At 45.8% G+C, this 114,181-nt stretch carries 85 protein-coding genes; 46 read left to right on the top strand and 39 right to left on the bottom strand.

Going from position 1 to position 114,181, the window contains the following annotated elements; translation table 11 throughout:
* Positions 1-136: 136 nt before the first annotated feature.
* Positions 137-1,609, bottom strand: coding sequence for a site-2 protease family protein (locus QUA78_RS06105; RefSeq protein WP_333398663.1), 1,473 nt, complete (start codon positions 1,607-1,609; stop codon positions 137-139).
* A gap of 33 nt (positions 1,610-1,642) precedes the next feature.
* Here QUA78_RS06105 and QUA78_RS06100 point away from each other — a divergent pair, with 33 nt between their 5' ends.
* From QUA78_RS06100 to QUA78_RS06075, 6 genes are all read left to right on the top strand, one after another.
* Positions 1,643-2,317, top strand: a complete 675-nt coding sequence (locus QUA78_RS06100) for an MBL fold metallo-hydrolase (protein WP_333300323.1) — start codon at positions 1,643-1,645, stop codon at positions 2,315-2,317.
* Between the two features lie 129 nt (positions 2,318-2,446).
* Positions 2,447-3,007, top strand: coding sequence for a sugar O-acetyltransferase (locus QUA78_RS06095; protein WP_333300325.1), 561 nt, complete (start codon positions 2,447-2,449; stop codon positions 3,005-3,007).
* A 189-nt stretch (positions 3,008-3,196) separates the two neighbouring features.
* On the top strand, positions 3,197-3,661 hold the full coding sequence (locus QUA78_RS06090; protein ID WP_172187066.1) for a hypothetical protein: 465 nt from the start codon (positions 3,197-3,199) through the stop codon (positions 3,659-3,661).
* Between the two features lie 486 nt (positions 3,662-4,147).
* The gene (locus QUA78_RS06085) at positions 4,148-6,541 is read left to right on the top strand and encodes an ATP-binding protein (protein ID WP_333300327.1); all 2,394 of its coding nucleotides are present in this window, start codon (positions 4,148-4,150) and stop codon (positions 6,539-6,541) included.
* A gap of 503 nt (positions 6,542-7,044) precedes the next feature.
* Positions 7,045-7,626 carry a manganese efflux pump MntP family protein gene (locus QUA78_RS06080; RefSeq protein WP_333300330.1) on the top strand — a complete coding sequence of 194 codons (582 nt, stop codon included), beginning with the start codon at positions 7,045-7,047 and terminating at the stop codon, positions 7,624-7,626.
* 137 nt (positions 7,627-7,763) lie between these two features.
* A complete protein-coding gene (locus tag QUA78_RS06075; protein WP_333300332.1) occupies positions 7,764-8,318 on the top strand; it encodes a glutathione S-transferase family protein in 555 nt (184 codons plus the stop codon).
* A gap of 84 nt (positions 8,319-8,402) precedes the next feature.
* Here the strand turns inward: QUA78_RS06075 and QUA78_RS06070 are convergent, their stop codons facing one another.
* The 3 genes from QUA78_RS06070 to QUA78_RS06060 form a co-directional block, all read right to left on the bottom strand.
* The gene (locus QUA78_RS06070) at positions 8,403-8,540 is read right to left on the bottom strand and encodes a photosystem II reaction center protein K (RefSeq protein WP_006634808.1); all 138 of its coding nucleotides are present in this window, start codon (positions 8,538-8,540) and stop codon (positions 8,403-8,405) included.
* A gap of 60 nt (positions 8,541-8,600) precedes the next feature.
* Complete coding sequence (gene tgt / locus QUA78_RS06065; RefSeq protein WP_333300334.1) at positions 8,601-9,731, bottom strand: tRNA guanosine(34) transglycosylase Tgt; 1,131 nt, start codon at positions 9,729-9,731, stop codon at positions 8,601-8,603.
* A 218-nt stretch (positions 9,732-9,949) separates the two neighbouring features.
* On the bottom strand, positions 9,950-10,399 hold the full coding sequence (locus QUA78_RS06060; RefSeq protein ID WP_333300335.1) for a hypothetical protein: 450 nt from the start codon (positions 10,397-10,399) through the stop codon (positions 9,950-9,952).
* A 259-nt stretch (positions 10,400-10,658) separates the two neighbouring features.
* Between QUA78_RS06060 and cobS the strand changes: the two genes are divergently transcribed.
* The gene (gene cobS / locus QUA78_RS06055) at positions 10,659-11,456 is read left to right on the top strand and encodes an adenosylcobinamide-GDP ribazoletransferase (protein ID WP_333300337.1); all 798 of its coding nucleotides are present in this window, start codon (positions 10,659-10,661) and stop codon (positions 11,454-11,456) included.
* A gap of 336 nt (positions 11,457-11,792) precedes the next feature.
* Here cobS and QUA78_RS06050 read toward each other — a convergent pair whose 3' ends face one another.
* The 5 genes from QUA78_RS06050 to QUA78_RS06030 form a co-directional block, all read right to left on the bottom strand.
* Positions 11,793-15,929 (bottom strand): amino acid adenylation domain-containing protein, encoded by a 4,137-nt coding sequence (locus tag QUA78_RS06050; protein ID WP_333300339.1) that lies wholly within the window; start codon positions 15,927-15,929, stop codon positions 11,793-11,795.
* Positions 15,930-16,133: 204 nt separating this feature from the next.
* Positions 16,134-17,009 (bottom strand): cupin-like domain-containing protein, encoded by an 876-nt coding sequence (locus QUA78_RS06045; protein WP_333300342.1) that lies wholly within the window; start codon positions 17,007-17,009, stop codon positions 16,134-16,136.
* Positions 17,010-17,245: 236 nt separating this feature from the next.
* Positions 17,246-22,342 (bottom strand): aminotransferase class III-fold pyridoxal phosphate-dependent enzyme, encoded by a 5,097-nt coding sequence (locus QUA78_RS06040; protein WP_333300343.1) that lies wholly within the window; start codon positions 22,340-22,342, stop codon positions 17,246-17,248.
* 4 nt (positions 22,343-22,346) lie between these two features.
* On the bottom strand, positions 22,347-25,721 hold the full coding sequence (locus tag QUA78_RS06035) for an amino acid adenylation domain-containing protein (protein WP_333300344.1): 3,375 nt from the start codon (positions 25,719-25,721) through the stop codon (positions 22,347-22,349).
* Positions 25,722-26,721: 1,000 nt separating this feature from the next.
* Complete coding sequence (locus tag QUA78_RS06030; protein WP_333300348.1) at positions 26,722-28,470, bottom strand: hypothetical protein; 1,749 nt, start codon at positions 28,468-28,470, stop codon at positions 26,722-26,724.
* A 382-nt stretch (positions 28,471-28,852) separates the two neighbouring features.
* Here QUA78_RS06030 and QUA78_RS06025 point away from each other — a divergent pair, with 382 nt between their 5' ends.
* Positions 28,853-29,083, top strand: coding sequence for a hypothetical protein (locus tag QUA78_RS06025; RefSeq protein ID WP_333300351.1), 231 nt, complete (start codon positions 28,853-28,855; stop codon positions 29,081-29,083).
* A gap of 47 nt (positions 29,084-29,130) precedes the next feature.
* Positions 29,131-29,346, top strand: a complete 216-nt coding sequence (locus QUA78_RS06020) for a hypothetical protein (RefSeq protein ID WP_333300392.1) — start codon at positions 29,131-29,133, stop codon at positions 29,344-29,346.
* A 682-nt stretch (positions 29,347-30,028) separates the two neighbouring features.
* On the opposite strand, the gene QUA78_RS06015 is transcribed toward QUA78_RS06020, so the two are convergent.
* From QUA78_RS06015 to QUA78_RS06000, 4 genes are all read right to left on the bottom strand, one after another.
* A complete protein-coding gene (locus QUA78_RS06015) occupies positions 30,029-30,427 on the bottom strand; it encodes an MgtC/SapB family protein (protein ID WP_333300353.1) in 399 nt (132 codons plus the stop codon).
* Between the two features lie 103 nt (positions 30,428-30,530).
* Positions 30,531-31,187 carry a hypothetical protein gene (locus QUA78_RS06010; RefSeq protein ID WP_333300355.1) on the bottom strand — a complete coding sequence of 219 codons (657 nt, stop codon included), beginning with the start codon at positions 31,185-31,187 and terminating at the stop codon, positions 30,531-30,533.
* Positions 31,188-31,438: 251 nt separating this feature from the next.
* Entirely contained in the window at positions 31,439-32,404 is a 966-nt protein-coding gene (locus QUA78_RS06005) for a BadF/BadG/BcrA/BcrD ATPase family protein (RefSeq protein ID WP_333300357.1), read from the bottom strand.
* Between the two features lie 72 nt (positions 32,405-32,476).
* Entirely contained in the window at positions 32,477-32,833 is a 357-nt protein-coding gene (locus QUA78_RS06000) for a zinc ribbon domain-containing protein (RefSeq protein ID WP_333300359.1), read from the bottom strand.
* A 213-nt stretch (positions 32,834-33,046) separates the two neighbouring features.
* Between QUA78_RS06000 and QUA78_RS05995 the strand changes: the two genes are divergently transcribed.
* Entirely contained in the window at positions 33,047-33,373 is a 327-nt protein-coding gene (locus QUA78_RS05995; RefSeq protein ID WP_333036214.1) for a phasin family protein, read from the top strand.
* 256 nt (positions 33,374-33,629) lie between these two features.
* Entirely contained in the window at positions 33,630-34,217 is a 588-nt protein-coding gene (locus QUA78_RS05990; protein WP_333300360.1) for an FKBP-type peptidyl-prolyl cis-trans isomerase, read from the top strand.
* Positions 34,218-34,454: 237 nt separating this feature from the next.
* Here the strand turns inward: QUA78_RS05990 and dnaB are convergent, their stop codons facing one another.
* From dnaB to QUA78_RS05975, 3 genes are all read right to left on the bottom strand, one after another.
* Positions 34,455-35,783, bottom strand: a complete 1,329-nt coding sequence (gene dnaB / locus QUA78_RS05985) for a replicative DNA helicase (protein ID WP_333300362.1) — start codon at positions 35,781-35,783, stop codon at positions 34,455-34,457.
* A gap of 166 nt (positions 35,784-35,949) precedes the next feature.
* On the bottom strand, positions 35,950-36,408 hold the full coding sequence (gene rplI, locus QUA78_RS05980; RefSeq protein ID WP_333175112.1) for a 50S ribosomal protein L9: 459 nt from the start codon (positions 36,406-36,408) through the stop codon (positions 35,950-35,952).
* A 255-nt stretch (positions 36,409-36,663) separates the two neighbouring features.
* A complete protein-coding gene (locus QUA78_RS05975) occupies positions 36,664-41,763 on the bottom strand; it encodes a PAS domain-containing protein (protein WP_333300363.1) in 5,100 nt (1,699 codons plus the stop codon).
* Positions 41,764-42,404: 641 nt separating this feature from the next.
* Between QUA78_RS05975 and QUA78_RS05970 the strand changes: the two genes are divergently transcribed.
* Positions 42,405-43,244, top strand: a complete 840-nt coding sequence (locus QUA78_RS05970) for a glycosyltransferase (protein WP_333300365.1) — start codon at positions 42,405-42,407, stop codon at positions 43,242-43,244.
* A gap of 93 nt (positions 43,245-43,337) precedes the next feature.
* Here QUA78_RS05970 and gloB read toward each other — a convergent pair whose 3' ends face one another.
* Complete coding sequence (gene gloB, locus QUA78_RS05965; RefSeq protein ID WP_333300367.1) at positions 43,338-44,111, bottom strand: hydroxyacylglutathione hydrolase; 774 nt, start codon at positions 44,109-44,111, stop codon at positions 43,338-43,340.
* A gap of 230 nt (positions 44,112-44,341) precedes the next feature.
* Here gloB and QUA78_RS05960 point away from each other — a divergent pair, with 230 nt between their 5' ends.
* From QUA78_RS05960 to QUA78_RS05900, 13 genes are all read left to right on the top strand, one after another.
* A complete protein-coding gene (locus QUA78_RS05960) occupies positions 44,342-44,545 on the top strand; it encodes a hypothetical protein (protein ID WP_333197859.1) in 204 nt (67 codons plus the stop codon).
* 194 nt (positions 44,546-44,739) lie between these two features.
* Positions 44,740-45,741 carry a UDP-glucose 4-epimerase GalE gene (gene galE, locus QUA78_RS05955; protein WP_333300368.1) on the top strand — a complete coding sequence of 334 codons (1,002 nt, stop codon included), beginning with the start codon at positions 44,740-44,742 and terminating at the stop codon, positions 45,739-45,741.
* A gap of 79 nt (positions 45,742-45,820) precedes the next feature.
* Complete coding sequence (locus QUA78_RS05950; RefSeq protein ID WP_333300394.1) at positions 45,821-46,744, top strand: alpha-1,2-fucosyltransferase; 924 nt, start codon at positions 45,821-45,823, stop codon at positions 46,742-46,744.
* Positions 46,745-46,761: 17 nt separating this feature from the next.
* Positions 46,762-47,598, top strand: coding sequence for a hypothetical protein (locus QUA78_RS05945; protein WP_333300370.1), 837 nt, complete (start codon positions 46,762-46,764; stop codon positions 47,596-47,598).
* Positions 47,599-47,933: 335 nt separating this feature from the next.
* Positions 47,934-49,085, top strand: coding sequence for a glycosyltransferase family 4 protein (locus QUA78_RS05940; RefSeq protein WP_333300371.1), 1,152 nt, complete (start codon positions 47,934-47,936; stop codon positions 49,083-49,085).
* A gap of 92 nt (positions 49,086-49,177) precedes the next feature.
* The gene (locus tag QUA78_RS05935; protein WP_333300373.1) at positions 49,178-51,181 is read left to right on the top strand and encodes an ABC transporter ATP-binding protein; all 2,004 of its coding nucleotides are present in this window, start codon (positions 49,178-49,180) and stop codon (positions 51,179-51,181) included.
* 73 nt (positions 51,182-51,254) lie between these two features.
* Positions 51,255-52,469 carry a glycosyltransferase family 4 protein gene (locus tag QUA78_RS05930; RefSeq protein ID WP_333300375.1) on the top strand — a complete coding sequence of 405 codons (1,215 nt, stop codon included), beginning with the start codon at positions 51,255-51,257 and terminating at the stop codon, positions 52,467-52,469.
* Positions 52,470-52,588: 119 nt separating this feature from the next.
* Complete coding sequence (locus QUA78_RS05925; protein ID WP_333300377.1) at positions 52,589-53,539, top strand: glycosyltransferase family 10 domain-containing protein; 951 nt, start codon at positions 52,589-52,591, stop codon at positions 53,537-53,539.
* 154 nt (positions 53,540-53,693) lie between these two features.
* The gene (locus QUA78_RS05920) at positions 53,694-54,728 is read left to right on the top strand and encodes a DUF2278 family protein (protein ID WP_333300379.1); all 1,035 of its coding nucleotides are present in this window, start codon (positions 53,694-53,696) and stop codon (positions 54,726-54,728) included.
* A 126-nt stretch (positions 54,729-54,854) separates the two neighbouring features.
* A complete protein-coding gene (locus QUA78_RS05915) occupies positions 54,855-55,967 on the top strand; it encodes a formylglycine-generating enzyme family protein (RefSeq protein ID WP_333300380.1) in 1,113 nt (370 codons plus the stop codon).
* Positions 55,968-56,063: 96 nt separating this feature from the next.
* Entirely contained in the window at positions 56,064-57,038 is a 975-nt protein-coding gene (locus QUA78_RS05910; RefSeq protein ID WP_333300383.1) for an Npun_R2821/Npun_R2822 family protein, read from the top strand.
* Positions 57,035-57,913 carry an Npun_R2821/Npun_R2822 family protein gene (locus tag QUA78_RS05905; RefSeq protein WP_333300385.1) on the top strand — a complete coding sequence of 293 codons (879 nt, stop codon included), beginning with the start codon at positions 57,035-57,037 and terminating at the stop codon, positions 57,911-57,913. The genes QUA78_RS05910 and QUA78_RS05905 overlap by 4 nt, the downstream gene beginning before the upstream one ends.
* Before the next feature lie 158 nt (positions 57,914-58,071).
* On the top strand, positions 58,072-59,094 hold the full coding sequence (locus QUA78_RS05900) for an Npun_R2821/Npun_R2822 family protein (protein ID WP_333300386.1): 1,023 nt from the start codon (positions 58,072-58,074) through the stop codon (positions 59,092-59,094).
* 14 nt (positions 59,095-59,108) lie between these two features.
* Here QUA78_RS05900 and QUA78_RS05895 read toward each other — a convergent pair whose 3' ends face one another.
* The 4 genes from QUA78_RS05895 to QUA78_RS05880 form a co-directional block, all read right to left on the bottom strand.
* Entirely contained in the window at positions 59,109-60,059 is a 951-nt protein-coding gene (locus QUA78_RS05895; RefSeq protein WP_333300388.1) for an NAD-dependent epimerase/dehydratase family protein, read from the bottom strand.
* 199 nt (positions 60,060-60,258) lie between these two features.
* On the bottom strand, positions 60,259-60,633 hold the full coding sequence (locus QUA78_RS05890; RefSeq protein WP_333398661.1) for a hypothetical protein: 375 nt from the start codon (positions 60,631-60,633) through the stop codon (positions 60,259-60,261).
* 193 nt (positions 60,634-60,826) lie between these two features.
* Positions 60,827-62,503 (bottom strand): AarF/ABC1/UbiB kinase family protein, encoded by a 1,677-nt coding sequence (locus tag QUA78_RS05885; protein ID WP_333398659.1) that lies wholly within the window; start codon positions 62,501-62,503, stop codon positions 60,827-60,829.
* A gap of 551 nt (positions 62,504-63,054) precedes the next feature.
* The gene (locus QUA78_RS05880; protein WP_333303200.1) at positions 63,055-64,212 is read right to left on the bottom strand and encodes a DegT/DnrJ/EryC1/StrS family aminotransferase; all 1,158 of its coding nucleotides are present in this window, start codon (positions 64,210-64,212) and stop codon (positions 63,055-63,057) included.
* A 127-nt stretch (positions 64,213-64,339) separates the two neighbouring features.
* On the opposite strand from QUA78_RS05880, the gene QUA78_RS05875 reads away from it, so the two are divergent.
* Complete coding sequence (locus tag QUA78_RS05875) at positions 64,340-65,119, top strand: ABC transporter permease (protein WP_333303199.1); 780 nt, start codon at positions 64,340-64,342, stop codon at positions 65,117-65,119.
* A gap of 200 nt (positions 65,120-65,319) precedes the next feature.
* On the top strand, positions 65,320-65,961 hold the full coding sequence (locus tag QUA78_RS05870; protein ID WP_333303197.1) for a Uma2 family endonuclease: 642 nt from the start codon (positions 65,320-65,322) through the stop codon (positions 65,959-65,961).
* A 113-nt stretch (positions 65,962-66,074) separates the two neighbouring features.
* Here the strand turns inward: QUA78_RS05870 and QUA78_RS05865 are convergent, their stop codons facing one another.
* The 7 genes from QUA78_RS05865 to QUA78_RS05835 all read right to left on the bottom strand — a co-directional run bounded on the left by QUA78_RS05865 (position 66,075) and on the right by QUA78_RS05835 (position 75,382).
* Positions 66,075-66,848, bottom strand: coding sequence for a hypothetical protein (locus tag QUA78_RS05865; RefSeq protein ID WP_333303196.1), 774 nt, complete (start codon positions 66,846-66,848; stop codon positions 66,075-66,077).
* Positions 66,841-67,977 (bottom strand): AAA family ATPase, encoded by a 1,137-nt coding sequence (locus QUA78_RS05860; RefSeq protein WP_333303195.1) that lies wholly within the window; start codon positions 67,975-67,977, stop codon positions 66,841-66,843. Before QUA78_RS05860 ends, QUA78_RS05865 begins: the two co-directional genes overlap by 8 nt.
* Before the next feature lie 169 nt (positions 67,978-68,146).
* Positions 68,147-70,036 (bottom strand): hypothetical protein, encoded by a 1,890-nt coding sequence (locus tag QUA78_RS05855; RefSeq protein WP_333303194.1) that lies wholly within the window; start codon positions 70,034-70,036, stop codon positions 68,147-68,149.
* A 158-nt stretch (positions 70,037-70,194) separates the two neighbouring features.
* Entirely contained in the window at positions 70,195-70,869 is a 675-nt protein-coding gene (locus QUA78_RS05850) for a nitroreductase family protein (RefSeq protein ID WP_333303193.1), read from the bottom strand.
* 163 nt (positions 70,870-71,032) lie between these two features.
* Entirely contained in the window at positions 71,033-72,016 is a 984-nt protein-coding gene (locus QUA78_RS05845) for a GntR family transcriptional regulator (protein ID WP_333303192.1), read from the bottom strand.
* A 215-nt stretch (positions 72,017-72,231) separates the two neighbouring features.
* Positions 72,232-73,788, bottom strand: a complete 1,557-nt coding sequence (locus QUA78_RS05840) for an adenylate/guanylate cyclase domain-containing protein (RefSeq protein ID WP_333303191.1) — start codon at positions 73,786-73,788, stop codon at positions 72,232-72,234.
* A 184-nt stretch (positions 73,789-73,972) separates the two neighbouring features.
* Positions 73,973-75,382, bottom strand: coding sequence for an aminopeptidase P family protein (locus QUA78_RS05835; protein WP_333303190.1), 1,410 nt, complete (start codon positions 75,380-75,382; stop codon positions 73,973-73,975).
* Positions 75,383-75,781: 399 nt separating this feature from the next.
* Here QUA78_RS05835 and QUA78_RS05830 point away from each other — a divergent pair, with 399 nt between their 5' ends.
* Together QUA78_RS05830 and QUA78_RS05825 are read left to right on the top strand one after the other, a co-directional pair.
* On the top strand, positions 75,782-76,225 hold the full coding sequence (locus QUA78_RS05830; RefSeq protein ID WP_333303189.1) for a DUF4332 domain-containing protein: 444 nt from the start codon (positions 75,782-75,784) through the stop codon (positions 76,223-76,225).
* 29 nt (positions 76,226-76,254) lie between these two features.
* Complete coding sequence (locus QUA78_RS05825; RefSeq protein ID WP_333303188.1) at positions 76,255-76,614, top strand: Spx/MgsR family RNA polymerase-binding regulatory protein; 360 nt, start codon at positions 76,255-76,257, stop codon at positions 76,612-76,614.
* A gap of 2 nt (positions 76,615-76,616) precedes the next feature.
* On the opposite strand, the gene QUA78_RS05820 is transcribed toward QUA78_RS05825, so the two are convergent.
* The 4 genes from QUA78_RS05820 to QUA78_RS05805 form a co-directional block, all read right to left on the bottom strand.
* A complete protein-coding gene (locus tag QUA78_RS05820) occupies positions 76,617-77,045 on the bottom strand; it encodes a GNAT family N-acetyltransferase (RefSeq protein WP_333303187.1) in 429 nt (142 codons plus the stop codon).
* Positions 77,035-78,645: a cyclic peptide export ABC transporter gene (locus tag QUA78_RS05815; RefSeq protein ID WP_333303186.1), complete on the bottom strand. Its 1,611-nt coding sequence runs from the start codon at positions 78,643-78,645 to the stop codon at positions 77,035-77,037. The genes QUA78_RS05820 and QUA78_RS05815 overlap by 11 nt, the downstream gene beginning before the upstream one ends.
* Positions 78,646-78,785: 140 nt before the next feature.
* Positions 78,786-79,391, bottom strand: coding sequence for a Uma2 family endonuclease (locus tag QUA78_RS05810; protein ID WP_333303185.1), 606 nt, complete (start codon positions 79,389-79,391; stop codon positions 78,786-78,788).
* A 158-nt stretch (positions 79,392-79,549) separates the two neighbouring features.
* Positions 79,550-81,121, bottom strand: coding sequence for an NAD(P)H-quinone oxidoreductase subunit N (locus QUA78_RS05805; protein WP_333303202.1), 1,572 nt, complete (start codon positions 81,119-81,121; stop codon positions 79,550-79,552).
* 414 nt (positions 81,122-81,535) lie between these two features.
* Between QUA78_RS05805 and QUA78_RS05800 the strand changes: the two genes are divergently transcribed.
* The 6 genes from QUA78_RS05800 to QUA78_RS05775 are packed head-to-tail and all read left to right on the top strand — an operon-like array spanning position 81,536 to position 87,330.
* Entirely contained in the window at positions 81,536-81,751 is a 216-nt protein-coding gene (locus QUA78_RS05800; RefSeq protein ID WP_333303184.1) for a hypothetical protein, read from the top strand.
* Positions 81,752-81,786: 35 nt separating this feature from the next.
* Complete coding sequence (locus QUA78_RS05795) at positions 81,787-82,767, top strand: ABC transporter substrate-binding protein (RefSeq protein WP_333303183.1); 981 nt, start codon at positions 81,787-81,789, stop codon at positions 82,765-82,767.
* Between the two features lie 9 nt (positions 82,768-82,776).
* Positions 82,777-83,772, top strand: a complete 996-nt coding sequence (locus tag QUA78_RS05790) for an ABC transporter substrate-binding protein (RefSeq protein WP_333303182.1) — start codon at positions 82,777-82,779, stop codon at positions 83,770-83,772.
* Positions 83,769-84,755 (top strand): ABC transporter substrate-binding protein, encoded by a 987-nt coding sequence (locus tag QUA78_RS05785; protein ID WP_333303181.1) that lies wholly within the window; start codon positions 83,769-83,771, stop codon positions 84,753-84,755. The genes QUA78_RS05790 and QUA78_RS05785 overlap by 4 nt, the downstream gene beginning before the upstream one ends.
* Positions 84,752-86,872, top strand: a complete 2,121-nt coding sequence (locus QUA78_RS05780) for a SpoIIE family protein phosphatase (protein ID WP_333303180.1) — start codon at positions 84,752-84,754, stop codon at positions 86,870-86,872. The genes QUA78_RS05785 and QUA78_RS05780 overlap by 4 nt, the downstream gene beginning before the upstream one ends.
* The gene (locus tag QUA78_RS05775; protein ID WP_333303179.1) at positions 86,869-87,330 is read left to right on the top strand and encodes a helix-turn-helix domain-containing protein; all 462 of its coding nucleotides are present in this window, start codon (positions 86,869-86,871) and stop codon (positions 87,328-87,330) included. The genes QUA78_RS05780 and QUA78_RS05775 overlap by 4 nt, the downstream gene beginning before the upstream one ends.
* 426 nt (positions 87,331-87,756) lie before the next feature.
* Here the strand turns inward: QUA78_RS05775 and QUA78_RS05770 are convergent, their stop codons facing one another.
* A complete protein-coding gene (locus tag QUA78_RS05770) occupies positions 87,757-88,428 on the bottom strand; it encodes a VOC family protein (RefSeq protein ID WP_333303178.1) in 672 nt (223 codons plus the stop codon).
* A gap of 86 nt (positions 88,429-88,514) precedes the next feature.
* On the bottom strand, positions 88,515-89,963 hold the full coding sequence (locus QUA78_RS05765; RefSeq protein ID WP_333303177.1) for a hypothetical protein: 1,449 nt from the start codon (positions 89,961-89,963) through the stop codon (positions 88,515-88,517).
* A gap of 31 nt (positions 89,964-89,994) precedes the next feature.
* Here QUA78_RS05765 and QUA78_RS05760 point away from each other — a divergent pair, with 31 nt between their 5' ends.
* The 3 genes from QUA78_RS05760 to QUA78_RS05750 all read left to right on the top strand — a co-directional run bounded on the left by QUA78_RS05760 (position 89,995) and on the right by QUA78_RS05750 (position 95,426).
* The gene (locus tag QUA78_RS05760; RefSeq protein ID WP_333303176.1) at positions 89,995-90,285 is read left to right on the top strand and encodes a hypothetical protein; all 291 of its coding nucleotides are present in this window, start codon (positions 89,995-89,997) and stop codon (positions 90,283-90,285) included.
* A gap of 390 nt (positions 90,286-90,675) precedes the next feature.
* Complete coding sequence (topA, locus tag QUA78_RS05755) at positions 90,676-93,399, top strand: type I DNA topoisomerase (RefSeq protein ID WP_333398657.1); 2,724 nt, start codon at positions 90,676-90,678, stop codon at positions 93,397-93,399.
* Positions 93,400-94,766: 1,367 nt separating this feature from the next.
* On the top strand, positions 94,767-95,426 hold the full coding sequence (locus tag QUA78_RS05750; protein ID WP_333306544.1) for an alpha-ketoglutarate-dependent dioxygenase AlkB: 660 nt from the start codon (positions 94,767-94,769) through the stop codon (positions 95,424-95,426).
* Between the two features lie 68 nt (positions 95,427-95,494).
* On the opposite strand, the gene QUA78_RS05745 is transcribed toward QUA78_RS05750, so the two are convergent.
* The gene (locus tag QUA78_RS05745; RefSeq protein WP_333306545.1) at positions 95,495-95,740 is read right to left on the bottom strand and encodes a hypothetical protein; all 246 of its coding nucleotides are present in this window, start codon (positions 95,738-95,740) and stop codon (positions 95,495-95,497) included.
* 409 nt (positions 95,741-96,149) lie between these two features.
* Between QUA78_RS05745 and QUA78_RS05740 the strand changes: the two genes are divergently transcribed.
* The 4 genes from QUA78_RS05740 to QUA78_RS05725 all read left to right on the top strand — a co-directional run bounded on the left by QUA78_RS05740 (position 96,150) and on the right by QUA78_RS05725 (position 101,611).
* Entirely contained in the window at positions 96,150-96,398 is a 249-nt protein-coding gene (locus tag QUA78_RS05740; protein ID WP_333306547.1) for a hypothetical protein, read from the top strand.
* Between the two features lie 534 nt (positions 96,399-96,932).
* Positions 96,933-98,222, top strand: a complete 1,290-nt coding sequence (locus QUA78_RS05735) for an AAA family ATPase (RefSeq protein WP_333398656.1) — start codon at positions 96,933-96,935, stop codon at positions 98,220-98,222.
* A 7-nt stretch (positions 98,223-98,229) separates the two neighbouring features.
* Positions 98,230-98,664: a hypothetical protein gene (locus QUA78_RS05730; protein ID WP_333398655.1), complete on the top strand. Its 435-nt coding sequence runs from the start codon at positions 98,230-98,232 to the stop codon at positions 98,662-98,664.
* 472 nt (positions 98,665-99,136) lie between these two features.
* Positions 99,137-101,611, top strand: a complete 2,475-nt coding sequence (locus tag QUA78_RS05725; RefSeq protein WP_333306566.1) for a phosphoketolase family protein — start codon at positions 99,137-99,139, stop codon at positions 101,609-101,611.
* A 316-nt stretch (positions 101,612-101,927) separates the two neighbouring features.
* On the opposite strand, the gene QUA78_RS05720 is transcribed toward QUA78_RS05725, so the two are convergent.
* Entirely contained in the window at positions 101,928-102,260 is a 333-nt protein-coding gene (locus QUA78_RS05720) for a DUF433 domain-containing protein (protein ID WP_333306568.1), read from the bottom strand.
* Here QUA78_RS05720 and QUA78_RS05715 point away from each other — a divergent pair.
* From QUA78_RS05715 to QUA78_RS05705, 3 genes are read left to right on the top strand one after another with little or no spacing between them, the layout of a single operon-like run.
* Positions 102,259-103,365 carry an AAA family ATPase gene (locus QUA78_RS05715; RefSeq protein WP_333306570.1) on the top strand — a complete coding sequence of 369 codons (1,107 nt, stop codon included), beginning with the start codon at positions 102,259-102,261 and terminating at the stop codon, positions 103,363-103,365. The two genes, QUA78_RS05720 and QUA78_RS05715, sit on opposite strands and share 2 nt — an antisense overlap.
* Complete coding sequence (locus QUA78_RS05710; protein WP_333306572.1) at positions 103,358-104,047, top strand: DUF3226 domain-containing protein; 690 nt, start codon at positions 103,358-103,360, stop codon at positions 104,045-104,047. Before QUA78_RS05715 ends, QUA78_RS05710 begins: the two co-directional genes overlap by 8 nt.
* A 28-nt stretch (positions 104,048-104,075) precedes the next feature.
* On the top strand, positions 104,076-104,714 hold the full coding sequence (locus tag QUA78_RS05705) for a histidine phosphatase family protein (RefSeq protein WP_333306574.1): 639 nt from the start codon (positions 104,076-104,078) through the stop codon (positions 104,712-104,714).
* 44 nt (positions 104,715-104,758) lie between these two features.
* Here QUA78_RS05705 and psaK read toward each other — a convergent pair whose 3' ends face one another.
* Positions 104,759-105,019: a photosystem I reaction center subunit PsaK gene (psaK, locus tag QUA78_RS05700; RefSeq protein ID WP_333398654.1), complete on the bottom strand. Its 261-nt coding sequence runs from the start codon at positions 105,017-105,019 to the stop codon at positions 104,759-104,761.
* Positions 105,020-105,249: 230 nt separating this feature from the next.
* On the opposite strand from psaK, the gene QUA78_RS05695 reads away from it, so the two are divergent.
* Positions 105,250-106,470 carry an acetate kinase gene (locus QUA78_RS05695; protein ID WP_333305378.1) on the top strand — a complete coding sequence of 407 codons (1,221 nt, stop codon included), beginning with the start codon at positions 105,250-105,252 and terminating at the stop codon, positions 106,468-106,470.
* A 106-nt stretch (positions 106,471-106,576) separates the two neighbouring features.
* On the opposite strand, the gene QUA78_RS05690 is transcribed toward QUA78_RS05695, so the two are convergent.
* On the bottom strand, positions 106,577-112,309 hold the full coding sequence (locus tag QUA78_RS05690) for an AAA family ATPase (RefSeq protein WP_333305381.1): 5,733 nt from the start codon (positions 112,307-112,309) through the stop codon (positions 106,577-106,579).
* A gap of 312 nt (positions 112,310-112,621) precedes the next feature.
* Positions 112,622-114,181 (bottom strand): CHAT domain-containing protein (locus QUA78_RS05685; protein ID WP_333398653.1); only part of this gene is annotated, 1,560 nt, incomplete at its 5' end.

Genomic DNA, 114,181 nt, shown 5'->3' with positions numbered 1-114,181 from the left:
AGTTTTTGAGCAACAGCTTGCCTTCTGTTAAAAGGCAGCTACTTTTAGCTGTGACCATTTTTTAGTCTAAACTCCAGTTAATTAAATCCGTTAAATTTGTTAAATCCGCCTTGCGAATCCGTTGTCGAAGTTTCTTCTAAACATTTAACCACTCCAGGAGTACCCTGGGCGCTGGTAACAAAATCATTAACAAAAGCCCGATCGCCAGCAACCCCAAAAAATCCCGCCGATTATCCAATTCGCTGACATCATTCAAGGCCGGTTCGTCGTTTAGTGGCGTCAAAAACAAAATAATCGCCCACAGCAGCAAACCCTGTTCCAAAAAAGAAAGCAGCAGCATACAAAGTCTAGCAACTTGCCCGATCGCCATACTCGCTCGCTGGCCGAACATCGCGTGTACGATGTGCCCGCCATCGAGTTGTCCCACGGGCATCAAATTAAACGCCGTCACTATCAAACCCAAATAACCCGCCACCGCTACCGGATGCAAATCGATCGCAGTTTCCGCATTCAAAGCACCGCCCAAGGTTAACTTGCTCAAGAGAGTCATCAGCAGCGAAAAATTGGGTTTGAAAGACTCAAAATTTAACATTCCCGACTTGTCAGAAAGCGGTACAATTGTCGAATGATCCAAACCCCAAATTAATAATGGCACTGTCGCAACTAAACCCGCAAGGGGCCCGGCAATGCTAACATCAAATAAAGCTCGGCGGTTGGGAATTGGGCTCCGTATTTGAATGAAGGCGCCAAAAGTTCCCAAGAAAAAAGGAATCGGAATAAAATAAGGCAGAGTCGTGCGAATTTTGTAAAATTGGGCAGCTAAATAGTGGCCGGATTCGTGAATTCCCAAAATTGTAATGAGAGCCAGCGAGTAGGGCAAACCCTGGAGCAATAGTGACGGGTTGGACTGCAAAGCTTGTTCAGTAACTCCGGCCATTCGCGCCCCGACAAGCGTAGTCGTAAACACCGCGATCAAAACCAAAGCTAATGCGAAAAACGGCCGGGTTACAGATTCGGTTTTGACAGGAGTTTCCCCTGATTGGTGGCTGGGATTGGGAACTATGGCAAAAAAAGGTTGACCGCTCAAGCTGTTTTGAAATACTACTAAAAAGCGATCGCCAAAAAGCCTCTCCACATTCTCCCGAATTGCCTGATAAGCAGTCTCCGGGTTCGTGCGTAACTGCCCGCGACAAATTACAGCCTGCGGCCGAAATTCCAAATCTCGCAAAAAGTAAATTGACCAAGGAAAACAATCGCGCAAACTCGCTTCTTCTTCTTGGTTGATCGGGCGCACGGGCGGTTTTGGCTTTGCAGGTTCAGTCGCAGAGTCTGCTACCTGCTCAGCAGTTTCGTCGGTAATTTTCTTGCGCCCCAACTGTACCAAAAACCAATACAAAAAAGGGCAAACCAGAAAAGGTATAATTACTAACTCCGGCGGTACTGTTTTGCTCGTACCGTTAACTAAAACCCAACCGCTCCAAATCAACGGCGGCGCCATCATTACCAGCCACAGCAGCCATACCGGAGTTCGGGTGATGCGGCTGATGCCGTTTTGCAACAAGTAGTACGAGATCAGCCCCAATACGAACAACCATAGTAAAAACAACATAATATTTATCCCATTCCCTTCTGAAATACTTCCTTGAAACAACAGAGTTCAGTCTCCAAACAGCCCAGACCCGTGCTGGACAATATCTTTGCTTTCCCGCCTAACCGGGATACCCTGGGTGCAACAGCTTATTTCATTGTAGAAAACGAATCGAACATCCTGGTGGATTGTCCCGCTTGGGATGAGATTAACCAAACCTTTTTGCTCGCGCGCGGCGGTGTGCGACTGCTGTTTCTCACCCACCGCGGCGCTATCGGCAAGGCGCGGGAGATTCAGGAAGCCACGGGGTGCGATATCCTGATTCAAGAGCAGGAAGCTTATTTGCTGCCGGGATTGAAGGTGACGGTTTTTGAGCGAGAATTTGCTGTGAGCGATCGAATAAAAGCATTTTGGACTCCAGGCCATTCTCCAGGTTCGTCTTGCCTTTATGATAGTGGCAGCGGCGGAGTGCTGTTTTCGGGCAGACACTTGCTCCCCAACCGAGAAGGTGCCCCAGTACCGCTATTGACGGCAAAAACTTTTCACTGGTCCCGGCAAATTAACAGCGTTAAGTCAATTATCGATCGATTTTCGCCCTCCACTCTGCAATATATTTGCCCCGCTGCCAATACTGGTTTTTTGCGCTCCAAAGGATCGATCGCTCGAGCTTTTGAGCAATTAACCAACCTGGATTTAGCCGTTTGTTTGCAGTCGAAACCCGGCCCCTAAATCTATGCTGCAAAATCAAAAAATGGTTTGACGCGCTAATTATAGCGATAAGGTGCGCACTACATTATTCTTCAGTCTCTTAGAGACGGGCGAAACTTTGTATAGTGGCGGTTACAACCGCCGATTCTTATGGAAAAAACCGAAAAACAAAAAATGCTCGCCGGCGAATTGTATTTAGCTGCGGACGAGCAATTGATTTCAGAGCGCCTGCGAGCCCGCCGCCTCGCCAGAACCTACAATTCTACCCGCGAAGACGAACCAGACAAACGGTTAGAAATTATCGCGGAATTGTTCGGTGCAGTCGGGCCGAAAGTTGAAATCGAGCCACCTTTTTACTGCGACTACGGCAGCCATATTTATGCTGGAAACGGATTGTATATGAATTTTGGCTGCGTGATTCTCGACTGCAATCGAGTTAGCATCGGCGAGAATTTACTGTGCGGGCCCAACGTCCAAATTTACACCGCTCTTCACCCCACAGACCCGGAAATTAGAGTTTCTGGCCTAGAACTCGCCGCTGAAATTAAAATTGGCAATAATGTTTGGATTGGCGGCGGCAGTATTATTTGTCCGGGAGTCACTATTGGCGACAATAGCACGATCGGTGCAGGCAGTGTCGTTGTCAAAGATATTCCCGCAAACGTCGTGGCGGCGGGGAATCCTTGCCGAATCATCCGGCATCTACCTTGATGTGGTACGATCGACACAATCGTGCGATCGGCTCTTCGGAGCTTAACCCAACAATTTTAGATATTAGAACAGCAGATTTGAGATTTTCCACGTAAAATCCCCGAAAAAAACCGTGGAAGAAATCTCAAATCTCAAATCTAAAATCGCTTAATTTCTCGTTCCCGGTTTCCACACTACCAAGCTTTTCTTATGACGACTGCAACAGTTTATCCCAACGCTCCCGATCTCTGCACCGACGACTACATAGCAGTCGGTGTAGCTACCTGCTTCATCAAAGAAGAAGGCGAAGTTTTTGAAGTGCAAGTAATCGAAGCTATTCCCTCAGCAGCTTTGGAAGCAATTGTCAAGGGAATTCCCACATCCTATTTAATGGCTTGCGGGACGACTTTGGGAGCAGTGCTCGATGGCGAATCACCCAAAATGTTGCCAGAATTCCCGACATCAGCTCAGTTTAGCGAAGAATTTGGCTTTCGGGCGATCTCCGCTGCCCGCACATACAAAATCCGCCCCCAAGCTCAACTTCACATTCCCTTGGGAACCGTTCGCAACGACTTTACTTATTCCTTAGAACGCAAAAGAGTCCTCAACTCCGAGCGCGTTATTCGCACTGAAGACAATGTGAAACAACACGAACACACTCACAAGGTTCTTTAAACAAATCGCGCAACTGAGGCTATTTAGCAGCGCCTCAGTCAGCGGATGCAGGGAAAATAGTTTTGAGTTTTGAGATGTGAATTAAAAATTTAAAAAGCTGTTCATTCATTAATGAGGGAAAAGCTTTTAATATTTCAATATTAAGACCAACCCCAAACATCTCAAAGTAGGGTGTACCGCTGTGTGTGCACCTTACCTCATAACACAAACGCCGAACATCTCAACGTAGAATGATGCCTGCGCACATCACCTAATTAACATAAATTATTAAGGAGTGTTAAGAAAACTCTTAAATTGTTGATTAAATCTTCTAAATAAGGAAAAATATAGTAACATTTTTTATGGCAGTTTAACAGTGTGAACCCGCCGGCGGGAAAAATTCCAAAATCCCCGCAATTATTCAATGCTAGTAGTTTCAGACTATTGGCAGGCTGGGACTACATCGCAGGTGAGCTGAGGATTTCAATCTCACAAATTAGTCAAACAATGGGAAGCTTTGCGAGAGTTAAGTGGTGGAAATTAACTCGACTATTGCCAGCGGGATTTAAGGGCGAATACCATTTTCCCTACAAAACTGCGCTGTTACTTTGGGGCGTAACAATTCTGGCAGCTAGCATCACTGGTTGTATCAGCTATCAAAGCGTTCGCCGCTTGATTATCAACAATTTAGAGCGAAATGCTTTGCTAGAAGTTAGGGAGCGCGGGAACAATATCGATCGGTGGCTCGGCACTAGAAAGGCTGAGATCCAAATCCTCGCCCACACTCTTCCCGTTCGTTCGATGAAGTGGTCAGTGGCAGAGCCTTATTTAAAATCCGAAGTAATTCGACTGGAAAAATTCCAGCATTTCGCATTAATCGCTCCCGACGGTTCTTATTTCACCACAAAAGTCGGCAGAGCCTTGATTAATGTCAGGGACCGCCAACACTTCAAAAAGGCAATGGCTGGGGAAGTCTATGTTTCAGATCCTACCATTTCTCGCACGCTCAAAAAACAAATTATTGTTCCGATTTCGGCTCCGGTGTGGTCAAATTCGGTAAATTCTCTTTATAAAACAGCAGAAAAGCCGATCGGAGTAATGAACGGGGTCATTAGCATCGACCGAATTGCCGAAGTAGTAGGAAAGCTGGAATACGGGCCAGGAACTTACGCTTTTGTTCTCAATTCTCAAGGAGTGCCGATTGTCCATCCCAACGCTGGGTTAATCGGAAATATCGACAAGCCGGCTCCCAGTCTTTTAGAGTCTGCAGATGCTAATTTGGCGAATGTAGCCCGGGAGATGGTTTATCAAAAAACTGGCATTTTGCTGACTAAAATCAACGACACCAGAGTTTATGTTGCCTATCTTCCTTTAGAACAAGCTGAATGGTCGATCGCCCTCGTAATTCCCCGCGACAATCTCGAAAAACAACTGCTCCCCTTCAATCTACTAGCAGTAGCTGCGGCCCTACTTGCAGCCGCAGCTATTTTCGCAGCAATTGCCGCACTCAAGCTGTTTGCCCTAAATTGCAGCCGCACTCGCACAGAAGCCCTTCTCCACCGCTTGACTGGCCGCATTCGCGCTTGTTTGCACCTCGATCGCATCCTCCAAACTACAGTAGACGAACTCGGTACTTTGCTGAAGCTCGATCGAGCAATTTTCGGATGGTACGATCCCCGACAAGATACTTTAGAATTTGGCTGGGAATATTGCCGGGAAGGTTTGCCCGGGCGCTTGGGAATCTTCGGCGTTCCAGGAGGGCCCTCTGGAGATTTAGCTGCACGCCTTCACCGCTGCGAAACGATACTGCTATATAAAACCGTCGCCGCTGATAGCGGAACGTCTCAGGAACACGCCTATATCGAACTAACAAACAGCCACTACGCAGCAGTACCCGTACTGACTCAGACTAATCGGCTCGGATATCTGTTCGCCTGTGCAAACCGGCGGTTTGCGACTCCCGACGAGGTGGAAGTTTTGGAAGCAATTGCAGACTCGCTGGCGATCGCCATTTCCCAATCCCAACTCCACGGGCAAAGTCAAGAAGATCTCAAACTTTTGGAAGAAGTATTAGCCAAACTCAGAAGAAATGAAGAGCATTTAGTAGAAAGCGAAAAAATGGCTATTGTCGGTCAACTAGCAGCCGAAGTTGCCCAAGAAATTAATAACCCGATTAACTTTATTTACGGCCGCCTGATTCACCTCAACGATTATATCAAAGATTTGCTTAATATAATTCGCCTCTATCGCGAACAATATCCCGAACCTGTGCCGCGAATTGCCAAAGAAATAAAGGCTGGCGACATAGATTTTATTAGCCAAGAGTTGCCGCAAACTCTCAATCTTTTGAAAATAGGAACCGATCGCATTCGCCAAATAGTCCTTGCTTTGTGGAAATTTTCGCTTCCTGACGAAGCCAACAAAGTACACGCCAACCTTAATGAAAGCATCGAAAATATTTTGCTGTTGCTAGCGAGCCGGCTGGAACAAAAAATATTAGTAGTCAAGGAGTACAACAACCTGCCGCCAATTTTGTGTTATCCCGGTCAACTGAGCCAGGTATTCGCGAGTCTCCTGAGCAATGCCATTGATGCTGTTAACAGTATTGAAAACTCTGCTCAAATTATTACAATTAAAACAAATATTGTCGAAGATTCTCCAGGCAGGTGTATTGCAGTATCGATCGCCCACAACGGGTCCCGAATTCCGCCGGAAATTCAACACAGAATATTTGACCAGTTTGACCATACTAAATTATTTAATAAGTTTACAGGATTGGATCTGTCGGTTTGCTATAAAATTATTGTAGAATTGCACGGCGGCAGCCTTAAAGTTGAATCTCCGGTTCAATCTCAAACTGGGGGCGGTGCTGAGTTTATAGTAAAATTGCCGATCGTTTAATTGAAAATTTTAACAGTCGATCGAGCATCGTGAATGATGAATGCTGTTGCCTCCCTATTCGTCCGCGTCGGATCGATTTCAATCGGTCAGTTTTTATTTCAATTTATCGAAGCGTTAACTGCTAAGCTGTCGGGCATCTTGCGCTGTATTTTTCGGGGGCGGGACACCCCACCAGAATTTCATCAAACTTGACTGTAAAATTTATATGCGCCTGGGCTTAGTTCAGTCCTGAACGCAAAACCTCTATATTTAGGGTGCTACTTATGGCGATCGGATACACCACTATAAGTAGCACGTAAAACCACTTTTTTGGTCCAGGACTCTAGCTCATAATTGTTCATTATCATACAGATAAGCCCTGAGCTTTTCCACACCGCCAATTATGAAACCAATGTGATTAAAAAATGAATCAAATATGAAAAAATCGCAAGCTTATCAAAATTTAGTGTAAAGTAAAACAGTCAAGAGGAACGCTTTACCTATAACATCAACAATTTACAAAAATGGATGCAGCCACTACCATATTACTTTCCTTGGGACTAGCAGCAGATGCTTTTGCTGTTGCTGTTTCTAGCGGTTTAGCAATCAAACACATGAAGGTCAATAAAGCTTTAAAAATCGCCTTATTTTTCGGAGGTTTTCAAGCTTTAATGCCCGTAATAGGATGGTTAATAGGTCTTAGTTTTAGTTTTTTGATAACACCGATCGACCATTGGATAGCTTTTGGGCTTTTGAGTTTCATTGGCGGTAGAATGATTTACGAATCGCTGCAAACCGAAGAATGCGAGAAAAAGTTTAATCCCTTAGATACGGGGACTTTGATAACGCTGTCAGTGGCGACGAGTATCGATGCCCTCGCAGTTGGCCTCGGATTTGCAGTGCTAAAAACTTCGATCGGCCCTGTCGTTAGTGCGATCGGATTTATTACTTTCTTGGTCGTATTTGCTGGCGTGTTTATCGGTCACAAGTGCGGCAACTTATTTGGAAATAAAATAGAGTTCCTCGGAGGTGTAATTTTAATTGCGATCGGCAGCAATATCTTATTTTCGCATTTAACAGCAGTGTCGGCAGTCATTAGCCATTAGTCATTAGTAATGGGTAATGGGTAATGGATACTCCTTCCAGGCTATGCCTGGGAACACATACCCGAAGGCTGTGCCTCCAATGCCCAATTCCCAAAAAATGCTATAACAGCAATATTGCATTAAAGGATAAAAATTCCGTGCTGAAACTTTACGGCGGAGCCCGCAGCAGGGCATCAATTGTCAAGTGGTATCTAGAAGAAATAGCGGTTCCCTACGAATTCGTCACCCTAGATATGCCAGCAGGGGCACACTTGCAGCCAGAGTATCTCGAAATTAACCCGATCGGCAAAGTACCGGCAATTGTTGACGGAGATTTTAAACTTTGGGAATCCGGTGCAATTCTGCTGTATTTAGCTCAAAAATATGGTAAAATGCCCGAGACTTTGGAGCAGCAAGCTCAAATCGTGCAGTGGGTCATGTTTGCTAATGCCAGCCTCGGCCCGGGAATATTTACAGAAGCAACTCGCGATCGCGAAACTCCCCGCTTGTTAACACCGCTTAATCAAATCTTTGAGAAACAGCCGTTTTTAATGGGTGATGAATTCGGCGTCGCCGATGCAGCAGTGGGGTCAATATTGGCTTACATTCCGATGATGCTAAAACTAGACCTCAGTCCTTATCCGGCTGTTGTAGATTACATCAAGCGGATCTCAGAAAGACCGGCTTTCAAAAGTGCGATCGGCGGTGGCTGAAGCCAGAAAGAAGAACGAAACAAAACTTAATAACTAAAAGCAGGGGCGATTTGTAAATTGCCCCTGCTTTTAATGAAATCAAACTTATCTGAATCCGACAGCCGCCTGCCAAACAAAAGCCAGCAGCAAGAAAAATACGGGAATGACGGGCAAAACATTAACCAAAGGCTCAAAAATCGAATAAGCTTCGGGCAGTTTTGCTAAGAGTAATGCAGCTTCCATGAATCAACCTACCTATCCAACAGAATTTTAATAATTGTCGCATATCTTCACCCAAGGCAATCACGATCGATCGACTCTTGGTGCGAGCCAGCTAGCAAACTCTTCAGTAAATCGATCGGCTAAAATCGCCTCCCGCATCCTCCCAGTAAAGCGAATCAACTCCGTCACATTGTGAAGCGCCAGCAAAGTATACCCCAGCACTTCGTTAGCCCGCGCCAAATGGGCCAGATAAGCCCGACTGAATTTTTGGCAGGTATAACAAGGACAAGACTCATCCAGGGGAGCAAAATCCTCCCGGAACCGAGCATTTTTCAAATTCCAGCGTTCCCCACCCACAAAAGCCGTCCCGTGGCGGCCCAGCCGAGTCGGAATCACGCAGTCAAACATATCTACGCCACTCGCCACAGCCAACGCCATTTCCCGATAAGTCCCAATCCCCATCAAATAACGCGGTTTATTTGCCGGCAACAGGGGCGCCGTCACCCTCACAATCTCTGCGATCAAATCCCCCGATTCCCCGACACTAACCCCGCCGATCGCGTAACCGGGCAAATCCAAATCTACTAACTGGTTCGCCGCGCGCGATCGCAAATCGGGGAAAACACCCCCCTGCACAATGCCGAACAAAGCTTGATCTGGGCGCGAGTGAGCTTGAATGCAGCGTTGCAGCCAGCGGTAAGTGCGATTTGTTGCCGCCTCCACCTCCTCCCGCGTAGCGGGGTAAGGGGGACACTCGTCAAAGGCCATAATCACATCGGCCCCCAACTGATTCTGAATTTCGATCGATCGTTCCGGCGTCAAATTAATCCTGCGGCCATCGCGGGGAGACCGAAAAGTCACCCCATCATCAGTAATCTGGCGCATTTGGCTCAAGCTAAACACCTGAAAGCCGCCCGAATCCGTCAGAATCGGGCCCGGCCAAGCCATGAATTTATGCAATCCGCCGGCGCCTGCGACAATCGCTTCCCCCGGCTGCAAATGCAAGTGATAAGTATTTGCCAAAACCATTTGAGAACCCGCCGCCTCAAGATGTGCTGGTGTCAAAGTTTTGACATTAGCTAGCGTCCCCACTGGCATAAATTTAGGCGTTTCCACAACACCGTGGGGAGTGGAAAAAACCCCTGCACGCGCTTGAGTATGGCTGCAATTAGCCTGACATTTAAAAGAAAATCCCGTGTTGTCTTCAGTCATTAGTCCCCGACGATCGTTAACCGCTACTCGGCCGTCCGTGTTATCTAATCTATTGTTGATGACATCGCGACAAAAAACTCATGACCCCGCCCAAAAACGGATACAAGTTTCCGACAATCGTCGTGGAGGGCAAAAAATTTTAGACCTTAGTTCTAACTCCCAGATTCAATGCTGCAAGTAAATCTAAAATCTAAAATCTAAAATCGACTGACTGACGATTAAAAGGGGGAATCGTCCTCATCCAATGGCAGATCCCAGTTGCCTGAGAGTACCTGATCGACAACCGCATCCAAAGCCGCAGCATTTAAATTCCGGGCGACTTGCTCTTGCAAAGGATTGGAGAGGGGAATTAACCGCAACTGCCGTCCATCTTGAATCAGGTCAAAATAAGCACCATCTTCAGAGGACTGTTTCAGTTCGAGGTAATCAAAACTATACACGTTCAAATAAAGCGCATGGTTGGCAATCAGGGTAGAACGATGGGGGTTGGCGAAGACTTCGAGCACATACCCTTCCCCTTCGCTGTAAATCTTGCCATCTTGTATGTGAAGGTAGCGGACACGTCCTAAATCAAACAGCAATCTTTTGATATCGCTTTTGTTGACGACAATGCCTGTATCGATGATGCAAGGAGCAACTACCCTGTTATTCAATTGGTCGTGACTCATGGAGTAAAAGCCTCTGTTGTAGTATGTTCCCGTCTTGGAAATCAGGGAGTTAGCTAGAATTCTTGGGAAGGGAAACGCGGATCTTGAGTTTAGTCATTTTAGATAGGGAGCTTCGGGATCGCTGTCGACACAGGTTTTCCGGGGAAAAGAACTCGGACAGGAGGAATGCCCGATCCAAAGGACTAGGGTGTTACAGCTCCAATTCTGGCACACGCTAAGGGATTGACAACTGCATACGAGATGAAAAACTTTCTATTTTATGGTGGATGATAAATTGGTTCGGTCTACAATCAACTTTTTCCGGAATCAAGGCGCTGCCATCGCAGCCGCAGTCGCTTTTTATACTTGTTTGCCGGTACCGATGTCTTGGACTTTGGAGTTTCGGGGCATTGCTCGCTTGGCACCGGCGATCGGGCTTTTGATTGGGGGGATGCTGGGACTGGCGGATGTTGGGTTGCAGTTGTTGGGAATGCCTGCTCTGACTCGATCGGCCTTAGTGGTAGTGTTGGGCATCGCCGTTACTGGCGGGCTGCACCTAGACGGGGCTATGGACGCGGCAGACGGGCTGGCTGTACCAGACCCGGTGCGCAGGCTAGAAGTCATGCGAGACAGCGTTACAGGGGCCTTTGGAGCGATGGCTGCGATCGCGATCGTGCTGCTGAAAACTGCCGCTCTCTCGGACTTGAATAACTATCGGTGGCTGGCTTTGATGGGTGTCGCCGGTTGGGGGAGGTGGGGCCAACTGGTGGCGATCGCCCGGTATCCTTATCTCCGGGCTGAGGGTAAGGGAGCTTTTCACAAAGAATCGATTTATTCTCCTTTTGATTTTATCCCAGGGGTGCTGTTGCTGCTGAGTTTGAGCGTGGTGCAAGTTGTCTTGGAGGGCGATCGGTGGCTGTTGGCGGTGGGGATGGCTTTGGGGGGAAGTGCGATCGGAATTTTTGCCGGAGCCTGGTTTAACCACCGTTTGGGCGGCCACACGGGCGATACTTACGGTGCTGTAGTAGAGTGGACGGAGGCTTTATTGCTGTGTCTTTTAGCGGCTTTGGAAGGGTGAATTTAGGGGAACATCCCCTGAGTGCAAATATATCGGTAGGGGCGAAGCATTCCGGCAGTAAATCTCTGCAAAAAACCAATAAATTTAGGACTTACGCATATAGCAGTCCTAAATCATTCGTGAATAACAAGATCCCCGACTTCTTTGAGAAGTCGGGGATCTGAGCCTCTCGATTTTGACAACTCCTGCAAGGATTGCTATAGATCCCAGAAAGCAGGTTTTTTTACGGAAATACCTCGTTTGTACTCGTAGATTTGGTAAAAAACCCGGTTTATTTGTCGAAGTGCGTAAGTCCAGAAATTATTAGCCGGAATGCTTCGCCCCTACTGCTGGAAATTATTGACAATTCATTTCCCCAGCCCGATCGACCGCAGCCTGCAATTGTTCCCCCAGTACCCGAACGTGAGGCTCTTTTAACATCCCCAAGTGGTCGCTGGGAATGTCGTAAACCTCTATTCCTCGACTCACTACCTCGCCCCAACCCAATTCGCGATCGGCACCAAACGCGGCGGCACTCTCAACTGCCTTGAAAACAGAAGCCCGACCCGGATAAACTCCCGCTACATAATGTCTCAATGCCTCATTATTTAATTCCCCATGAGAGAAGTTTTCCAAATAAATTGGCAAGGGACGCCCGATCGCCCCGTACAACTTGCACAAAATTCTCCAATGAATATAAGTGAGATCCTGGATTTTTCCCATCAGATTGCTCTTCACTTTCTTCATAAATAAAGCAGGCGTGAGCCGTAAAACTTTCATCCCGCGTTGATTCTTCTTAATCTCAGACAAATTTTTGAAAGTAGCCGGCCCGTAAGTGTCCAACAATCCCAGCAAAGCTACTTTCTCACCTAGATCGTGAAGTTGCCGAGCCATCTCAAAAGCTACCGTCCCCCCAAAAGATACTCCTAACAAAAAATAAGGGCCGTGCGGCTGAAAAGTTTGCATTTCTTTTATGTAATAAGCTGCCAATTCCTCAACTCGATTGGGGGGAGCCAATTTTTCATCCATAATCTGGGTTGACAGTCCCAAAACAGGCTGCGATCGATCGATATAATTCATTAAAGGACGGTAAAATTCCAATCCTCTGCCGAGCACGTGGATGCAGAACAGAGGCGGTTTGTAACTTCCTGTTCCCGGTTGAATCACGACCATTGACGGAGAAGGTGACGACCATTCCGGTTCGCGGAGAATGTTAGCCAATTGCTCAACTGTTGGCGATTGGAAAATAGCAGACAGCGGCAGCTTTTTGTCGAAGACTTTCTCAATTTCCGCTAACAGGCGGGCTGCTAGCAGGGAATGTCCTCCCACCTCGAAGAAATTGTCCCTGATTCCCATTGAATTGATGCCTAAAACTTTTTCCCAAATTTTTGTCACTTGGAATTCAAACTTGTCGCGGGGGGAAACAGCAATTGTTTCATTGGGCGCCGCGCCGCTAGATTGCCACTTTTGAGTTGCCAAAGCGCGGCGGTCTACTTTGCCGTTGGGGTTTAAGGGCAAAGCGTCGAGGAACACAAACCCAGCAGGTATCATGTAGTCTGGCAGTCTTTCTTGCAGGAAAATGCGCAGGGTACCGGCTGCGAGAATTTGACCTGGGCGGGAAACTGCATAAGCTGCGAGACATTTGTTGCCCGAAGCATCTAACTGAACTGCGATCGCCGCTTGGCTGACATCTGGATGTCCGGCGAGCACAGCCTCAATTTCTCCCACTTCGATGCGGAAGCCGCGAATCTTTACCTGATTGTCGGTCCGTCCGAGGTACTCGATGTTACCGTCACTCAGGTAGCGGGCTAAATCCCCTGTTTTATAAAGGCGATTTGATTTGGGATGATTAGATGCTTCTTGGCTTTGGGCAATCTCTAGTTTCTCACCAGCATTCCCCAATCTAAAATCTAAAATCGGCAATCTAAAATCGTTGAAGGGATTCGGAATGAACCTTTGGGCTGTCAAATCGGGGCGGTTGAGGTAGCCTCTGGCCAAGCCTGCGCCGCCTGCATACAATTCCCCCGGAACGCCGATCGGCACTGGCTGCAAATGCCGATCGAGTATGTAAACTTGAGTATTGGCGATCGCCCGCCCGATTGGAACGGAATTGCCAATTTGACTGGCAGAGTCGATCGGCGCGCAGCAAGTAAAAGTCGTATTTTCGGTCGGCCCGTAACCGTTAATTAATTTGCAGTTTGGAACTTCTCGCAGCAACTTCTGGACGTGGGGAACAGATAAAACGTCACCGCCTGCCAACAGTTGGCGCACACCCTTTAAATCCTCAATGCGATCGTCCACCATCAAGTGAAACAGTCCGGCTGTCAGCCACAAAATTGTCACATTGTATAAGCGAATCGCCTCTCCCAACTCTGCCAAAGAAGGGCTGCCGGGAGGGAATACCGCCAGTTGCGCCCCGTTGAGCAGCGCTCCCCAAATTTCCAAAGTCGAGGCGTCGAAGGAAATCGGAGCAAGTTGCAGGAAGACTTCTGCTGCGGTGAGGCTGGCGAAATTAGTTTCTTTGACTAACCGCACTACGCCCCGGTGGACGACGCAAACGCCTTTGGGCTTGCCTGTCGAACCAGAAGTATACATTACATAAGCTAGATTGTCGGCATTAGCGAGACTGGCTGGGTTGATCTCACTTTGTGCGTCTATTTCCTGCTGCGCCGCATCCAGACAAATTACTTTTGCTCCGCAGTCGGGAAGTTTTTCTACTAGGTTCTGTTGAGTCAAAAGCACCGATATTTGGGCGTCTGACAGCATGAAATCCAGCCGCTCTTTGGGATAAGCGGGGTCTAAGGGCAAGTAAGCCGAGCCGGCTTTGAGAACAGCTAAAAGCGAGACGATCGCATCCATAGATCGATCCAAACAAATGCCCACTAAAACTTCCGGGCCAGCCCCCAAAGTTTGCAAGTAATGTGCGAGTTGATTGGCGCGACAATTTAGCTGTTGGTAGGTTAGCTGTTGCTCTCCAAAAACTACGGCTACAGCGTCGGGAGTTTGTTCTGCTTGAACTTCAAATAGTTGGTGAATGCAGGCTGATTCGGGATAATTTGTTTGAGTGTTATTCCATTCAACTAATAGCTGTTCCCGTTCCGCTGCCGTCAAAATTGGCAAGTTTTTCAGCGGTTGCTCTGGATTAGCAACTATCCCCTCTAACAGCACCTCAAATTCAGCCATGCGGCGGCGGATTGTCGCAGCATCAAATAAGTTGGTATTGTACTGGCACTCCAGCACGAGTTTGTTTTTTGTTTCGCTGGCATTCACTGCCCATTCAAAGTTTTCCGAAGTTCTCGGATTCGAGAAGACTTCAGCTTCAAAACCGTCAAAATTAAGTTGCTCTTCTGTAAGCTGTACGTCCAGATTAAAAGTTACAGGCACTAGCGGAATGCGGCTGAAGTCCCGAGGCACTGCTAGTTTTTTTACCAAAGTACCGAAGGTAATCTGCTGGCAGTCGAGAGCATCTAAAATTGCCGTGCGGCGCGATCGCAAATAATCTCTAAAAGATTGTTCCTCGTTAATGCGGGTGCGCAGCGGCAACAAGCTCACGCAGTGTCCGGCAAGCTTGTCTTTTCCCCCAACAAGTTGTCCCGCCGCCGGCATTCCGACAACCAAATCCTCTTGCCCGCACAAGCGGTACATAAAAGCTTCAAATGCAGCAAAGAGAGTTGTAAAAAAACTGCACCCTGCTTTTTTTCCCAGGCGTTTGAGGTTAGCAACCAAATCTGGATTGAGTTCCCAATCTTCCCGCGAACCCTGGTAAGTTCTCAAAGCAGGTCGCGCTCTGTCTGTCGGCAAATCTAGCACCGGAATTGTGCCGGAAAACTGTTCTAACCAATACTTTTCAGCCTCAATAATTTCGGTAGTTGTTGAATTTTCTTCTTGTGAAATTGCGTATTCTATAAAACTTTCTGGCTGTGGAAGATTGGCAGCTAACCCTTGCTTTTTGGCAGAATAAATTGCGCCTAAATCCGGGAATATTATGCCCCAAGACCAGCCATCGCAAATGATGTGGTGGCCGGTGAGAATAACGATGTGTTCCTGCTCTTGCAGCTTAATAATTTGACTGCGAAACAGCGGCCCGCGCACTAGATTGAAAGGTCGATCGACTTCTTGACGGCGCAAATGTGCTAATTTCGATTCGCGATCGCGATCGTCCACAATTGACAAGTCGATCGCCGGAATGTCGAGTTCGATCGACGACGCAATACAAAGAGTCGATCCGTCAGGGCTAAATGTTGTCCGCAGCGCCTCGTGCCGCTGGACTAATTCCTGAATGGAAAATCGGAGAGATTCAATGTCGAGGTTTCCTTGCAACCGCAGACACATCGACTCGTTATAAGCGCAATTTGCCTCGTCTCCCATTTGCACAGCAATCCAGATTTCCTTTTGCGATTCCGTCGCGGGTACGCAAGCAAAAAGTTCTCCGCCGGCGAAAGGATCGAAGTCTACAGCAGTTAGTTTTGGTTGTAAATCTGCGGCTATTTTCATCGGCTATTAACAGTAGTGCAGCTAAATAAATTTAAGTGAGAGATGTAGGGGGTACGGCAAGGGGCGACAAAGCAGGGAGACAACCTATTGTTTTATGCCCAAATGCTTCACCCTCCAACCAAGCGAGGAAAGCGTAACCCTTACATCTATCAAATCAAACGGTTTGAGATTATTTGTTGGAGATGTCTAATGAACTCAAATGTATTACTCCGTTCCCATCAATCTTTCGCGAGCACTCAGCAAAGCACCTGCACCCGTCAGATAAGCATTAATCATCTTGGCTTTGACCGAATTGTTGCCTCTGGGGATGCAACATTCGTTCGTAAAAAATTTCCAATTTGATTCGCAAAGTTGGTCAAATGCTACGGAAATTGTTAAAGTCAGCGACCTTGCCGTGTGATACCAGCCGCAGGGAATAAATAGCGTTTCACCTGCTGAAATTGTAATAGTTGTGGGCGTAGCTTCAGCCAAAAGCGGATATTTTTTTAAGTCGGGATTGTGATGGTTTTCAATCTCAGATAGCCAAGGAGAACCTGGTTTTGGGTAAAGATACTTTTGCTGCTCCGGCGGAAACATTGTAAATTCTTTTTCCCCATAAATTTGATTGATATACGCATAAAGCCCGAGAAAATCGTAGTGCAAATAAGGAAATTGTCCGCCCGGCCCGCCGAAGAATATTTCTAAGTCGTACAAATCATTGAGCAGCATCTTTGGGATTAAGCTGCTGTGCGTGCGATCGGGTGTGGCAATACTCGGTCTGGGAGAAATATCGGGTTCTAAATCGGCAAAATCTTTGCGAACATTTAGTTTGAAAGGATAGGGAGCCGGATTCTCTTTTGTGGAATTCTTGAGCAAATCGAACAATTTGTTGAGCGTGTAAATGTTACCACCTATTTCAATTTCTCGCTCGCCAAATTTTTCTTGAAAATACTCCGGCGTAAATTTCGTTTTGGCAGGCCAATCTTTTGATAAATCGGTGAAAATAACTGGTTTGCCGGGATTGCGGTACTCGTTGACAAATTCTTGGTGGGTCAGACCTGTGCGGCGGTCTACTTGAATAGTTTTTGCTGTTTGGAGCATTTTGATTTTTCCTGTGTTTGTTAGTGGAAATTCATTGCCGATTTGAAGAGATTTATCGTGTTCGTGGGGCGGGTTTCTGAGATTGTTGGTCTGAGGCAATTATTGTGGGTCAAACCCGCTCCTACAGGTAGATTGAGATTTACCATTGGGTGGGGGCGGGTTTGCGAGATTATTTGTCTTACCCATAGATGGTTTGTAAAACCGCCCCTACAGGATTTAATTACCAACGCTAAACGTCAATTTGATAAACTATCTCCTACTTGTAAATGTTTTCCTGGACGCTCTGGATCTGCTATGTACCAAGCTGGATTGCCATTAGGATCTCGCCCTAATTTGGCACCGGGTACGGGAGAATTGTTTGCGAAAGCAATTGACGATTTTGATCCCCCATTTGTATTGCCATTCTTGTTAAAATCAAGAACCTTAATATAGCCACCAGACGGAGCGGCCAAAAATCCGGCTGACTGCAATTCGGCAATGCTGTTTTTAAATGCTTCCTTGGCAAAAGCAAGATCTGCGTCGGAATGGGCTAGGGTCAGAAAACACGGGCGGTGATCCCAAATGTGAATTCCTTTTTCCCGCAGCGAGTAAAACAGCAGTTCTCCATGAGTAAAATCTTGCGGGTAGGTGATTTTGAACAGGGAACCGAAGTTTTTAACTGTGAAAGGTGCTTGCTCTCGATCGAACATGGCGTTCAATTCTGCAACGAATTTGTCTGTTTTGGCATTGAGTTCGCGCTGCAATGAAGGCCCGCCCCGTTTCAAATATTCTAGGGATGCCTTGGCGGCTGCTAAAGTCAGGGGATGGCGCACAAAAGTCCCTGCAAAATAAGTGACGCCTACTTCCGGGAACGAGTCGTCGCCGAACTGCCAAAAACCGCCGTCTAAAGCGTCCATCCAGGCGGATTTGCCCGCGATTACCCCGATCGACATCCCGCCGCCGACGACTTTGCCGTAGGTGCCGATATCCGCTTGTACGCCGAAATATTCTTGGGCCCCGCCCGGTGCAACTCGGAATCCGGTAATCACTTCGTCCATAATGAAAGCGCAACCGGCTTGTTCGGTAATCCGGCGCACTTCGTGGAGGAATTCTCGCGGTTGCCAGTCGGGACGGCGACTTTGTACCGGTTCTACCATGATGGCTGCAAACTCGCCCGCCCGCGCTTTGAGGATTTCCAGGGATTCCGGTTCGCCGTAGTCGAGGATTAGGGTATTGTCAACGGCGGATTGGGGAATGCCCGGTGCTGCGGGGAGCGATCGCAGTTTTTTGGTGCCGCGCACGATCACTTCGTCGAAAATCCCGTGATAGTCTCCGGTAAACATGACGATCGTACTGTTGCCCGTGACGGTGCGGGCCAGGCGCATTGCGCCCAAAACGGCTTCTGAACCGGTGTTGCAGAAGGCGGCGCGATCGTGTTTTGTCATCTCGCACACGAGTTCGGCAACTTCCCCGGCTAGCGGTGTTTGCGGGCCGATTTCATACCCGCGCTGCATTTGGGCTGCGATCGCTTCTGTAATAAATGCAGGCGAATATCCGAAAAAGTTCGACCCGAAACCGTTGGTTAAATCCACGTACTCGTTGCCGTCTTCATCCCAAATTTTAGAACCCGACGAACGCACCGCCACAATTGGATAAACCAACTCTTTCATCGTCCGGTTAAACCCCGAAACTACCCGCGGATCGGCGAGGTGATGGCGGTGAGTCTGAGTGTACTGTTTGGATTTCTGAGTTCGCGCCGTATATCGCTTGATAAATGTTTCTAAATATGCTGATTGCTGCGGAGTTAATCCGTCGCGATCGGATGTGTCGATGCGGGCGGCGGCACCGAACACCTTTTTTGGTTCTGCTGTTGGTTCCGCTGTTGGTGCTGCTGTTGGTGCGATCGCGCTGCCGTTAGTCTGGGATTGCGGGGTATTTTGAGTTGGTGCCGGCGGCTGCGAGGGGGCAGGCACGGGGGCACTGCCCCTACCGTTAGTTGTCGGTGGCGGCTGTGCGGGAACCAAACCAGCGCCGCCCAACAGTTCTAGCTGTCGCGACATAATTTGCAACTGCTGCCCGATCAGGTATTCGAGATTGCCAGACTGTACGGGATTCAAAATTTGAGGCCCAGGGCTGGGTAAGGGCAGATTTACAGGGGCGCTGACTGCAACGGGAGTGGCAATGGGCGCAGGAGGTGCTGCTGTCGGCGCGATCGCCGGTGCGGGTGCGGGTACGGGCGCGGCTTGTTGGACGGCAGGAGTTGCAGGCAAAACCTCCGGCGGCAGAGCACCATCGATAAATTCAGATAAAGTGCCGAGAGTGGGGAAAGTTTCTAATAGCTGGCGAAAGGTAATTTTGATGCTAAATTCTTTTTGCAAATTCAGCGCTACTTGAGTCAAAGACAGAGAATCCAAACCCATTTCTAGAAAAGTTAAATCCTCATCAACACTGGCTAAATCTTCACCGGAAGTTTCTTCTAGGATGTTTTTAATTACAGGGATAAGTCTGTATTTGCGCGCTGCTTGTTTGGTTTCAACCTGTGAATTTGGCATCGGTAATTGATTGTTGACTGTTGACTGTTGACTGTTGACTGTTGATTGTTGGGAATTGGGAATTGGGAATTGGGAATTATCCCACTCTCCCACTCTCCCACTCTCCCACTCTCCCCCTTTCCCACTCTCCCCCTCTGACACTTTTGGTTCGATCCAGAAGCGTTTGCTCTCGAAGGGATAAGTCGGCAAGGGAAGGCGATCGCGCGTTTCCTCTTGATAAAAGCTCTGCCAGTCGATCGATACTCCGCAAAGCCAAAGCTGTCCGGCTGCACTCAACAAAGCCGCCCATTCAGTTTGATTTTCATGGCTGTCGCTGAGGGAAGAAATGGCAACTTGTTTTTTCAAATCTTTGGCTTGTTTGCGAGCTAAAGTAGCAGCCGTTGTTCTCGGCCCGACTTCCAAAAGTATCCGGTTCGGATCTTGCCACAGCTCTTTTATCCCGTCGGCAAAACGCACTGTCGCCCGCAAATGCCGCGCCCAATACATCGGATCTGTTGCTTGTTCCGCTGTTATCCAACTAGCAGTTACAGTAGAAACAAATGGGATAGTTGGCGCTGACAACTGCACTTTTTTGACATATTCGCCGAAAGGTTCGACGATCGAATCCACCATCGGCGAATGAAAAGCGTGGGAAGTGTGCAGTTGTTTGCAGACAACGCTTTCGCTTTCTAGTTGCTGCTGAAAAAGTGCGATCGCCTCCGTCGGCCCGGAAACCACGCACAAATCCGGCGCATTCACCGCCGCCACTGCCAAATCCCCACTCAAGCGCCCCTCGACTTGCGCCGCCGGCAACCGCACCGACAGCATCGAACCTCCCGGCAATTCTTGCATCAAGCGCCCCCTCGCTGCCACCAGCATCAAGGCATCTTCCAGGGAAAACACGCCTGCGATAGTTGCGGCTACAAATTCGCCGATGCTGTGCCCGATCGCACCTTGGGGAGTGACGCCCCAACTCTGCCACAGCTTGGAAAGCGCGTATTCTACGGTAAATATCGCAGGCTGAGTCAAGAAAGTTTGGCGGAGGGATTCGGCGGCTGTCGCTTCATCGCTGCCGGGATACAGGACTTTCCGCAAATCTCGGCCGAGGTGCGGCTGCAAAATTTCGGCGCAGCGATCGACTGTTTCGCGGAATAAAGGCTCGGATTCGTACAAATTCAAGCCCATATTGACGTATTGCGACCCTTGTCCCGGAAACATGAAGATTACTGCCGGATTTCTCGATTCGGTGCAGCGGGTTGCTGTACGCAGCGGTGGCAGGGATTCGAGTATCTCAACGGCATCGGTGCGATCGCTGCAAACGGCGAAACGGCGGTAATTGAAGGCTTGCCGCCCGGTTTGCAGGGTGTAAGCAGCATCGGCGAGATCGATCTCCGGGTTTTGGGCGATGTGCGATCGCAAATTTGCGGTAGCTGCGTCCAAAGCAGATGGAGTTTTCGCCGACAGCAGCAGTAACTGCCGCGGGCGAGAAGGACTTGACGGTTCCAGCGCGGGCGCTTCTTCGAGGACAACGTGAGCGTTGGTGCCGCCGACACCAAACGAACTGACTCCGGCTCTTCTGGGCGTTTTGCCGGCTTTCCATTCCGAGAGTTCGGCGTTGACGTAGAAGGGGCTGTTGGCAAAATCAATGGCTGGATTCGGTTGCTCGAAGTGCAGAGTGGCGGGTATTTGCTGGTGTTTGAGGGCTAAAGCTGTTTTGATCAGCCCTGTGACTCCCGCCGCGGCGATCGTGTGTCCGAAGTTGCTTTTGACGGAGCCGATCGCGCAAAATTGTTTGGCTGCGGTTTTCAGGGAAAAAGCCTGAGTCAGCGCTTCTATTTCGATCGGATCGCCCAGGGGGGTTGCCGTGCCGTGGGTTTCGACGTAGGATATGGTTTCGGGATTCACGTCTGCCATCGCGTGGGCCATCGCGATCGCGTCTGCTTGCCCGTCTACGCTTGGTGCTGCAAAGCTGACTTTGGCTGCCCCGTCGTTATTGAGCCCGACTCCGCGAATTACGGCATAGATTGTATCTCTGTCGGCGATCGCTTCTTCCAAACGCTTGAGTACCAAAGCCCCGGCTGCGTTGCCGAACACGGTTCCTTCAGCTTTGGCGTCGAAAGGTTTGCAGTGTCCGTCGCTGGAGAACATCCCCCCTTCTTGATACAAATAACCGCTATTTTGGGGCACCGTAATTGATATCCCGCCGGCTAGGGCTAAATCGCACTGGTAGCTCATCAAAGCATAAAAAGCTTGACAAACGGCAACTAATGATGTGGAGCAAGCGGTATGTACGCTGACGCTCGGCCCCTTGAGATTCAGCTTGTAGGAGGTGCGGGTAGCAATGTAGTCTTTTTCGTTGGCTACCATCACCTGAAACTCGCCCGCGCGGGAAATTACATCCGATCGTCCGGCGATGTTGTTGGGAAAATAAGTATTGTTGCCCGTGCCGGCGTACACTCCGATCGAGCCGTTGAAGGTATTCGGATCGCAGCCTGCATTTTCTAGGGCGGCCCAAGCTATTTCTAAAAAAACGCGCTGCTGCGGGTCGGTAATTTCGGCTTCGCGGGGGTTCACGCCGAAAAATGCTGCGTCAAAGCGATCGGCCCCGTCAATAATTCCTCTAGCTTTGACGTAATTCGGATTTTGTCTGAGATTGGGGTCAATACTGGGGTCTAGTTCAGCGTCGCCGAACAACGTTGTAGACTCCACTCCGCCGCACAAATTCTGCCACAATTCATCGACACTGGCAGCACCGGGAAAGCGGCCCGCCATGCCAATAATCGCAATCCCGTCAAGTTCTGGGTTTTCTTCGGAATTAGTCATTAAATTAACGTTTTTTGGTAGATTGCTTCTGCCTGTTAAAAGCAGCTTTTTGTCGATCGGCCCTGTCTTGAAATTTGTTGTTGGACGGGCTCGCACTTTGCCCCTGATTTAAATAATTTGCCAATTGGGCGATCGTCGGGTGCTGGAACAATTTCACAACCGCTAAGTCAGTGTGTACCAGAGCCCGAACTTGGACTGCAACTTGCAGCGTCATCAAAGAATTGCCTCCAATCTCGAAGAAATTGTCGTGAATGCCGACGCGATCGAGCTTCAGCAGCTTAGACCAAACACCCGCCAGCAAAAGCTCCAACTCGCTTTGCGGTGCAGCGTAACTCTGGGACTGTTCTTGTCGCTGCGAGTCAGGTGCCGGCAGGGCGCGGCGGTCAATTTTTCCGCTGGGCGTCTTCGGCATCGCCTCAACATTTACAAACACCGCAGGCACCATGTAATCTGGGAGTTGCCCTTGCAGGTAACGGCGGAGGTCGGCTATTGCCAATTGCTCCTCTGGATTCGCCACTATGTATGCAACCAGTCGTTTGTCCCCCGGTGCGTCTTCCCGCGCCAGCACCACAGCTTGTTTGACGGCGCGATGTTTTGCCAGTGCGGTTTCGATTTCTCCCAACTCTATGCGGAAGCCGCGAATTTTGACTTGGCCGTCAATCCGCCCGATGTACTCGATGTTACCGTCGGGCAGGTAGCGAGCTAAATCTCCTGTTTTGTAAAGGCGCTCTTCTTCATCCTCGATCGCGCTTATTTCATTTTGTTTAAAAGGATTAGGAATAAATTTTTCAGCAGTCAAGTCCGGGCGGTTGAGATAGCCCCGGGCCAAACAGATACCCCCGATGTACAGTTCTCCGGGGACGCCGATCGGTACAAACTCACAGTTCCTGTCTAACAAATATATCTGGGTGTTGGCAATAGGGCGGCCGATCGGAGGCAGTGCGGGCCAATCTCCGGGCGGGCCTGCGAGGGTATAAGCTGTAACAACGTGGCTCTCGGAGGGGCCGTATTGATTGTGCAGGGTACAATTTTCTAGCTGCTGAAAGAAACTGGCTATGTAACGGTTGACTTGCAACTGTTCGCCGGCGGTGATTACTTCGCGCAGCGATTTCGGTACTAGCTGATAGGTATCGGCTGCTTCGGCTAAGTGTTGCAGGGCGATAAAAGGGAGAAATAGTCTTTGAATCTTTTGTTTGTCGATTAGCTGCAACAAACTCTGGGCATCTCGCCGGATTTCTTCTGTGATGAAAACGAGGGTGCCGCCGGCACACCAAGTACAGAACATTTCTTGAAACGAGACATCGAAGCTGAGAGATGCAAATTGCAGGGTTTTGGCTGGGCCTTCAAGGGTGGAGTTTTGCAGTTGCCACGCAATTAGGTTGACTAGGGAACGGTGCGGGAGGGGAACTCCTTTGGGTTTGCCTGTGGAACCTGATGTATATATTGTATAAGTTAAATTTTGGGGAGAGACGCTGCTAGCTGGGTTTTCCGTGCTGTGACTGCTGATTGTTTCCCAGTCTGCGTCCAAGCAAACGGCGCGGGCTTGATGCGCGGGCAGCACCGATACTAAGTGAGATTGAGTGAGGATAACGGGAGCTTGGGTGTCGGCTAACATGAAAATCAGCCGTTCTTTGGGGTAGGCCGGATCTAGGGGAACGTAAGCTGCGCCTGCTTTGAGAACGCCTAAAACGGCGATCGCAATTTCTAAGGAACGTTCCATGCAAATAGCTACTAAAACATCGGGCCCGACGCCTAATTGCTGCAAGTAATGAGCTAGTTGATTGGCTTTGGAATTGAGTTCCAGGTAGGTTAGTTGCTGTTGGAGATTTTGGGAAAAAACGGCGGCAATGGCATCGGGCGATCGATCGACTTGTGCTTCAAATAATTGGTGAACGCATTTGTCTTGCGGATAATTTGCTTGAGTTTGATTCCACTCCTGCAACTGAGCAAGTTCGGCTGCTGTCAGCATTGACAATTTGCTGATTTTCTGCTGGGGATTCGCGGCTATACTTTCTAGCAAAGTTTGCAGGTGTGCCAACATTCGGGTAATGGCGATCGGATCGAAGCGCTGGCGATCGCCAGCAATTTTTAGCAGCAGTTCGGTTCCCCCGTATGCGTAAACAGTTAGGGGAAAACTTGTCTGTTCTAAAAGCTGAAATTCTCGGTTTTGCCAGTTGCCACCGAGAGCTTGCAAGGCAGAGTTAATGTGATATTTTTCAACTACTAGCAGGCTTTCAAATAAAGCTCTGCCGCGGGGAATCTCGCTCCATTCTTGAGTTTTTGCCAGCGGCACGTTCCCATATTCTTGAAATGCCGTCCACTGAGTTTGCAGTTGTTTGAGCCAGTCGTTCGCTGACAAATCGGGAGATACAATTACCCGAAATGGCAAAGTATTTATGAATAATCCTACCGCTGATTCTACGTTTTCTAGATTCTGCGATCTACTGTTGCAAATAGTTCCAAATACTACATCTTCCGAACCGGAACAGCGGCTCAAAAGTAAAGCCCACGCTCCTTGCAGCAAGGTATTTAGGGTTAGTTGCTGTTCTTGAATGAGGGAGTTTAAGGCTGCGGTTACGGTGCTAGAAAGCCGGATTTTTGGTTCAGCTGATAAATTTTCTGTTGGTGTCAGGAACAGGCATCTTGCCTGTTCCACAACCGATGAATTTTGTTGTGGGACGGGCATCTTGCCCGCCCTTGAAACATCCCCAACTAGAGGGGTAGGATCGCTGAAACCGCTTAAGTATTGTTTCCAGAATGTTTCTGATTTCGAGATGTCTGGCTGCTGCCTCCATTCGATGCAATCTCGATCGCAACGGGGCGGTTGTAATTCTAATGGTCGATCGGCACACAGGGATTCGTACAAGGTAAAAACTTCTTGCAAAACCACAATCGCCGAGGTACTGTCCAGCAAAATGTGGTGATAAGTCCAGATGAGTTTGTAATCGGTTTCCGACAAGCGGAACCAAGCCAAACGCATCAGCGGGGGTTGAGTGAGGTCAAAGCCTTGCAGGCGATCGGCTTCCAAATAGGTTTCGAGTTGGTTTGCGCGATCGCCCTCCGACAAATTGCGCCAGTCTCGTTCAACGCTTGGCAGTTCAACTTGTTGGTGTAATGTTTGCAGCGGAACTTCTTCGCCTGACCAACAAAAACTCGTTCTTAAGATTGGATGCCGCTGCACTATTTGCTGCCAAGCTTTGAGGAAAACTGAAACATTCAAATTTTCGCGGATGCTACAGATCGCTTGTTCGATGTCTATCCCTGATTTTTGGCTAGAAAGGCTGTCGAACAACATCCCTTGCTGTATCGGTGAAAGTTGATAGGAAGATTCACTATCAGTGGTTGCGGATTGCGGGCGATCGTCTGCTGGCAATGACATATTTATATGTAAGTATTGATGGAAAAGACTTTTGAGCAACTGTAGCCGGATTTTTAAGGCTTTTTCAAGTAACTATTCATCCCCAAGCACGGTAAAATCATCGATCGCGTACACCTGACATAATATTTTGTTTTTGGCTGTAATATTTGATCGGCTCAGCCGATGCTAACTCAAACTCTACCGCCCTGTAAAGTATTTATGATACATTTTACGGGTAGCGCCGCCAAAGAGCATTTCCCGTTCAGCAACCGTGTAATTGCACAGCCTGTAAATATTAAAATTGCTTAATATTCTGTTGGCGATCGACTTTCTTCTCTCAAGAATAACTAAAGCCTTCAACATCTGCTATAACAGGCTGACATCCGCACTCAACAGCAATGATTTGCATCCTGTCTGCTGGCAATCGCTGCGGTAGATTAGCTACAGCCAACCTCAACCTTTAAAGAAAGCGATGGGATATTTGATTGGTGCGATCGTCCTCAGAATCTTTATTTGAGCTGGATTCGATATCGTGCATACCATCCGCAACAGGGAACTGAATCGCTCCAAAATCAACAAAAAAATTCAAGCTGAAATGGTCAAAGAGACATATTGCTGTCAATTTTTTGATTTTGAATAACCACAGAAAGTATAAAATATCGTTCTGACGCACCGTTTATTGGCTGGTGCGTCAGCGGAAGGGTTCGTCAGATTAGAGATTTTCAAGAAGTATGAAAAATCGAATTATGACGCACCATTTATATCATGTCCGGTAAATTAGTTATAATTTGTCATTGCGAGCGGAACGCACGCAGTGAAGCGAAGCAATCGCCACCATTTGAGATTGCGACACGAGCGCGAACAATGACAAGTGATTAGCCGAACATGATATTATCGAGCGGTGCATCAGCTTGGAGATTGTTAGTTTGTGGCGCAAATAATGTGAATTGACGCACCCTACTTATTCGAGTATTTAATGAATGGAAAATGCAATTTAAAATTTTCCATTCATTCTCAATTTTTACGCTTTTGGCTCAACCCAAATCGTTATCCCCTCAACCCTCAAACCTTTGCCGCGAGTGCCGCAATATTGACCGTTAGCAGTAACCGGAGTATCGCCCACATTCTGAATGTGAGCCGTATAAAATACGTCATACTTATCAGCTTGCGGCCCAGTCAGCCGCGCGGCAAATCCCTCAATGCGCTTCGCTTTGCCCCGGAAGCCAGCTAGCTCGCCTTCCGATATCCAAGCAGTGTCGCCAACTCCTTCAACGTGAGCCATGTACTGCAAATTTAAACCGACAACGGGAGGCTCTATTTTAATTTGAAATCCTTCCACGCGGCGGCCTTGAGCGCGTGTGCCGGCATATTCTCGATCGCTAAAAGTTCGATCGCCAATTCCTTGAATGTGCGCCAACACTTTTAAACCCACAGGCGCCGCTGTTTGGGAACTCGCAGACGGCGCGATCCAAACTTTGATGCCCTCGATCCTCAAAGCTTTGCCGCGAGTGCCGCAATATTCGCCGTTGGAGGACACCTCGGTGTCGCCGATATTCTGAATGTGAGCGCTATAAAATACGTCGTACTTATCAGCTTGCGGCCCGTTCAACCGCACGGCAAATCCCTCAATTCGTTTCGATTGACCCCGAAAACCTGCCAATTCTCCTTCGCCGATCCAAGGAGTATCGCCAACACCTTCGACGTGAGCCATGTACTCGACATTTAAGCCGGGAATTGGGGGATCGATATTAATTTGAAATCCTTCGACGCGGCGCCCTTGAGCTTTAGTACCCGCGTATTCTTGAGCACCGAAAGTTCGATCGCCAATTCCCTGAATGTGCGCCAAAACTTTGATTCCCAAAGCGCCCTCTACAGGAGCCTGTTGAATGTTGCGAGGTGCGCCAAAAACAATGTTCCCCGAGCCGGTTGTTTGGAGGGACTGAGGTACTTCGACGCTGGGAACGATAATCACCTCGTGCATGGGGGCCGAAGGTGCGGGGGATTCCAAAATCTGGATCTGTGGCGCAACTGCAACTTGTTTCGGCGCCACATTTCCCGACGGAATGATAATCACTTCGGGTAAGGGTTGGGCGCTGATTTTTGGTTCTGGCGCTGCTTGAAATGCGGGTTCGACTTTAGCAGGTGCTGCTTTTACCATCTCAGCAATGGTTAATTTGCCTCTGGAAATGGCGACGGCTATTTGTTTGCCAAAAGCGGCGCTGACTGTTTCTTCGAGGATGACCCACTGTTCGTCGTCTAATTTGTCTTGCTGTTCCACCAGGGCGAGCACTGCTGAAACTGGGTGTTTGCCGCTGACTAAAGATTCAGCGTCGGAATGCAGTTGAGTTGGGGTTGATTCGGAAATCGCGCGGTGCAGTTCGCGGGCTTTGGCATGAACTGATTGTAAGGGCGCGAAGTCGCTTTGTTCGCGGTGGGCGATCGCCAATACTCGATCGATAACTTTCAAAGCTGCGTCGCGAATTTCTGCTTTACCTTCGGAAGCTGCTACAGTCTCGACTAAGTTTTGAATGTCTTTGAGGGAAGCAATTTCCCCCGGCGCGATCGTGGATTTGTTGAGTTCGAGAGCTTGTTTTTGGACTGTGGCAAAGTTGCGGCTGTAGGCGGCTACTTCTTGCAGCAAGCTGTCAGAGGGAGGAAGGCCGGAGTCTTGCAGTTGTTTGGCTGCTTGGGAGAGGCGATCGGCCAAATTAGCATAAGTTTCCGATAGTCGGGCTATTTGTTGTAGCAAATCTTTATGAGCTGGTTCCATATGTCTTGCCGTAAATATTTAACTTGCTGATTATAGACGTTGAGCGTCTTCTGAAGGTACAAGGCAGTAGTCATTAGTCATTAGTCATTAGTCATTAGCCATGAGTCCGAGGGAAGAAGAAAAATGCTCCCACTGGAACACTCCCCCACTCGGACACTCTCCGACTCCACCACCCGCACGCCCGGACACTCTCGGACTCCCCCCTCCTCCTCTCCCCCGCGTGATCGCCGTCACACCCGTGCAAATACTTAGTCACACTCTGCGACTCCGGCTGTCACGACCGACCCTTAAAAATGTCACACCAATCGAGCAATAGCCGTCACTGCCGATTCGCTTAAAACGGTTGATACTGAAACTTCAACCAATAAAACCCAGAAGTGTTATGGTACTGATTCGCGACCTCGCCCAGCAAGCTCTGGCTCTAGGCTATCTAACTATTGAAGCCGAAAATCAACTGCGACGGATGTTAACTACTACCAAGTATGAGCTGGAAGACTTAAATGCTTTTATGGCTCTGCAACTAGCAGCTATGTCCGGAGGAGTGAAACAAGAGTCTCGCGAGCTGAAACAATTTGAAATCTTTGGCGAGACAGCCTCTAAAACTTCCTGTTAGTAATTAGTTGGCTTTTGATCATTGCAAATTTAGTAAGGGACATTTCGATCGTGCAGATTCGTGAAGTTGTAAAACAAGCTATTGCCGCTGGATATCTAAGTGTGGAAGCGGAAAATGAAATGCAGCAGATTTTTTCGTCAGCTAAGTGTGATTTGGAAGATTTGAATGCTTTTATGAGCTTGCAGTTAGCTGCGATGGCGGGTCGCGTGAGGCAAGAGTCCTTGGAATCGATAAGAGTGTCAAATTTTCAGGAAATAAATTAATCAACTTTCTTCAATCATCTGACTCGATAAATATTAATTTATTTGCCAAAAAAAGGCTTATATGATAATTAAATTGTGATCGGCTTTATCCTAAACTAATTAATTTTAAAAATATTGCTATAGCCTTTCTCAGAAAGATGAGGTACTATCCGGCATAGGGCATAGGGCATAGGGCATAGGGCATAGGGCATAGGGCATACCTCACTTTTTTGAGAACCGCTATAAGTGGGTTTGATCGGTATTGAGCGAAATACAATCAAATTTAAATCAATATTTAAGTTGGTAGTGAGGACTTAAGTCCTAAAAGGCAAGGCTTGGACGATCGGATCTGTCAAGGTGTGGTCAACGTGTTTGCGTCGTAACCGTCGATCATTATTGAGATGTTATTTATTGTTAATTGCCTATCAAATGAAGAAGCTTTATCGATCGCCGGAAGCAGATATTTCAAGCATTTGAGCTACTTTTTTACCACCTAGACAGGTCTGGCTTGGATGAGGGCCAACAATTTACGATCGGTGATTAACTGGACTTGGTATGAAACAGCTAATATTATGTACTCTCAATCGACCCATCAAATTGGTTGGTAGTGAGGACTAAAGTCCTCATAAAACTCCCTCGGACTTTGGTCGTCACTACAAACTTTATAACGGTTATTTTACCAGACATTATATAATGACTGAGACTATTTGCGACTGTGACGCTCTAACTCTTTAATTATTCTCAGAACAAACACCGACATGAAAGCGCCAATTAATGCCAGTTGCCACAACCCGCATCCTGCCGCAGTGCCTAAAGCTGCTGACACCCAAATAGCGGCGGCAGAGGTGAGCCCGTGAACTTCAACTTTGCCTATTTCCTGTTGACTTTGCCGCAGGATTTCTCCGCCTCCCAAAAACCCAATCCCGGCAGCAATGCCTTGAATTACGCGCTCTACAGCATCTCCTCCATTTTCATTTTTACCCATTGCTAGCGGTATTAAAACAAACAGGGCAGAACCCATACTTACTAGCATATGAGTTCTTAATCCCGCTGGTTTGTGTCTGAGTTGGCGCTCCCATCCAATAATTCCGCCAACAAACATGGCTAGGCACAACCTTAACAGTATGCCTAGCCAATTATCGGGAGACCACAAGTTAGCGATCGACAATGTTTTACTGCAAATAATTAATCGGAAGATCCCAATATTAGCGGAGTACGATGTCCGATCGCAATCTCACTGCCAAATCTTGTTCCGGGCGAATCACGATCACGTCAACGCTGCGCCGCCCCAACAATACTCCAGCTAAAGCGCCGATCCCAGCGCCTCCCAATACTTCTTCAGTGGCGATCGCTTTGTCGCCGGTAATGCCTGCTAGTGCTGCTGCTGCTGCTGCACCCAATGCTGCACCTTGCGCTAATGAACCTGTGCCAGCACCTTTTTGGACTCTTTCGGTTCTGGTAATAATTCCTGAATTTCCGTCAATCCGATAACGTTGGCGGCGGCTGACAATTAACTCTCTGGCAACAAATTGAGTACCCATTTGATTGCCCCTTCTGACAGGTTGCAATACCCCGACTATCTGGCTGCCTGCGGGGATTAATACTCTCCCTTGAGCTGTGCGGATGTCTCGCGCTACTGTTAAAGTTAAAGGTGCAGTTTCTTCGCGCGTGACAATAATTTTGTCTTTTTCATAGCTAACTGGAATTACACTGCCCGATGGAATTCGGATGCTATCAAATTGTGAAATTCGTTGTTGAGCTTCTGCGGGAGTAGCTACTACCAGCGGCGCGCTGGTTGCAACTGTAATGCCCAGTGCGAGGATTGCTGCTGTTGCTGAATGCCATTTTTGAGAAGTAATCATATAAATTGTCTCCTTGCTTCGGTTTTGGTTTACTTAGGAACGCACTACTGCTAAATATGTTTCTGGTTTCGCCTTCATCTGATGTTTTAATTATGGCAGGCTGGAATTCTACAAGTTGGGAAGATAAGGTAGATAATCCAGAATTTTAAAATTTGGAAAAATCGAGAAAATCCGCAAGACAGGGGCGATCGGGAAGATAAGGAAGATAGTCAACAGTCAGCAGTCAGCAGTCAACAGTCAACAGTCAACAATTAATTGTTGAGAGCGTTTAAGGCTAACAATCCAGCACCGAAAGCTGGTTCGTATCGGGGCGAAATTACCTTAGCTTTTGGGGCGATCGCACTTATTGCCGCTTCAAACCGACCCCGGCAATTTGCCTCGCCGCCCCACACACCTCCTACGATCACAATTTCAAATTCTTCTGTTTGGTTAAATAGCGCTGAAATGGCTATTTTTGTTGAAGAGGTTAATTCTGCCACAGCACTATTGATAATGCGGTCAGCGACGCGATCGCCCTCTGCTGCGACTCGATCGACAATCGGGGCTAAAGCTGCAATTTCTTTCACTCCCCAACCGCGCCGGTAAACGACTTCTACCAATTCTTCTAGGTGATTTAGGCCTAAATGGTTTTGAAAATTTTCTGCAAGTGCTGTAAAATCTCCGCGTCCGTCATAGAACTTCAAAGCCGCTTGCAAACCTTGAATGGCGATGTCATATCCGCTGCCTTCATCGCCTAAAAGATATCCCCAACCGCCGACTCGTTTAGTTTTCCCTTGACTGTTTTGCCCGAAAACAATCGAACCGGTTCCTGAAATAACGGTGATACCCACTGGATAGCCCGTGCCGCCAACAAGTGCGATCGCGCAGTCGCTGCAAATTACGATATTCCTGGGCAAGAACGATCGGGTTACTGGTAATGTATTCGTCAACTGCAAGTTCTGCACTAAAAAGTGCACTATTTCAATATCTTTTGGACGCCCGACACCTGCTAGTCCCAGACCAATTGCTTCTATGTTGAGATTGCCTACAGCTTCGAGCTTAGCGGACAGAACTGCTCGTTCGATCGCCAATTGGATGGATTGTTTTGCTGTCTCAATTCCCAGCGTTTGATAATTTGACGGCCCTGCTTCACCCCGTCCCAAAACAAGGTGGTTTTCGTCCATTAAGAGGCAGATAGTTTTAGTGCCGCCGCCGTCGATGCCGAATACGTAACTCATGAATAATTTAGAGAATAATAGAGCAACCCAGATTAACAGAGATATCTCTATTCTACGCTTTGTACAATCCGATTAAATCGACAGAGCAATGCTAATAAGAATTAAACCTAATAAAGCTAACGAAACGAGATGGCGCTGACACCAATTTTTGATTGATTGCGGCCAGCCGCCGCTGGTGTAACGGCTCGTCTGTGGCACAAGCGGCTCAGCTCGATCGTGATAAAGCGTGCATTCTTTGGCAAAAGGACGTTGCGGGTAGTTGCAAGTGTCATCTTCGTGATAAATACAGGTAGTGCACAGAAATTCTTCGGCTTGCGATCGATAAAGGGGGATACCCGGATGACCGAAAGCCTTGAGAGGGGTTTTGCAGTGCGCACAGGCGATCGCTCGGGCGTCTACAGGTTGGTGACAGCGGGGGCAATCAGGCATAAACAGGATGTGATTGGGTAATTTTGTCGGTAGCTCATTAGGGGGTTTACCGAACGCTGCTCGACACGCTCGACTCGCCATCAGGCGGCTGGATGCTCCAAAATAGAAAGGTAGGTGTGCGCTGATGTAACTTTAAGTGTACAGATAGTTTCGCAGCGACAGCAGGCGACCTGAGCCGATCGAGTATGAAGGGGCAAACAGTCGGAAAAATATATGGATAACAATAGCAACTTACTCAAACAACTGGTAATGCTCGGCATTGGTACTACCTCCCTGGTGGCCGAGAAATTGCAGGAAGTCAGCGAGCAATGGGTCAAAGATGGCAAAATCAATTCCGAGCAAGCCAAAACCTTTGTCGATGACATGACGGAGCATCTCAAGTCTGAACAGGGCAATTGGGATACGCAGTTGCAGCGGCAACTACGGAATATGCTGCAAGATATGGGAGTGCCCCGACAGTCCGAAATGGATGAGTTGCGGGGAAGGCTCGATCGTCTTGAACGTCAGATGCGGGATTTAGAAAACCGTAACTGGCGCTGAGTTCGATCGGGTCTGCCGGTTCGCTGCTATCTTGTGATAAGATTGTCACCCGAAGGCAGAAGGCTCAAAAAGGCACTTATGTAGAAGCCACTTATGTATAATTACAAACATTCTGACTTCATACTTTTGCCTTTAAAATTATCTGGAACCTGCCATCTTTTGGTGGAAAAGTTCAGATAAAATTTGGTAGTTATTGTTGTACTAGATGTCTTAGATATCTGAGATATCACGGTTAAAATTATCAGGAGGATTAATTTTGCGAGGAGTTCTAGTCAGTTTGGGGGTAATGCTGGTTTGCTTTGTGTTTTTGATAGTCGCTCAAATGGGCGGTTCTGGGTCTCAAGCAGTTGCCGCCGAATTGAACAATCTTTTACCCGAGACTGCTATTGAGAAGTTGTCAGCGCCGTCTTTTGAAGAAGATAGCTTGCTAGTAGCTGATGCTACTTTACCGGAGGTACCAGCTACTATCGCTGGCAATAATATGACTGATAATACTGAGAAAACTGTCACCACAGATTCAGGTCTGAAATATGTTGAATTGAAAGAGGGTAATGGGGCGACTCCAAAAACCGGGCAGACGGTTGTCGTGCACTACACTGGAACTTTGGAGGATGGCACGAAGTTTGACAGTTCGCGCGATCGCAATTCTCCTTTTCAGTTCAAAATTGGCGTGGGTCAAGTAATTAAGGGTTGGGATGAAGGTGTCGGTACGATGAAAGTTGGAGAGCGCCGCAAGTTGATTATTCCCCCTGAACTCGGTTACGGCGCTCGCGGTGCGGGCGGGGTGATTCCTCCTAATGCTACGCTGATTTTTGATGTGGAATTGTTGAAAATCGCTGGCTAGGTAGCTCAACCTAATTAAACGTAAAACTTTTACGGTGTTTAGAAACCCGGTTTTTTAAAGAAACCGGGTTTCTGTGTAAGATCGCCTCTGGTAAATAACTACAATATTTGTAGGGGTAGGTTTCACCAACAATCTTTCATCGACATCGATACGAAAATATCTATAAACCCGCCCCCACTTTTTAGACAAAATTTTATAACGGCCAATTCAACGCACATAATATAAGCCCTGGTTGATTTACGACGATCGCTTCGGAGATGCCAGATTGCGGAAGCAGGTAAATTGGGCGTCAAATAATAGTTTGATGATTCCTGTCGGCCCGTTTCTGTGTTTGGTAATAATTACTTCTGCAATTCCGCGATCGGGCGAATCAGGGTTGTAATATTCATCGCGGTAGAGCATAATTACTAAATCTGCGTCTTGCTCGATCGATCCGCTTTCGCGTAAATCAGACATCATCGGCCGCTTGTTTGTCCTCGCTTCCACACCCCGACTCAACTGAGATAAGGCAATAATCGGCACGTTGAGTTCGCGGGATAAACCTTTAAGGCTTCTGGTAATTCGAGATAGTTCTTGCACGCGGTTGTCGCTGCTTCCTTCCATTAATTGCAGGTAATCTAGCAAGATTAATCCTAGGGCTCCGCCTTGTTCTGCTTGGAGGCGACGGGCTTTCGATCGTATTTCTGTGACGGTAATATTGGGAGTATCGTCAATAAACAGTGGCAGTTCTGATAAGTTGCCAATGGCTGTACTGATGGGTTCCCATTCGTTTTGACTGATTCTACCCGATCGCAACCGGTTACTTTCTATTTTGGCTTCACTCGACAGGATGCGCTGCACTAGCTGTTCTTTCGACATTTCTAAGCTGAAAACTGCAACCGGCAATTTCTGCTGTCCGGCGGCGATGTGGTGGGCGATGTTGGTACAGAAAGCGGTTTTGCCCATCGCCGGCCTGGCTGCAACGATGATTAAATCCGATCGCTGAAAGCCTCCTGTCATGGCATCTAAGTCGTAAAAACCGCAGGGAATGCCGGGAAGCGTGAGGCCTTCATTGCGATTTTCTAGGTCTTGAAATGTTTGGTTTAGCGTTTCGCCGATCGACACTAAATCCTGTTGGGGGCGTTCTTGAGTTATGCTGAAAATTTCTTGTTCGGCGCGGTCTAATACTGTTTCTAGTGGTAGTGCTGTCTCGTAGCCTAATTGTACTATGTTGTTGCCAGCTTCGATTAATTTGCGGCGCTGATATTTGTCTTCAACTAAAACTGCATATTGGTCGATGTTGACTGCGGAAACTGTGCGATCGACTAATTGTGCTAATTTAGTTAGTCCTCCTACTTGCTCTAACTGGTTGCGGTCGGTTAGCGAAGTTGTTACCGTCATTAAATCGGTAGGTTGACCCTGTAAAAATAGCCCTAATGCCGATCGATAAATGACTTGATGAGCGGTGATGGCAAAAAACTCCGGCCGCAGAAGTTCGGCTATTCGGGAAATAGCTTCGGGGTCAATTAAAATCCCGCCCAAAATTGCTTCTTCTGCCTCTATATTTGTCGGCATCAAATCGCTCATTAGTCAATAGTTCTCTGTCATTAGTTATTAGTTGCCAGTTATTAGTCGTCAGATCTCAATCTGTAAGTTAGCATTACTCATTTTGCAAGTTAGAAGTGCTTAGTTGTTAGCTAATAACTAATGACTAACAACTAATGACTGATGACTGATGACTGATAACTCTTAATTACATGGGAACAACTTGAATATCAACTTCGGCGGTAACTTCGGCGTGTAGTTTGATTTCAGCTTTGTATGTACCAGTTTGGCGAATTTCGGGCAGGGTGATGCCGCGCCGATCGACTTCTTGACTGGTAGAGTTGAAAATCAGTTCTGCTACTTCTTGGTTGGTAACAGTACCAAAAATCGCGTCTGCTTCGCCAACTTGCTTGGAAATGATGAAAGGCCCAGCCGATTCGAGGGCGGTTTTGCGGACTTCAGCTTGCTGCTTGAGCTCTAGCTGGCGCAGTCTTTCTTCTTCACGGCGGCGCTCTGCTTGCTTGAGAATGCCCGGAGTGGCTCTAAATCCCATTCCTTGGGGTACTAGGTAGTTGCGGGCATAGCCTGGGGCTACTTCTACTACGTCGCCAGCTTTGCCGAGTTTGCTGACATCTTTATTTAAAACTAATTGGACGCGCTTGGCCATGATCGTGGGTTGTGGGGTTTTAACTGCAACTTTTTATAATAGCGAAGTTTGAGGGGCGATCGCAAGGAAGTTCGGCAACGGATTTTGTAGCGGATGTAACGGATGTAACGGATTTAACGGATGGATGTTGAGATTCGAGGTTCGAGGGAAGAAACAGGGATAATATTTTGAACGGGCAAATTTAGTTTGAAATTACGCAAAACGGGTGTGGTGTAATGAGCAAAATCAACTACCGTGCAATGTCTTACCGAGAACTCAGGCTTTATTTTTCAGGCGCTTGGCGACGACCGATCGCGTTACAGTAGCAACTAACTCAGTCGGATCGATCGGCTTGGCTAAGTGTTTGTCAAATCCGGCTTGCAAAACTTGGCGCTCGTTCGCTTCTCCAGCATAGGCCGTTAAGGCGATCGCCAACAACTGCCGATACTCAGGCGCAAGCTGAGTGCGGATGCGCTCGATCAACATATATCCGTCCATCTGGGGCATTCCGATATCGCTGACGAGCAAATCCGGTGAAGTTTGTGCGATCGACTCTAGCGCCTCAGCAGCAGATGACAGGGAAATAACCTCTGCACCAGCTTCCTCAAGCACGAAAGCAACAAAATCTCGCGAGTCAGGCTCATCATCTACCACCAAAATTCTCAATCCAGCTAGCGGCAAGGATGAGATATCGGGACGAGCAGCCCCACTGACGGCTTCCTCCTCCTGCCTTCTAGAATCATCATTTAATAGCGGTAATCTCACCGTAAACGTCGCTCCTTGACCTTCTCCGGCGCTTTCTGCAAACACCGTACCGCCGTGAAGTTCGCTCAGTTGGCGGACGATCGCCAATCCCAATCCCAAGCCGCCAAATTTGCGAGTTGTAGCACCGTCTTCTTGTCGGAAATGGTCGAAAACATAAGGCAAGAAATCGGGAAGAATACCTTTACCCGTGTCTGTGACTTGAATTTGAGCTTTACCTTCGATTTGCGCTAATCGAACTTCAACTTTACCGCCTTCGGGCGTGAATTTTACCGCGTTTGATAACAAATTCCACACAATTTGTTGCAAGCGACTTGTATCGCCGACAACTTGCCCGACATCGGGATTTAAGATTGTTTGAATTTTAATTTTTTTAGCTTCGGCTGCTAATTGCACGGTTTCCACCGCAGACGGAATAATGGTTGCCAGATTCACCGGAGCAACATTTAATGTTAGTTTCCCTTGCAGAATCCGAGACACATCAAGCAAGTCTTCGATTAATTGAGATTGCAGTCTGGCGTTGCGCTCGATCGTCTCAAAAGCCTTGGCACTTTGAGTCGCGTTCAGCTTGCCGCCGACTAGCAGTTGCGACCAGCCTAAAATCGGATTCAGGGGCGATCGCAACTCGTGAGAAAGCACCGCCAGAAACTCGTCTTTAATGCGGTTAGCTCGCTCGGCTTCCGTGCGGGCACTTTGTTCTAATTGGAGAACCATATCGCGCTCGGTTTCCACTTGTTTGCGCTCTGTAATGTCGATTACAGAGCCGATATAACCCTCAAATTGTCCCCTTTCGGAAAATCTGGGAGCAGCCGCATCGATCGCCCAAGAATATCCGCCATCCTTGCGCCTGATGCGATATTCCACGCGGAAAGGTTCTTGGCGTTCGTTGGCGGTCAAAAATGCTTTCTTGGCGTATTCTCGGTCTTCTGGATGCAGCGCGTTTACCCAACCCAATCCCAAACCTGTTTCCTCACTTTGACCTGTGAATTCATACCAGCTTTCGCTCAAGAAAGTGCAATAGCCTGTGGAGTCTGTTACCCATACCATAAAAGGAGCGTTGTTAGCCATAGTGCGAAATCGTTCTTCGCTTTCTTGCAGCGCTGCTTCTGCTTGTTTGCGTTCTGTGATATCCCGACAGACAATCACTCCGCCTTTGATTTCGCTGCTAGCATCAACTACTGGATAACCGCTGATACTGATCCAGCGACCTTCGGAATCTTCGCGGCGTACAAATACCTCTACATCATTGACATATTCACCTTTGATTGCTCTGGCTAGAGGTAGTTCAGCGTCGGGAAAGAGGGTTTTTTTGTCAGTCATAAATAGCCCGTAGGTACTCGACCATTCCTCATGGGATTTTTCATTCGATAGCTGACCGAATATCCCCACGGCGGCTCTGTTAAACAGCACAAACTCCCCTTGTTGGTTGGCCAAAATCAAACCGTCACCAATGCTGTCAATAATTACTTGCAGTAACTTAGTTTGTTCTTGCATGGCGACTTCTGCTCGTTTGCGATTTGTGATGTCGCTGGAGATGCCAATCAGGCCGATGACTTCTCCCGCCTGATTGCGGTAGGGAGCTTTCATTGCCACAAATGTCCGAATGCCATCGGGAGATTCTTCGACGACTTCTGTTTGTCCGGATTCCATAATGCGCCGATCGTTTTCCGTGACTGTGGCTCCAAGTTCGGCTATTGGGTATAAATCGCGATCGCGCCGGCCAATTACTTCAGCAGCAGGTTTGCCCAGTACGTCCAGGGTGGCTGGATTGGCATAAATAATCCGTCCTTCTCGATCTTTGACAAAAATTGGCGTGGGCGCTGACTCATTAATTAGATTCAAAATCGCATTCTTTTGCCGCAGTTCTTCTTCAGTGCGTTTGCGATCGCTAATATCGCTCCAATAAGCGGTAAGTCCTTCCGCCGCAGGATAGGCGCTCACTTCTATATATATCTGGAGCGACGGGGAAAACTCTTCAAATTTGACAGAAACTTGCTCGTTAACGACTCGATGAAATTCTTGATATGCCCTTGAATTGGATTCTTTCTCGACGGGGAATACCTCCCAGATCGATCGACCTAACAAGTCGTTTCTCGATCGAGAAAGCAGTTTTTCTGCTGTGGCATTAACGTAGGTATAGCGCCATTGTGAATCGATCGCCATAAAGGCATCGGTAATACTTTCTAGAATATTGCTGACTTGCTGGGAGGCCGCTTGCACCGCGAGTTCAGCGTTTTTGCGCTCGGTGATGATTTCGCAAAAAATTATGATGCCGCCAATCTCGTTGGTGTTGGTTCGCCAAGGGTGAATTTCCCAGCGCACCCAGTCGATCGAGCCATCAGGGCGGGGAAACCGATCTTCTTGGCAGATTTCGACTGCTCCCGCCAGACAGCGCTGGTGGATTTGTTTCAAGCGATCGGGAAAATTGGGAAAGATGTCGTAGTGCGATCGGCCTACAATGTTTTGAGTGCCGAGCCCGTAACTTGCCAGCCAGCGGTCGCTCACCAGCATATACCGCATCTGGCGGTCAAACATCGCCACCCCCGCAGGCGAATGTTTTACGAACAGCCGCAGTTGCTCGGACTGTTGCTGCAAAAGATTTTCCGACTGTTTGCGATCGCTGATGTCTTTGAAAAGTACGGCGACTTTGCGGCTGTGCGGCTCAGGAGTGCGGAATGCCGAAACCTCAAACCAGCGGTTCATGGCTTCGGAGCCGTGCTCGAAGCGCAAGGGTTCCCCCGTGAGCGCGACTTTGCCGTACACCTCAAACCAATAATTTTCGTGCTCTGGAAGGAGCTGTCGCACCGTTTTCCCCGCAGCTTGTACGAGTCCGGTTTGTTTCTCGAAGGCCGGATTGATTTCTAAAAAGCGGTAATCGATCGGCTTTTCGTTTTCGTCAAACAGCATTTCGATGACGCAAAAGCCTTCGTCTAGGGACTCAAACAAAGTGCGATAGCGTTCCTCCGAACGGCGCAAAGCAGCAAGAGCTTGTTTGCGCTCGCTAATATCCACAAACGCCCCCACACAGCCGCGAACTGCACCTTGTTCGTCAAATAACGGCACCGCATTCACCAACCAATCAAAGGCCACCCCGTCCTCGCGCACCATTTGAATTTCCATATCTCGCACTTGGATGCCGGAAGCTGCGACCAGTTGCATGGGGAGTTGTTCTCCCGGAATTTCCTGTCCGTTGCGGAGTTGTCTAAACGGAAGGACTGCTGCTTGCTCTCCGGTTCCAGAAACATTGGTATCGGGCGGCACTTTCAACATCGACTCGGCAAACCGGTTAGCGCGAATTACTTTACACTGTGGGTCGTCCGCGATCGTAATGCCAACGGGTACAGCATCAAGTATCGATTGCAGTTCATTAACTCGCCGCTCTAGTTCCTGGTTGAGCCGTCGAATTTCTTTTTGGGTAGCTTTGCGATCGGTAATTTCATGCACCGTCACATTCACGCCCAGCACGCGATCGTCCTCGGCCCTCAGCGGATAGAGACTCAACAGCCAATCCTGTTCTAGTCCTGGCTGTGCTGAGTTCGTCCTGCGAACTTCGAGCTGTTTGAGAGGAACTTTAGTTTCAATAACTTGTCGGAAAAGCTGCTCTAAATCATCTGCCATTTCTGGCAAGATTTCGCGCCATGTTTTACCGATGTGGGCGGCGGCTGGAACTCGGTTAATTTCTGCTAGGCGATCGTTGAGGCGGACAAACCGCAAGTCGGTATCGATAAAGCAAAGTCCCACCGGCGCACTAGCATAAATCGCCTCGATTTCTGCTAGTTGTTGCTGCACAGTTTGCGCTTGTTTAATAAAAGCAGCCCGATCGGCTTTCTGCTCGGTGACATCTTGAAAATAAACGGCAAGTCCCGATGGAATCGGATAGGCTCGTACCGCGTACCAAGCATTGAGCGGTGCATAAAAAGATTCAAAACTAACGGTAACTTGGAAGGTCACAGCGTGGCGATATTCCTGCTCAAACAAACTGCCCACAGATTCGGGAAACTCTTCCCAAATGCTGTTGCCAATCACCTCTTGCGGGAGTCGATTCAGCCACCGCGCCGCTTGCAAATTGAGGTAGGTAAATCGCCAGTCTCGATCCAAAGCAAAGAACCCATCCGAAATACTTTCGAGGGTGTCTGACAGTTGTTGGGCGGGCGCGTGACAGACTGCTTGTGGCTGAGGTTGAGCGATAGGAGTGAAGGTTGTTACTACCGCATAGGGAGTCGATCGATCTCCCTGAAATAAAGGTTGAGAATTGAGCGTCAACCAAATCAATTCTCCCTGTGGTTGATAAAAGCCCATGATGACATTTGAGCACGATCGCCCGGTTTGCAGCGCCACCACCGCCGGATGCTTCTCGCCGGGAAAATCCGAGCCATCTTCACGCACTGTCTGCCGCAGACTGTTGATTGAAGTGCTGCCCTGCATCTGTTGTGCTGTCATCCCTAACAGCTCCTGGGCGTGAGAATTGCACCCCTGAATACTACCATCTGCCAATTGCAGAACGATCCCTACATCTGTTGGCAAAGGCGCGCCTGGGTAGATCGCTTTGTGAGAATCCGTTGAAACAGAGGGCTCGATTTTCGGTTGGGGTTCAGTATTGCCTGGATTTTGCATCGGTTTCTAACAACACTCATTTTACTTTTGGCCAAGCCAATCGCCATCAATAATAGGGAAATAACCAGAGGAACTTTTGATTTAATCAGGGTGACAATTCAAACCTAAGAGGGATGTCGAGCGTCCTGCGGGAGTATCGAGATCGAGACAATTTATTTTATAGTAGAATCCTACGTCTTAACCAGTTGCGAGATTCCGCACAGGCGACGGGGAAATTTCTGGCTGTTTCAAATGCGAGGTCAGTAAGTCTCATCAGTTTTCGGCGTTGCTGCATATTACCAACGGCTGTTGCTCGTTTTCGGGCGCGAACAGATGAAACTTGCGCACAGGTAAATAATAAGTGGATGAAGCTTGAAAATACATAAGGTCTCTCTCGGAGCGAGTGAAACGAAGCAATCGCTCTTGTTACGCCCGCCTTACATTCTGTTACATTGTAAACTTTATTTCCGCCTACCTACTTAGAAACCCCGTTTCTTTGTGTAAACCCGATCGTAAATTTAGGCAAGATTATGTTCGTCTCAACGGTAAACGGGCGATCGCATTTACCCCAATACAGGGCCGCCTGCTTCCTCCAGTCCCAGCCTTTGTCTCACGTTTGACCGTGCGCTTTTTACTGCTATTCATTTCACAAACTTAATCCTATGCACATATTCACAGCCGCCGATCGCAGCTATATTCTGGGGTTAGCAGCACTTCTCAAGTCTGTAGATCTCAATGTTAGCCAATCTGGGAAGCAGCCGGTAAAAATTAGCATTGTATCTACCAGGATAGAGCCACAGCAAAAGAAACAGTTACAGACTTGCTGCAAATACCAGATTGAATGGCAAGAATTGCAATCTAATTACGACCAACTGCTTTCGGTGTCAGGTTCTAAACTTCCTTACGTTAAATTGGAGCCGCGAAAATATACGAAAGAAACAGAAAGGCTGATTTGGCTCGACAGCGACACGATCGTTTTGGGGAGTTTAGAGCCGCTGTGGAACCTAGATTTTCAAACTATGCCGGTAGCAGCCGCAGCCAACGTCTGGGGAAATCCCAACAATTATCAAGATCGAAACCCTTATTTCAATAGTGGCGTTTTAGTTTACAACATGAAGCTTTGGGAGGAAGACAAACTGTCCGAAAAGTTGCTCCAAAACGCTAGGGTACACGTTTGGGGCGATCGCGATCAAGGTGCATTCAATTCTGTTTTAGTGGGAAGGTGGAAGCAATTAGGGCAAATATGGAACAACCACGATACTGATGATAAGTCAAGTAAAGTGATGCACTTTATATCAAGACCGAAACCCTGGGAAAGCTCCGCCCCCAATCAATTATGGCTGGATATGTTGTCTAAGACACCCTTTAAGGACGAACTGGAAAAAATTCCAAATAAGTTTAAGGGGCTGTCGAGCTTTCAGGTAAAATACAGAAGATTTGATCGGTGGTTGAGCGAACCGATACTCAAGTTTAAGAGTTACCTGAAAAAACAAAAACGTTAAGGTCAATCGATTTTAGATTTTAGATTTTAGATTTTAGATTGAAGCATTGACCCCACGGATGAATCCGGGGGCTTGTATCCTGGATGCTTTCGGTCAAAATCGGTCTTTCATGCCGCGCAATCGAGCGAATGTTTGCACTGGATCGCGGCTGTTGGTGGCTGATTGGAGGTTGGGACAATCCCAGCGCAAAAATGGGTTTGTGCTTTTTTCGATGCCGATCGATGATGGTATTGTAGGTTGCGATCGACTGCGCGCTTCTTTGACTTCGCCCAAGCGGTGCTGTAAATCTAGATTGTCGCCATCCACGCTCAAGGCAAATTGCAGGTTGTTCAGCGTGTATTCGTGGGCGCACCAGACTCTCGTACTGTCGGGCAAGTTTCGCAGTTGCCCGAGGGAGGCTACCATTTGAGTTGGAGTGCCTTCAAATAGTCTGCCGCAGCCTCCAGCAAATAAAGTATCGCCGCAGAACAATTCGCCGGTTTCGCCTGGGTTGCTGGGGGGGAAATAGTAGGCGATGTGAGCTTTTGTGTGGCCGGGTACGAAGAAGATTTCGGCGGTGCGATCGGCAAAATCAACGCGATCGCCCGCTTGTAAAAAGACTTGCTGTCCCGGAATTCTGCCTCGGTCTTCTGCGCCGCCGTAAACTTTAACTTGGGGAAAGCGATCGATCAGTTGCTGGTTGCCGCCTACGTGGTCGCTGTGGTGGTGCGTGTTGAAAATTGCGGTTAATTCGGCTCCGAGGGATCGCAGTTGCTGCAAGACCGGCTCTGCTTGGGCTGGATCGACGACGGCTGCTGTGCGGCGATCGGGGTCGTGCAGCAAGAAAATGTAATTGTCGGACAGTACCGGAAGCCTGTAAACCTGCATAGAAAAGTGCCTCTCTAGGAAAAATATTATATAATTAAATTAGTCTGAACCGTATCCGAAGGCTGAATGCAGACTTATCAAGTCCGCACATCTATCTTTGGAACTAAAACTCTGATAGGTTATTTCTGCTGTTGAGCAAATTGAGTTACAGTCTGGTACGCAGGATTTTTGGTTTTGGGTTAAAAACTGCAATCCCGTTTAACTATTGTGACATAGAAGCGATCGAATAAATGCGAACATCTCACAACAAATCGAACTTAACAATTTCTCAAATGGTCGATCGGATTGTAGCGTCTGGCAAGATTACTCGCCGGGAACATTTAGTTTTGACTTCTGCTATCCTGTCAGATGATAAAATTTCAGAAGAGGATCGACACCAAATCAATCGGATATTTGATTATCTCCAAATTGGTCGCCTCAAGTTTATCGATTGAACTGAAGAGTTGCGCAGTCAGCATCCCTCTGGAGTGTAAAAAGCGTTGTTTCGGAGTGCAATCGTGTCGCACAGAAAAGTCTATATATCTCGCTTGAGTTCTCCGGCTAACGTGGAGTGTGAAAGCGTCAGTTGTGGAAGTCTCAAATTAACAAGGCTCTTGGCAATCCCAGCTACAAAAACAGGCAGAATAAAATGAGTGCAGAAAAACAAACTATTTTGGTGACGGGTGGAGCTGGATATATTGGCTCTCACGCGGTATTAGCACTGAAAAACGCCGGTTACGGTGTGGTGATTTTGGATAATTTAGTTTACGGTCACCGAGATATAGTAGATCGGGCTTTGCAGGTGGAGTTGGTAGTTGGCGATACGAGCGATCGCACTCTTCTGGACAACCTGTTCGCTACGCACAATATTGCTGCGGTAATGCACTTTTCTGCATACGCTTACGTGGGCGAATCTGTTACCGACCCAGCTAAATATTACCGCAACAATGTCATCGGTACTATTACCCTTTTGGAAGCAATGCTCGCTGCTAACGTGAAGAAATTTGTGTTTTCTTCTACTTGCGCGACTTACGGCGTACCGCAGAAAATTCCGCTCACAGAAGACCACCCACAAAACCCGATCAATCCCTACGGCGCTACTAAATTAATGGTAGAACGGATTTTGTCTGATTTTGACGCTGCGTACGATTTTAAGTCTGTGTGTTTCCGCTATTTTAACGCGGCTGGGGCCGAGCCGAACGGGTTGTTAGGAGAGGATCACAATCCAGAAACTCACCTAATCCCGCTGGTGTTGTTCGCGGCTTTGGGGAAACGAGATTCGATCGCTATTTTTGGCACGGATTACGATACTCCTGACGGTACTTGCATTCGCGATTACATTCACGTTAATGATTTGGCATCTGCTCACATTTTAGGATTAGAATATTTGCTAAATGGTGGCAAATCTGATTTCTTTAATTTGGGCAACGGCGGCGGGTTTTCGGTGAAAGAGGTGATAGAAACGGCTCGCCAAGTGACCGGAAAAGAGATTAAGGCTGTTGAGTGCGATCGGCGTCCGGGCGACCCTCCTGCTTTAGTTGGCAGCAGCGAGAAAGCCATCAAAACCTTGGGTTGGTCTCCCGAATATCCCGACATTAAGAACATTATATCCCATGCTTGGCAGTGGCACCAAAAACGCCACAATTCTTAGTCGGTAGGGTGCTTAGGGCGCACCTTACCATTGTGTAGCGTGCGCCCTAAGCACCTGATATTAACAAAAAACAGTGAGTATGCTAATAATATCTGCTAAATCGGGACAACTCGGCAACCGACTGCTGCTTTTTGCTAATTTCATTGCTTGGGCGATCGAGCATAATTTGACTGTTCTCAATCCTGCTTTTGACGAATATGCAGAATTCTTTGTGGGAACCGCTAGGGATTTTTTGTGTTGTTATCCTCCTCCATTTTTTACCGCAGCAGGTAACAAGTTTTTCAGAAGTAAATATTATAATATTATTAAGTATTTAATCAATAAAAAAATTTTAAAAACGCAAGAAATAACCCGAAAAGAACCTTTTAGTTGGCTCAAATATCAGGAAATAGAAGAAATCAAGCACCGTTCAATTGTTGCTTTTCAAGGCTGGCTATTTCGAGATGGCTGGTTTGTAGAAGATGTCCCCAAGTTACACAAGTACGCCGACCAGATTAGAGCATATTTTGCACCATTAGAGCGATATAGAATCAATGTAGAGCGTTTGATATTGAATGTCAAAAATAATTCTGATACGATCGTCGGAATTCACATCCGTCAAGGGGATTATGCTCAGCATCAAAAGGGGAGATACTTTTACACAACTGAGCAATATTTAGAAGTCATGAATTCTGTGGTAAGGCTATTTGAAGGAAAAACAGTCAAGTTTTTGATTTGTTCTAATACTTCGCAAAATCCGAGTTTATTTGATAATTTTAACTGTGAATTTGGCAGTGCTCATTTAATTGAAGATATGTATGCTCTGGCTGAGTGCCACTATGTTGTCGGGCCGCCTAGCAGTTATACTATGTGGGCTTCTTTTTATGGAGATAAACCTCTTTATATGATCCGCAAGGTCAATAAAACAATTAATCTAAAAGATTTTGTACATTTTTATGAATGGCAAGGAGTTTTTCAGAATCGAGATGAGTGGAATGAGAGCTTTTGGGAGTGGACACACTGAGGTAAATAAGTAAATCAATGAATTCAAATAAATTAGCAGTCAAGGGATTTATCACTATTTTAACCGGTCTTTACTCTTTCCAGGATTGTGTTCATTTTCTGGCGTCTGTCAGGAAGTTTCACCGCGAACCCATTATGGTTTTAATAGATAGAGTCCCTCTAATTTTATATCCTTTACTTCAGGTGTTTGGAAATGTTATATTGAAACCTGCACCGTCTTACGAAAATCCTGTTTTGGCGTCGCGGCAAGCTAAGCTGGTTTTGTACGGGGAATCTCTGTTTGAGAAAACTATTTATATGGATTGTGATATTTGTTTGTTGTCGCCAATAGATGAGGTTTTTGATTTTCTTGATGAAGTAGACTTACTGGTGACGAAAGATGTGCAGCCTGCGATTGCTAAAGCGGCAAATTTATTAAGAGTCAAGCAGGATATTCTGTCAACTTTGCAGTCTGTCGGGTTGCCGCTAAATGAAAATAGCATTCAATACAATGGCGGATTTATCGCTTTTACGAAAAGCAGTAAAACTCAGGAATTGTTCACAAACTTTAAGAAATATTTCGAGATAGTAGTTGCGCATCAAAATGTGCTACTATTAAAAGACCAGGGTGCTTTTGCGGCTGCTGTTGAATCTGTGAAACCGAAAATGACAACTTTGTCCCCTGTTTACAACTACTTGGATAAGTGGAAGGAAATTTATGCGATCGACAAACCGATTAAAGTAATGCACTGCACTTATCCTTACCGCCCTCAGTACGCGAAGAACGTGACGCGATCGCTCTTTACTAGAATAGTCGATCGCATGGCTAAAATATTTTTACCAAATCAACTTAACAATCCCTGGCGTTTAAAATAATTAAAGTTTGTTGGCAAACTACATCAAAAGTAACAAAATTCAGCCAACAATTCAAAAAAATTAGCCTCAACATATCCGAAAATTTACCTAGAATAAGTATTGCTGGCTTGAATAAAAGTCCTAGATGCATCACTGGGTTTTGTTTACCAAAATACTTCGTTGCTTCCCTTTTCCCTGATTAAAAACCTGGTTTCTTTGGTCTAAATACTTCGTTGCTGCCCTTTTCCCTGGTTAAAAACCTGGTTTCTTTGGTCTCGGGCGCGCAAGTCCCGATTGCCTTGACAAAAGTTCGGTTAAGCAGGAAAATCAAACAAATGTTTTAAACAAAATACTCAGTGAAAGTTTCATTAGTAGTAAGCGATTTGTCAGGAGGAGGTGCAATTCGTGCTTTTCTCTTAGCTCAAGTCCTTAGCGAGCTTAAATGTGATGTAGAAGTTGTTGGATTTCAGTTTGGCAACGAATTGTATGCTATTCCTCCCAGAGACATCCCAGTTTGTGCGATACCGGGTAAAAATTATCCGGGGTTTTTGAGGGATGCTCAAAAACTTTTGAAAAAAATAGATGGGGATATTATTTATGCAGTCAAACCTAAACCTACAAGCTTTGGTTTATCGCTGCTAAAAAAACTGGCGACTCGCCACTCTATAATTTTAGATATAGACGACTGGGAACTGAGCTGGTACGGTGGAGATGAATGGCAATACCGTCCCTCTTTCAAACAACTTTATCGAGATATTTTCAAACACAACGGTCAATTGAGAGAACCAGATCATCCCCTCTATCTCAAGTGGATGGAAAGTCTCATCCACCGTGCTGATGCAGTCACTGTTGATACTGAGTTTTTAAAACAGCGTTTTGGTGGTGTATATTTGCCTAATGGCAAGGATACTGCAATGTTCGACCCTGCTAAATACAATCCTGAATTGAGCAGACAGCGTTACGGCTTGTCCGGGTATAGAATTCTGATGTTTCCCGGAGCACCACGACCTCACAAAGGTGTTGAGGATGTTTTGATGGCTCTCGAACAGTTAAATGAGCCCGATTTAAAATTAGTTATCGTCGGCGGAAGTCCTTATGATGATTATGATGATAAACTTGTGAAACAATGGGGGCGTTGGATTGTTAAACTGCCACGGTTTCCAGTCGAGACGATGCCGTCCGTTGTAGCGGGGGCTCATGTTGTCGTTGTTCCTCAGCGAGAAACTCTCACAGCCGTGGCTCAGTTTCCGCTCAAGCTGACAGATGGCATGGCAATGGCTAAGCCTGTTTTGTCTACGCGAGTGGGGGATATTCCAGCAATTTTAGGGGGAACGGGTTATTTAGTCGATCCGAGTTCTCCCGCTCAAATTTCACAAAAAATTAAATGGATATTTCAAAATTATACAGAGGCTAATTTACAAGGAATGAAAGCTCGGGAAAGATGTGTAAAAGAATATAGTATTCAAGCAATGAAACCGATACTTTCAGATATAATTGCAGGTATGTAAAGGTTATTTTAACACTACTCAATGGAGGAAGAAAAACTGGCTGTTATTAAAGAATATTTTGAGATGCCGTACTGTTTAGCTGGGAATGCTTCATGTCTGCCAATAAGCTACTCCTAAAATTTGCCAGACGATATCCCGGCAGGATTCTCTTAACCGTGATGCTGGGCTTTTCTGGCGCTTTATTCAACGGTATCAGCACTACTCTGATTGTACCAGTGCTTTTAAGTTTTTTAGAGGAAGCTATCGAGCTGCGCGGCGCTCCACCTGTAATTAAAACTTTGATGTATCCCTTTGAGGGAATGCCCGGAAATCAGCGTTTAATGGTGATGACCGGGGCGATTGTTTTGGCAATTTTTTTGAAAAATATTGCGAGTTATATCAATACTTTAGTAGCTACTTCTCTGACGCGCTCTCTGACTTTTGATTTGCGAGAAGCAGGTTTGCGGTTGTTGTTAGAAGTAGATTTAGATTTTTACTCTAAAACTAAAGTCGGGGATTTAATTAATAGATTGGGCGGAGAGATTGGTCGGACTGCTAGTGCAGTTGGCACGGCGATAGGAATGTTTACTACCTCAATCACTGTTTTGGTGTTTGTGGGTCTGCTGCTTTCTATCTCGTGGAAACTGACGGTGACAGCTACAGTTTTGCTGTCGTTAGTTGCTTGGACAAATCAATATATTATTAACCGTTCCAAGCATTTTGGCTACCTGCTTTCTGAAATGTCGAAAGATTATTCAGTTAGGGTGCTGGAAACCATTACTGGGATTCGGCTGGTCAAGTCAACAGGGAACGAGGAAAGGGAGTATCAGCGGATCAAGCATTTAATTCAAAGGCGAGAACAAGCGGATTTTCAGGCTCAGGTAAATTATGCGGCGATCGCCCCAATTAACGAAGTTGTTAATTTAATAGTTATAATTTTGATTGTATTTATAGGTCGCACAATATTTGCGAATGAGATAGAGTCTATTTCTACAATTTTATTAACCTATTTATTGGTAATGTTTAGGTTAATTCCTTTAATTTCTCAGTTGAATAGCGGGCGCAGTCAATTTGCTAATACATCGGCTAGTGTAGAGGTGGTTAATGATTTTTTGAGGTGCGACGACAAGCCATTTATGCTGAACGGTTCTGTGCCGTACACTCATTTGCGATCGGGAATTCATTTTAATAAAATATCTTTTAGTTATCCGAATCACAAAAGTTTAGTTCTTAAAGGAGTAGATTTATTTCTACCTCACGGCACTACGTTGGCTTTGGTAGGAGCGTCGGGTTCTGGCAAGTCAACTTTGGCAGATTTACTGCCGAGATTTTACGATCCTACTGAAGGTCATATCTCGATCGATGGCAGGGATTTGCGTGACTTTGAGCTCAAAAGTCTCAGACAAGCGATGGGTATTGTTAGCCAAGATACGTTTTTGTTTAATGCTTCTGTGCGCGAAAATATTGCTTACGCTAGGCCCCAAGCGACTGAGGAAGAAATTGTGGAAGCGGCGAAGGGAGCGAATGCTTACGAGTTTATCCAACTGTTGCCGGAGGGGTTGGATACTCAAATTGGCGATCGGGGGGTGATATTATCGGGAGGGCAGCGTCAGAGAATTTCAATTGCTAGAGCTTTGCTGCAAAACCCGGAAATCTTAATTTTAGATGAGGCAACGAGTTCGCTGGATACGGTTTCGGAAAGGTACGTGCAAGCGGCGATCGAGAAATTGAGCTGCGATCGCACAACCTTAGTCATCGCCCACCGCCTCTCCACAGTCCAAAAAGCCCACAAAATCGCCGTGATCGATCGCGGACAAGTAGTAGAAATGGGCTCCCACGAAGAATTGCTAGCAAAAGGAGGTTACTACACTCGTTTGTATTCAGTGCAATTTGCCGAAGAAACCGCTCGCGATGAAGCTCTAATTAGAGGTTCTTACGAAATTCGCACTCGCCTGACTCCCATGATAGCTTACCTCAAATTGCTAGTAGATGAAATGGTAGACTCTCCCGAAGAAAGAGACGAGTTAATCAGAGAATCCTTTCACTCGGCTGCTAATATTTTCACGACTTTAGAATTTATAGAAAATACTATTAAGCGTCAAGCTATTAAAAAGTAGTCAGTTGGCAGTTGGCAGTTGTTATTTTCACAATTACCAATTCCCAATTACCAATTACCAATTCCCAATTACCATGTCTAAATATTATATATTTTTTACCAGAAATGTCTTGCCGCAACCCAATGTAGCGAGCTTAGTTCAAGTTGCCCACTCTGCCAATGCCGCAGCAAATCTCGGTTATCCAGCAGTTTTGGTATACCTCCGCAAAGGATGGAATGCTTGGAATCCCGTTGATTTACTTCGTCCTTTTCAACCGAGGAAACCGAATGACCAACTTGCCAAAGTTTACAATATTCAGGAAAAATTAAAAGTAGCAGATTTGCCCATGCCTTGGCCGATCGACATTTGGGACAGCAAGTGGACGAGTGCGAGTACGATCGTCTCAAAATACTATTTACCAATTCACCTGCTTAAATCGACTCAAATTGTCCACACCCGCGACTGGAACTTTGTCAAAGCTGCCATTAAAAATGGTATTCCCGCTATCTACGAACAGCACCACCACGAAGACAAAAATTTTCAACCAGAAATTGTTCGCAATCCTCTATTTCAAATTGCTGTAACTGTTGCATATACTGTCCGAAACAGCATGATTAAGAATGGGATGCCACCGGAAAAAGTAATTACGCTGCACAACGGTTTTAACCATTTTTTTCTCGCGAGACAAACCGAAGCTGCCCAGAATTGGCGACAGCAGTTATTACAAAATGACAAACAGCATTTAGCAGTTTATGCAGGGGGACTTTACCCGTTTAAAGGTGTTGATATGTTGGTGGATGTGGCTAAGGAATTGCCGCTGGTTCAATTTGCGATCGCAGGCGGTGATTCATCCCAAGTAACAGCCTACCAGCAATTAGCCAAAGACAAGCAAGTTAACAACATTAAATTTCTCGGCTACCTGCCTCAAAATCAACTGGCTAGCTTGCTGCAAGCAGCCGATGTTTTGACTCACCCTCACTGTTTGACAGAAGCCGCGACGTTCACTTCTCCTTTGAAGTTCTTTGATTATATGGCATCGGGAACTCCGATTGTAGCGACGGTAATTGCATCTTTAATGGAATTTAAATCGGGAAATATAGCAGCAACTTGGTGCGAACCGGATAACCCGCACCACTTTGCGCAAAGCATTCGAGATTGTTTAACCAAATATCCGAGGAAAATCGAAGGTTATGCAGAAACATTGAATCTTGTCAAGCAATTTTCATGGGAAAATAGGATAGAGAGAATTTTGAGTTATGTAGATGAGTCATTGGTAGGGTGCGTCAGTCCGCAGGCGACAGACAATTGATAAAATTATCAAAACTGACGCACCGTTAACTGTGCGGTGCGTCAGCTTTTCAATTATCAATTATTGCGAAAATCACCCAAGCTGACGCACCCTACATACTGCTAGATTTATTATTAGATATGAACCCAAAAATCATCAGCACAATCACCACCTATCCAGGCATGAACCAAAGCGACTGGCTGTGGCAACAAACCCCCCACAACTTCGGCAAATGGGGAAACATTCAAATGCTCGCCAACCACCCAGAACCAGACTTTTTACTCATGTATCAATTCGACTTTCTCCAACCGCCCAAAAAGCAGTCATGGCTCGACAAAATCCGCCGTCCAAGCCCCCAAAATCCAGAAAATGACATTCGAGAAAAATTGCGCGGTGTCCCCAAGGAACGCATAATTTACCTGATCCGCGAGCCACCCTTACCAGAAGTAATTGAGATTACCAAAGCCAACTACGAACAAGCTAAACTTTATTGCGGTTACGTTTCTGGGCCCGACGATTTAGCACCAAAACCAGATTATATGCCCGCGATTTGGTATCACTCTAACTCGTTTCGAGAACTCGATGAAATGCCTGCGCCACCGAAAAATAAATCCTGTTCTTGGATTACTTCAGGTGTTAGCCGCACCGCCAATCACCGCCACCGATTAGACTTTATCAAATTGCTGCGATCGCAAGAATTGGATTTTGACCTTTACGGGCGAAACTTGCCAACTTGGGCACAGGGAAACGGCACTGTAAACAATAAATGGCACGCTGTCGCACCATACTATTACAACTTAGCTATTGAAAATTATGCAGAAAACGATTTGTATGTCAGCGAGAAGCTTTGGGATGCTTTATTAGCTTGGTGTTTGCCAATTTATTACGGCGGTTCTGCGGCGGATAAATTGCTGCCGGCGGGGAGTTTTCTGCGGCTGCCGAGTTTGGATGAGAAAGGAGTAGAATTTATTCAAGAGGTTGTGGCTAATGCGGATTATTGGCATGAAGCGAGGGAGAAAATTGCCGAAGCCAGACAAATCATTCTCCATGAATTAAACTTGCTCAATTGGCTGTCTAAGTTTGTATCTTAGGAAATAAATTTTAATGATTCGTAAAAGCAAGAACCCCGATTTTCATGATAAGTTCTTGGGGGGAGGGGTGACAGGATGAAGGGGCGGCTTGACTGGCCAGTACGATCGCTCCTGTAGAGTATGTTGTATATTTTGAAGTACCGAGGAGAAGCTGATGGCTTTAAAGAATTACGGTGTTTTAAAAGGTCGTCCTGTGGGACGGCGTTTGGCGATTACGTCTAATGCTCACTACCAAGTTCACTTAGTTTCGGAAGATACAGACTACCGAATTGCCATCAACGTCAAATCGCAGGTAGAACCGTCGGAATTAGAGTATTTGGTTGATGAAAATTTCTCTCATCCCCTGTTGGCAGATTTGGCAGATTTGCCTTTGGGCTTCAAGGAACTGGAGAGAAAGCCCGGTGGTTTGGCACTTGATTTTATTCGCGGTAATTTGTTCGATCGCACTAAAATGATACCTATACCCTTCGAGGTACCTGGTGCGGACAATGACTTAAACGAGAAAATTGACAAATACGTCCAGCGGGCAATGTCGGATGAATTAGCCCATATCTATGCTTTCGGCGAGAAATGGGGGCCGGAAACCATCAAAGACAAAATCTTCGGTTTTTTGCCCGGTAACGGCATTCACGACATCCACATGAACCAGGGAAATGCCGGCAAGTTTGCCAAGGATAACGGCGTTTGGCAAGACGGCGGAATGCTGTTACACTTCCCGTCAGAGAACCGCTGGATAGGGATTTTCCTGAAGTTTCAATCGCAAACTTGGCACAGTGAGGACGATGTGGGACAGCCCATTCATACTATACCCGCACCTATTCCCGGCACACCTCCTGTCAAAGTCGAGCCAGGTAAAGTTCCAGAACCTGACTACATTGTCAGAATTGTGGCGGCGTTAGTAAGTCCTGTGGGTGAAGATGCTGGAAAGGAAACCGTAACGCTGCTGAATGCTTCACCGGATGTAATCGATTTGACTGGATGGTCGATCGCAGATAAGTTAAAGAATAAGCATACCCTCTCCGGTACGGTTGCTGCTGGTGCTTCTCTGGCCGTTACCTTGCCGCCAAACGTGCAACTGAGCAAAAAAGGCGGCTTGATTACGCTGCTGAATAAACAAGGTTTGAAAGTTGACGGCGTGGCGTACACTCAGCAACAAGCACAGCGCGAAGGTTGGACGATCGTGTTTTAATTATACGACTTACGCACGGGTCAGAAACCGGGTTTTTTGCGAGAATCATTAGCAGCCCGAAGAAACAGTAAAAAACCCGGTTTCTTTGGTTTTGATACGTAATTTTGGAACTCAGGAAATAGCGCAATGACAGCAAATCAAAGTCAACCCAGAGAATACGATGCTGTCAAGGGCGGTGAATCTCAAGTGCCATTAGCTGCGGCTGTTTTAGGCGGGATTTCCGGCGTTAAGAGTCGTTTGGCTTCACCGATTGTCGAGGTAAAAATTGCTGCACTGTCTGAAGCGCTCAAATATGGAGAAGCTGGCTTAGATTTAATAATTGGGACACTGCAAGATGAATCAATGGCGGTGAAGTTTGCAGCCTATTCGCTGCTGAAGGATAGAGATGAACCAAAGATAAAACAGCAGTTACAGAACTATTTGCCTATTTTTGAATTTGATGTGATAACAGTTGATGCTGAAGGAAAAGAAAACAGTCGTCATAGTTCCTCTGCTCACTTCTTCCCGGAAGACTTAGGGAACAAAGTTGTGCTGGAAATGGTTTATATTCCCGAAGGCACTTTTATGATGGGTTCGCCAACAACAAGAGAACGTAGAGACGATTCGGAAAATCCACAGCATCAAGTAACAGTACCCGCTTTTTATGCAGGCAAATATCCCATCATCCAAGCACAGTGGCAAGCAATGATGGGAAACAACCCATCGAAATTTAAAGGTGAAAAACTTCCTGTAGAACAAGTATCGTGGCAAGATGCCATCGAATTCTGTGACAAACTATCCCAAACAACCGGGAAAAAATATCGTCTCCTGAGTGAGGCAGAATGGGAATATGCCTGTCGCGCTGGTACAACAACTCCATTTTATTTTGGGGAAACTATTACCCCGAAATTAGCCAACTATGACGGAGGGTTGCCCTACGAAAACGGCCCGAGAGGAGTTCGGCGTCGAAAAACAACAGATGTCGGGATTTTTCCTCCCAATGCCTTTGGATTGTATGATATGCACGGCAATGTTTTGGAGTTGTGCAGCGATAAGTCTCACTATAGCTACAATAGCGCACCAACTGACGGAAGTTATTCGGAAATGGGCGCAGATAATTCCCGAAACCTGTGTGGTGGTTCTTGGTACAATGTTTCGGCTCGATGCCGTAGTGCCAGTCGCTACGCGGGCTTGGTGGACTATAACTGGGCTAACGTTGGTTTTCGCGTAGCGGTAACGTCGGTTTCTCTTTTGTCTTAATCTCTCACGATCGCCCTTCTCTACCATTTTACTAAATGATTCGGCGGTTGAAACCGCAACGACACAAACAAAGTCCGCCTTCGCGAGACTATAGATATGAATGGAATTTGCACGCTAGCCAACGATACAGTTTACGATCAACTAATTGCCTTGCTCAACAGTATTGAAGTTATCTTAGGCTCAAATACTCCTGTCTGTATTTATCCTTTCGACGATCAAATACAGCAAATCCAAGCTGAAATTGTTAACCGTCCCAACGTCTTTATTTATGAAGATAGCGCCTCAATTCAGCGGTGGGACAAATTCATGCAAGCAGCCGCACCAGAGCGTTTGAACCGCAAAAAATTCCGGCTTTACGGCGCACACCGGCGCTTTTGCGCTTTCGACGGCCCGTTTGACAAGTTTATCTACATGGATGCCGATACTTTGGTGATGAATTCCCTTGATGCGGTTTTTCATAAGTTAGAGGAATCGGATTTTGTGGTTTATGATTTTCAATTTCGCGACCCAACTAAAGTATACAATATTCAGTCCCCAAAACTCCTCGAATTTTTTGAGCAAAATCGGATCGACTCGGAAATATTTTGTTCTGGATTTTACGCCAGTAAGCAAGGATTGTTTGATCAAGATACTAGGGAATGGCTATTAGATCAACTGCAATCGGGCGAGGCGGAAATTCTCTATGCAGGTGCGGGAGAACAGCCGTTGCTCAATTATATGGTGATGAAAACGGGGATGAATAGCTATAATTTTGCTTATAGCCTCCCGGATAGCGAAAAAACCGGGTGCAGCGTCACTTCTAAACATTTTGAAGAACGCGATCAAATTTTGTATGACAAAGGAAACCGACTTACTTACATTCATTATATTGGCGTGCAGCCCGATTTAATTCGGAGAGTTTGTGCGGGCGAAAATATTGAGTTTCCCTATCGCGATTTGTTTCTGCATTACCGCTATCTCCGCGAACCGTCCAAGCGTCCGATTTTTGCCCAAGCGCCAAAGTCTTATACTGAGGTTTCTGCGCCGAATTTGTTAAAAAGGGTATTGAGAAGGTTGAGGATAAATGTATGAGTCGCGGTATTTATATTGTTGCGAATGATAAGGTGATCGAAAGTGCGATCGCCCTTTTAAATAGCATACGTTTGTACAATTGTCAAGTACCAATTTTTATGATTCCCTTCGACGAGAATTATCAGCAAGTCGCAGTCGCACTCAGCAGTCTCCACGGGGTGCAATTGTTCCCAAATCTGGAGTTTGTGGAACAGTTTACCAGGGAAATTGGCCAAATGTTCGATCGCAACTTTTTAGCCCTCCCCAACAAAATGCGAAAACTCGCCGCCTGGTTTGGCCCGCTTGATGAATTTCTGTACATCGATACCGATATCATCGTCTTTGAAGACATCGCAGCCAACCTCAACAAACTATCAGAAGTAGACTTTTTTTGCTGCGACTACCACCACCTCAGCGAAAAACTGCGAAATGTATTTTCACCACTTGTAAAAGAACAAAATATCTTTACCGACTCACAGCTTCAAGATTTATTTAACAGCGGTTTTTGGGCTTCGAGAAAAGGAACTATTTCAGAATCGCAAATGTATGAGATTTTGCGAGAATGTTCGCAGCATCGAGAATATTTTGACTTTACTCAAAATGTCACAGACCAACCTATACTAAATTATATCATTCTTAAGCTGATTCCCAAGCGCTGCAATCTTGTTAAAGATTCAGCAACCGAACCTGGAAGCTGGGCTGGTTCCAAGCATTTTCAGGAAATAGATTATGTTCTTTATGACAAAGGTAAAAGGTTAAAATATATTCACTGGGCTGGAATACCAATTAAATCGGGTAGTCCTTATTGGAAACTTTGGAAACATTATCGTTATCTCAATGAGGAAGAGGAAAAACAAAATTTAGTGCAAAAAATATTTCGATATTGGCATGGATAAATAATATTGTTTGTATTCACGCGGCGATTGAAACAGCTAGCAACGCGAGCACACAAACGAAGTCCACGCGGAATAAGAAATTAACTGGTTTACAGGCCGCACCTAGTAACGAGTAGAATTATTCAATCTAAAATCTCAAATCTCAAATCTCAAATCTGATGGCTGATGGCATTTATATTCTGGCAAATGATGTTGTTTTCGACCAATTCGTGGCTTTATTAAACAGTCTCGAAGTCAATGGGGCGAAAAATATTCCTGTTTGCATTATTCCCTACGATGATAACCTGCAAAAAGTACGATCGCACATTTCCACCCTACACAATGTCACCCTGTTTGAAAATACCGATTCTATCCATTTCTGGGAAGACTTTGCAACACAAGCTTGGACATCTCACCACAAGGCTCAAAAAGTTTGGCAAGCTAAAGGTTGGCAGCCAGTTCACTGTTTGGAAATGCACCGAAAGTTTTGCTGTTTTGACGGCCCTTTTGACAAATTTGTCTATTTTGACTGCGACACTCTGTTAATGGGTTCTCTAGATAACATCTATCAAAAACTTGATGAGTTTGATTGGGTAGCAAACGATTTTCAATACAAATCAGATCTTAATTATGTATTTGACTTATCCTCCGCGAAACTGCCAAAAATTTTGAACATTAACCAACTGCAATCTCATGTTTTTTGTGCTGGTTGGTTTGCTTCAAAAAAAGGTATTTTAAATCAAAATAACTCACATCAATTTTTAGATAAATTGATTTCAGGAGAAGCAGAAATTTTGTCTTTGCGGGGAACCGACCAACCTTTATTTAACTATTTAGTCGCCCGCAGCGGTATCTCTTTTTATAACTTTGCTTATCATCAACCTGCACTGGTAACGGGAAATCATTGGTCTTCTCAATTTGAGGTGATAGATTATGTTCTCTATGACAAAGGGCGACGGTTGACTTACTTGCACTACATGAGCATTTCGGCTACAAAGTTTACTCGATTGTGTGCTGGCGAAGATGTTGAGATTCCTTACCGAGAGGTGTTTCTGCACTACCGATATTTGAATTCGCCGGAAACAAAGCCAAAACTCGCGCCTCCAAATTTGTTGGTTCGCTTGCAGAGAAATCTCAAAACTTGGGGAAGTCAAAAAGTTAACAATTTTCAATTTAAGCTGCGGAATTTCTGGGATAAATAGCATCTAACTGTACTCTAACTGTACAAAGACTGAATCCACTCCCATTCGCGCCTTAAACCTTCTTCTAAAGCAACCTGCGGCTGATAATCTAAGATTTTATTGGCTTTAGACACATCCGCGCTAGTGTGCCGCGCGTCTCCCCTCGCAGCTTCGGAAAAATTGATCCGAATAGGTCGATCGACAATTCTCTCTATTGTATCAATAACTTCTTTTAAAACTACCCGACTTCCGCCACCAATATTAAAAACTTCCCCCGCAGCTTCCGGAACCTCAGCCGCCGCTAAATTCGCAGCAACGCAATCGCTGATAAATGTAAAATCCCGCGTTTGCAATCCGTCCCCGAAAATTGAAATCGCCTCGTCAAACAAAATCGACTTAAAAAACTTGTGAAAAGCCATATCGGGGCGCTGTCTCGGCCCGTAAACAGTAAAATAGCGCAGCGAAGTAGTCGGAAGGCCAAAATTTTTGTAATAAAGCCCGCACAAACGTTCACCGGCTAATTTCGTAATTCCGTAGGGAGAAACCGGCTGGGGACAAGCATTTTCACTCGTCGGGAATGACTCAGCATTGCCGTAAATAGAAGAAGAAGAAGCATAGACAAACTTTTGCAATCTTGGCGCATCTTTGGCCGCTTCTAACAATACTTGAGTGCTGTTAATATTGCGATCGGTATAGCTGCGAAAACCGTCGCCCCAGCTAGCACGAACTCCTGCTTGCGCCGCCTGATGAAATATTACCTTAGCATCGGATAAAAGACCTCGCCAATTTAGAGACAAAATATCCCCTTCCACCAATTCAAAACCCGGATACTTTTCAAATCGTGCAATATTCTTGCGCTTGAGGGCCGGATCGTAATAATCGTTGAACTCATCAACACCGATCACCGTCTCTCCTCGATTTAAAAGAGTTTCTACTAAGTTAGACCCAATAAATCCCGCCGCACCCGTAACAATTAAAATACTCATTCGATTTTAGATTTTAGATTTTAGATTTTAGATTTTAAATCTTTAAAATTTTACACAAATTACTGCCTAAGTTGTCATCCTCTTCTTTCTCTTCATCTGCGTTCTCGGCGGTTCCCAAAGCCTCTAATTAGGATAACCCTAGATAACTAGATAACTATCAACCCCCTTGCTTCTCACAAAAGAGGTTGATATTTAACTCTTATCCTTCAAAAGAATCCAGATCCAGCGCTTGGGAACCTCCCCGTTCTAGCTCGATCAAAAGCTTGCCTAGCTGAGTCCAAACTAGCCAGGCCGTCAGTACCGTCAGTGGCAAAGCTAGCGCATAACAAAGTAGTTTTGGGAAGGCAAAAATCTCCATCCCCGAAGCTAAAAATACACAAATTCCGCCAGCCATTCCCAGAAAAGGTATCAGCAATTGCAGCCCTTGCAGGTTAGCCAAAGTGCGAGTAGAACGATTTTTAGACCACAGTTGTACGCCTTGTTTGAGAGTTGCTTCAAATGCTACGCCGGAAGCCATACCTGCTAGTAATCCAGCCGACATTAAAAAATAGGGAGGTTCTGGAAAATAATACACGAATAATTCCTTAATTTGGGTAATTGGAAATTGGGAATGGGGAATGGGGAATAGGGAATGGGAATGGGGAATAGGGAATTGGCAAGAGTAGAATTATTTTTCTTCCTTCTTCCTTCTTCCCTCTTCCTTCTTGATGAGATCCGTTACATCCGTTACATCCGTCGAGCGAATCCGTTGCCGAACTTCCTTCTAGTTAAAATCGAGTTAGCGCCGCTGCTCCTGCTGTGGAAAAATCCGCCAAAGCGCCTAGAGCAACGTTGAACAGGCGACCTGGTTGCAAGTCTTCCTTGACTAAGTTCCACAGGCGGCGAACTTCTTCGGTGTGGAGTCGATCGTCCTCTATCAAAGCCAATATCAATTGGCGTCTCAAAAACGACCCTTCATCTGACAGCAAAAATTGCAAGCCTAGTTGGGCGGTGGGGAGCAAGTCGAAACTGCGATCGGACCTAGCGATCGCGATCATCTCCTCCAACCTGTTCCACTGGAATTTGCCATCTTTGAATAATACCTCAATCAGACGCCGCCGCAGTGCCGGAGATTCTCCGTTCAACAAACGCCGCGCTACATAAGGATACGCCACCTCGACTATCTTGAAATCGGGATTCAGCGTCAGGGCCAAACCTTCTTCTGTCACCAGAGAGCGAATAATTAAGGCAAATTTCGCCGGCACTCGGAAAGGATAATCGTACATCAACTCCGAAAACTGGTCTGTAATCGTCTTGAAGTTAAAATCTGACACCTTTTCGCCGACGATATCGCCGAGCACAGATTCCAACGCCGGGACGATCGGCATAATATCTGTATCTGGAGTCAAAAAGCCAAGTTTGACAAAATCCTTGGCTAACTCTAAGTAATCTTTGTTGATCAAATGAACGACAGAATCAACCAAAGTTTCTTTAGTTGTTTCTTCCATCTGATCCATCATCCCAAAATCAATGTAAGCCATGCGTCCGTCCGCTAAGGCAAACAGATTTCCCGGATGGGGGTCAGCATGAAAAAATCCGTGTTCCAGCAACTGCCGCAAACCGCTGCGGACTCCGACTTCAATTAAACTATCGGTATCCAAACCTGCGGCTTTAACACGTTCTATATCTGTCAGCTTGATGCCGTCAATCCATTCGAGAGTGAGAACGCAGTTTGAAGTATAGCGCCAGTAAATGCTCGGAACTTTTACTGTCGGGTCGTCGGCAAAATTTGTAGCAAATTTCTCGGCGTTGCGGCCTTCATTGATATAATCAATTTCCTCGAACAATTTGATACCGAATTCATCGACTATTAAACAAAGGTCGTGACCGAGATTCAGCGGCAGCAACGGGCCCAACAATCCAGCCCCCCAGCGCATTAAATAAAGATCGAGGCTCAAGACTGGCAGCAAATTCGGTCGCTGAACCTTGACTGCTACTGCTTCCCCGGTGAGGAGGCGAGCTCGGTAGACTTGACCGAGACTTGCCGCGGCCACAGGTTCGGGGGAGATTTCGCTATAGGTTTCGCTAATTTTGCGATCGAGTTCCGCTTCAATAATCTCGAAAGCTCGCACGGAGTCAAACGGCGGCAACTGATCCTGAAGTTTAATCAGTTCTTCGAGAAAGTCTTTGCGGATCAAATCCGGTCTGGTAGAAAGAGCTTGGCCGACTTTAATGAAAGTGGGGCCCAAGCGAGTGAGTATTTGTCGCAGGTGGGTGGCCCGTTCCGGCTGGTGTGCTGCGACTTCGTGCTGCCAACTGTCCCACAGCATCCCCAGCACAAAGCCCGCAAAAGACCAAATAACGGTAATTGCGCGCCAAATTGCTTTCCAAGGACGGTTGCGGTAATACTGAGCGATCGCTTGTGGATCGTAGCGTCTAGCCTGAGTGAATTGATACTGAGGCACTCGTTTATTTTCCTCTTATCTTCTGAAAATTACAGGTTAAATTGAGAATTGGGCATCGGGCATCGGGCATCGGGCATCGGGCATCGGGGATGGGAAGTCGAAAATTCAAACATTCTTTATTTTTCCTTCTTCCTTCTTCCGACTTCCATCGGGCTTCTTCCCTCTTCCTTCTTCCTTCTTCATCATTGACCGATCGCATTGCAAGTTTTAGGCGAGCGGAAAATGCAGCCGTTCGAGGCGGATTGCTAGCCTAAATTTGTTTCTTTTCATTAAATATAGTACATAAAAGTACAAGTGATCGGTCAAAATACTTAACGGCTCTCCCTGACCCAGCCCAAAAACGGATACGCTGCCACGTACTTAAGTCGTGGAAAGATAAAAATTTTAGACCAAAGTTCAAGATCCCAGATTTATCTGTGGGGTAAATCTAAAATCTAAAATCTAAAATCTAAAATCTAAAATCGACTGACCGCTGCACATTCTCACAGCACTGCAACCCTGCAATTCTTTTCTCCTCCTGCATTTGCCTCGCTTCTGCCATCGCGCCAAAGCTACCGGATGCGATCGGCCTTTGCCAAGCAATCTTTCAGCCCATAAATCGTCCGCTTTTGTTGATCCCTCGACAGTTCGGGAAACATCGGCAAAGACAAGACCTCGCGACAAACTTGCTCGGCCTGTGGCAACTGACCGGGGAGATAGCCCAAAGATTTGTAAACAGGTTGCAGGTGCAAAGGTAACGGATAGTAAACCATCGAACCGATGCCGGATTCCTGCAACTGAGCCCGCATCCAATCTCGAAAATTGCTAGAGGGATTTTGCGCGTCTTCTGGACTTGTCAGCCGGATCGTGTATTGATTCCAAACTCCTTTTGCTTCCGGCAATTCTTTGGGAACGGCAACTCCGGGCACGCGGGAGAGAAATTCGCTGTAAAGTGTCGCGATCGAACGTCGCTGGGCGTTCCAACTGTCGAGATATCGCAATTTAATGCTAAGAATCACCGCTTGCAGGGCATCTAAACGGCTGTTGTAGCCGATTTCTTCGTAGAAATATCTAGAAGACTGTCCGTGTTCTTTGAGCACTCGCATCGAAGCTGCGAGGGCAGGATCGTTTGTCGTCACCGCGCCACCGTCACCGCAAGCGCCTAAATTTTTGGTCGGGTAAAAACTGAAGCAGCCGACATGGCCGATGCTGCCGACTTTTCGAGACTGCCACTCGGCCCCGACAGACTGCGCGCAATCTTCAATTACGGCTAAATTGTGCCGAGTCGCAATTTCCATCAGGCGAGTCATGTCTACCGGTTGGCCGAAGATGTGTACTGGCATAATTGCCTTTGTTTTGTCGGTAATTGCCGCTTCGAGGAGCTCGACATCCAGATTAAAAGTCCCGCTGTCAATATCAACAAATACGGGAGTTGCACCGACGGCGCTAATTACCTCAGCCGAAGCAAAAAAGGTAAAAGGAGTGGTAATCACTTCATCGCCGGGGCCAATTTTGAGGGATCGCAAGGCCAAAATCAGCGCATCCGTGCCGGAGTTACAGCCAACGCACTCGGAAACGCCGATGTAGTCGGCGAACTCTCGTTCAAAACTCTTCACGACTGGGCCGCCTACGTAGCCGCCAGAGGCAAGCACTTTTTGCACCGCAGCGGTGATCTCGTCGCCAATCTGCGCGTATTGGCGGGTTAAGTCGAGGGGGGGAACATTATTCACTCTTCACACCATAAATTTCAAGCATTATCAAAGCAAATTCTTGCAGCAAAACTGTTTCTCAGAAACGTTTATTGCAATATCTTATATTTGGACAGGCAAACAATCACATTATCGAAAGGGTTCTCCGGTGTTAATTGAGCTAGATTTTACAGATTTGGGTTGGGCTTTGGGGATGGTGGCGATCGCGATCGGGCTTTCGGCGTGGCAGGGATTGGGATTGGAGGGGGCGATCGCGATCGCCGCAGGGCGCACCCTGATCCAGCTAATCTTAGTCGGATACGTGCTCGCAGTCATATTTGACCCCGAGGGGAAAAATCCTTGGCTGGTTTTAGCAGTTTTAGCAATCATGCTGACAACAGCTAGCATGGTTGCCAGCAACCGCATCAGCAAAAAAATCAAGAACTTACTGCCCTTAGTTTGGGGTTCAATTTTTATCAGTACGGCCTTGACTCTCGCCTATACAAACTTGCTAATTTTGCAACCTGATCCTTGGTACGAACCGCAATACCTGATTCCTTTAGCGGGTATGATATTGGGCAATGCCATGAACTCCGGGGCGATCGCCGGCGAAAGACTTGTCAGTACAGTTAATAGCAGCCAGTTAGAAATAGAAACCCATTTAAGTTTAGGTTCGACCCCGCAGCAAGCAGTAAAGCAGTACCGCAAAGATGCGATCAAAGCTGGATTAATTCCGACATTAAACACAATGACAGTTGTAGGAATCGTGACTTTACCGGGAATGATGACAGGTCAAATGCTGAGCGGTGTCAGTCCTCTCGATGCAGCATCTTACCAGATTTTGATTATGTTTGTGTTAGCGCTGGCAACTTTAATCGCAACTCTGCTGTTGACTGAGGGATTGTCCCGGAAGTTTTTTAATCAAGATGCACAATTGATAAAATGGTAATTGGGAATTGGGAATTGGGAATTGGGAATTGGGAATTGGGAATTGATAATTGGGCATTGATAATTGGTAATATAATGTAGGTAGGAACTTGCATTTAGCCTTATTTATTGAACAGGCTTTCCGGCTTGTTCCACACAGAGTGAGTTATCTTGTGGGGTGAGCCGAATAGCCCGCCCCAGTCATCACTAAGGAGAATAGCCATGATTCAAATAGCAACTAAACCGCTAACTTTTGAAGAATTTGCGGAATGGAAGCCCGAAAATGCACGTTATGAACTGCACAATGGAGAGATTGTTGAAATGTCACAGCCATTAGGAGAGCATGAAGAAGTTATCAGTTTTTTAGGTTCAGAATTAAACGCTGAGTCCAGAAGGCGAAAACTTCCGTACATTTTCCCCAAACAAGCCTTAGTTAAAAAGATCGAAAACCTCTCTGCTTATTCTCCAGATATTTTGATATTAAACCGCCCAAGTTTAGCATCAGAACCTCTGTGGCAAAAGTTCTCAACTGTGACTCAAGGCGCATCAATTCCGCTCGTTGTTGAAGTCGTTAGCACGAATTGGCAAAATGACTACATCAGGAAGGTGGGCGAATATGAACTAATCGGGATTCCTGAATACTGGATTGTGGATTATCTCGGTTTGGGCGGCCGCAGGTTTATCGGGAATCCCAAGCAACCGACTATTTCGATTTATCGGTTGGTTGATGATGAGTATGAAGTTAGTCAATTTCGGGGAGATGACAACATCGAATCCGCAGCTTTTCCAGAGTTGAATTTGACGGCGCAACAAGTTTTTCAAGCTGGATTGACTGCGGGTGAAATTGCTGGGGATACCGATTAGTTTTGAATGAACAGGACTTATGCAAGAAGTAATTTTACGCGCTACTCATCGCGGTAAGGCGCGCAGTGCAAACCTGCAATATAGAAGTGATGCGTAAATCCTGACTTACTCTTTTACTCATATGAAATAATTGGAATTAATCGTTCCTCGATTTCATTAATATAGGCTGTTAAGCCTGTATGAACACCTTTTTTTCGTAGAAGTTCCAGACTCGTGTCTTCCCAGCACTGTTGTTCGCGTTCCATCTTGCCACCTGTTAGCTTTTCGACAACAACTTTAGGATTTCTAATGCGATCGGGTTCTTCCCATGAGTTAGATCGTAGCCTGTGTGACTCTTCGCAAGGATTAAACGTCAATTCGGTCGTTATCTCTTGAAGAATTTGTTTTTCCTCTTGATTAGATGGAATAAACCCATTCAACACCCAAGCTTCCCGCATTCGATCGGCTGTACCAATAATAATTGCTAATTTAGGTTGTCGATCGATGTGTTCTGAACGCGCTTGCTCGATCCCTTGTCTTCGTTCAGGTTGATTATCTAGATCGCGGATTAGGAGAACTGCTTCAATCTGTCGTGTTTTTTGAATAAATCGTACTAAATTCAGAATTTTTATAGCGGCTGCACCATCAGCTTTTAATGCTCCATCTTTACGATGACCTAAATACCTTGGAGGACGGAATCCTAAGCTTTGTTGGAAATTCTCTATAATTTGATTAATATTTTTCCAGCAAGAATTCTCTGTGCCAGCTTCTAAACCACTCCATTGAACTAGATGTTGCAGCATCTCAGGTTCTAACCAATCAAATTTTTCTACTAAAATGCGATCGGCTAATTTAGTAGCGGTTCTTGCATCTGCGCTACTTTCCACAATCACCACAAACTCAATCATTGATTTCTCCTGCAACCACCCAATCTTCTCCCTCCGCATCCCAGAATTCTCCCGTGGTTAAAGTTTGTTTTGCCCATTCTACATCAGGATGTTCATCCAACCGTTTGCAATGAGTCACACCTGAATTGTTGTTACTTAATACGTGGACTTGAGAAGGAATAAGTTGATCCACAATGTAAGGAGAATGGGTAGAAAAAATAATTTGCAGATTGGGGTTGTCTTGAAGAATATCCTTGAAAACAGCGATTAAGTCTCGTTGCGCTTTGGGATGGAGTCCCTGTTCAACATCATCTAGTAACACTAAATTAGGTTGATTGGGATTCATCAAAACAGTCAGTAATCCGAGAGCGAGCATTGTTCCTTCGCTAATGGCATGGGCTGGAATACCCTTACCAGTATTCATGTCTAGGACAACTTCTTGCCCTACAAGTTCCTGACTTTCTTCGTAGGGGATAGATTTGCCATCGACTCCGATTAAGCGTTGGCGATTGAGCACAACTTTAGCTCGCCTTACCCCTATCTTGCGTACACCTGGTACAATCCGCTTCAACATTTCCTGTAAAGATTGAAATTTATCTGGAGCTTCGGCACGAAGATAGTCTAAGGTAGGTGCTAACCCTGAACCATCGAACTCAACTCGCGGTGTAATTTCATCACTGTAAGCTGCTTTAGCAAGATTACTGGCTACCAGTTTAAGATTAACTGTGTTTCTCAAAGATTGCTGAATTGGCTCTGGAGTATCCATTAAGGAAACTTTTGACATTCCTTTCCTATTTTCCTGATTTGGCTCGGCATTCCACAATGCTCTAAAAACCCACTTCTGAGTAACGGCTTGTCTCCAGTCATAGGAAGCTTCCCAATCATTTCGATCAGGGTTTTTCCAAAAACCACTTGCACTAACACCCATATTATCTTGCCCAATTGTTGTAATAAATTGAGGCGCTCTTTCATGCTGAAAAATATTGTCAAATGATGAATTAGCAAGCCGGCTGAAATAATGCAATGCTTGCAACACTGATGTTTTACCAGAACTGTTTTGTCCTACGAGTGCGTGTAGGCGTGAACTATCTAAACTAAGTTTTGTATCTTTATGACTTTTGAAGTTATGAAGTTTGACATTTTCTAGCATTTGATTGCTAACATCCTTTTATACAGTTTGATTGCCGAAATTGTAGCGTGTGTTCGGATGTTCTAAGTTGTTAGCGCGCATTTAATTGTAACAATCATGTTTCTTGAAACAATGAGTGGGGCGTTGCTTCTAGCCCGCCCCAAAAACTAAAATTAAATGCCGTAACAGCTTACTTCGGTTCGTGACTCCCAATCCGCTTGCCTTCGGCATCGTACACCTGCAGCGGGATTTTCGCGTTTTCGGCGATCGCCTCCAAGGCTTTTTGCAAAGTTTGAACGTGCTTTTCTACAGCTTGGCGAGTCTTAGTAGCGTTGTTGTTTTCCGCTTGGATGAAAGTTTGTTGCAGTTTCTGCACGTAATTAGGAGTCATCTGCACGGCAATCAAACCTTTGCTAACAGTATAGTCGCAAATCTTGGGGTTGCCTTTACAAGTTCTATCTAAATCCGTGCGGGCTTTTTGCAGGTTTCTTTCTTCCTGCAACCTTACTTCTGCTTGCTGCAAGGAAGTTTTGTAGGAAGCGAGCAGCGGTTGGGCTTTCTCGGAAAATGAAGTTGCCGCCGGCACTTGCTCCGCGTAACTCAAAGCTCTCCGCCAGTATTCTGACGCTTTAAACCAGGCGTTTTTGCCCTCAAAAATTCGAGCTTCCGCTGCTAAAGTCACAGCTTGAGTATACGCATTTTCCGAAATTCCTTCGACATTTTTGCGCTCGCGAGCTTCTGAAAGTTTGATTTCGTATTTGGGAACTAGCAGTTTAGCTTGTTGGTAAGATGTCGTGCTCGTGGGAATTTCTGATAGGATGTCGAGGGATTCTTCCCAACCTGATTGCACTTGAGTCCAAGTCTCGGCTGTCTGAGCTACTGCTTCGCGAGCTTCTGCTATTTGAGCTGTATTTTTGGCGGCGAGCAGCGTTTTTTCGGCTTGTTTCTCTGTGCTTAAATGCCGATTTCCAGTTGCTACATTCTTCCGGTATTCTTTTGACTTTCTCTGAGCAAACGGATACACTGGGCTGTCTGTGGGGATTTCTCCGAGTTCGGCGATCGCACTTTGCCACAGAGCTTGCGCTTCCTGACCGTTCTGGGCCGAATAAGGCGGATTTTGGGTTTTCTGGGCTGCCGACTGTGCGAAGCGCCCTGCATCGATCGCAGAGTTTAAATTCTGATTTTGCTTCCGGTAGTTTTCCAGGGCGCTTTGAGCTTCACCGCGATGAATTGACCATGAGGGAATCGGTTCTAAAAGGGCGATCGCCTGTTTTAACTGTCGCTGCGCTTCTTGGGGACTGTTGGCAACTTTTGACGTTTTCAGCGTCTTCGTCGAATTCTCGCTCAACTGCTTGGCATTAGCTAATGCAGTACATTCTCCGATGACGCAGGGGCGGCTCAGCATATAATAACCGCCTGCCAAAATTAGCGCCGCCATGCTGACCATTCCTGCTGCAGCCAGCATCGCAAACGGTGAATGCTTGGGTTTTTGGGCAACTGTTACCGCTTCCATATCCAGCGGATTGAAGGGATTGTCTGCAATATCTGTCGGTATTGCAGCTACCTTAAAGGCGATCGGATCGGAATTGCTGGAACTCTCAGACAAATTGGGGAAATATTCTTCATCCCACGCATCTTTCCCATCGGTTTCTAACGGTATATCCTCCTCTACATCCGCCGTCTGGGCTGCATTTTCTGTTAAGACTATCCCGGTTTCTGCTGCGGGGATATTCTCTGTTTTTTTGAACAACTGCACTGTTTTGGGTCTAGACAAAACAGGCTGGTGCATGGTAAAAGAATGGAAAGCATAAGGCTGTTTTTGCCCGGTAATTTTTAGGCAAAGTCCAATCTGTTGAATAGATTCCGGTTCAATTTCGATAATTGCTGCTTCTAGCACCGCAAAAGTCGGTTTGGCTTTGAGAACTAAACTGCGCGGGTGTTCTCCCACAACCGTTAAAGAGTCATCTCGAAAATCGCAACTAATATAAAGCGGTAAATTTTTAAATCCGGCTGCTTGCAAGTGCTGCTGCAACTTTACTTCTAGAATTTGGGCGTTGCTTTGTCGCGCTGCTACTGTCATATTTTTCCTCTGTCTGATATCACCACTTTCGCTTTTAGATTTTGAATTTTAGATTTTAGATTGCAGAACTGTCGGGATTTTTGATTTGTTTGAACTTTGACACCGATTCATTCCAAATCTTAACTCTTAAAATTCAAGTTGCAACCAAATCTTAACTCTCAAATCTCAACTTGCAATGTCTCTCCGTAACTTTCACTGTAATAAACTTGAGTCACGTCAAAACGCCCGCCGTATTGTTTCAAAGGTTCTGCTGCATAACCAAGCGGCAGCAAACAGCAAACATCTACTTCTTCGGGAATTTGAAAGGCTTCTTTCACCTTAGCGCCGACAAAACCTTCCATCGGACAACTGTCTACCCCAAAGCTTTTAGCTGCAATCATTAAGTGAGCTACTGCGAGCATTGTATGTCTGTTTGTCCAAGCTTCTAGGGAGTCGAAGCAGGGACGGTTCTCGAACAATTGCGGGATTGCTTGTCGCATATAACCGGCTAAATTGTCATTCATTGCCCCTGTGGCTTTCCCCAATTCGATGACGGCTTCGGTGTTTTCGGGTTCACCGGCGCGCCGATCGCCACAACAGATTAATACTACTGGGGCTTCTACCACTTGGCGCTGATCGAAAGCGCAAGCTTTTAATTTTTCTTTGCTGGCTGGGTCTTGAAGTACAATAAACCGCCAAGGCTGCAAGTTGTAACCCGAGGGCGATCGCACTCCCAATCGCAAAATCTCTGCCAATATTGCTGGGGGAATGACATCGGGTTTGAAGCTGCGCGCGGCCCGCCGGCTTTCGATCGCCGTTTTAACATTAATTGAAGGTTGGATTTCAATTGTCATGGATAATTGGTAATTGGTAATTGGTAATCGGTAATTGGGCATTGGGCATTGGGCATTGGGCATTGGGCATTGGGATTGGTAACTTAAAAAAGTTGAATTGTTTTTCTTCCCTCTGCCTTCTTCCCTCTGCCTTCTGCCTTCTGCCTTCTGCCTTCTTCCTTCTTCACCCCAAGCCCAACTCGCGCTTGAGCAAATTAATGGACTTAGAGCCGATGTAATTTTCGGAGCATATCAGTTGCGGGGGACGAATAATATCTTCTCTAGCCGCATTGATGGCAGCTTTTACTGTAGCAAAACTCGGTTGGTCGCAAAAAATTGTTCTGGCCGATCGCACGATCGAGTTAATCTTGTAGTCGTCTGACACCAAGGCCGTCATCACCAGTAAATCCTCTCCCCGGATGCTGTGGATGATGACTTCGGTCGATCGCAGCATTCCCGGACTCAGGCTGACGAGACCCAAATAACTGTCTTTCGGCAAACCCCCGACTAACTGGATTTCCTGGCTGTAGTCGTAGATGTCTACAGGAATAACTCGCACCGAACGCGGTGCCGAAATCGATTCTGCTTCTCCGATAAAATATCGACTCGTGATCACAGTTCCCGAAGAGATTTGATCCAAAAAAGTACCTAGCTGTTCCATCGGCACTAACTGTATGGGAATGCGAAGAGCTTGTTCGAGTTCTTTCGCCATCAGTTCACCCACGCCGATGTCTTCTGTGGGGGCTGTGACGACCACTCGGGCGCTGCACCTGAGCCGCCAGTCAATTTCGGCCAAAAATAATTCCCTCGCTTGGTTGAGCGTACAGCCCTGTCCCAGCAGTTGATCGATACTTCCTTGCACTATTTTGTTGGCAAGAGGATATTCTTCGAGGATCGGAGATTTGAGTTTGTTGCCGCCTTCGTTGCCTAGGGCGCGGACGTAAATGCCCGATCCTGCTTGGGCTTCTACGAGTCCGGTATTTTCGAGCTGGCGGTATACTTTGCTGATGGTGTTGCGGTGCAAACCCGTCTGCATGGCTAGCTGTCTGGTGCTGGGCAAGCGGTGTCCGGGCGGAAATTGTCGCGAGGCGATCGCAAACCTGATTTGATTGAATAGTTGGGTGGATGCTGGAATATCGCTATCTGTTTGAATATGAAATTGAACCATTATTAAAGGCTCCGACGACTTCAACTTAGTATTTTTATAAGGTCGAGTACCGCGCCTAGGATTGCTCCGATATCTCTGTCTATAGCATAATCTTATTTGGTTGATCTGCAGCAGCCGTTCTGGCACAGGGCGATCGCGCCAAAGAGGCGATTAATCGCAGCCTCCGGAGTTTCCCTCAACAATCAGGTACTTTCAACTCTTAGTTTTATTTACTCTCAAATTTTGAGATCGCTTGCTGTTTTTCGGCCCGTCAGCAAATAAGTCCGCATTTCCCCTTGACCTTTAATCTCGATCTCACCGCGATCTTCAAATTCATATTTATCCTGCAGCAACTCATAAGTATAGTGGCTGACTTGAATGCGACCTGTTATGCCGTGAGATTCCATGCGGCTGGCTGTATTCACGGCATTTCCCCACAAATCGTAAATGAATTTTTTAGTCCCGATTACCCCCGCTACCACCGGGCCGCTATTAATCCCAATGCGGAGGTCAAATTTCGCGTCTAGCTTCACATTTAATTCCTTAATTGCTGCTAGCATATCCAGCGCCATTTCGGCGATCGCCTCTGCGTGGTCTGGGCGTTGAATGGGAATGCCGCCTGCTACCATGTAAGCGTCCCCGATCGTCTTGATTTTTTCTAAGCCGTGCTTCTCACTCAGTTGGTCAAAAGCTGAGAAAATTTCATTCAGCAAGTACACTAATTTAGTTGCGGACATGGTGGTAGAAATTTGGGTAAAATTCACCAAGTCAGCAAAAAGAATTGTTGCGTTTTCAAACTTATCTGCAATCACCCCCGGTTGGTACTTCAACCTGTCGGCGATCGGTTCTGGCAAAATATTTAGCAGTAAACTTTCAGTTTTTTTCTGTTCTTTCCTGAGTGCAGATTCCATCTGCTTGCGCTTGGTTATGTCGTGAAAAAAAACAGAAATTCCGTCGTGAGAAGGAAAAACCCGGACTTCCAGCCACACTTTTAAGGGACGATAATATTTTTCAAAAGCCACTCCAATTTGTTTGGCTACAGCTTCATGATACTCTTTATAAAAATCAGAATTCACGAATTCGGGAAACTCTTCCCAAAAATTTTTACCATAAAGTTCTTCCTGCGAGCGCTTCAAAAATTGCGATCCTTTGTAATTGACGTAAGTAAATCGCCACTGGGTGTCGAAAGCAAAAAAAGCATCGCTCATTCCTTCTAAAAAATTGACAATTTGCTCGTCGGTAGAACGCAGTTTTTCTTCTACTTGTTTGTTCTTGATCTGTGCGCGCTTTAATTTAGTTAGATTAATCCGCAACTCCATTTGACTAATAATTTGCCGTCCTAAAGTCCGCAGCGCTTCTAGCTGTTGTGGGGTGAGATGACGAGGAACTGTATCTATCGCGCACAAAGTGCCGATCGGATAACCGTCAGGAGTTACTAGCGGGGCTCCAGCATAAAACCGAATATTTGGATCGGAAGTTACTAGCGGATTGCCGACAAAGCGATCGTCATCTAGAGCATTGGGTACAACTAGCAATTCGTTAGGATTTAAAATAGCGTGGGCGCAAAAAGCTAACTCTCTCGGAGTTTCGGGCGCTTCCAGACCAACTTTTGATTTAAACCACTGTCGGTTAGAATCTATTAAGCTTACTAAAGCAATCGGAGTGCCACAAATATAAGATGCTAAAGCTGTTAGATCATCAAAAGCTGCTTCGGCTTCTGTGTCGAGAATGTTGTAGCGGTGAAGTGCTTCTACCCTCTCTTCTTCGTTGCTGGGCAAAGGTGCAGCTTGCATCGGAGGCCGCGAGGATATAGGTTTACGAACACTGCGTGGAAGTATTATTGCTGCGAATTTTCTGACTTGCGAGATCACTTTTTTAACTAATATCAAAAGACTTGTTTGCCAACCTTTATTCATCTTTCTTTATTTTTTTTCACCCCTGATGAAACTGCATATGTGCGATCGAACTCGGCTCTACTTACGTATTTACCGCAATTAACTCCTCAATCTCCGGAGCTTTTGTCGGCAATTTCCCTGTCAATACTTCTCTGCCCTCTTCGCTGACAAGTATATCATCTTCTATGCGTATTCCCCGCACATCTGCGAATTTTTCCAACTCCTCCCACTTTACGAAATCTTCATATTTCGCGCGATTTTCCGAGTTATTCAAAATTGCCGGAACTTGATAAAATCCCGGTTCGATCGATACCAGCATTCCCGGACGCAAAACTCGATTTAGGCGCAAAAATCCCAACCCAAACCGACTGCTTCTGGCTCTTCCTTCTTCATAGCCAGCCAAATCTCCTAAATCTTCCATATCGTGAACATCTAAACCGATTAAATGTCCGATACCGTGAACAAAAAACAGCGCGTGAGCATCCATTTCTACCAAATCTTCAACATTCCCCCGCAAGATACCTAAATCAACCAAGCCTTCCGCCATAATTCGAGCAGCTAACAGGTGAATATCTTGATATTCCACCCCCGGACTAATTTGATCGATACAAGCATCGTGCGCTGCCAAAACTACATCATAAATCGCTCTTTGAGTCGGAGAAAACTTGCCAGACACCGGCCAAGTGCGAGTCACATCAGCCGCCCATCCCGTTGATGTTTCTGCACCGACATCTGCTAACAACAAATCTCCTGTTTGTAGGGGATTGTGATAATGTGCGCTGTGCAGCACTTCTCCATGCACAGTCACGATACTAGGATACGCATAGGTCATGTTTTCCGAGATGATGACACTTTCCATTGCAGCGCGCACCCCTGCTTCAATTTGAGCATTTCCAGTTGCCGCCATTCCCGCTTTGTGAGCTTCTATGGTGACAGCCGCAGCTTGACGCAATTCGGCTAAACTGGCTGCATCGTGGCTCAGGCGCAGAGATACGATCGCCTTGGTTAATTCTAGGTCAATTCCGGTTGGCGATTTGGGCGGTGCCAGAGGGCGATGGCGTCCCGCCCCGCAAGCTACGAGAATTTGAGACTGTTGCAACTGAGTCCAAGAATCCTGAACGGCGATCGTTGCTGCATTTGTAGATCGCGATTTCAATTCGGCCATTGGGAAAGCAGCATCAGCCCCAATTAGTTCGGCAATTTCTGCTCTTTTCGGCATTTCTCCGTGCCAAAGAGTGCTGCTAGCAGGTGCGTCATCTAAGAACAGCTCTAATTTGCCCGATTCTAAGCGAATGGCAGCATTTTCTAAGGGCAAACCAGCAAAATATAGAAAGTGACTGCTGGCGCGAAAAGGAAAAGTCAGAGCCGGATAGTTGCGAGGAATGCTGCGGCCCGACCAGAGAATTGTAGGAAAATCAATTAAACTGGCTAGTTTTTGCCGCCGTTGGTGTAAACTATTTACTAAAAACTTATCACTTTTTGTAATTTCCATGGGTAAAAACCAATTATTTTGAGTTTGGTTTGCAGTAAGCCGAGAGTTTTTTAATTCTCGGCATTAAAGCATTAAAGTCCTGACTGCCAAGTTTGCCGTCATTTTGGGGAAAAGTCTCATCTTTATCTTCTTCCTTGCTATCATCTGTTTTGGGGCTTTTTAGCTCGTATTTGTCGCGATCGTCGGCATGATTTTGTTCAGTAATAACACTGTCAGACTGCTAGGACAAAAAGGCTGGAAGTGCGACTCCGCCGACAATTAGCATCGTCGGTGGCAATACCCGCAATCAGCCAAATTTGTTGGTCTGGTGTTTGTAGATTTTGTGACATGAGCGATCGCCTCTATTGACTGTTTTATATTTTAGACTTTAAAGTATAAGTAAAATGTACAGAAAAAAACATGAAAACTGCTCATAAAGCTCCTCAAACTTCCTTGCAACTACGCGACTGGCCGATCGCACACTTACCGGGATTGAGCAAGGAAAACCAATCTCAACTGGAAGAGTGCAGCATCACCACAACCGAACAACTAATTCGCATGACCAAAACACCCGCTGCGAAAGCGTTACTAGCGCATCAATTACAGATTAACATTCAATATGTTAATAAATGGGTAGCGATGGCAAATTTGGCTCGAATTCCGAGTGTAGGGTGTCAGTATTGCGGGCTGTTACTTCATGCGGGGGTTGCTTCTCCGGCTCAATTAGCTCAAATGCCCGTGGAGAGATTGCACCAACAAATATTAAGACTGCACGTAGCGACAATGCAGCGCAATGACTTGACTCCTTCGGTCGATCGCGTGCAAAAATGGGTTCAACAAGCTAGATTAGTCAGTAGTCATTAGTCATTAGTCATTAGTTAGCAGTCATTATTATGTCTCTTCAAGTTTACGGAATCCCGAACTGCGGAACCTGCAAAAAAGCTTTCCAGTGGCTCAAAGATAGCGATGTTAATTACGAGTTTATTAACACAAAAGAACAGCCGCCGACTCGCGAAACAATTCAAAGCTGGGTAGCTGCTTTGGGTTTTAAACCTATGCGAAATACTTCCGGTCAATCTTATCGCGCTTTGGGCGATGACAAAAATAATTGGACTAGCGAACAGTGGGTGGAGGCTTTTGCTAAGGATGCGATGCTGCTAAAACGTCCTCTGTTCGTTAAAGATGGAACTGCTGTTTTAGTAGGTTTCAAAGAAGACACAATTCGAGAAAAATTGGAGCTTTCAAAGGGCTGAGTTCAGCCTGTTGTTCGCCGCAAAAACTTAAGTTCGCCCACATCATCTGAGAAACCCCAACGCTCGTAAAACGGCATCATGTTCGGCAAACAATTAAGATAAAAATGCTCGACAGCTTGCAGTTCAGGATGACTTAAAACAGCATCCATCAACTTCGCACCCCGTCCCATCTTTCTGTGTGTCGGCTTGATGATGACATCAAAAATCATGGCTCTGTATACGAAATCGGTAATGACGCGGCTAATACCAATTAGTCGATCGCACTCATCGACCAAACCAATGATAACATCAGTAGAAGCCAGCATTTTCACAACATCCTCCCGCGTCCGCTTGTCGCTCCAAAACTCGTTTTTGTACAAATCCATCAAGTCGGAAACCTGGCTGTCAGTCAAAGTTTCGACAATTCGGTAGTTATCCATTTTATCGGTCATACTCTACTTTACCGTAATCTAGTTTAATTGCGCGATCGGCTAAATCAAAATAGCGGTCATCGTGACTAATCACAAACACCGTTTTCCCCCGCCGCTTCAACTCCGGTAGCAACTGCTTGTAAAAAATCTCCCGGAAAAACGGATCTTGATCCGAAGCCCATTCATCAAACAAATAAATCGGTCTATCTTCCAAATACGCCGTCAGCAAAGCCAGCCGCTTTCGCTGTCCCTGAGACAAAGCCGTAGTTGACAAAACTCCATCTTTCACCTGAACTTTATTTTCCAAATGAAACTCTCGCAAATATTCAGCCGCCTGCTTGTCCAAATCGTGATTAGTCATCCCCAAAAGCCTTTCAAACAGATAGAAGTCCGAAAAAATCGCAGAATAATGCTGTCTGTACCACTCTCTATTTTCATCAGTAATTGGCTGGCTATCTAGGAGAATTTCTCCCGATTCAGGAATGTACAAACCAGTGATAAGCTTAGCTAAAGTAGACTTGCCGCTACCGTTACCGCCAATTATAAACACCAATTGACCCGGATGAAACTTCAAATTCAGCTCGCCCAAAATAAAATTGCTGTCTTCTTTTTCTCCCGGATAGCTGTGAATTACTCGATTTAACTCCAGCGTCTCCCACTTAGCCGTGTCAGGCAGTTTAACCGTTGAATTTATCTCAGCTTGACTCGCCAAAGCTAATCCCATTCTCTCTATCTTTTCCACAGAAGTATTAGCCCGAAAAATCGCCGGCAACCTTTGCAAAATATTTTGAAACGGAGACATTAAATAGGTACTTGTCAGAATGTAAGCTGACAAAACAGGTGTAGAAACTGGCACAAATTTCGGCAAAGCAAACAGCAGCAAACCCATCAGCATAAAAAATAACAACTGACCCACTCCGATCGCAACTGCACCAGTATTCAAAGCAGTGACGTTATAATCGCGGGAAGCATCAGCACTCACCTGCAATTCTTCCGTAAAAAACTCTTGGCGGCGCAAGGAATGCAGTTTAAGTTCCTTAATTCCATCAGTAATACTGCGAAAATGCTTAAATAATATATCTTGTTCTTCTCTGGCTAAATCGAAGAATTTCCGCATTTTGTTGAGCAACAACTGCACCGTCCCAATCATCAGCACCAGAAAACCAAATACAACGACAAAAACCGTACCAGAAATCGTGCTTAAATAAGTTAAGCAGCCGACAACAACGGCGATATCAACACAGAGAAAAGGAATCAAAAATATAGTATTAGAAAGCGTTCCCACATCATCAGTCAAAGTTGCCAGCAAGCGGTTAGCGCCCAACTCTTCCAAATTCCGCAAAGGAGTAGACAAAATCCCGCGACTCAAACTCAGACGCAAATTATAAACCGCTTCTTGAGAAAGGTAGATTAACAAAAATTGCGATATGACTCCGGCGACGAGAGCCAAAACTGCTAATCCGGCAAAATACCAGACTAAATTCTGATTTGAATTGTCGCTGATTGCCCGATTAATTAGGGAAATTAACATAGCGCTGCAACCGCCGCTGATTAAGCCTGTGAGTATGGCGATGGAAACATTTAACCAAGAAGCCTTTAATAGTAACCAAATTACATTCATCTAATTTTACTCTTAATTTAAATTTTGAAACTCAGGTGCAAACCCACCCAATCCCCGACTTCTTGGTAACAATCTCGATTACAACTGAATAAATTTGATTCCAAACCCGGGTCTCTTGATATTCGCATCCCCCAATAGCATTAATTTTCTTCTTGTACTTCCGTTTCCTGGATTTCAAATACTACTTTTACATAAATCTCACTCATCGACATTTGCACTCCCACCGAAGCAAAAGAAACTGTTGCTGTTTCTCCCTCATATTCCCTAAATAACCACTCATTCGATTCAGTTTTAATATACTGTTCGACCAAAAACTCATATTGGCTCACTAATACATATTCCCGCAATTCAGGAATCGAGCGATAAAACCGAAACTTATCCTCTTTATCGAAATTATTGGTAGACTTAGAAAGCACTTCCACAATGAGCATCGGATTGAGGATCTCATCACTCCGTCCCTCGTTAAAAACTGGCTCTCCTTCAATAACCATCACATCCGGGTAAGTTCCCCGTCGGTACCGAGGAATCCACAACCGCAAATCGTTGTGAAAAAGCTCATAGGGCTGCCCCTCAAACAAATTTCCCAAGACTCTACTCAAATTTCGGATAATCCGGCTGTGATTAATACTACCCCCACTCATTTGTACAATTTCTCCATCGCGGTATTCATTTCTAAACTCAGCAGTTTCCTCTAACTCCCGGTACTCATCTGGAGAATAAAACTTTTCCTTACTTTGTACTAACATTGTTGCCTCTGTACTAACCTTTATCTGCGTTAATCTGCGTTAATCTGCCTACATCTGCGGTTAAAAATCATAATTGACAGTATATCACACCAAAAAAGAAACGCCCAACTTCACAAAGTAAAGCTAGGCGCGTTTCAATATTTCAAAACCAGGTAAACTTAATCCCGGCGAGACAACAAATTAGATTCAACTTTCGCTGCATAAATCGGTATAACATGACTCAATGCTGACTGCAACATGGGAGTTTTGGTGACAGAATCGTTTGCTAAATTAAACAAAGGATTAGACAAAATTCCCGCCAAACTGGTCGCAACTAACGTGAGTACAACGCTGACCTGCAAAGGCCGCATTCCCTGAAGATTCCAGCGAACTTCGGGATAATTTTTCACCGCTTCTGACATCTCTTGAGGTTCCTTCACTACCATCATCTTGACAACACGGATGTAGTAGTAAATCGAAACCACAGTAGTAATTAATCCCAGGATAACTAAGCCGTAAAGTCCAGCTTGCCAGCCGGCCCAGAACAGATAGATTTTGCCGAAAAATCCAGCCAGGGGCGGAATTCCGCCGAGAGAAAGCAGGCAAATACTCAACGTTAAAGTTAGCAGCGGGTCTTTTTGATACAAACCCGAGTATTCGCTAATTTGGTCGGTTCCAGTCCGCAGGGAGAACAGAATGATGCAGGCGAAAGCGCCCAAGTTCATAAACACGTAAACCAACAGATAAAATATCATGCTGGAGTAACCGGCTTCTGTGCCTGCAACCAAACCAATCATTACAAAACCGGCTTGGGCGATCGACGAATAAGCCAAAAGCCGCTTCATGCTAGTCTGGGCGAGGGCAACCACATTTCCCAACACCATGCTGAGAATGGCTAAGGCCGTGAATACGAAGTGCCACTGTTCGGTAAGTGCGGGGAAAGCACTTGTTAACAAGCGGATTGCTAGGGCAAAACCGGCTGCTTTGGAACCGACAGAAAGGAAGGCAACAACGGGTGTAGGAGAACCTTCGTAAACGTCAGGAGTCCATTGGTGGAAGGGAACCGCAGAGATTTTGAAGGCGATTCCGGCGATCGCAAAAACCAAAGCAATCACCAAACCGAGAGATTGACCTTCATTCACAGTAGAAAGGTTAGCTGCGATCGCACTTAACTTAGTTTCGCCGCCCGACAACCCGTACAGCAGCGAAAGCCCGTAGAGAAACACCGCCGAAGAAGACGCCCCAATTAACAAATATTTCAAAGCAGCTTCATTGGAACGCGGGTCGCGTTTTGTGTAACCCGTCAGTAAATAAGACGAGATACTCAGAGTTTCCAACGAAATAAAAATCATCACCAATTCATCAGCGCCGCTGAGGAACATTCCCCCCAAAGTAGCGGTTAGCAAAATGCCGATAAATTCCGCCAAAGCAGTACCAGTTTGCAGTACATAGCGGACGGATATCAAAATAGTGACAGCCGCAGTCAAAGCGATAATGCCACGAAACACTAAACTCAAGGCATCGCTGTTAAAACCGCCTAGAAACGAGATGGTATCAACGTTGTCCCACTGCAAAAACAAGGCAGCGACGGCGGCCAGCAAACCCGCAACGGCAGCGTAGGGAGTCCAACCCGAGGAACTGCGGCCTACGATTAAATCGCCGACGAGAACCACCAAGAGGGTGATGATGACAATTCCCTCTGGCAAGATAGTTCCAGCATTTAGCTGGGCAGCAAGAGTAGCAAAATCCATATTTTCAGGCAGGTTGGGTAGTACAAGCCGCAAAGGCTGTAATGGGCTGTGAACTTGTAAAAATTCTTTACCAAACACAGATTGTAGCGGATTAGAGCTTCGCAAGCCGAGTTGGGTGGGTGTTTGTTGCGGGGGAGTGGATACTCGGTAGCGGTTTTGCATACATTTGCGGGCATTGTAGAGATTGCCGACCGAAAGCATCCAGGATACAAGCCCCCGGATTCATCCGTCCAGAAATAAAAAACCTGTATCCGATAAAGGAGCCCCCGAATTTATCCGTGGGGTCAATCCTTCAATTCTAAAATCTCAAATCTCAAATCTCAAATCTAAAATCGATTGACTGATGTCACCGGCGGCTATCGTCGCGATCGACCATAACTGCCACAATGTAGAAAGTTAAACCAGTAATTCGGCATGACTGACTCGCTAAGTGCCTACAAACTGCAGATTCTCAATGAGTTCAACAACCGCCCCGACTACGAGAATGAATTTCACAAACAGGCTGCAACTCGGTTAGTAAAATTGATAAAAGTGCGATCGAGCAAGCTTGTTCTAGATATCGCCACCGGAACAGGTTTAGCGGCGATTGCGGAGGATGCACTTAGGTCGATCGGGCTCAAGAAAATATGAGTCGCCTTTTCTACACCAGGAATGCTCTAGATAGTATGTCTAAACTACTCAATTACATCTGTATCTTTATTATTACCTGCTGGCTGCTGTTTGCTTGTCATTTTCGGGAGCCTCTAAAAGTAAAACGTCCTCCCCTAAAAGTATCTTGTGTTCCTTTTGTTGGCTATACACCTCTCATCATTGCTCAAGAGAAAGGATTCTTCAAAGCGCAAGGAATAGACGTGAAACTGAGCTATGTAGACTACTCACAATTGCAAGACGCGGATTTCAGTGCAGGGAAGTATGATGGGATCGGATTGACCTTGGGCGATTTTATCATCTTGAGTGCCACAAATCCTGATATGCAAGCTGTGATGGTTGTGGATGAATCGACAGGTGCAGATGTGGTAGTCGCGCAATCGGAGATTAAAACAATCCCTAACTTGAAAGGAAAAAAACTTGGTGCACATCTAGGCAGCTTTAGCGAAGTTTTCGTTACTGAGATGTTGAAAACCTCTAAGCTGACGAGCGATGATGTTAGGCTGGTTAAAGTCGAGGCTTTAGAAGTTCCCGAGCGCTTACAAAACAATGCTATTCAAGCAGGACACACTTGGGAACCGCATCTTTCTGAAGCATTAAAATTAGGCGCGCATATCCTCTTTACCAGCAAACAAACCCCAGGCTTAATTTTAGATTTGGTCGCGTTTCGGGGTGAGGTGATACGCGATCGCCCCGAAGATATTCGCGCCTTTGTGCGAGGCTGGCTTCAAGGCTTGTCTTATTGGGAAACAAATATTCCCGAAGGCAACGAGATCGCGAGCAAAGCGTTGAATATTCCCAGCAAGACAATCTCTTTCGAGGGAATAGACCTCACTGACTTTGCAGAAAATCAAAACTTCTTTCAATCAGACAGTCCTAATTATATCTCCAAAAACGCCAAGAAATATGGGGACTTTTTTATTCGCACGGGCAATGTGACACGCCTTCCCAATCTAGAAACCTTGTTCAATTCTTCTTTCTTAACCCCCCCCTACTAGCCTGAAACCATGAAGCGCTCCTTTTTCAACAGCATCTTTATTATTATAATTACCTGCTGGCTGCTGTTTGCTTGTCATTCTCCGGAATTTCTAAAAGTAAAACGTCCTCCCCTGAAAGTAAGTTGTATCTCTTTTGTTGGCCATAGACCTGGCATCATTGCTCAAGAGAAAGGATTTTTCAAAGCGCAAGGGATAGACGTGGAACTGAGCTATGCAGACTACTTACAATTGCAACAAGCAGATTTCAGTGCAGGGAAGTATGATGGGATCGGATTGACCTTGGGAGATTTTATGATCTTGAGTGCCACAAATCCTGATATGCAAGCTGTGATGGTTGTGTCTGAATCGACAGGTGCAGATGTGGTAGTCGCGCAATCGGACATTCAAACAATTCTTGACTTGAAAGGAAAAAAGCTTGGTGCAAATCTAGGCGGCTTTAGCGAAGTCTTCGTTAGTGAGATGTTGAAAATCTCTAAGCTGACGAGCGATGATGTTAGGCTGGTTAAAGTTGATGGTTTAGAAGTTCCCCAGCGCTTACAAAACAATGCTATCCAAGCAGGCCACACTTGGGAACCGCATCTTTCTGAAGCATTAAAATTAGGCGCGCATATCCTCTTTACCAGCAAGCAAACCCCAGGCTTAATTTTGGATTTGGTCGCGTTTCGGGGTGAGGTGATACGCGATCGCCCCGCAGATATTCGCGCCTTTGTGCGAGGCTGGCTTCAAGGCTTGTCATATTGGGAAGCAAATATTTCCGAAGGAAACGAGATCGTGAGCAAAGCGTTGAATATTCCCAGCAAGACAATCTCTTTCGAGGGAATAGACCTCACTGACTTTGCAGAAAATCAAAACTTCTTTCAATCCGACAGTCCTAATTATATCTCTAAAACCGCCAAGAAATATGGGGACTTTTTTATTCGCACGGGCAATGTGACGCGCCTTCCCAATCTAGAAACCTTGTTCAATTCTTCTTTCTTAACCCCCCCTCCTAGTCTGAAACCATGAAGCGCTCCTTTTTCAACAGCCTCTTTATTATTACCTGCTGCCTGCTGTTTGCTTGTCATTTTTTGGAACCTCTAAAAGTAAAACGTCCTCCCCTGAAAGTAAGTTTTGTCCCTTTTATTGGCTATATACCTGTCATCATTGCTCAAGAGAAAGGATTCTTCAAAGCGCAAGGGATAGACGTGGAACTGAGCAATGTAGACTACTCAATGCAACAAGCGGATTTCAGTGCAGGGAAGTATGATGGGATCGGATTGCCCTTGGGCAATTTGATTATATTGAGTGCCACAAATCCTGATATACAAGCTGTGATGGTTGTGGATGAATCGACAGGTGCAGATGTGGTAGTCGCGGAATCGGATATTCAAACAATTCTTAACTTGAAAGGAAAAAAGCTTGGTGCAAATCTAGGCGGCTTTAGCGAAGTCTTCGTTACGGAGATGTTGAAAACCTCTAAGCTGACGAGCGATGATGTTAGGCTGGTTAAAGTCGATGCTTTAGAAGTTCCAGATCGCCTACAAAACAAGGCTATCCAAGCAGGGCACACTTGGGAACCCTATCTTTCTGAAGCATTAAACTTAGGGGCAAAAATTTTGTTTACAAGCAAACAAACCCCAGGCTTAATTTTGGATTTGGTCGCGTTTCGGGGTGAGGTGATACGCGATCGCCCCGAAGATATTCGCGCCTTTGTGCGAGGCTGGCTTCAAGGCTTGTCTTATTGGGAAACAAATATTCCCGAAGGCAACGAGATCGCGAGCAAAGCGTTGAATATTCCCAGCAAGACAATCTCTTTCGAGGGAATAGACCTCACTGACTTTGCAGAAAATCAAAACTTCTTTCAATCAGACAGTCCTAATTATATCTACAAAAACGCCAAGAAATATGCGGACTTTTTTATTCGCGCTGGCAATGTGACGCGCCTTCCCAATCTAGAAACCTTGTTCAATTCTTCTTTCTTAACCCCCCCTCCTCGCCTGAAACCATGAAGCGCTCCTTTTTCAACAGCATTCGTACAAAGTTAATCGTGTCGTTTCTCCTCGTTGCTCTAATTCCGTTGCTGCTGTTAGCATTTATCAACAAGCAGACAACTCAAAAGGCATTGACCGACAACGCACGACAAGCCCTATCTGCGGCGGCTAACGAAACCGCTTACAGAATAGATGGGTTTATCGATGCGAATCTCAATGCCGTGCGCGTAGAAGCGATTTTACCAGGTTTGGCCGCCTATCTGGGCCTACCTCCAGAACGGCGGAATGGTAGTCCCCAAGAGATGTTAGCGACTGAAACCTTAACCCGGCTCAGTCGCAAAGATATGCTTAATATTATCTCCTATGCCTTGCTCAACTTAAAGGGACGGAATGTACTAGATACGAATACACCGGATGTTGGACGAGATGAATCCGGTCAAGATTACTTCCAAGAACCGCTCAAAACTCAACTATCTTTTGTTTCTAGTATTAGGCAATCGCCGACAATTCCCAAGCTCGTGACGCTCTTCTTTAGCAGTCCTGTTCGCGATGCGAAAGGAAATATATTGGGTGTATTGCGGGTGACATACAATGCCACATCTGTCCAGCAGTTGGTGACTAGGGAAACTGAACGTGCAGGTGCGAAATCGTTAGCAGTTCTTTTAGATGAACACTATATCCATCTGGCACATAGCACTACACCTGAACTCCTTTTCAAATCGATTGTGCCTTTGTCACCCAATGTTGTAGCGAAACTGCAACGCGAAGGACGTTTGCCTAAGACTCTAACCAAAGAACTTGCAATCAATTTGCCCGACCTCAAGCAAGCATTAGACACTAAACAGCCCTATCTAACCACACGATTGGCAACTACGGGTAATAATGAGTTGAGTCTCTTAGCGATCGCCCACCTGAAATATAAACCTTGGTCAGTTCTTTTCGCACAGCCCATTGCCGTTGCCCTAGCACCTGTAGAAAAACAAATACGCGATGCACTTATTTTATTAGCAATCATCGCCGGAATTGTAACTATCCTCGCTTTGGCGATCGCACAACTATTAACAAAGCCTGTGATTTACCTCACCCAAGCGGTTGCCCAGTTTACGGCGGGTAACTTAGATATGCGTGTGAAGATGCGATCGCGAGACGAAATCGGTCTCCTGGCACGATCCTTCAACAGCATGGCGAGGCAACTCCAAGAATCCTTTGAAACCCTAGAAGACAAAGTTCAAGAACGAACAGCAGAACTCGCTAATGCTAATCAGGAAATCATTACCCTCAACGAAAAACTCAAAGTAGACAACCTCCGCTTAGGTGCAGAAGTGAATGTGGCCCGTCAGATCCAGCAAATGATTTTGCCCAACCCTGATGAACTGGAAATTGACGGACTAGATATCGCCGGATACATGGAACCCGCCGATGAAGTAGGAGGCGACTACTACGACGTGCTACAGATCGATGGTGTTGTCACACTGGCGATCGGTGATGTCACCGGACACGGCCTCGAAAGCGGCATTCTGATGCTGATGGCGCAAACCTCAGTTCGCACTCTGCAAGAGATTCGTGAACTAGACCCCGTTCGATTCCTGGATGTACTCAACCGTACCCTCTACAAAAACGTACAGCGCATGAATTCTGAGAAAAGTCTGACGCTGGCGATTTTGAGCTACTCCGAAGGACTGATTAGTATCAGCGGTCAGCATGAAGAAACGCTAGTTGTGCGAAAAAATGGAGAGGTTGAGCGCATCGACACGATGGATTTAGGCTTGCCGATCGCTTTAGATGATGATATCGCACGCTTCATCAGTCACATCCTGATTGAGCTAGAACCTGGAGATGGCGTGGTGCTATATACTGATGGCATTCCAGAAGCCTATAACATCGGCAAAAAGCAGTATGGACTTAAGCAACTGTGTGAAGTGATCGGTCAAAATTGGCACAAGTCTGCTGCAGAAGTTAAGGATGCGGTGATTGTAGATGTACGGCAACATATCGGTAAGCAGAAAGTGTTTGATGATATTACGTTGCTAGTCTTTAAGCGGCAGGCTGACGTTACTGAAAAGGGAAATTTAGTTAATATTATTTCTCCAAAACTATGCTACAATCAAGCTGAAAGTTTGAGGAAGACTTTATGAAAGTAAACTACCAAGAAAGAATTGATTTAACAGCAGACGAGTTAAAAAAAATTCTGTCGCAGGAGCGAACTCTAGCTAATCGACAAAAAATTCAGGCACTTTATTGGTTAAAAGCTGGAGCGAGTCAAAGCCTTACAGATGTAGCTGAACGTTTAGGTGTACATAGAATTACTGTACATAGATGGTTAAAACAATATAGTGCTGGCGGTCTGCAAGAACTGTTAAAAATACGGCAACCGACTGGTAGACCCCGAGTAATTCCCTCAGCGGTAATAGCCGGACTTTCACAAAAGTTAAGTGAAGAATCCTGTGATTTTAAGACTTATAAAGAAATTGGTCAATGGGTAGAAGATAACTATCACGTATCAGTTAAATATCAAACATTACACAAGCAATTACACTATCGCATGAAAGCCAACTTAAAGGTATCGAAGCGTTTGAGAAAAAAAGATCGCTAACCTAATCCGCATTTAAATAAATTGCACGGTCAAATAAATTTTCACTCTGGTGGGGAGTAGGGGTTGGGCAGGATATCCCGCCCTCAACATACAATTTAAATGCAGTACAGCTTAGGCAGGTATCGAGTAAAAAACTAAAAAATTTTCTCAAAGTAGCTTGCTGGTTAGAGTCTCCTAAGCTGTCGCGCATTTAAATTGCATATTCGACGCGGGCGGGACACCCCACTCATTGTTTGATTGTTTTTTGACAGACAATTTAAATGCCACAACAGCTTATGACTTCTACAGCTTATATAGCAATCCTAAATGATTTGCTTGCATTATACGCGAGCTTTCTGGCTCGCACTGCAAGGATTCTGGTCTCGCTCGATTTGGCGACTGATGCGAGGATTGCTATAGAACTCCTTGTTAGCTGGCGGGTTGAGATTACCAACTGATAATAAGTGGCAATTCCGGTCGAAAATCAACCTGTTGTCCCTGCACTTCTCCATCAAAACCAAGCTCGACAAAATACTCGGTTCCTATCCGTAACTTTACCTGATTTGTGTCAAGCACTGCTTGCATTTCAGGTGACGGATTATTGGCAGCAGGACTGACTAATTCTACACGAGTAATTTCGCGTAAACCAACACCATGCTCCAAAGGCTGTGACTTATCAGCAGAGTATCGATCGGGACGTTTACCAAAGGGAATTTGGAAAAGCATGGGCTCAGTCAAGACATCACTATTTGTAGCCACCGCTATACTGATTGTTTCAGGTAAATAAGGTGCACGATAGGCCCAACTAGAAAATGCAATTGTGTCATCAGAATCTTTGGCTGAACGCAAACAGATGCCAAACGGACACGCACCATTATTCCGATTGGTCGATCGCTCCCAAAGACGAGTCTGATGAATTGGCTCAGACTGCGCCTCTTCTGGATCGTGAATCCATAGCAATTCCAACATTGCGTTATGGAAAAAGAAACAGCGATTGGCTGTACCTTGTCCGCGATGTGTTCTAGAGGAGCCCTCGACTAAACCGAAGGATGATAAACGATTAGCTTCCGAAGCACCAATATCAGTAAGGATGAAAAGATGGTCGAATTCAAATGCCATAAAAGTTATCTGTTAAATTGCATCCAACTACTTTACTTGTAGGGTGTGTCGCCATGCAAAATCCGTAAAAAAGATCGACAATATCTCTACAATAATTGTTTGGGATTCCACATAAATTGAGAACGATATCCAATAATTACATTATCGATAAGATTAGAGTTCGTATTTTCTTCGGATACATGGTAGTCAATATATCCTCGCTGATACCAGCAGACATTCTCTGCTAACAAAAGCTCTGTCGGCTTGCCTCTAACTGCCTCGGGAAAAATTCTATCGACCCATTCCCGAGCAGTCTGTAGGCTCAATTTTCCATCGGTTCCTGTTGGATAAATGACCGCTGCATAGGGAGATTCAAGTTCATTTTTCTGAGGAAACAGCAAGAACAAGTCAATCGTTGATAATTCACCAACCAACTCAACATATCCCAGTTCCGCACCCCGTACATGCAGGCAGTGGTAATAGTATGCAAGATGCCAGGATGCAACTCGAATCATTTCAGGGTCATCATAGTTACCCAATTCAATTAACAGCGGTTCAAGGGCTGCAACTTTGCAGGATTCATCTGTCGCAGCAGCAAGAGCAAGCCCTACACGCCCCATATCAATCAGGCGGCGAACCGCACCAGCATCCCGCCTAAACCGTTCATGGGCATCAAACGCTAAGTTGCAAGGAAAGTAGCAAATATAAGGTTCTGGTTCTGGTGAATTCTCTAAAATATCCAACAACCATTCTTTGGCATCAAAACCTTGTTTCGGAATAGCGCCCCAGAACGCGCCTGCTACCCCTGGGCGATCGAGTTCCTTGTGGTAAATTAACTGCATCATCTCGTCAAGTGGTGGTATTCCAATAATCGCTTGTTGGTTGCGCTCATAATTTTCATCAATATACCATTCCCAATATTCATGTTTTTTGACACTCTTACCATAAAAAATACCAATCTGATAAGCAGTACAAGCCCTAATTAGCAGGTCAGCATCATCTAGCATTTCTAACAAATTTCTCCCTACTTCTTGCCAAGTCGAATCATAAGCACCCAAGAAAACTTGTGCTGCTAATATCGCCTTTTTTGTAGGAATATCTCGCTCTTCTGAAGCAGCCAATTGGTCTAACCATTCGAGAAATAAGCGGTTATAAGGTGGTTCTTTTGCCAAGAACTGGAAGCCATAACAAAAATTCTCAAAGATGTTAGGCTTATTTAGAGTTTGGGCTGCGATCGCCTCACAGATAGATTTCATGCGCCTGTCGATCGGTCTTGGCTGGTAATCGTCGCAATTAGATCGTTGCGACTGTTCTATTTCTAGAGCATAGATTAGCTTGTTAATTGCCCTGTCCCAAATCTGCCATTCTTTATGTTCAAGCAAAGCAATAAATGTTTCAAAGATTGTATCCCACTCATTTGAGCTGTAGGGAAAATTGAGTGAAATGTCTAACAGTTTAATTGGGTCGCTGTGACTTTGGGGTGAGAAAGTTTCTGGGGTGAATATTTGTTCTCGAATCGATTTAATACTTGGCTGAGAACCCTCTTCTTGAATCATAGCACTCAAAAGTGTTTTTCAGATACTGGCTATGGCTAAGCTAACACAGCCTGACGCTGTTGTTACTACTGTCGATCGCTCCCAAAGCGAGACAAGATACAAATGTTGGGTTTGTGTCGTCAAATATTGTCGCTTAGTGCGTCGCTCGATCGATTGTCGCTCTTTGTTTGAGGATGGTAGATGGCGACACACCCTACGAATACGATCGAAGATTTACGCCATCTTGCCTAGTGTTTATAATAACCCGCTCCCAAAATGGTATCAAGAATTAGTCCCACAATATCTGATGTTAGCTTGTGAGCGCGATCGACCCTTTCTGTAAATGCGCTCGACTATTTGACCAATTCTCGATCGCATTTCAAGTCTTTTTTGCAGGGAAACCATCAAATCTTGCCCAATCTCAAATCTAAAACCTAAAATCTACAATTGAGGAACCATCCGCCCGCATCCCGCAGTCTCAACATCCAGTTAGCGACAATTCTGCTAAAGTCAGGTCATCATCCCGTGCATCTTGTAGAGACGCGATTCGCAGCCTCTGCCCCCAAAGCAGTAAAATCCCATCACATTGTCACCTGCCACCCGATCGGCAGTAACTTAAAAATTAAGGTAGTTTGAAAATAATCGCCCAAAGTTGAAATAAGCCTTGACATCTGACCTAAACTCTCTAACTTAGACCCTCTAGCTGCGCTGCCATCCATATTTAAAAGATGCCATGTCAACCTTAGTCATCGTCGAATCTCCGACCAAAGCCCGCACCATCCGCAACTTCCTGCCCTCCACCTACCGTGTAGAGGCATCGATGGGCCATGTCCGCGACCTACCATCCTCCGCCGAAGAAATACCAGAAGCCGTTAAAGGAGAAAAATGGGCGCAACTGGGCGTAAACGTGGAAGCAGACTTTGAACCCCTCTACGTCATCCCGAAAGATAAAAAGAAAATTGTTAAAGAACTCAAAGACGCCCTCAAAGACGCCACAGAACTGATTCTAGCCACTGACGAAGACCGGGAAGGCGAAAGCATTTCCTGGCATTTGCTGCAAATCCTCAAACCCAAAGTGCCCATCAAGCGGATGGTGTTTCACGAAATCACCCGCGAAGCTATCCGCGACGCCTTAACTCACTGCCGCGATATCGACAATCGAGTTGTACAAGCCCAAGAAACTCGCCGAATTCTCGATCGACTCGTCGGTTACACACTCTCTCCGCTACTGTGGAAAAAAATCGCTTGGGGTTTGTCGGCCGGTAGAGTGCAGTCAGTCGCAGTCAGGCTTTTGGTGCGCCGGGAACGGGAACGCCGCGCTTTCCGCCAAGGTAGTTACTGGGATTTAAAAGCCCTTTTGGAAAAGGGCAAAATTTCCTTTGATGCCAAACTCGTGACTGTCGGCAATGTGAAAGTTGCCAACGGCAGCGATTTTGATGAAAATACCGGGCAAATTATCGCAGGCCGCCGCGTACTTTTGCTGAACGAAGAACAGGCGCGGGCTTTACTCTCACGCATTCAAAACAAACCCTGGACTGTCACCAATCTCGAAGAACGGCCAGTCACCCGCAAACCTTCGCCGCCGTTTACGACCTCGACTTTGCAGCAGGAAGCTAACCGCAAGCTGCGGCTGGGTGCGCGGGAAACGATGCGGATTGCCCAAAGTCTCTACGAACGCGGTTTTATCACCTATATGCGGACGGATTCGGTGCATTTGTCCGAACAGGCGATTGTCGCCGCCCGGAGTTGCGTGCAAGAACTTTACGGCAGCGAATACCTCAGCCCCCAACCGCGCAAATACACCACGAAAAGCAAAGGCGCGCAGGAAGCCCACGAAGCTATCCGTCCCGCCGGCAGCACTTTTCGGACTCCGCAGCAAACTGGATTGGATGGGATTGATTTCCGCCTCTACGATTTGATTTGGAAGCGGACTGTCGCTTCTCAAATGGCCGATGCGCGCCAAACTCACGTCACTGTATTAACTCAGGTAGAAGATGCCGGTTTCCGTTCCAGCGGCAAACGCATTGATTTTCCCGGCTTTTTGCGCGCCTACGTGGAAGGTTCCGACGATCCGAATGCGGCGTTGGAAGACCAAGAGGTGATTTTGCCGGCGCTGAAGGTGGGGGATAAACCTAATTGTAAGGATTTAGAGGCAGTTGGCCACGAAACTCAACCTCCCGCCCGCTACACGGAAGCTTCTTTGGTCAAAATGCTCGAAAGCGAAGGTGTGGGCCGTCCGAGTACCTACGCGAGTATTATCGGTACAATTGTCGATCGGGGATATGCGAAATTAATAGCTAACGCCCTAATTCCGACATTCACCGCTTTCGCCGTCACGACTTTATTGGAAACACATTTTCCCGATTTAGTAGATACCGGTTTTACTTCCCGAATGGAACAAACCCTCGATGAAATTGCTACCGGCGAGGCGAAATGGCTGCCGTATTTGCAAAAGTTTTATACAGGGGAAACCGGACTCGCAACCCAAGTTAAAGAACAGGAAAGTCAGATTGACGCGAAAGTTGCCCGAACTGTGGTACTGGAGAATATTACTGCTAAAGTGTGCATCGGCAAATTCGGCGCATACCTGGAATCTGAAAGCGAAGAAGGCCTGGTAAAAGCATCGATTCCCCAAGATTTGACGCCGGCAGATTTAGACCCGGAACAAGTGGAGTTTCTGTTAAAGCAAAAAACGGAAGGCCCGGAAAAATTGGGTCTTCACCCGGAAACCGGGGAACCGATTTATGTGCTGATTGGCAGTTATGGGCCATACGTTCAGTTAGGGGATGTTTCGGAAACGAACAAGAAACCGAAGCGGGCTTCTTTACCGAAGGGGACGGATAAGGATAGCGTGACGCTGGATATGGCGGTGAGTTTGTTGACTTTACCCCGGTTGTTGGGCACTCACCCGGAGACGGGGGCGAAGGTGCAAGCTAATTTGGGGATGTACGGGCCTTATGTGGTTCACGACCAGGGTAAGGTGGGGAAAGATTATCGATCGATCAAACCGCCCGATGATGTTTTGACGATCGAGCTCGATCGGGCATTGGAAATGTTAGCGCAACCGAAAGCCGTTCGGGGCAGCAGCAAAACAGCCACACCTTTGAAGGAATTGGGCGCGCATCCAGAATCGGGAGAACCCCTCAATGTTTACGATGGCCGCTATGGCCCTTACGTGAAACACGGCGATATCAATGCTTCTTTGTCGAAGGATGAATCTGTGGAGAATTTCACCTTACAAAGAGCACTGGAATTGTTAGCAACCAAGGAAGCAGCGGGCGGAAAATCTAGCAGCAAGTCGAAGAAGTCAACCAAGACTACTGCGGCGAAGTCGGAAACTGCAACTGAGAAGACTGCGGCGAAGAAAACCACTGCTAAAAAGACGGAGACTGCGGCGAAGAAAACCACGACTAAGAAGGCGGCGACTGCGACGGCGACTAAGAAGAAGACAACGTGAGTTTAGTTTAGTTTTCACTGATCGAGAAACCCGGTGTGCACGGGGGGAGGGCTCCAAGTGCGATCGGGTTTCTTTATTGGTAAAATATGGAAAAATTTAGATGTGATCGTTCGGAATTCAGTCCTTAAAATAGGGTTTTAAGGTAGTAGGGCTATCGGAGTTTTTCAATAAAGAGATGTTGGGGCGAGCGCTCCATATTATCATCGAATTTTACCCTCAAAAAATACGAGTCAACTTTGGGAATATATTGGAAAAATATCCATCAGAAACTTACAGGTTATTGGGTGTAGAGTGCGATCGAGCGGGAAAAACTCGATAATTTTCTTGAGTAGAACTTGACTGGATACAAAAGATGCGGTACTTTGGGATTATATCAAGTGTTGAGTCCGCATTGGCGGGTTAACGCTTAGTTAGGCTGCCTAAGTTGTTTGGGAGAACGGTACTTTGAAATTGCCATTAGGGTGCAATACTCATTGCAGCGTCAAAGGATCTTGGAACACTCATACATCGCGTAATGTGGGCAGTCTAACCAGTAGTAGTTTGATGCAGCTTTACTATAATTTTCATGAAAATCCCTAGTCCAGAGGAAGCGCAAATAAGATTCAGCAGCATTTATAGCGCTAGTGTTACCGAAGCAGAGATTCGAGTTCCCTTTGATAATCTCGACAACGGCACAAGAGTCCTGAGCGATGAATCGGAGTGCATCAGGTATATTGCTCTCTATGGTGGACATCACTTCTACAAACTTTACGAGGCATACGCCTCAACAAAATTTGAGAATATCGAGGGCGCAGACATAGAGATTATCGATTGGGGATGTGGTCAAGCATTGGCAACCTGTGTTCTAATTGACTATCTCATAGAGAAAAACATTAGTCTTAATGTGTCATCTATAACACTCATAGAGCCATCTACAGTTGCACTACAGCGTGGACAGAGCCTCGTTCAGCGAATGTTTCAGAACAACCCCTCAACTGATTCTGTGGTGCGACTGGTAAATAAGTATATAGACGATCTGACTTCTAATGATTTGGTTTCAGAACCCGATATCAGAAAAATTCACCTGTTCTCAAACATAATAGACGTACAAGGGTTTGACCTGACACAACTGTATCAATTGATGTTTAGCTCCTTTCACGGAATTAACCGTGTCATTTGCACAAGTCCCTATAACGAGGGACAGCAACGACTTGAAACGTTCTACAATCTCTTTCCGTCTCACCAAGTGACTAGAGCGTCTAGCTCAAATGAATCAATTTACGGAGAACTTTTCTATGCTGCAACTGGAAGCTACAAAGAGTGTAAAATAAGTAGATGTGAGAGGCAATTCACCGTAAACCTGACTCAATGCTGAGGAAACAATTATTATGAAAAGCAAATCTACCGTAAATTATGTTCAGGGAGACTTATTCTCTGGATTTGGCTCTTTCACTAATGATGGGCTAGGGGAAGTCTTGTCCATGCCAAACGCAGAGGTTACTTTCTATCGAAATTTTTTCGACTCGCAGGAAAGTGATAGAATTTTTGAAATTTTGCGCGACGAGATTAACTGGCGGCAGGACAAGATGAAGCTTTACGGCAAAGACATAAATTTGCCGCGAAAAACTGCTTGGTACGGCGATATGGACAAATCGTACACATTCTCAGGTATCCATCTTAATCCTGAACCTTGGACACCAACGTTACTGGAAGTGAAAGAGCGAATAGAAGATGTTGCAGGAGTAGAGTTTAATAGCGTTTTGCTGAATCTCTACCGTCACGGAAATGATGGAATCTCTTGGCACACCGATGAGGAACCAGAATTAGGCGAGAACCCTGTAATTGGTTCTGTCAGTTTTGGGGGAACAAGAAAGTTTATGTTTCGGCACAGGCAAAACAAAGATATAAAGGCGGAAGTTGAGTTAACAGATGGCAGTTTTCTGCTCATGGCTGGTGAAACTCAGCATTTTTGGCAACACCAGATTCCCAAAACATCGAGGCACGTAGAACCAAGAATCAATCTAACTTTCAGGGTGATTCTTAACTGATGCCCTGTGTCAGCGTTCAAAGAATCTGAGCGTTTAATGTTATCTGCGGTGGCTCATTTCAGTCGCCGTTAGATCGCCCAAACCCCATATCCCTGACCTCGCGCTGGTCTAAAATCTCCTGGGCCGCAACAAAGGCGATATGTGCGATCGACAAACTCCCCGTATAACCCAGCCAGCAGCAGGGGAAAAACTAGCAGCAAGTCGAAGAAGCCAACTAAAACTGCTGCGGTAAAATCGGAAACTGCAACTGAGAAGACTGTGGCGAAGAAAACAACTGCTAAAAAGACGGCGACAGCAACAAAGAAGAAAACCAAGTGAAATTAGTTTAGTTTTCACTCATCCAGAAACCCGGTTTATTAAAAAAACCGAGTTTCTTTATTTATAAAATACTAGACAAGCTGGCAAAAAGAGGTTTGTACTTCCGTCCTTAAAATTCTCTTCTCTTCTCTTCCTTTGTGTCATAAACGTGTGCGCGGTTCGCCCGCCCCTATTTTTTTTGAGACATATCACCTCAAACTCTTGTCAGGGCTAGCTTTTCAGCTTACTTGTCACCCATCGGCAAAATCATCCTATTTACTTATTGACAATTGCTCCTCTCTGCTAGATTGTCAGGGAACCAATATATAAGGTTAAAAATTGTATCATAAGCAACAGAAAGTACCCAATGTTTTATGTAACGCCCTACAATTGAGAAAAGAAACAAGATTAAGAGGCGCGATCGCAATGGGTATCAATGAAGACCTAGACTGGGAAGAAGCATTTGAGTACCGAGCGGGCTTGACAGTGGAGTTGAAGTCCCAGCCAGGGGTTTTGCATACGATCGCTTACTATGAAGTGATGATGGTACCGCCCATCTGGTTAGAAAATGACCCGCGTCCCCGCTATCCTCACGAACTCCAAGTCGTTTCGCAGCAACCTACTGTGTCTAATAGTTGCCGGATTTCAGAGTGCCCTGTTTTAGTCGCCTCCTAAGTTTTTTCAGCGGGAAATATCGGCGATGGCATCTAGCCAGCAATCAAACCGATGCAGTGATTTTCGGATTGAGATTGCTTGAGTGTACTTTGTGGCGATCGGCTAAGTAGTCGTAGGGTGCGCCACCATGAACAACCCCTAACTTGCATATCGACAATCTCACAGATCCGCACCTGTGCCATCGAGAGCCGATGTAAACAAACCCAACACTTATTTTCTAGCCAAACTTTGTAAAAATGGTATTATTTTAGGGTTTCGGTAATTCCTTCCCCTATCAATAACCGGACGTTGGTCTAAAATCTCCTCAGCGACCAGAAAGGCGATATGGACGATCGACTTTCACGAAAAAACTGCGGTAATCCAAAAGTATATTGGTACAAATGGTAGAAATCCATCTTGATATTAATGAGAGTTGTTTGAAGTTTTTCCTAGGGTGACTAATTCGGTTTATTAACACAAAAGTGACCACTTTAACCATAAAATTAAATTGGTATGTTAAGATGACACAAGCCCTTACCATACTTGATTTCAATTATGGCTGAAAAATTAATAGTTAGAAACTTTGCTGGCATCAAGGATTTGGAGATTGAAATCAAACGAATAAATATACTTATTGGCCCTCAAGCCAGCGGTAAAAGCGTTTGCGCTAAACTCCTTTTTTATTTTAAGAACTTCGTATGGGAAATTTTCTCGGTTGTAGATAATGAGCAAACAAAACGCAATCTAGATTCAAATTATTCCAAGAGGTTTGAGGAATATTTTCCTCCTGATTGTTGGGGAAAAGAACATTTTTTCATCAGGTATGAAATTTCCAATGTTTTTATAGAAGTTAGTAGAAAACAGGATACCAAAGGTAGAATTTCCCTCAGCTATTCAGATTTTTTCAAGAAAGAATTGGCCGACCTACGCAATTTACTCAAAAAAGCAAGAGAGGAAAGCTCTGAAATAACTTTTAGTTTTAATATTCTTAATAGTTCATTTTTTGGCAATAAAATTTTAAAAGATCGCTTAGTAGAAAGTTTAGGCAGATCCATTGGTCGAGAGGCAGCCTTCAATCAGCTTTTTATTCCTGCTGGCCGCTCATTTTTCGCTAATCTTCAGAGCAATATTTTTTCTTTTCTTTCAAGCAATAATACCTTAGATCCATTTCTAAGATCGTTTGGCTCAACATACGAAGGGATCAAAAATTTGCGTATACAATATAAAATTGATCCTGAAGATAAATATACACAAGATATACTAGAGGAAATAAACAGGCTAATAGAGCAGTCTTTATGTGGTAAGCACATACAGGAAAAAGGCAAAGATTTTCTGGAGGTGGCAGATGGAAGACGTATTAGTATTGCGAACTCATCTTCCGGTCAACAGGAAACATTGCCTCTGACAATTATGCTAGCTGCACTACCTGTTCTAGCTTACCCTCCAGCCGGTCAGACAGTGTATATTGAGGAGCCGGAAGCGCATTTATTTCCAAGCGCACAGCGTAATATTGTCGAGTTGATCGCTACTGTCTTTAATTTTCGCAAAGAGCAACTTCAATTCTTTATAACTACCCATAGTCCTTATGTCCTGACAGCCCTTAATAATCTGCTCCAGGCTGGGCTTCTTTATGAAGAGTCCAGCGAAGATATACAACATCAACTAGAAAAGATTGTATCTAGATACAAATCATTAGATGTTGACGATCTCTCAGCCTATGTTTTGAGCGATGGAAAATGCCAGAGTATAGTGTGTCCTGATACTGGGTTGATTGATGCGCGAGTCATTGATTCTGTTTCTGATGAACTAGCTATTGAATTCGATCAACTTCTCAACTTAGTTTGAATCGTATATGAAAAGTCTTCCAGAGTGTGAGGAACGTAGATCGGACACCAAGATTGTCTTGCAGGAAAACAAAAGTAAAATAACGTTCCTCAACCCGAATCAAGACGAAATATTAATAATTAAGGTTGATGGCTGCGTTATTAGTGACAATGAGACTTTGCGTTGCGACTACGCACTCATTCCTTCTGATGCAGTAGAAATATATGTAGAGTTGAAAGGAAGCGATATTGCACAGGCGGTTAAACAAATAGAATCAACTATTAAATTACTTTCGGAAAATTCCCAAAAGATTAAGAAGCTATGTTTTGTCGTGTCTACACGAGTGCCAAAACAGACAACAAGTATACAACAGCTACAAAGTCAGTTTAAGAAAAAATTTAATGCTAGTTTCCGAATCAAGAACATTCAAGATGAGTATGATTTAAGTACGTCCACAAGCTAAACTAACGAGAACTTTGATATGACGAACATACAAAACTTTAGCAGAAAAGGAGTCCGCGGACGATCGCCCTCCCTCAACTAAATTTTATCTCGTATCTATTATAAATCATCCTGACCTCTACCTTGAGAAGTATATTTTGCGGGACTTGCACAACACATCCGGCGAGGCGCAACATATACGGAGAAGGTGGGCAGTGCACACCCTACAAAAACTTTTGTGTAAATCCTATTTTCTATTGCTGAATTCCTTGAACCCCGCAATTTTACGCCTTTATTCCTTCAAAAATGTGCGATGTTTAGCCAGAAATTAACATTGATTTAAACTTTAATGGAGACATAAACGAGCTAGAATTCAAGAGTTTTCGTGGAAGACATGGAGTTTAAATACAAAATGTCACAGATAACAAATTAATATCGATCGCACTTCTCGATCGCACTTTACAAAACAACCAAAACTCAGGAGTCAATCGCTGATGATGCTAGGAACAACCGAGATTCCGCAATTAAAGCCGCTTTCCGACTCAGAACTACACAAAATGAACGCCTACTGGCGGGCGGCAAACTACCTATCCGTCGGACAAATCTATCTCCTCGACAATCCCCTACTCAAAGAACCCCTCAAAATCGAACAGGTCAAACCGAGACTCCTCGGACATTGGGGCACCACTCCAGGCTTAAACTTCATCTACCTTCACCTCAACCGCATCATCAAAGCCCAAGACCTAAACACCATCTACATCGCAGGCCCCGGACACGGCGGGCCGGGCTTGGTCGCCAACACTTACTTAGAAGGAACTTACACCGAATATTACTCGAACATTTCCGAAGATGAAGAGGGTATCAAGCGGCTGTTCAAACAGTTCTCCTTTCCCGGCGGTATCCCCAGCCACGTCGCCCCGGAAACCCCCGGTTCGATTCACGAAGGCGGCGAACTCGGCTACGCCCTCGTCCACGCTTACGGGGCGGCCTTCGACAACCCCGATTTGATAGTGGCGGCCGTTGTCGGCGACGGGGAAGCGGAAACGGGTCCGCTGGCTGCTAGCTGGCACTCTAACAAGTTTCTCAATCCGGTTCGGGACGGGGCCGTGTTGCCGATTTTGCACTTGAACGGCTACAAAATTGCCAATCCAACGCTGTTGGCCCGCATTCCGCGCGAGGAATTGGAAAGTTTGATGGTCGGTTACGGCTACAAACCTTATTGGGTGGAAGGTTCAGACCCGGAAACCATGCACCAGTTGATGGCTGCAACTCTCGATACTGCGATCGGCGAAATTAAGGCGATTCAGGAAAAAGCCCGGACGGAGGGCTATTCCGGTCGTCCCCAGTGGCCGATGATTGTGATGAAAACTCCCAAAGGCTGGACGGGGCCCAAGGAAGTTGACGGTAAGAAAACTGAGGATTATTGGCGATCACACCAAGTCCCACTTTCGGAAATGGCTTCTAAGCCGGGACACGTCCAACTCCTGGAAGATTGGATGAAAAGCTATAAGCCGGAAGAACTGTTCGACGAAAAGGGCAAGTTAATTCCCGAATTGGCAGAATTAGCGCCCAAGGGCGATCGGCGGATGGGGGCAAATCCCCACGCTAACGGCGGCCGGCTGCTGCGAGACTTGAAAATGCCGGAATTTGAAGAGTACGCCGTTGACGTGCAAAAACCGGGCACTGTAATGGCTGAAGCAACCCGCGTTTGCGGCCGCTTCCTGCGAGAGGTGATGAAACTGAATCACGAAAACGCCAATTTCCGCATTGTCGGGCCTGACGAGACGGCCTCAAACCGCCTCGATCCGGTGTTTGAAGTGACGAACCGGGTGTGGGCGGGCGAAATTTTGCCCGAAGACGACCACATCTCCCCCGATGGGCGGGTGATGGAAGTCCTCAGCGAACATTTGTGTCAGGGATGGCTGGAAGGCTATTTGCTGACGGGACGCCACGGCTTTTTCTCTTGTTACGAGGCGTTTATTCACATCATCGATTCGATGTTCAACCAACACGCCAAGTGGTTGAAAACTACTAACGACATTCCTTGGCGCCGACCGATCGCCTCTCTCAACTACCTGCTAACTTCTCACGTTTGGCGGCAAGACCACAACGGTTTTTCTCACCAAGATCCGGGTTTTATCGACCACGTAATTAACAAGAAAGCGGAGGTTGTGCGGGTTTATTTGCCGCCGGATGCGAATACTTTGCTGTCAGTAACGGATCACTGTCTCCGCAGCCGCCACTATGTCAACGTGATTATTGCAGGGAAGCAGCCGGCATTGCAGTATTTGGATATGGATGCTGCGATTAAACACTGTACGGCCGGCATCGGTATTTGGGAGTGGGCTAGCAATGATAAAGGCGGCGAACCGGATGTGGTGATGGCTTGCGCGGGTGATGTTCCGACGCTGGAAACTTTGGCTGCGGTTGACATTCTCCGCCGAGATTATCCTGATTTAAAAGTGCGGGTGGTGAATGTGGTGGATTTGATGACGCTGCAACCTGCTAGCGAACATCCCCACGGTTTGTCTGACAAGGATTTTGATACTTTGTTCACGAAAGATAAGCCGGTGATTTTTGCTTTTCACGGCTATCCTTGGCTGATTCACCGCTTGACTTATCGCCGGACAAATCACCCGAATATTCACGTTCGGGGTTACAAGGAAGAGGGAACGACTACGACGCCGTTTGATATGGTGGTGATTAATGACCTCGATCGATTCCATTTGGTTGGTGATGTACTCGATCGCGTTCCGAAACTGAGTTCTGTAGCTGCTTACGGCAAACAAGCTATCCGCGACAAGCTGATCGAACACAGGCAGTATATCAACGAACACGGCGATGATATGCCGGAAATCCGCGACTGGCAGTGGTCGCACGCCGGCGCGGTGTCGTCGGAAGCGCCGAAGGAAACGAAAGATCCGACAACGACAGGAGATCAAACCGTGCGATCGGGTGCGCCTGGATAGGTGCGATCTCTGTCTGAAAAGAAAGTCCTCAGAAATTGAGGGCTTTTTTTAGTTGTTATGAGAAATCTGTCGTTGGTCTGCGAGTCCGCCAGGGGTTGAAAACCCCTGTCTCATAGCAAAAGTCGGTTGAAACCGACTATCGATTTTAGATTTTAGATGTTAGATTGGGAATTATTGATTTGAGATTGGAGATTTGAGATTTGAAATTAGGAATTAAGTGGTTTATTTAATTGGCTTTTCAGTCCTCTTTTAGAGGACTTTCGCTATGAGACGGGGGTTGAAAACCCCCGGCGGACTTGCGGGTTAATCGATATCTTCATGCTTGTGCCATCTGCGTTAATGAGGCTAGGGCCCGATCGAGTAATACCTCAACTTGGGCGCGAGTTACTCCCGGAAACCATTCGAGAAACTGGTCAATAGAGGCTCCATCTTTAAGGTTCTCGAAAAAGGCGGCAACAGGTACGCGCGTTCCCCGAAATACCCATGCACCACTCACCTTGGTTGGATCGCGTTCAATGACTTCAAAGAGGTGTATATTCTGCATGACGATCGTTGCTTGTTGCGGCTCAAGTAAAACAACTAAGATAGAATTAATGTTAGCATAAATCAAGGGTGATTTAGGATTTGTACATTCAAAAGAGGCGGTCATGCTTAAAGAAATAGAAATTCAAAATTTTAGGTGCTTTGAGCAAATCAAAATTTCTGGGTTTGAAAGAGTCAATTTAATCGGCGGTAAAAATAATGCTGGTAAGACAGCCTTGCTAGAAGCAATTTTTCTCTATAACGATCCCGACGGTAGAAGTATATCCGCATTAAAAAAGCTGAGAATGGAATCGTCAGAATCGTCAGCATCCTCAGAATGGATAGAATCAATAGAATCAATATATAAAAGGGAATGGGACAACTTGTTTTATTCCCTCAACAAAGACGCAGTTATAGTAATTAATGGAAAAGATGAAAGTAATGTCGTAGATAAAATAGAAATATGGTTAGATGAATCGGGAAATGTGGACAATATTTTTTCAGACCAAAATTTAGAAAGATTAAGAGAGTTATTCTTGAAGTATAAAGATGATTTGTCAGTCCTAAATCTCAAATTAACTCGAGATAATCAAGAAACTGTTAATTCCGTTGCAATAGCTACTTCATCATCAAAAATGTGGTTTGGCAGTCGTCCTAATGTTAAAGAACCGCCTTTTATTCCATCTTGTATGAGGTCTTTTGAAAGGTATCTCACGGAACTATTTGACCTGGCGCGTTTGAATGAAAAAGATAGCGAAGTTTTGAAAGCTTTTCAAATTCTCGACTATTCAATAGAATCAGTAGACAGTTTTTCGATCGGGGAACCCACGCTCTACTTGAGAAGAAAAGGTGAAAAGCGTTTGCCTTTATCATTGTTTGGAGATGCCATTAACAGAGTTGCAGAAATAATCCTTAAACTGGTAAACAGCGAACACAAAATACTGCTAATTGATGAGATAGAAAATGGCATACACCATACAAGTCAGCGGGAGTTTTGGAGAATTTTATTTCGCTTGGCGGTTGAACTGGATACCCAGATTTTTGCTACAACTCACAGTTTAGAGATGCTTCAAGCATTTGCTGATGTGGGTTTAGAACCAAATCAGGAATGCAGCAGCGCATATTTTGAACTAGCAAGGAAACTCAAAACAAATCAAATAATCGGAATCAGGCGCGATTTGGAAACTCTTAGTTATGCCATTGAGCATCAAGAAGGAGTGAGAGGTGAGTAATATTGTCATAGTAGAAAGTAAAAATGATAGGATTTTCATGCAGGCAATGGTTGAGAAACTAAACTGCGATATCCAGGTAGCACCACCTATTTATATAGATGATTATAAAAGTTTGGGAGGCTTGAGCGAAACAGAGTTAATCAAAGCTTTAAAAGCTTTAGAAGCAAACATTGACAAAAAAGGTATCGAAAAGATTGGAATTATTATCGATATTGATAATTGTTCAGAGCAAGAACGCCTGAAATTCGTAGATAAATGTATAGAACCAGTGTTTAAAGCTGAAAGCTTGTCAAGCACTAAACAATTTATCGATATTTGTGGAGATAATGAAACAAAGGCAAAATTGGCTTGTTACTTTACAAATGTTGAAGGTAAAGGCGAACTGGAAACGCTTTTAAAGGCAATAAAGGCTAGAGAATCACCTTATGCTGATTGTTTGGATAGCTGGAGAAGTTGCATAGAAGAAAAGGAGGGAAAGAAAATCAAGCAGAAAGATTTTGATAAATTTTGGATTAGCAACTATATTAGGTATGATACTTGCTCAAAGAAGGAACAGCAACAAGTTGAAAAGAAATGCAGTATGCATGGGTTTGATTATGTTATGGAACACAAAAAAGATATTTGGGATTGGGATCATCCTGCTCTCGATGATTTGAAAGAGTTTTTTACACTCTTTTGCTAACATAGTAAAATTCACACACAATTAACTCATGAGCTTAAAAATCTACTTTCTGCGACACGGTGAAACCACTTACAGCAAAACAGGCGGCTTCTGCGGCGCGATCGACCCAGAATTAACGCCCGAAGGTTCTCAAATGGCAGAACAGTTTGGCGCCGCTTACGCAAAATTGCCTTGGAATGCTGTTTATGTCAGTCCGATGAAACGAACTATTGCTACTGCAAAACCTTTGTGCGATGCTGTGGGAATTGAAATGCAGCTTCACGACGGACTGAGGGAAATTAATTACGGTGAGTGGGAGGGCAAAACAGTAGAAGAGGTCAAAAAAGAATACGAAGAAGATTATATTAATTGGCTGACTGAACCTGCTTGGAATGCACCGAATGGCGGCGAGACTTCCGTGGAAATTGCTAGCCGATCGTCCTTAGTTATCGCAGAAATTCAGGAAAAGTACAAGAGCGGAAATGTTTTGGTTGTTTCGCACAAGGCAACTATTAGGATTATTCTGTGCAGTCTCTTGGGGATTGATTTGGGACGTTATCGCTATCGCATTGCCGCTTTAGCAGCTTCTGTCAGTATTGTTAAGTTTGACGTGCGCGGGCCGCTGCTGGAGGTTTTGGGCGATCGATCGTACATGGATGAAAACCTCCGCAATTTACCCGGTACTTGAAATTGCGGGTAAGGTGCGCACACTGCGCACCCTAGAGTCTGAAACTAAATCGCACCGAGGTAAGACAATCCTAAAATCGTACCCGTTCCCAAAATATGACCGAAGCAGAGACTTCCCACAAGTGCACCCAAACTCAAGCCGCCCAACAGATTCGATGAGGGCGCGGCTGGGCCTGTGTGAGGATTTTGGATGGTTGATTTGCCGATCGCAATAGCTAAAATATTGCAAAGAATCATAATCAAACCGATCGTGGGGCTCCAGTCTACGGTTCTGGCGACAGTGGCAAGTAAAATTGGTGTAAACATCGATCTGCTCCTTAAACTTTAGTAAATGAAAATCTGCATAGAAGATATATCAAAAAAATGCAACTGTTAGCTACAGATTGCATTAACAGTTAATTTTTCGACATTTTTCTTAATAATTTTCCCAGGATCTCAAGATTTTTTAGTCCCCCTCTGCTGGGACAAAAGTTTGACAAAACGCGATTTCTATCGCCTAGCGATCGAAAGAACGAATCAACAGGACATAATAAAGCATGAAAATACTGGTGTTAAATGCGGGTTCTAGCAGTCAAAAGAGCTGTCTTTACGAGTTAAACGATGTCCTGCCCGATCGACCTTTGCAACCCCTCTGGGAGGCTCAAATAGACTGGACTCACCAGCAGGGTATAGCAGAGTTGAAAGTCAAAACAGCAAAGGGCGATCGGCTTGAGGAGGAAGTTGCATCGGAGTCTCGCAAAGCTGCTATTTCTCGAATGCTGGAGAGTCTTTGGAGGGGAAAAACTCAAACAATTAATGATTTAAAGGAGATTGATATTGTCGGCCACCGCGTCGTACATGGCGGACAAGACTATCAGCAAAGTACGTTAATTTCGCCGGATGTTAAAGAGGCGATCGCTCGTTTATCTCTATTTGCCCCCGTACACAATCCGGCAAACTTGGAAGGCATCGAATCCCTTGAAAAAATCCTCCCAAATGTGCCGCAAGTAGCAGTATTTGATACAGCTTTTCACGCGCAGTTGCCGCCCGCTGCGTTTGTTTATCCCGGCCCATACGAATGGCTAGAAAACGGGATTCGCCGCTACGGTTTTCACGGCATTAGCCATCAATATTGCGCTCGCAGGGCTGCTCAACTTCTGAACCGTGATTTGACAGATTTGCGGCTGATTAGCTGTCATTTGGGCAACGGATGTTCTCTGGCAGCGATTCGGGGGGGCGTGAGTGTTGACACGACGATGGGATTTACTCCTTTGGATGGTTTGATGATGGGAAGTCGATCGGGTGCGATCGATCCTGGGATTATAATTCATTTGTTAAGGCGATCGGATTTAACTTCTGAAAAATTAGATAATATTCTCAATCGTAATTCTGGTTTAAAAGGGATTTCTGGGGTATCTAGCGATATGCGGCAGATTGGAGATGCGATCGCCCAAGGTAATGAAAGAGCTCAACTTGCTTTGGATATTTACATTCACCGTTTGCGCGCCGGAATTGGGGCGATGCTGGCGAGTTTGGGAGGGTTGGATGCTTTGATTTTTACGGCGGGAGTTGGGGAAAATTCTCCTGTGGTGCGGCTTGCGGCTTGCGAAGCTTTTGGATTTATCGGGTTAAAATTGGATGGGGAGAAGAATGAACACTCGCCAGTTGATGAAGATATTGCGACAGTGGATTCAGCCGCGAGAGTTTTGGTAATTCACACGCAGGAGGATTGGGAAATTGCGCGAGAATGCTGGAAAAGCGCCATCTGTTCCGGTTAAGCGATCGCTCTTTTAGGCTACTTGAAAACGAGCGACCTCTTTTATGGTGGGTAATAAATACAAAAGGGCGATCGAGACTTGGATGTTAACCTAGAGAGCGAGGATTTCAGTCTTCAGTTGACTCTAAAGTAGACTGACAGCGTTCCCAATAAATTTTAGCGACGCGATCGCCCTGATTCTGACGCCAACACTCGGAAAACAGCCGCCCCGCTTTAGCTAACTTCCCTTCTGAGTAAATTTCCAAAGCTTCGGCAAACAATTGCAGCGTAGCTAACTTGCCCTGTTTAATTTCTGGGCGATCGCAATCAAACACCTCATAAACCGTCACCGCTTCAGATTTTCCCTTAACTTTTACCGTATCGAGGGTGCGGATTGCGTACTCGGATAAATTTTCTAAACGCGAGTAAGTTTCCTGGGTGATTAACAGCGACACCCCATAATTTTTTGTCAATCCCTCCACGCGAGAAGCTAAATTCACCGCATCGGAAATTACTGTGCCCTCCATGCGATTTTGTCCTCCCACCGTTCCCAGCATCAAAGTTCCAGTATTAATTCCAATCCCAATCTGAATCGGCCCATAGCCAGAATTAGCGCGGTGTTGATTGTATTCAACCAGGCCCTGCAGCATAGCAATTCCCGCTTTCACCGCATTATCCGCCTCGCCGCTAAACAGCGCCATAATCGCATCCCCAATATATTTATCAATAAACCCGTGATTTTGATTAATAATGGGTTCCATGCGAGAAAGATAGGAATTGATAAATCTGAAATTGTCCTCCGGCGTCATACTTTCCGAAAGCGTGGTGAAATCGCGAATGTCGGAAAACAATACCGACATTTCCAACTGCACTTGGTCGCCCAATTCCACATCAATAATGCTTGATTTTTCTAAAAATTGGAGGAATTGATTGGGAACGAAGCGCTCGTAAGCTTTGTTGAGTTGGAACAATTCATCGGTAAATCTGATTCGCTCTGTTTCTGCTTTTTTGCGCTCCGTGATATCTTGAAAGGCTACAATTGCATAAGAAATATTGTCCTTTTCATCATATATGGGCGTACCCCAACCCTCAATCGGAATAATCTTATTGCCTTGGTGGATTTCCATATCCTCAGCGGTGGCACTTTCGCCCTTCAACGCCCGCACAATCGGCAAGTCAGCAAAGGGGTATTCCTGATATGTTCCAGCTTTATAGATTTGATAAACGTCTGGTATTTGCTCGCTGGCGACTTGAGAAATAACTCCTTTACCTAATAATTGAATAGCAACGCGATTACTATAGTAAGGTTTGCCCGAAGCATCCAGCACTGATACACCTACTGGAATTGCTTCTAAAAATTGAGCCAGCCTGCTTTCATTTTCGCGGACTTCTGTATAAAGCTTAGAATTTTGAATTGAAATCGCCGCCTGTCCAGATAAAACTTTTAATAGTTCAACTCTTTCTGGGGTAAAAGCTCCGGCCGTCAAATTGTTTTCTAGATAAACAATACTGACGATTTGAGATTGGTTAATCAGCGGCACGCATAAAATTGATTTGGTCTGATTCTTTTGGATGTAGGGGTCGTTGGTAAATTGTCCCTCTCGGGCAGCATCATCCAGTACCACGCTTTCTTGAGTGCGGGCTACATAATTGAGAATTGCTTCAGAAAGTTTTTGACAGGTTTCAACGGGGATTGACTGCAATACGGTGACTTGTTGAGAATTTATTGTTCCTTCAGCTTCAATTAACAGTTGTCCATGGCTTGACAAAATTAGATATCCTTTTTGCGCCCCTGCATTCTCAATCAAAATTTTCATCAAGCTAGACAGTAATTTATCGAGCAATATTTCGCCAGAAATCGCCTGAGAAGCTCTGATCACTGTGATGATATCTAAGTTATTAACCGAACCAGTGGTCGTCACTGTTGCGCTAGCTTTAGTGTTTTTAGTTCCGGGTTGAGTTACCGCCAATAATTGGGGATATCGCGTTTCTAAATCCGTTACCTTAGCAGTTGCTCCCCATTGAAGATAACAATAATACGCCTCCAATATGTAGGCTTGAGCAACTTTTGCTTTGCCCCAGTTTAAATAAAATTTTGCTGCTAGTTCGTTGGCAATGGCTTCGTCATTAACATATTTGTTTTCTTTGGCTCCTTCAATTGCGCGATCGTACATTTCAATCGCCTCAGCTTTATTGCCCAAAACTCGATATCGTTCTCCCTCAACTAAATACCATTTATGCAAATAATTCATCGGAGCATTTTGCGCCCATTTTTCCAAAATGGTTTGATGGGTTTCCAGCAGCGCAAGAATTTCAGCTTGCTCAATTGCTGGCTGTGCGGGAAAAAGTGCCAGGTAGGTGAGAGCGGCATAGAAATGGAAAATCGGAACAAAAACTAATCCGGATACTGCCATTAAATACTGTTGGCTGCGGGCAATGTGGTCTAGGGCAGCCGTATAATTGCCGCATGAGTAGGCAAGCAACAGTTTGTAGATGTAGACAGCAGCGAGCGCCGAAAGTTGATTATCCTGCTGCTGCTTGGGAATCATCACCGTTTCATCATAGGTTTGGCCGCTCAAACAATCCGACAGAATACGGGATTCCCTCAAGTTCTTCACGGTCTGCTGCGTCATATCCCGAAAAGCATGAGAATGTTTCACCTGAGCCAAGGCAGCGCTGTAACTTACTACTTCGGTTTCCCAAGTGTCTAGTTCTACCCCACCGATAAATTTGCCTACAAAGTATTGGTTTATGCTGTAGCCAGCGTATACATAGTCGCCGGTTTCCATGCCCAACCTATAGCCCTCTTTCAGCGTCGGTACGGTCGCCAAAAGAGATTCTTGGCGATGCTGAATAAAGCACCCAAACACCAGCAAAATCATTGACTTGAATTCCCGGACATTGAACCTATCGAGCAATGAAAGTGCCAATTTACCAAAGGCATAGCCTGTTTCCACCTTTCCTAAAAAGGCACACAGTACCATCCCGTGCATCGCATACCCCACTGTGGATGCGGGTGCATTCCCAAAGTCGATCGATAAACTCACCATAGTGGAGCTAACTAGGGGTGTTAAACTCGGCATTGCTTGAAAAATGGGTGCACATAACATTCTTAAGAGTTGCATAGCAGCCCGAGTCTGAAGATCCGTCATCACAGGCAAGTCAAACAGTTGCTCGATGTGTCTGTCCTGAAGTTGGCCAGCCAGGGCTTGTAACGCTTTACCAATCGTGGCTTTATCAGGTTGGGTAAATAGTTCAACACCCAATTGTCCCAGGGCATCTCTACCCACTGAGATCGCTTCTAGCATCTGGCTCTGGGCTGTATGGGCGACGATTTGAATTTCGTAAATTTTAACTTTGTCTAAAATTGTTTGGGCTTCTTGTAAAACCTTTGCTGCCATCCGCTCCATACCATCAAAGTCACCATTCAAATAGGCAATTTCAGCAGCCGCAACATAGAGATTTAGGGTTAACTCATACTGACTTTGCCAGCAGTTAACCCTCAAGAGAGCCATCCCCGTTTGTAGATAGATATTTGCCGCAGTGTAGGCAGTAGAACTTCTGGCTTTACCTGCCGCTTCTAAGTTTAGTTGGGCTAAGGCTTCTCGTTCGCTTAATTGATTGATTAACTCAATTCCTTGATTTAAATGCCCCACAATATCAAACAGTTTTTCTTCTCTTTCTATCTCCGAAGAATTTTGTAGCAGTAACTGTCCAATTGTGAGATGAGTAGCTTGTTTTTTGTCGTCTGGGATTAGGGAATAAGCCGCTTGCTGGACGCGATCGTGTAGGAACTTATAAGTTGGATTAGCAACAGACTGACTAGGAGATTGAGCATCTGCTTGAGTGAAGTTATAGCCTTCTGCAATCTTTAAAATAAGTCCTTCTTGCAAGGCTTTCCATAGCGCTGATGCCGTTTGTTCGGGTAATTCTTCGCTGACTACTGCTAATGTCTCTAAATCAAACTGCGCTCCAATGCAAGCGGCAAGTTTGAGGGCATCCTGAGTTTTGGCAGGCAACTTCTGCAATTGCGCCGCCATAAACTCCACCACATCCGAGGCATGGCTAAGTCTAGCTTGGGCAAGATTGCACTGCCACCCCCCTTTACTTCCCCCCTTAGTAAGGGGGGATTGAGGGGGGTCAAAGCTAATTTGACCATCTTCATACAACGACTTGAGGAACTGAGTAGAGAAAAAGGGATTTCCTTTGGTTTTTTGATAAACCAATTCTGTCAGGGGTTGAGCCCATGTGCGATCGCAAATCAGCGTATCTGCCACCAACTGATTCAGATCTCCTTGGCTCAACGGTTGCAGCATAATAGTATTCACCACTGCCCCAGACTTCACAATCTCATCAATCGCCAACATAAACGGATGAGCAGCAGACACCTCATTATCTCGATAAGCACCCAATACTAACAGATGCCCCGTATCCTGCATCAACAGTTGTAATAACTTCAAAGATGCTGAATCCGCCCACTGCAAATCGTCCAAAAATATCACTAAGGGATGTTCTGCTTGGGTAAATACTTGCACAAATTTCTGCATCAGCAGATTGAAGCGATTTTGTGCCGCATTCCCTGACAGTTCTAGTGCAGTCGGTTGATCGCCAATGATGCGTTCTAACTCAGGAATCACCTCAATCAGCACTTGACCGCTCTCGCCTACTGCTGTGAGAATCAGAGTTTTCCATGTTTGTAACTGAGCGTCATTTTCTGATAATAATTGCCCCATTAATACCCGAAATGCTTGCACAAATGCACTGAATGGGATATTGCGCTGAAATTGATCGTATTTGCCTTTAATAAAATAGCCACGCTGTCTGGCGATCGGCTTGTGGACTTCGTTCACGACTGCGGTTTTACCAATTCCCGAAAAGCCAGCTACCAGCATCATTTCAGCGCTACCTGTACTAACTCGTTCAAAGGCAGCTAATAGACTAAAAACTTCTGTTTCCCGACCGTATAACTTTTCAGGAATCAGGAAACGGTCGGTAATATCCCGCGTTCCCAAGTCAAATTCTTCTATGCTATCCGTTTCTTGTAGTTGAACCAGACACATTTCTAAATCGTGCTTCAATCCCAATGCAGTTTGATAGCGATTTTCCGCATTTTTCGCCATCAATTTGTTGACAATTTGGGACAGAATTAGGGGAATTTTGGACTCTATTTCGTTCGGAGCAACTGACTGCCTAGCAATGTGGCAGTGAACTAACTCTAAAGCATCTTCTGTCTCAAAAGGCAGTTTTCCTGTTAGCAATTCGTAAAATGTGACGCCGAGGGAGTAAAAGTCAGTGCGGTAATCCAGAGTGCGATTCATCCTACCAGTTTGTTCGGGCGAGATATAAGCGAGAGTTCCTTCAAGAACTCCGGGGTTTTTGAGTATCGGTGTTTCTCGGCTTAGCTGAGTGGAAATACCAAAATCAATAATTTTTAATTGTTCCGTTTCCGGATTGTAAACAATATTAGAAGGGTTAATATCTTTGTGGATAATATTGGCGCTGTGAATTTGCCCTAAAATTTCAGTTGTGGGAATCGCGATGAGCAAAAATTCCTCCAGGGTAAACTTTCGCTGCTGCATCCAAATTTTCAAGGATTCGCCGCCAAAGTCCTCCACAAACATCACGAGGCTGTTTTGGTATTTTTGCAAGTCATAAACCTGCACGGCTCCCGCCTCTTTTAACTCTTGGGTAATTCGGTATTCGGTGCGGTAGCGCACCAACTCTTGAGGTGTGGGGTAGCTTTCTTTGAGAAGTTTGAGGATAATCCGCTGGCTATCTGCTTCCCGAATAGCCCGGTAAACCAGAGAGTTGGCACTTTCGTAAAGAAGCGTCTGGACGGCTACGCCTGGAATGGAGAGCATATTTATTTTTAGGGTAAAAATTAACTAACGCGAAGTCACAACGCACCCGATGCGTTATTTCGAGAATAACGCTTTAAACAGGAACAAATTGTGTTTTTATCACAAATGTTTAGTTTTTCCGCAGCGAAGTGGCTTTCAATCGCTCGTTTTTCCCGACTTTACCAACCACTTCGCTGCCGGCAGAACCGCAAATTCAAGTGCTGCCACCCGCTGCTGGCAAAATAGAAAATGGGAAAAAGCACACCGCCAATCATAAAACCCTTCACAAAATTGCCGCTGAATTAATAGAAGAAGAGGAATGTCAATATGTCTTCACCAAGGACTCCCAATCATCACAAAAGCCGACCAATAATAAGGATGCGACAACTTTAAATCGGCAAACCCTTGCAGCGAAGTCGGCAACTCCACCCCCTCACCCCGACTTGAACCCCGCAATCTGCCGCCCTCCAAACGCACATCTCCCCGCAACATCGAAATTTGCGCTTGTCGCAGCGCCGCCGCCTTAATTCGCACCGTCTTCAACTGCTGGTAAAACTCACTCATCAATCCCAAAGTACCTTCATCTGAAACGTACCACAAACTCCCCAAAGCCGTTTGCACCCCGGCTTGCAGCGCCAAACCCCCAAAACCCAACTCCGCCTGTGCATCTCCCACCGCAGTCCGACAAGCACTTAAAACTAATAAATTCACCTGCGGATCGTTCAATCTCAAATCCCGCAATTGATCGAGTCGCAATCGACTATCCCACAACTGAATAAAAGAATTATTCGGCGCCCCCGGTCGAAATTCGCCGTGAGTAGCTAAGTGAATAATTCCAAAAGGTCGGCTTTCATGCTCTCGCTTCAAATTATCCAAAGTGAAACCCTCATTCAGAAAACTAACTCCCGGCCACTCTCTGGAAATAGCCGCTATTTCAGCAGGAACAGCAGGCAAAGGATTCAACTCGGAAAATTGCGACGCACCCATTGCTAAAACTTGAGAATTTCTGATATCGACGTAGCGACTATCTGTTAAATTAATGCTGGGCATGAGGCTGAGATTGTACTTTTCCACCAAAAATTGCTGTCCGTCGTGCAAAGCAGCAAAGGGCATACCTCTCAAACCCCGATCGACAACAAAGGAAATAGTATCGGTTTCGCACTTCTTTAAATTCTCCTCTAAAGGCGCAATCATCCACTGATAAAGCTGTTGAGAAGATGGTAGATAACTTGTAGTACCCCGCACGCCCGGTTTAGTAATCTCATTTCTGAACACAGTTACAACTTTCAGCAGTTCTTCCCGGTTCGCGGCCGGTACGCTTTTGTGAACAACTTCACCGCAAGAAGTTATTAGCATTAAATTTAATTTTTCCGGTTGCGAGAACAGATAAATTAAGCTGGGTTTCGTGCCAGTTTCTTTCCCCACGGATGCTAATTTTATTTTGATTTCGTCTGGAGATATCAGTTCGTCCCTGATGTTCATGCCGAAATATTCCCGGAATTCTTGGCTGAAAGATTTGTCCAGCAGAGACAAAGCTTCCGATATTTTCCCTGCCTCCAAATTCCTGCCGATGTCGCCGCGAAATGCTGACTGAATAACTGAATCTCTGATATTTGAATTGATGAAATTTCTCAGTTCTCTGGGAGATTGCATTCTTTCGGGCGGCATCCTGTCTCTCGGTTTTCCTATATCTCGCGATATTCTGTTTTGGTTCTGCCGCTGTTGGGGGGTCAAGGGTTGGTTGCGATCGGGGAAAACCCGGCTTCTATCTAATGGAAATCTACCGCTTGGCGATGGTGGCGGTGGAGTTGTACCGGGTGGAGTTGTACCGGGTGGAGTTGTACCGGGTGGAGTTGTACCGGGTGGAGTTGTACCGGGTGGAGTTGTACCGGG

This window comes from Microcoleus sp. K4-B3 (assembly GCF_036704615.1).
GTDB lineage: Bacteria > Cyanobacteriota > Cyanobacteriia > Cyanobacteriales > Microcoleaceae > Microcoleus.
This window is presented reverse-complemented; position numbering and strand designations above follow the sequence as displayed.

What these genes read in the sequence shown, in the direction of transcription:
- QUA78_RS06105 (WP_333398663.1), bottom strand. Translation starts at nt 1,609, where the DNA reads ATGTTGTTTTTACTATGGTTGTTCGTATTGGGGCTGATCTCGTACTAC.
- QUA78_RS06095 (WP_333300325.1), top strand. Translation starts at nt 2,447, where the DNA reads ATGGAAAAAACCGAAAAACAAAAAATGCTCGCCGGCGAATTGTATTTA.
- QUA78_RS06090 (WP_172187066.1), top strand. Translation starts at nt 3,197, where the DNA reads ATGACGACTGCAACAGTTTATCCCAACGCTCCCGATCTCTGCACCGAC.
- QUA78_RS06085 (WP_333300327.1), top strand. Translation starts at nt 4,148, where the DNA reads ATGGGAAGCTTTGCGAGAGTTAAGTGGTGGAAATTAACTCGACTATTG.
- QUA78_RS06080 (WP_333300330.1), top strand. Translation starts at nt 7,045, where the DNA reads ATGGATGCAGCCACTACCATATTACTTTCCTTGGGACTAGCAGCAGAT.
- QUA78_RS06070 (WP_006634808.1), bottom strand. Translation starts at nt 8,540, where the DNA reads ATGGAAGCTGCATTACTCTTAGCAAAACTGCCCGAAGCTTATTCGATT.
- tgt (WP_333300334.1), bottom strand. Translation starts at nt 9,731, where the DNA reads ATGACTGAAGACAACACGGGATTTTCTTTTAAATGTCAGGCTAATTGC.
- QUA78_RS06060 (WP_333300335.1), bottom strand. Translation starts at nt 10,399, where the DNA reads ATGAGTCACGACCAATTGAATAACAGGGTAGTTGCTCCTTGCATCATC.
- cobS (WP_333300337.1), top strand. Translation starts at nt 10,659, where the DNA reads ATGGTGGATGATAAATTGGTTCGGTCTACAATCAACTTTTTCCGGAAT.
- QUA78_RS06050 (WP_333300339.1), bottom strand. Translation starts at nt 15,929, where the DNA reads ATGAAAATAGCCGCAGATTTACAACCAAAACTAACTGCTGTAGACTTC.
- QUA78_RS06045 (WP_333300342.1), bottom strand. Translation starts at nt 17,009, where the DNA reads ATGCTCCAAACAGCAAAAACTATTCAAGTAGACCGCCGCACAGGTCTG.
- QUA78_RS06040 (WP_333300343.1), bottom strand. Translation starts at nt 22,342, where the DNA reads ATGACTAATTCCGAAGAAAACCCAGAACTTGACGGGATTGCGATTATT.
- QUA78_RS06035 (WP_333300344.1), bottom strand. Translation starts at nt 25,721, where the DNA reads ATGTCATTGCCAGCAGACGATCGCCCGCAATCCGCAACCACTGATAGT.
- QUA78_RS06030 (WP_333300348.1), bottom strand. Translation starts at nt 28,470, where the DNA reads ATGGAACCAGCTCATAAAGATTTGCTACAACAAATAGCCCGACTATCG.
- QUA78_RS06025 (WP_333300351.1), top strand. Translation starts at nt 28,853, where the DNA reads ATGGTACTGATTCGCGACCTCGCCCAGCAAGCTCTGGCTCTAGGCTAT.
- QUA78_RS06015 (WP_333300353.1), bottom strand. Translation starts at nt 30,427, where the DNA reads ATGTTTGTTGGCGGAATTATTGGATGGGAGCGCCAACTCAGACACAAA.
- QUA78_RS06010 (WP_333300355.1), bottom strand. Translation starts at nt 31,187, where the DNA reads ATGATTACTTCTCAAAAATGGCATTCAGCAACAGCAGCAATCCTCGCA.
- QUA78_RS06005 (WP_333300357.1), bottom strand. Translation starts at nt 32,404, where the DNA reads ATGAGTTACGTATTCGGCATCGACGGCGGCGGCACTAAAACTATCTGC.
- QUA78_RS06000 (WP_333300359.1), bottom strand. Translation starts at nt 32,833, where the DNA reads ATGCCTGATTGCCCCCGCTGTCACCAACCTGTAGACGCCCGAGCGATC.
- QUA78_RS05995 (WP_333036214.1), top strand. Translation starts at nt 33,047, where the DNA reads ATGGATAACAATAGCAACTTACTCAAACAACTGGTAATGCTCGGCATT.
- dnaB (WP_333300362.1), bottom strand. Translation starts at nt 35,783, where the DNA reads ATGAGCGATTTGATGCCGACAAATATAGAGGCAGAAGAAGCAATTTTG.
- rplI (WP_333175112.1), bottom strand. Translation starts at nt 36,408, where the DNA reads ATGGCCAAGCGCGTCCAATTAGTTTTAAATAAAGATGTCAGCAAACTC.
- QUA78_RS05975 (WP_333300363.1), bottom strand. Translation starts at nt 41,763, where the DNA reads ATGCAAAATCCAGGCAATACTGAACCCCAACCGAAAATCGAGCCCTCT.
- QUA78_RS05970 (WP_333300365.1), top strand. Translation starts at nt 42,405, where the DNA reads ATGCACATATTCACAGCCGCCGATCGCAGCTATATTCTGGGGTTAGCA.
- gloB (WP_333300367.1), bottom strand. Translation starts at nt 44,111, where the DNA reads ATGCAGGTTTACAGGCTTCCGGTACTGTCCGACAATTACATTTTCTTG.
- QUA78_RS05960 (WP_333197859.1), top strand. Translation starts at nt 44,342, where the DNA reads ATGCGAACATCTCACAACAAATCGAACTTAACAATTTCTCAAATGGTC.
- galE (WP_333300368.1), top strand. Translation starts at nt 44,740, where the DNA reads ATGAGTGCAGAAAAACAAACTATTTTGGTGACGGGTGGAGCTGGATAT.
- QUA78_RS05950 (WP_333300394.1), top strand. Translation starts at nt 45,821, where the DNA reads ATGCTAATAATATCTGCTAAATCGGGACAACTCGGCAACCGACTGCTG.
- QUA78_RS05945 (WP_333300370.1), top strand. Translation starts at nt 46,762, where the DNA reads ATGAATTCAAATAAATTAGCAGTCAAGGGATTTATCACTATTTTAACC.
- QUA78_RS05935 (WP_333300373.1), top strand. Translation starts at nt 49,178, where the DNA reads ATGTCTGCCAATAAGCTACTCCTAAAATTTGCCAGACGATATCCCGGC.
- QUA78_RS05930 (WP_333300375.1), top strand. Translation starts at nt 51,255, where the DNA reads ATGTCTAAATATTATATATTTTTTACCAGAAATGTCTTGCCGCAACCC.
- QUA78_RS05925 (WP_333300377.1), top strand. Translation starts at nt 52,589, where the DNA reads ATGAACCCAAAAATCATCAGCACAATCACCACCTATCCAGGCATGAAC.
- QUA78_RS05920 (WP_333300379.1), top strand. Translation starts at nt 53,694, where the DNA reads ATGGCTTTAAAGAATTACGGTGTTTTAAAAGGTCGTCCTGTGGGACGG.
- QUA78_RS05915 (WP_333300380.1), top strand. Translation starts at nt 54,855, where the DNA reads ATGACAGCAAATCAAAGTCAACCCAGAGAATACGATGCTGTCAAGGGC.
- QUA78_RS05910 (WP_333300383.1), top strand. Translation starts at nt 56,064, where the DNA reads ATGAATGGAATTTGCACGCTAGCCAACGATACAGTTTACGATCAACTA.
- QUA78_RS05905 (WP_333300385.1), top strand. Translation starts at nt 57,035, where the DNA reads ATGAGTCGCGGTATTTATATTGTTGCGAATGATAAGGTGATCGAAAGT.
- QUA78_RS05900 (WP_333300386.1), top strand. Translation starts at nt 58,072, where the DNA reads ATGGCTGATGGCATTTATATTCTGGCAAATGATGTTGTTTTCGACCAA.
- QUA78_RS05895 (WP_333300388.1), bottom strand. Translation starts at nt 60,059, where the DNA reads ATGAGTATTTTAATTGTTACGGGTGCGGCGGGATTTATTGGGTCTAAC.
- QUA78_RS05870 (WP_333303197.1), top strand. Translation starts at nt 65,320, where the DNA reads ATGATTCAAATAGCAACTAAACCGCTAACTTTTGAAGAATTTGCGGAA.
- QUA78_RS05865 (WP_333303196.1), bottom strand. Translation starts at nt 66,848, where the DNA reads ATGATTGAGTTTGTGGTGATTGTGGAAAGTAGCGCAGATGCAAGAACC.
- QUA78_RS05860 (WP_333303195.1), bottom strand. Translation starts at nt 67,977, where the DNA reads ATGCTAGAAAATGTCAAACTTCATAACTTCAAAAGTCATAAAGATACA.
- QUA78_RS05855 (WP_333303194.1), bottom strand. Translation starts at nt 70,036, where the DNA reads ATGACAGTAGCAGCGCGACAAAGCAACGCCCAAATTCTAGAAGTAAAG.
- QUA78_RS05850 (WP_333303193.1), bottom strand. Translation starts at nt 70,869, where the DNA reads ATGACAATTGAAATCCAACCTTCAATTAATGTTAAAACGGCGATCGAA.
- QUA78_RS05845 (WP_333303192.1), bottom strand. Translation starts at nt 72,016, where the DNA reads ATGGTTCAATTTCATATTCAAACAGATAGCGATATTCCAGCATCCACC.
- QUA78_RS05840 (WP_333303191.1), bottom strand. Translation starts at nt 73,788, where the DNA reads ATGCAAGCTGCACCTTTGCCCAGCAACGAAGAAGAGAGGGTAGAAGCA.
- QUA78_RS05835 (WP_333303190.1), bottom strand. Translation starts at nt 75,382, where the DNA reads ATGGAAATTACAAAAAGTGATAAGTTTTTAGTAAATAGTTTACACCAA.
- QUA78_RS05830 (WP_333303189.1), top strand. Translation starts at nt 75,782, where the DNA reads ATGAAAACTGCTCATAAAGCTCCTCAAACTTCCTTGCAACTACGCGAC.
- QUA78_RS05825 (WP_333303188.1), top strand. Translation starts at nt 76,255, where the DNA reads ATGTCTCTTCAAGTTTACGGAATCCCGAACTGCGGAACCTGCAAAAAA.
- QUA78_RS05820 (WP_333303187.1), bottom strand. Translation starts at nt 77,045, where the DNA reads ATGACCGATAAAATGGATAACTACCGAATTGTCGAAACTTTGACTGAC.
- QUA78_RS05815 (WP_333303186.1), bottom strand. Translation starts at nt 78,645, where the DNA reads ATGAATGTAATTTGGTTACTATTAAAGGCTTCTTGGTTAAATGTTTCC.
- QUA78_RS05810 (WP_333303185.1), bottom strand. Translation starts at nt 79,391, where the DNA reads ATGTTAGTACAAAGTAAGGAAAAGTTTTATTCTCCAGATGAGTACCGG.
- QUA78_RS05805 (WP_333303202.1), bottom strand. Translation starts at nt 81,121, where the DNA reads ATGGATTTTGCTACTCTTGCTGCCCAGCTAAATGCTGGAACTATCTTG.
- QUA78_RS05800 (WP_333303184.1), top strand. Translation starts at nt 81,536, where the DNA reads ATGACTGACTCGCTAAGTGCCTACAAACTGCAGATTCTCAATGAGTTC.
- QUA78_RS05795 (WP_333303183.1), top strand. Translation starts at nt 81,787, where the DNA reads ATGTCTAAACTACTCAATTACATCTGTATCTTTATTATTACCTGCTGG.
- QUA78_RS05790 (WP_333303182.1), top strand. Translation starts at nt 82,777, where the DNA reads ATGAAGCGCTCCTTTTTCAACAGCATCTTTATTATTATAATTACCTGC.
- QUA78_RS05785 (WP_333303181.1), top strand. Translation starts at nt 83,769, where the DNA reads ATGAAGCGCTCCTTTTTCAACAGCCTCTTTATTATTACCTGCTGCCTG.
- QUA78_RS05780 (WP_333303180.1), top strand. Translation starts at nt 84,752, where the DNA reads ATGAAGCGCTCCTTTTTCAACAGCATTCGTACAAAGTTAATCGTGTCG.
- QUA78_RS05775 (WP_333303179.1), top strand. Translation starts at nt 86,869, where the DNA reads ATGAAAGTAAACTACCAAGAAAGAATTGATTTAACAGCAGACGAGTTA.
- QUA78_RS05770 (WP_333303178.1), bottom strand. Translation starts at nt 88,428, where the DNA reads ATGGCATTTGAATTCGACCATCTTTTCATCCTTACTGATATTGGTGCT.
- QUA78_RS05765 (WP_333303177.1), bottom strand. Translation starts at nt 89,963, where the DNA reads ATGATTCAAGAAGAGGGTTCTCAGCCAAGTATTAAATCGATTCGAGAA.
- QUA78_RS05760 (WP_333303176.1), top strand. Translation starts at nt 89,995, where the DNA reads ATGGCTAAGCTAACACAGCCTGACGCTGTTGTTACTACTGTCGATCGC.
- topA (WP_333398657.1), top strand. Translation starts at nt 90,676, where the DNA reads ATGTCAACCTTAGTCATCGTCGAATCTCCGACCAAAGCCCGCACCATC.
- QUA78_RS05750 (WP_333306544.1), top strand. Translation starts at nt 94,767, where the DNA reads ATGAAAAGCAAATCTACCGTAAATTATGTTCAGGGAGACTTATTCTCT.
- QUA78_RS05740 (WP_333306547.1), top strand. Translation starts at nt 96,150, where the DNA reads ATGGGTATCAATGAAGACCTAGACTGGGAAGAAGCATTTGAGTACCGA.
- QUA78_RS05735 (WP_333398656.1), top strand. Translation starts at nt 96,933, where the DNA reads ATGGCTGAAAAATTAATAGTTAGAAACTTTGCTGGCATCAAGGATTTG.
- QUA78_RS05730 (WP_333398655.1), top strand. Translation starts at nt 98,230, where the DNA reads ATGAAAAGTCTTCCAGAGTGTGAGGAACGTAGATCGGACACCAAGATT.
- QUA78_RS05725 (WP_333306566.1), top strand. Translation starts at nt 99,137, where the DNA reads ATGATGCTAGGAACAACCGAGATTCCGCAATTAAAGCCGCTTTCCGAC.
- QUA78_RS05715 (WP_333306570.1), top strand. Translation starts at nt 102,259, where the DNA reads ATGCTTAAAGAAATAGAAATTCAAAATTTTAGGTGCTTTGAGCAAATC.
- QUA78_RS05720 (WP_333306568.1), bottom strand. Translation starts at nt 102,260, where the DNA reads ATGACCGCCTCTTTTGAATGTACAAATCCTAAATCACCCTTGATTTAT.
- QUA78_RS05705 (WP_333306574.1), top strand. Translation starts at nt 104,076, where the DNA reads ATGAGCTTAAAAATCTACTTTCTGCGACACGGTGAAACCACTTACAGC.
- psaK (WP_333398654.1), bottom strand. Translation starts at nt 105,019, where the DNA reads ATGTTTACACCAATTTTACTTGCCACTGTCGCCAGAACCGTAGACTGG.
- QUA78_RS05695 (WP_333305378.1), top strand. Translation starts at nt 105,250, where the DNA reads ATGAAAATACTGGTGTTAAATGCGGGTTCTAGCAGTCAAAAGAGCTGT.
- QUA78_RS05690 (WP_333305381.1), bottom strand. Translation starts at nt 112,309, where the DNA reads ATGCTCTCCATTCCAGGCGTAGCCGTCCAGACGCTTCTTTACGAAAGT.